General features: G+C 66.8%; 114 protein-coding genes, 2 pseudogenes and 1 riboswitch (2 of these 117 only partly in view). Of the genes and pseudogenes, 56 read left to right on the forward strand and 60 right to left on the reverse strand.

Features of this window, described 5'->3' with window-relative positions; all coding sequences use genetic code 11:
- The 4 genes from NP552_RS00220 to NP552_RS00235 form a co-directional block, all read right to left on the reverse strand.
- Positions 1-774: the 5' portion of an NAD-dependent succinate-semialdehyde dehydrogenase gene (locus tag NP552_RS00220; protein ID WP_043863953.1), read on the reverse strand. 675 nt of this gene lie to the left of the window's left edge; 774 of the gene's 1449 nt are visible here — the first part of the coding sequence; its start codon is at positions 772-774; its stop codon lies beyond the left edge, outside the window.
- 45 nt (positions 775-819) lie between these two features.
- Positions 820-1941, reverse strand: coding sequence for an aromatic ring-hydroxylating oxygenase subunit alpha (locus NP552_RS00225; RefSeq protein ID WP_043863952.1), 1122 nt, complete (start codon positions 1939-1941; stop codon positions 820-822).
- Between the two features lie 153 nt (positions 1942-2094).
- A complete protein-coding gene (locus tag NP552_RS00230) occupies positions 2095-3717 on the reverse strand; it encodes a BCCT family transporter (protein WP_043863951.1) in 1623 nt (540 codons plus the stop codon).
- Between the two features lie 195 nt (positions 3718-3912).
- On the reverse strand, positions 3913-5004 hold the full coding sequence (locus NP552_RS00235; protein WP_043863950.1) for a tartrate dehydrogenase: 1092 nt from the start codon (positions 5002-5004) through the stop codon (positions 3913-3915).
- Positions 5005-5103: 99 nt separating this feature from the next.
- Here NP552_RS00235 and NP552_RS00240 point away from each other — a divergent pair, with 99 nt between their 5' ends.
- A complete protein-coding gene (locus NP552_RS00240) occupies positions 5104-6021 on the forward strand; it encodes a LysR substrate-binding domain-containing protein (RefSeq protein WP_054914402.1) in 918 nt (305 codons plus the stop codon).
- Here NP552_RS00240 and NP552_RS00245 read toward each other — a convergent pair.
- Entirely contained in the window at positions 6018-6317 is a 300-nt protein-coding gene (locus tag NP552_RS00245) for an RcnB family protein (RefSeq protein ID WP_043863948.1), read from the reverse strand. The two genes, NP552_RS00240 and NP552_RS00245, sit on opposite strands and share 4 nt — an antisense overlap.
- A gap of 249 nt (positions 6318-6566) precedes the next feature.
- Here NP552_RS00245 and NP552_RS00250 point away from each other — a divergent pair, with 249 nt between their 5' ends.
- Positions 6567-7319, forward strand: a complete 753-nt coding sequence (locus NP552_RS00250) for an outer membrane beta-barrel protein (RefSeq protein ID WP_043863947.1) — start codon at positions 6567-6569, stop codon at positions 7317-7319.
- 3 nt (positions 7320-7322) lie between these two features.
- Here NP552_RS00250 and NP552_RS00255 read toward each other — a convergent pair whose 3' ends face one another.
- Positions 7323-7889 carry a GNAT family N-acetyltransferase gene (locus NP552_RS00255; protein WP_043863946.1) on the reverse strand — a complete coding sequence of 189 codons (567 nt, stop codon included), beginning with the start codon at positions 7887-7889 and terminating at the stop codon, positions 7323-7325.
- A gap of 131 nt (positions 7890-8020) precedes the next feature.
- Here NP552_RS00255 and NP552_RS00260 point away from each other — a divergent pair, with 131 nt between their 5' ends.
- Both NP552_RS00260 and NP552_RS00265 read left to right on the forward strand, forming a co-directional pair.
- Positions 8021-8557 (forward strand): hypothetical protein, encoded by a 537-nt coding sequence (locus NP552_RS00260; protein ID WP_043860251.1) that lies wholly within the window; start codon positions 8021-8023, stop codon positions 8555-8557.
- Positions 8558-8615: 58 nt separating this feature from the next.
- On the forward strand, positions 8616-9092 hold the full coding sequence (locus NP552_RS00265) for a GNAT family N-acetyltransferase (protein ID WP_043860250.1): 477 nt from the start codon (positions 8616-8618) through the stop codon (positions 9090-9092).
- 19 nt (positions 9093-9111) lie between these two features.
- Here NP552_RS00265 and NP552_RS00270 read toward each other — a convergent pair whose 3' ends face one another.
- The 3 genes from NP552_RS00270 to NP552_RS00280 form a co-directional block, all read right to left on the reverse strand.
- A complete protein-coding gene (locus NP552_RS00270; RefSeq protein WP_078481264.1) occupies positions 9112-9456 on the reverse strand; it encodes a carboxymuconolactone decarboxylase family protein in 345 nt (114 codons plus the stop codon).
- A gap of 183 nt (positions 9457-9639) precedes the next feature.
- On the reverse strand, positions 9640-10539 hold the full coding sequence (gene lpxO, locus NP552_RS00275; protein WP_043860248.1) for a lipid A hydroxylase LpxO: 900 nt from the start codon (positions 10537-10539) through the stop codon (positions 9640-9642).
- A 136-nt stretch (positions 10540-10675) separates the two neighbouring features.
- The gene (locus NP552_RS00280; RefSeq protein WP_274096266.1) at positions 10676-11926 is read right to left on the reverse strand and encodes a DUF1835 domain-containing protein; all 1251 of its coding nucleotides are present in this window, start codon (positions 11924-11926) and stop codon (positions 10676-10678) included.
- 258 nt (positions 11927-12184) lie between these two features.
- Between NP552_RS00280 and NP552_RS00285 the strand changes: the two genes are divergently transcribed.
- The 8 genes and pseudogenes from NP552_RS00285 to mnmH all read left to right on the forward strand — a co-directional run bounded on the left by NP552_RS00285 (position 12185) and on the right by mnmH (position 19494).
- Positions 12185-12628 (forward strand): bifunctional diaminohydroxyphosphoribosylaminopyrimidine deaminase/5-amino-6-(5-phosphoribosylamino)uracil reductase RibD, encoded by a 444-nt coding sequence (locus NP552_RS00285; RefSeq protein ID WP_043860246.1) that lies wholly within the window; start codon positions 12185-12187, stop codon positions 12626-12628.
- A gap of 123 nt (positions 12629-12751) precedes the next feature.
- Entirely contained in the window at positions 12752-13390 is a 639-nt protein-coding gene (locus NP552_RS00290) for a TetR/AcrR family transcriptional regulator (RefSeq protein WP_274096267.1), read from the forward strand.
- A 222-nt stretch (positions 13391-13612) separates the two neighbouring features.
- Positions 13613-14617, forward strand: a pseudogene (locus NP552_RS25950) (cache domain-containing protein); the annotation flags it as partial.
- Between the two features lie 87 nt (positions 14618-14704).
- Positions 14705-15472 carry a methyl-accepting chemotaxis protein gene (locus NP552_RS25955; protein ID WP_370409269.1) on the forward strand — a complete coding sequence of 256 codons (768 nt, stop codon included), beginning with the start codon at positions 14705-14707 and terminating at the stop codon, positions 15470-15472.
- Positions 15473-15660: 188 nt separating this feature from the next.
- Positions 15661-16431, forward strand: a pseudogene (locus NP552_RS25960) (MCP four helix bundle domain-containing protein); the annotation flags it as partial.
- Complete coding sequence (locus NP552_RS25965; RefSeq protein WP_370409268.1) at positions 16426-17289, forward strand: methyl-accepting chemotaxis protein; 864 nt, start codon at positions 16426-16428, stop codon at positions 17287-17289. The pseudogene NP552_RS25960 and the gene NP552_RS25965, both read left to right, overlap by 6 nt.
- A gap of 73 nt (positions 17290-17362) precedes the next feature.
- Positions 17363-18397 (forward strand): selenide, water dikinase SelD, encoded by a 1035-nt coding sequence (selD, locus tag NP552_RS00305; protein WP_043860242.1) that lies wholly within the window; start codon positions 17363-17365, stop codon positions 18395-18397.
- Positions 18397-19494 carry a tRNA 2-selenouridine(34) synthase MnmH gene (mnmH, locus tag NP552_RS00310; protein ID WP_054914408.1) on the forward strand — a complete coding sequence of 366 codons (1098 nt, stop codon included), beginning with the start codon at positions 18397-18399 and terminating at the stop codon, positions 19492-19494. Before selD ends, mnmH begins: the two co-directional genes overlap by 1 nt.
- Before the next feature lie 39 nt (positions 19495-19533).
- Here mnmH and NP552_RS00315 read toward each other — a convergent pair whose 3' ends face one another.
- The 9 genes from NP552_RS00315 to NP552_RS00355 form a co-directional block, all read right to left on the reverse strand.
- On the reverse strand, positions 19534-20586 hold the full coding sequence (locus NP552_RS00315) for a permease (protein ID WP_054914409.1): 1053 nt from the start codon (positions 20584-20586) through the stop codon (positions 19534-19536).
- A gap of 57 nt (positions 20587-20643) precedes the next feature.
- Complete coding sequence (locus NP552_RS00320; RefSeq protein ID WP_274096268.1) at positions 20644-21723, reverse strand: lipocalin-like domain-containing protein; 1080 nt, start codon at positions 21721-21723, stop codon at positions 20644-20646.
- On the reverse strand, positions 21713-24169 hold the full coding sequence (locus NP552_RS00325; protein ID WP_078481257.1) for an FtsX-like permease family protein: 2457 nt from the start codon (positions 24167-24169) through the stop codon (positions 21713-21715). Before NP552_RS00325 ends, NP552_RS00320 begins: the two co-directional genes overlap by 11 nt.
- On the reverse strand, positions 24166-24822 hold the full coding sequence (locus tag NP552_RS00330) for an ABC transporter ATP-binding protein (protein ID WP_043860253.1): 657 nt from the start codon (positions 24820-24822) through the stop codon (positions 24166-24168). Before NP552_RS00330 ends, NP552_RS00325 begins: the two co-directional genes overlap by 4 nt.
- A 189-nt stretch (positions 24823-25011) precedes the next feature.
- Positions 25012-26058 carry a class I SAM-dependent methyltransferase gene (locus NP552_RS00335; protein ID WP_274096269.1) on the reverse strand — a complete coding sequence of 349 codons (1047 nt, stop codon included), beginning with the start codon at positions 26056-26058 and terminating at the stop codon, positions 25012-25014.
- Positions 26059-26201: 143 nt separating this feature from the next.
- Complete coding sequence (locus NP552_RS00340) at positions 26202-27536, reverse strand: cation:proton antiporter (RefSeq protein WP_043860236.1); 1335 nt, start codon at positions 27534-27536, stop codon at positions 26202-26204.
- An 87-nt stretch (positions 27537-27623) separates the two neighbouring features.
- Positions 27624-28286, reverse strand: coding sequence for a hypothetical protein (locus tag NP552_RS00345; protein WP_274096270.1), 663 nt, complete (start codon positions 28284-28286; stop codon positions 27624-27626).
- A 2-nt stretch (positions 28287-28288) separates the two neighbouring features.
- Positions 28289-29449: a class C beta-lactamase gene (gene ampC, locus NP552_RS00350; RefSeq protein ID WP_274096271.1), complete on the reverse strand. Its 1161-nt coding sequence runs from the start codon at positions 29447-29449 to the stop codon at positions 28289-28291.
- On the reverse strand, positions 29446-30252 hold the full coding sequence (locus NP552_RS00355) for an AraC family transcriptional regulator (RefSeq protein WP_054914413.1): 807 nt from the start codon (positions 30250-30252) through the stop codon (positions 29446-29448). Before NP552_RS00355 ends, ampC begins: the two co-directional genes overlap by 4 nt.
- A 79-nt stretch (positions 30253-30331) precedes the next feature.
- Between NP552_RS00355 and NP552_RS00360 the strand changes: the two genes are divergently transcribed.
- The gene (locus NP552_RS00360) at positions 30332-31306 is read left to right on the forward strand and encodes a bile acid:sodium symporter family protein (protein WP_043860233.1); all 975 of its coding nucleotides are present in this window, start codon (positions 30332-30334) and stop codon (positions 31304-31306) included.
- An 80-nt stretch (positions 31307-31386) separates the two neighbouring features.
- Here the strand turns inward: NP552_RS00360 and NP552_RS00365 are convergent, their stop codons facing one another.
- Entirely contained in the window at positions 31387-31761 is a 375-nt protein-coding gene (locus NP552_RS00365) for a DUF2784 domain-containing protein (RefSeq protein ID WP_043860232.1), read from the reverse strand.
- A gap of 9 nt (positions 31762-31770) precedes the next feature.
- Positions 31771-32250 carry a GNAT family N-acetyltransferase gene (locus tag NP552_RS00370; RefSeq protein ID WP_043860231.1) on the reverse strand — a complete coding sequence of 160 codons (480 nt, stop codon included), beginning with the start codon at positions 32248-32250 and terminating at the stop codon, positions 31771-31773.
- A 188-nt stretch (positions 32251-32438) separates the two neighbouring features.
- On the opposite strand from NP552_RS00370, the gene NP552_RS00375 reads away from it, so the two are divergent.
- From NP552_RS00375 to NP552_RS00390, 4 genes are read left to right on the forward strand one after another with little or no spacing between them, the layout of a single operon-like run.
- Positions 32439-33059, forward strand: a complete 621-nt coding sequence (locus NP552_RS00375; RefSeq protein WP_274096272.1) for a LysE family translocator — start codon at positions 32439-32441, stop codon at positions 33057-33059.
- 18 nt (positions 33060-33077) lie between these two features.
- A complete protein-coding gene (locus tag NP552_RS00380) occupies positions 33078-34010 on the forward strand; it encodes an alpha/beta fold hydrolase (protein WP_274096273.1) in 933 nt (310 codons plus the stop codon).
- Between the two features lie 43 nt (positions 34011-34053).
- On the forward strand, positions 34054-35190 hold the full coding sequence (locus NP552_RS00385; RefSeq protein WP_058540268.1) for an HlyD family secretion protein: 1137 nt from the start codon (positions 34054-34056) through the stop codon (positions 35188-35190).
- Complete coding sequence (locus NP552_RS00390; RefSeq protein ID WP_043860227.1) at positions 35180-36694, forward strand: MDR family MFS transporter; 1515 nt, start codon at positions 35180-35182, stop codon at positions 36692-36694. The genes NP552_RS00385 and NP552_RS00390 overlap by 11 nt, the downstream gene beginning before the upstream one ends.
- Here NP552_RS00390 and NP552_RS00395 read toward each other — a convergent pair whose 3' ends face one another.
- Positions 36695-37456: an AraC family transcriptional regulator gene (locus NP552_RS00395; RefSeq protein WP_054914418.1), complete on the reverse strand. Its 762-nt coding sequence runs from the start codon at positions 37454-37456 to the stop codon at positions 36695-36697.
- Positions 37457-37652: 196 nt separating this feature from the next.
- A complete protein-coding gene (locus NP552_RS00400) occupies positions 37653-38561 on the reverse strand; it encodes a LysR family transcriptional regulator (RefSeq protein WP_173925050.1) in 909 nt (302 codons plus the stop codon).
- A gap of 96 nt (positions 38562-38657) precedes the next feature.
- Between NP552_RS00400 and NP552_RS00405 the strand changes: the two genes are divergently transcribed.
- Both NP552_RS00405 and ycaC read left to right on the forward strand, forming a co-directional pair.
- Positions 38658-39551, forward strand: coding sequence for a pirin family protein (locus NP552_RS00405; protein ID WP_078481248.1), 894 nt, complete (start codon positions 38658-38660; stop codon positions 39549-39551).
- 73 nt (positions 39552-39624) lie between these two features.
- Entirely contained in the window at positions 39625-40254 is a 630-nt protein-coding gene (ycaC, locus tag NP552_RS00410) for an isochorismate family cysteine hydrolase YcaC (protein ID WP_043860055.1), read from the forward strand.
- Between the two features lie 6 nt (positions 40255-40260).
- Here ycaC and NP552_RS00415 read toward each other — a convergent pair whose 3' ends face one another.
- Positions 40261-40662: a low affinity iron permease family protein gene (locus NP552_RS00415; RefSeq protein WP_043860056.1), complete on the reverse strand. Its 402-nt coding sequence runs from the start codon at positions 40660-40662 to the stop codon at positions 40261-40263.
- 79 nt (positions 40663-40741) lie between these two features.
- Here NP552_RS00415 and NP552_RS00420 point away from each other — a divergent pair, with 79 nt between their 5' ends.
- A complete protein-coding gene (locus tag NP552_RS00420) occupies positions 40742-41326 on the forward strand; it encodes a hypothetical protein (RefSeq protein WP_274096274.1) in 585 nt (194 codons plus the stop codon).
- A gap of 2 nt (positions 41327-41328) precedes the next feature.
- Here the strand turns inward: NP552_RS00420 and NP552_RS00425 are convergent, their stop codons facing one another.
- Entirely contained in the window at positions 41329-41841 is a 513-nt protein-coding gene (locus NP552_RS00425) for a DUF2938 domain-containing protein (protein ID WP_196932170.1), read from the reverse strand.
- Positions 41842-41908: 67 nt separating this feature from the next.
- Between NP552_RS00425 and NP552_RS00430 the strand changes: the two genes are divergently transcribed.
- Positions 41909-42562, forward strand: a complete 654-nt coding sequence (locus tag NP552_RS00430) for an ArsR/SmtB family transcription factor (protein ID WP_274096275.1) — start codon at positions 41909-41911, stop codon at positions 42560-42562.
- Between the two features lie 91 nt (positions 42563-42653).
- Positions 42654-43151 (forward strand): PaaI family thioesterase, encoded by a 498-nt coding sequence (locus NP552_RS00435; protein ID WP_043860059.1) that lies wholly within the window; start codon positions 42654-42656, stop codon positions 43149-43151.
- A 50-nt stretch (positions 43152-43201) separates the two neighbouring features.
- On the opposite strand, the gene NP552_RS00440 is transcribed toward NP552_RS00435, so the two are convergent.
- Entirely contained in the window at positions 43202-44515 is a 1314-nt protein-coding gene (locus NP552_RS00440) for a hypothetical protein (protein ID WP_274096276.1), read from the reverse strand.
- A 1653-nt stretch (positions 44516-46168) separates the two neighbouring features.
- Between NP552_RS00440 and NP552_RS00445 the strand changes: the two genes are divergently transcribed.
- The 5 genes from NP552_RS00445 to NP552_RS00465 all read left to right on the forward strand — a co-directional run bounded on the left by NP552_RS00445 (position 46169) and on the right by NP552_RS00465 (position 51227).
- A complete protein-coding gene (locus NP552_RS00445; RefSeq protein WP_274096277.1) occupies positions 46169-47671 on the forward strand; it encodes an APC family permease in 1503 nt (500 codons plus the stop codon).
- Complete coding sequence (locus tag NP552_RS00450; RefSeq protein ID WP_274096278.1) at positions 47631-48221, forward strand: DUF3156 family protein; 591 nt, start codon at positions 47631-47633, stop codon at positions 48219-48221. The genes NP552_RS00445 and NP552_RS00450 overlap by 41 nt, the downstream gene beginning before the upstream one ends.
- A gap of 117 nt (positions 48222-48338) precedes the next feature.
- Positions 48339-49292: a transcriptional regulator FeaR gene (feaR, locus tag NP552_RS00455; RefSeq protein ID WP_058540261.1), complete on the forward strand. Its 954-nt coding sequence runs from the start codon at positions 48339-48341 to the stop codon at positions 49290-49292.
- A gap of 119 nt (positions 49293-49411) precedes the next feature.
- The gene (locus NP552_RS00460; protein ID WP_123753081.1) at positions 49412-50626 is read left to right on the forward strand and encodes a multidrug effflux MFS transporter; all 1215 of its coding nucleotides are present in this window, start codon (positions 49412-49414) and stop codon (positions 50624-50626) included.
- Positions 50627-50642: 16 nt separating this feature from the next.
- Positions 50643-51227 (forward strand): TetR/AcrR family transcriptional regulator, encoded by a 585-nt coding sequence (locus tag NP552_RS00465; protein ID WP_274096279.1) that lies wholly within the window; start codon positions 50643-50645, stop codon positions 51225-51227.
- Positions 51228-51304: 77 nt separating this feature from the next.
- Here the strand turns inward: NP552_RS00465 and NP552_RS00470 are convergent, their stop codons facing one another.
- Together NP552_RS00470 and NP552_RS00475 are read right to left on the reverse strand one after the other, a co-directional pair.
- Positions 51305-51670 carry a cupin domain-containing protein gene (locus tag NP552_RS00470; RefSeq protein ID WP_100632703.1) on the reverse strand — a complete coding sequence of 122 codons (366 nt, stop codon included), beginning with the start codon at positions 51668-51670 and terminating at the stop codon, positions 51305-51307.
- A 35-nt stretch (positions 51671-51705) separates the two neighbouring features.
- Entirely contained in the window at positions 51706-53004 is a 1299-nt protein-coding gene (locus tag NP552_RS00475; protein ID WP_043860067.1) for an NAD(P)/FAD-dependent oxidoreductase, read from the reverse strand.
- A gap of 179 nt (positions 53005-53183) precedes the next feature.
- Here NP552_RS00475 and hpaR point away from each other — a divergent pair, with 179 nt between their 5' ends.
- On the forward strand, positions 53184-53606 hold the full coding sequence (gene hpaR / locus NP552_RS00480; RefSeq protein WP_043860068.1) for a homoprotocatechuate degradation operon regulator HpaR: 423 nt from the start codon (positions 53184-53186) through the stop codon (positions 53604-53606).
- Positions 53607-53687: 81 nt separating this feature from the next.
- On the opposite strand, the gene hpaI is transcribed toward hpaR, so the two are convergent.
- From hpaI to NP552_RS00520, 8 genes are all read right to left on the reverse strand, one after another.
- Positions 53688-54491: a 4-hydroxy-2-oxoheptanedioate aldolase gene (gene hpaI / locus NP552_RS00485; protein ID WP_196932176.1), complete on the reverse strand. Its 804-nt coding sequence runs from the start codon at positions 54489-54491 to the stop codon at positions 53688-53690.
- Between the two features lie 15 nt (positions 54492-54506).
- The gene (hpaH, locus tag NP552_RS00490; protein ID WP_104572504.1) at positions 54507-55310 is read right to left on the reverse strand and encodes a 2-oxo-hept-4-ene-1,7-dioate hydratase; all 804 of its coding nucleotides are present in this window, start codon (positions 55308-55310) and stop codon (positions 54507-54509) included.
- Between the two features lie 12 nt (positions 55311-55322).
- Positions 55323-56627, reverse strand: a complete 1305-nt coding sequence (locus NP552_RS00495) for an MFS transporter (RefSeq protein ID WP_043860071.1) — start codon at positions 56625-56627, stop codon at positions 55323-55325.
- 50 nt (positions 56628-56677) lie between these two features.
- Positions 56678-57073, reverse strand: a complete 396-nt coding sequence (locus tag NP552_RS00500) for a 5-carboxymethyl-2-hydroxymuconate Delta-isomerase (RefSeq protein ID WP_043860072.1) — start codon at positions 57071-57073, stop codon at positions 56678-56680.
- A 19-nt stretch (positions 57074-57092) separates the two neighbouring features.
- Positions 57093-57950 carry a 3,4-dihydroxyphenylacetate 2,3-dioxygenase gene (hpaD, locus tag NP552_RS00505; RefSeq protein ID WP_043860073.1) on the reverse strand — a complete coding sequence of 286 codons (858 nt, stop codon included), beginning with the start codon at positions 57948-57950 and terminating at the stop codon, positions 57093-57095.
- A gap of 119 nt (positions 57951-58069) precedes the next feature.
- A complete protein-coding gene (gene hpaE, locus NP552_RS00510; protein WP_274096435.1) occupies positions 58070-59530 on the reverse strand; it encodes a 5-carboxymethyl-2-hydroxymuconate semialdehyde dehydrogenase in 1461 nt (486 codons plus the stop codon).
- Between the two features lie 5 nt (positions 59531-59535).
- On the reverse strand, positions 59536-60309 hold the full coding sequence (locus NP552_RS00515) for a fumarylacetoacetate hydrolase family protein (protein ID WP_054914429.1): 774 nt from the start codon (positions 60307-60309) through the stop codon (positions 59536-59538).
- Positions 60309-60980, reverse strand: a complete 672-nt coding sequence (locus tag NP552_RS00520) for a fumarylacetoacetate hydrolase family protein (RefSeq protein ID WP_196932177.1) — start codon at positions 60978-60980, stop codon at positions 60309-60311. Before NP552_RS00520 ends, NP552_RS00515 begins: the two co-directional genes overlap by 1 nt.
- Before the next feature lie 151 nt (positions 60981-61131).
- Between NP552_RS00520 and hpaA the strand changes: the two genes are divergently transcribed.
- Complete coding sequence (gene hpaA, locus NP552_RS00525; protein ID WP_043860076.1) at positions 61132-62034, forward strand: 4-hydroxyphenylacetate catabolism regulatory protein HpaA; 903 nt, start codon at positions 61132-61134, stop codon at positions 62032-62034.
- A gap of 118 nt (positions 62035-62152) precedes the next feature.
- Here hpaA and NP552_RS00530 read toward each other — a convergent pair whose 3' ends face one another.
- Genes NP552_RS00530 through NP552_RS00540 form a run of 3 tightly spaced genes read right to left on the reverse strand, consistent with a single transcriptional unit; the run spans position 62153 to position 66166 of the window.
- Positions 62153-63727 carry an ABC transporter substrate-binding protein gene (locus tag NP552_RS00530; RefSeq protein ID WP_054914430.1) on the reverse strand — a complete coding sequence of 525 codons (1575 nt, stop codon included), beginning with the start codon at positions 63725-63727 and terminating at the stop codon, positions 62153-62155.
- A gap of 3 nt (positions 63728-63730) precedes the next feature.
- On the reverse strand, positions 63731-64927 hold the full coding sequence (locus tag NP552_RS00535) for an LLM class flavin-dependent oxidoreductase (RefSeq protein WP_274096280.1): 1197 nt from the start codon (positions 64925-64927) through the stop codon (positions 63731-63733).
- A gap of 15 nt (positions 64928-64942) precedes the next feature.
- Positions 64943-66166: a lipase family protein gene (locus NP552_RS00540; protein WP_054914432.1), complete on the reverse strand. Its 1224-nt coding sequence runs from the start codon at positions 66164-66166 to the stop codon at positions 64943-64945.
- A gap of 300 nt (positions 66167-66466) precedes the next feature.
- On the opposite strand from NP552_RS00540, the gene NP552_RS00545 reads away from it, so the two are divergent.
- The 5 genes from NP552_RS00545 (at position 66467) to NP552_RS00565 (ending at position 71180) form a co-directional block, all read left to right on the forward strand.
- Positions 66467-67543, forward strand: coding sequence for a sigma-54 interaction domain-containing protein (locus NP552_RS00545; protein WP_043860049.1), 1077 nt, complete (start codon positions 66467-66469; stop codon positions 67541-67543).
- Positions 67544-67727: 184 nt separating this feature from the next.
- The gene (locus NP552_RS00550; RefSeq protein ID WP_100632707.1) at positions 67728-69410 is read left to right on the forward strand and encodes a nitrite/sulfite reductase; all 1683 of its coding nucleotides are present in this window, start codon (positions 67728-67730) and stop codon (positions 69408-69410) included.
- Positions 69398-69880, forward strand: a complete 483-nt coding sequence (locus NP552_RS00555; protein WP_043860047.1) for a DUF934 domain-containing protein — start codon at positions 69398-69400, stop codon at positions 69878-69880. Before NP552_RS00550 ends, NP552_RS00555 begins: the two co-directional genes overlap by 13 nt.
- Before the next feature lie 75 nt (positions 69881-69955).
- Positions 69956-70492: a GNAT family N-acetyltransferase gene (locus tag NP552_RS00560; RefSeq protein ID WP_043860046.1), complete on the forward strand. Its 537-nt coding sequence runs from the start codon at positions 69956-69958 to the stop codon at positions 70490-70492.
- Positions 70485-71180: a glutathione S-transferase N-terminal domain-containing protein gene (locus NP552_RS00565; protein ID WP_043860045.1), complete on the forward strand. Its 696-nt coding sequence runs from the start codon at positions 70485-70487 to the stop codon at positions 71178-71180. Before NP552_RS00560 ends, NP552_RS00565 begins: the two co-directional genes overlap by 8 nt.
- Positions 71181-71234: 54 nt before the next feature.
- Here NP552_RS00565 and NP552_RS00570 read toward each other — a convergent pair whose 3' ends face one another.
- The 3 genes from NP552_RS00570 to NP552_RS00580 all read right to left on the reverse strand — a co-directional run bounded on the left by NP552_RS00570 (position 71235) and on the right by NP552_RS00580 (position 72350).
- On the reverse strand, positions 71235-71462 hold the full coding sequence (locus NP552_RS00570; protein WP_043860044.1) for a DUF6555 family protein: 228 nt from the start codon (positions 71460-71462) through the stop codon (positions 71235-71237).
- Between the two features lie 104 nt (positions 71463-71566).
- Entirely contained in the window at positions 71567-72127 is a 561-nt protein-coding gene (locus NP552_RS00575) for an ATP-dependent Clp protease proteolytic subunit (RefSeq protein ID WP_043860043.1), read from the reverse strand.
- 49 nt (positions 72128-72176) lie between these two features.
- Positions 72177-72350, reverse strand: coding sequence for a KGG domain-containing protein (locus tag NP552_RS00580; RefSeq protein ID WP_370409158.1), 174 nt, complete (start codon positions 72348-72350; stop codon positions 72177-72179).
- 214 nt (positions 72351-72564) lie between these two features.
- Between NP552_RS00580 and NP552_RS00585 the strand changes: the two genes are divergently transcribed.
- The 3 genes from NP552_RS00585 to NP552_RS00595 all read left to right on the forward strand — a co-directional run bounded on the left by NP552_RS00585 (position 72565) and on the right by NP552_RS00595 (position 75261).
- A complete protein-coding gene (locus NP552_RS00585) occupies positions 72565-73905 on the forward strand; it encodes an iron-containing redox enzyme family protein (RefSeq protein WP_274096281.1) in 1341 nt (446 codons plus the stop codon).
- An 11-nt stretch (positions 73906-73916) separates the two neighbouring features.
- Positions 73917-74870 carry a methyltransferase gene (locus NP552_RS00590; RefSeq protein WP_043860041.1) on the forward strand — a complete coding sequence of 318 codons (954 nt, stop codon included), beginning with the start codon at positions 73917-73919 and terminating at the stop codon, positions 74868-74870.
- Positions 74871-74997: 127 nt separating this feature from the next.
- Complete coding sequence (locus NP552_RS00595) at positions 74998-75261, forward strand: DUF1652 domain-containing protein (protein WP_043860040.1); 264 nt, start codon at positions 74998-75000, stop codon at positions 75259-75261.
- 15 nt (positions 75262-75276) lie between these two features.
- On the opposite strand, the gene NP552_RS00600 is transcribed toward NP552_RS00595, so the two are convergent.
- Positions 75277-75891 carry a Yip1 family protein gene (locus NP552_RS00600; protein ID WP_054914434.1) on the reverse strand — a complete coding sequence of 205 codons (615 nt, stop codon included), beginning with the start codon at positions 75889-75891 and terminating at the stop codon, positions 75277-75279.
- A gap of 189 nt (positions 75892-76080) precedes the next feature.
- On the opposite strand from NP552_RS00600, the gene NP552_RS00605 reads away from it, so the two are divergent.
- From NP552_RS00605 to ku, 3 genes are read left to right on the forward strand one after another with little or no spacing between them, the layout of a single operon-like run.
- Entirely contained in the window at positions 76081-76251 is a 171-nt protein-coding gene (locus tag NP552_RS00605; RefSeq protein ID WP_043860038.1) for a metallothionein, read from the forward strand.
- 27 nt (positions 76252-76278) lie between these two features.
- Positions 76279-77187, forward strand: coding sequence for an SDR family oxidoreductase (locus NP552_RS00610; protein WP_043860037.1), 909 nt, complete (start codon positions 76279-76281; stop codon positions 77185-77187).
- 14 nt (positions 77188-77201) lie between these two features.
- The gene (gene ku, locus NP552_RS00615) at positions 77202-78041 is read left to right on the forward strand and encodes a non-homologous end joining protein Ku (protein WP_274096282.1); all 840 of its coding nucleotides are present in this window, start codon (positions 77202-77204) and stop codon (positions 78039-78041) included.
- An 84-nt stretch (positions 78042-78125) separates the two neighbouring features.
- Here ku and NP552_RS00620 read toward each other — a convergent pair whose 3' ends face one another.
- Positions 78126-78497 (reverse strand): hypothetical protein, encoded by a 372-nt coding sequence (locus NP552_RS00620; protein ID WP_078481222.1) that lies wholly within the window; start codon positions 78495-78497, stop codon positions 78126-78128.
- A 5-nt stretch (positions 78498-78502) separates the two neighbouring features.
- On the reverse strand, positions 78503-79696 hold the full coding sequence (locus tag NP552_RS00625) for an MFS transporter (RefSeq protein ID WP_213607409.1): 1194 nt from the start codon (positions 79694-79696) through the stop codon (positions 78503-78505).
- A gap of 114 nt (positions 79697-79810) precedes the next feature.
- Here NP552_RS00625 and NP552_RS00630 point away from each other — a divergent pair, with 114 nt between their 5' ends.
- Positions 79811-80698 carry a LysR family transcriptional regulator gene (locus NP552_RS00630; protein WP_100632712.1) on the forward strand — a complete coding sequence of 296 codons (888 nt, stop codon included), beginning with the start codon at positions 79811-79813 and terminating at the stop codon, positions 80696-80698.
- A gap of 78 nt (positions 80699-80776) precedes the next feature.
- On the opposite strand, the gene NP552_RS00635 is transcribed toward NP552_RS00630, so the two are convergent.
- The 8 genes from NP552_RS00635 to alkB all read right to left on the reverse strand — a co-directional run bounded on the left by NP552_RS00635 (position 80777) and on the right by alkB (position 88262).
- Positions 80777-81697, reverse strand: coding sequence for a DUF72 domain-containing protein (locus NP552_RS00635; RefSeq protein ID WP_100632713.1), 921 nt, complete (start codon positions 81695-81697; stop codon positions 80777-80779).
- Positions 81694-82353, reverse strand: coding sequence for a glycosyltransferase (locus NP552_RS00640; RefSeq protein ID WP_043860031.1), 660 nt, complete (start codon positions 82351-82353; stop codon positions 81694-81696). Before NP552_RS00640 ends, NP552_RS00635 begins: the two co-directional genes overlap by 4 nt.
- Positions 82350-82949, reverse strand: coding sequence for a class I SAM-dependent methyltransferase (locus NP552_RS00645; protein ID WP_274096283.1), 600 nt, complete (start codon positions 82947-82949; stop codon positions 82350-82352). Before NP552_RS00645 ends, NP552_RS00640 begins: the two co-directional genes overlap by 4 nt.
- An 11-nt stretch (positions 82950-82960) precedes the next feature.
- On the reverse strand, positions 82961-83722 hold the full coding sequence (locus NP552_RS00650) for a PIG-L deacetylase family protein (protein WP_088515078.1): 762 nt from the start codon (positions 83720-83722) through the stop codon (positions 82961-82963).
- Positions 83719-84762, reverse strand: a complete 1044-nt coding sequence (locus NP552_RS00655; RefSeq protein WP_274096284.1) for an acyl-CoA dehydrogenase — start codon at positions 84760-84762, stop codon at positions 83719-83721. The genes NP552_RS00650 and NP552_RS00655 overlap by 4 nt, the downstream gene beginning before the upstream one ends.
- Positions 84759-85031 (reverse strand): hypothetical protein, encoded by a 273-nt coding sequence (locus NP552_RS00660; protein WP_078481216.1) that lies wholly within the window; start codon positions 85029-85031, stop codon positions 84759-84761. The genes NP552_RS00655 and NP552_RS00660 overlap by 4 nt, the downstream gene beginning before the upstream one ends.
- Entirely contained in the window at positions 85028-87535 is a 2508-nt protein-coding gene (gene ligD / locus NP552_RS00665; RefSeq protein WP_229590145.1) for a DNA ligase D, read from the reverse strand. The genes NP552_RS00660 and ligD overlap by 4 nt, the downstream gene beginning before the upstream one ends.
- A 61-nt stretch (positions 87536-87596) precedes the next feature.
- A complete protein-coding gene (alkB, locus tag NP552_RS00670) occupies positions 87597-88262 on the reverse strand; it encodes a DNA oxidative demethylase AlkB (protein ID WP_054914441.1) in 666 nt (221 codons plus the stop codon).
- A 111-nt stretch (positions 88263-88373) separates the two neighbouring features.
- Between alkB and NP552_RS00675 the strand changes: the two genes are divergently transcribed.
- The 13 genes from NP552_RS00675 (at position 88374) to NP552_RS00735 (ending at position 99208) form a co-directional block, all read left to right on the forward strand.
- On the forward strand, positions 88374-88775 hold the full coding sequence (locus NP552_RS00675) for a hypothetical protein (protein WP_054914649.1): 402 nt from the start codon (positions 88374-88376) through the stop codon (positions 88773-88775).
- 145 nt (positions 88776-88920) lie between these two features.
- Entirely contained in the window at positions 88921-89757 is an 837-nt protein-coding gene (locus NP552_RS00680; protein ID WP_058540240.1) for an urease accessory protein UreD, read from the forward strand.
- 11 nt (positions 89758-89768) lie between these two features.
- On the forward strand, positions 89769-90071 hold the full coding sequence (locus NP552_RS00685; RefSeq protein ID WP_043859641.1) for an urease subunit gamma: 303 nt from the start codon (positions 89769-89771) through the stop codon (positions 90069-90071).
- An 18-nt stretch (positions 90072-90089) separates the two neighbouring features.
- Entirely contained in the window at positions 90090-90407 is a 318-nt protein-coding gene (locus NP552_RS00690; protein WP_054914443.1) for an urease subunit beta, read from the forward strand.
- Positions 90404-92107 (forward strand): urease subunit alpha, encoded by a 1704-nt coding sequence (gene ureC, locus NP552_RS00695; protein ID WP_043859639.1) that lies wholly within the window; start codon positions 90404-90406, stop codon positions 92105-92107. Before NP552_RS00690 ends, ureC begins: the two co-directional genes overlap by 4 nt.
- Before the next feature lie 9 nt (positions 92108-92116).
- Complete coding sequence (gene ureE / locus NP552_RS00700; protein WP_043859638.1) at positions 92117-92602, forward strand: urease accessory protein UreE; 486 nt, start codon at positions 92117-92119, stop codon at positions 92600-92602.
- Between the two features lie 20 nt (positions 92603-92622).
- Positions 92623-93168, forward strand: coding sequence for a HupE/UreJ family protein (locus tag NP552_RS00705; protein WP_058540237.1), 546 nt, complete (start codon positions 92623-92625; stop codon positions 93166-93168).
- Positions 93168-93842, forward strand: coding sequence for an urease accessory protein UreF (locus NP552_RS00710; protein ID WP_054914445.1), 675 nt, complete (start codon positions 93168-93170; stop codon positions 93840-93842). Before NP552_RS00705 ends, NP552_RS00710 begins: the two co-directional genes overlap by 1 nt.
- 10 nt (positions 93843-93852) lie before the next feature.
- A complete protein-coding gene (ureG, locus tag NP552_RS00715) occupies positions 93853-94479 on the forward strand; it encodes an urease accessory protein UreG (RefSeq protein ID WP_043860582.1) in 627 nt (208 codons plus the stop codon).
- 126 nt (positions 94480-94605) lie between these two features.
- Positions 94606-94721: riboswitch (TPP riboswitch) on the forward strand.
- 32 nt (positions 94722-94753) lie between these two features.
- A complete protein-coding gene (locus tag NP552_RS00720) occupies positions 94754-95404 on the forward strand; it encodes a TenA family protein (protein WP_058540235.1) in 651 nt (216 codons plus the stop codon).
- 3 nt (positions 95405-95407) lie between these two features.
- Entirely contained in the window at positions 95408-96067 is a 660-nt protein-coding gene (locus tag NP552_RS00725) for a TenA family protein (RefSeq protein WP_043860584.1), read from the forward strand.
- A gap of 127 nt (positions 96068-96194) precedes the next feature.
- Positions 96195-98099, forward strand: coding sequence for a M14 family metallopeptidase (locus NP552_RS00730; RefSeq protein WP_274096285.1), 1905 nt, complete (start codon positions 96195-96197; stop codon positions 98097-98099).
- An 80-nt stretch (positions 98100-98179) separates the two neighbouring features.
- On the forward strand, positions 98180-99208 hold the full coding sequence (locus NP552_RS00735; protein ID WP_058540233.1) for a hypothetical protein: 1029 nt from the start codon (positions 98180-98182) through the stop codon (positions 99206-99208).
- Positions 99209-99214: 6 nt separating this feature from the next.
- Here NP552_RS00735 and NP552_RS00740 read toward each other — a convergent pair whose 3' ends face one another.
- Positions 99215-99643, reverse strand: coding sequence for a RidA family protein (locus tag NP552_RS00740; protein ID WP_054914449.1), 429 nt, complete (start codon positions 99641-99643; stop codon positions 99215-99217).
- Between the two features lie 88 nt (positions 99644-99731).
- Entirely contained in the window at positions 99732-100277 is a 546-nt protein-coding gene (locus NP552_RS00745; protein ID WP_043860588.1) for a hypothetical protein, read from the reverse strand.
- 154 nt (positions 100278-100431) lie between these two features.
- On the opposite strand from NP552_RS00745, the gene NP552_RS00750 reads away from it, so the two are divergent.
- Positions 100432-101238 carry a hypothetical protein gene (locus tag NP552_RS00750; RefSeq protein WP_043860589.1) on the forward strand — a complete coding sequence of 269 codons (807 nt, stop codon included), beginning with the start codon at positions 100432-100434 and terminating at the stop codon, positions 101236-101238.
- A gap of 133 nt (positions 101239-101371) precedes the next feature.
- Positions 101372-102217, forward strand: coding sequence for a site-specific integrase (locus NP552_RS00755; protein WP_229590266.1), 846 nt, complete (start codon positions 101372-101374; stop codon positions 102215-102217).
- Here NP552_RS00755 and NP552_RS00760 read toward each other — a convergent pair.
- The 6 genes from NP552_RS00760 to NP552_RS00785 all read right to left on the reverse strand — a co-directional run.
- Positions 102214-102726, reverse strand: coding sequence for a FecR family protein (locus tag NP552_RS00760; protein WP_054914451.1), 513 nt, complete (start codon positions 102724-102726; stop codon positions 102214-102216). The two genes, NP552_RS00755 and NP552_RS00760, sit on opposite strands and share 4 nt — an antisense overlap.
- A gap of 144 nt (positions 102727-102870) precedes the next feature.
- Positions 102871-103218, reverse strand: a complete 348-nt coding sequence (locus NP552_RS00765; RefSeq protein WP_043860591.1) for a hypothetical protein — start codon at positions 103216-103218, stop codon at positions 102871-102873.
- A 79-nt stretch (positions 103219-103297) separates the two neighbouring features.
- The gene (locus NP552_RS00770) at positions 103298-104497 is read right to left on the reverse strand and encodes a hypothetical protein (protein ID WP_054914452.1); all 1200 of its coding nucleotides are present in this window, start codon (positions 104495-104497) and stop codon (positions 103298-103300) included.
- 81 nt (positions 104498-104578) lie between these two features.
- A complete protein-coding gene (locus tag NP552_RS00775) occupies positions 104579-105046 on the reverse strand; it encodes a VOC family protein (RefSeq protein WP_043860593.1) in 468 nt (155 codons plus the stop codon).
- 164 nt (positions 105047-105210) lie between these two features.
- The gene (locus NP552_RS00780; RefSeq protein WP_054914453.1) at positions 105211-106827 is read right to left on the reverse strand and encodes an NADP-dependent glyceraldehyde-3-phosphate dehydrogenase; all 1617 of its coding nucleotides are present in this window, start codon (positions 106825-106827) and stop codon (positions 105211-105213) included.
- Positions 106828-106937: 110 nt separating this feature from the next.
- Positions 106938-109438: the 3' portion of a leucine-rich repeat domain-containing protein gene (locus NP552_RS00785; RefSeq protein WP_274096286.1), read on the reverse strand. 1900 nt of this gene lie beyond the right edge of the window; 2501 of the gene's 4401 nt are visible here — the last part of the coding sequence; the start codon falls outside the window, past its right edge; the stop codon is at positions 106938-106940.

The raw sequence follows: 109438 nt of genomic DNA on the forward strand, positions 1-109438 counted from the left end.
GCCGCCCAGTTCCAGCGACACCTTCTTGATGCTCTGGGCACACTGGCCCATCAGCAGCCGGCCGATCGGGGTGGAGCCGGTAAAGCTCAGCTTGCGCACGGCCGGGTGCCCGGTGAACTGGGCGCCAATGGCCACCGCATCACCGGTGACCACGCTGAACACCCCGGCCGGGATGCCTGCACGTTCGGCCAGCTCCACCAGCGCCAGGGCGCAGAAGGGGGTTTCGTTGGCTGGCTTGACCACGATGGTGCAGCCGGCGGCCAGGGCCGGGGCCACCTTGCGCGTGATCATCGCCGCCGGGAAGTTCCACGGGGTGATGGCGGTGCACACGCCGATGCCCTGCTTGATCACCAGCAGGCGCTTGTCGTTGGAAGGGCTGGGGATGACATCGCCGTAGACGCGCTTGCCTTCCTCGGCAAACCATTCGATGAACGAGGCCGCGTAGCGGATCTCGCCCAGTGCCTCGTGCAGTGGCTTGCCCTGCTCGAAGGTCATCAGCCGGGCCAGGTCGTCTTCGTGCTGCAGCAGCAGTTCGAACCAGCGGCGCAGCACCTGCGCGCGGTCCTTGGCGGTGCGCTCGCGCCAGCCTTGCAGCGCGGCCTCGGCGGCTTCGATGGCGCGTACCGTCTCGGCGCCGCCCATCAGCGGCACGCTGCCCAGGCGTTCGCCGTTGGCCGGGTCGCAGACCTCGACCTGACGACCGTCGTCGGCATCGCACCAGTGGCCGTTGATGTACGCCTGTTGGCGCAGCAGTGTGGGATCGTTGAGTTTCACGCAAGGCACTCCATGCCGCCCCCGGCGTACCGGGGGCGGGCGTTGTCAGTCGTTGAGGTGGGCGACGGCGATCAGGTTGTGGAAGTGGGCGATGCCGTGCTCGCTCATGCCGCTGCGCTCACGGTCGGCCATGATCCGGCCCTGGCCACGGTAGCCGCGGGACTTGAGGCCCTTCTGCACGCTCTCGACCAGGCGCAGGTCCTCGGGGCGGAACACCTCGCGGTACCAGTCGATGAGTTTCTGCTGCTCTTCGGTGATGTCCTTGTTCAGGAAGTACACGTCGTAGTGCTGCAGGGTGGTTTCGGCGTCGACCGGGAACTCGTAGATCACGGTCATGAAGTTCGCGCCTGGCGGCACGTTGAACATGGTGCACGGCCATGCCCAGAAGCCGGCGAAGGAGGGGTCCTTGACGCTTTCGTCGAACTTGAACGACTGCTCCGACGGCTTGGCCAGGCCATATTGCAGGGTCCAGTTGCCGTAGGTGGTGTGGCTGTACTGGCCGACGTCCACCGAGTCGGAGAAGCCCGGGTGCGCCGGGGCGCAGTGGTAGCACTCCAGGTAGTTGTCGACGATGGACTTCCAGTTGGCCGGGGTATCGCTGACGAAACGTGCTGCCAGGTGCAGGTCGTCGATCACCGCGCAGGCCTGGCGCATGCGTGCCTGCAGGCCGGGCAGCTGGTCTTCGACGCTGCCGGCGTCCATGTCCATGTTGATGAAGATGAAGCCTGCGTACTCTTCCACGCGCAGCTGCACCAGGGTGGAGTTCTGCTTGTCGAAGTTGACCACGTTCTCGCAGTTGCGTGCGTGGGCCAGTTCGCCGTCGAGCTTGAAGGTCCAGGCGTGGTACGGGCAGGTGATCACGTTCTTGGCCTTGCCGCTGCCGCTGAGCAGCTGGTGGCCACGGTGCGGGCACACGTTGTAGAAGGCGCGCAGCACGCTGTCGCGACCACGCACCACGATGATGCTCTCGCCGATGATCTCGCGGGTGATGTAGGCGTTGTTCTCGGCCACTTCGCTGCGATGACCCACGCAGATCCAGCTGCGCGCGAAGATGTTCTCTTTCTCGTGCTCGAACACCGCAGGCTGGGTGTAGAACTTGGCCGGAATGGTGAAGGCCTCGTCTGCGCTGGCGCAGAAATCGGCGGGCAGGCGTTTGAAGTCGTTCATTGCTATCTCCTCACGGGGGCGTCCAGCCAGGCCGGCGCACCGTTGTTCAATTGGCTTTTACTTATTGGTTTACGTGTATCTATTGGTTAACAGAACAGGCAAAAAAAAGGACCGTCAGGCCTGCATCCGTGCAGGTGGGTCGGGGTCAGCGACTCAGCGGGCCGTCGCGGTTACCGGGGCCGCTGCGGGTTGTTCAACGGGTTCAGGCTGTTCGGGCTGCTCGCCGGCCAGGCGCGCGGCCTCTTCCTCGATGCGGTGGGCCGGCACGTGGCCGTAGTCCTGCAGCATCCACTTGAAGAAGCCGTAGATCTTGATCAGCAGGATCACCATGAACGGGATCGCGGTCAGCACCACGGCGGTCTTCATGGTCGACAGCGAGGCCTTGGCGAACAGCATGGCCAGCGGTACCAGGGTCAGCACCACGCACCAGAACAGACGGTGGGTGGGGGTGGGGTCGTCGCCTTCGCGCAGGTTGCGGGTACTGGTGGCCGCCACGGCATAGGCGGCAGCGTCCATGTGCGAGGCGCAGAACACCGCCATGATGAACAGGTACACGCCCAGGAACACCTTGCCCATCGGCAGTGCTGTCAGCAGGGCACTGACCGCCGATTCGCCGCCTTGCTCGCTGAGGATCTTCGGTACGTCGATGGCGCCGTTGATGAACTGGTGCATGCTGTAGCTTTCCAGCGCGCCAAAGAAGAACCAGCAGCCCACGCTGCCACCGGCGAGCAGGGCGAACACCACTTCCTTGAGCTGGCGCCCACGGGACACACGGGTCACGAACATGGCCACGCCCGGGGCATAGGACACCCACCACAGCCAGTAGAACACCGTCCAGTTGCGGGTGAACGCGCCGTCGCCGGCCGGGTCGGTGAACAGGCTCATGCGCACATAGTTCTGCACCATCAGGCCGATGGAGTTGGCGGTGTTGTTGATGGTGAACTGGGTCGGGCCCACCAGCAGCACCACGCCGGCGAACACCAGCGCGCCGATGCACACCATCTTGCTCAGGCGCTGCAGGCCGCCATCGATGCCGATGTAGGAACTGAGCGAGAACAGGATGGCCACTGCACCGATCACCATCAGTTGCACGGTGAAGGTGTCGGGGGTACCGGCCAGGTCATGCAGGCCGCGGGTCAGGGTCGAGGCGGTGAGCGCCAGCGACACGGTCAGCGCGCCCATCATGGTCAGCAGGAAGATCAGGTCCACGGTGCGACCGATCGGGCCGGTGGCCTTGAAGCCGGTCACCGCCTCGACGATCGAGGCCAGGTTCAGGCCGCTCTTCTTGCGCACGTGGAAGTGATAGGCCATGGCCAGCGAGGCCAGGGCATAGATCGACCAGGCGCTGATGCCCCAGTGGAAGAACGAGTAGCTGACGCTGTATTCCAGCGCCTGGCTCGATTGCGCGGCAATGTTCAGACCAGGGGTCTGGTAGTAGTAGGCCCATTCCATCACGCCCCAGTACAAGGTCGAGGACCCCATGCCGGCACAGATGAACATGAACACCCAGGTGGGGGTGGAGTACTCGGGCTTGCCGCTGCCGAAGCGGATGTTGCCGTACTTGCTGAACGCCAGATACAGCACGGCCAGCGAACTGCCGAATACCAGCACCTGGACACTGGTGCCGAAGGTACGGGTGGCAATCTCGAACAACTGGTTGGCGGCCTGTTCGGCCTGGGAGGGAAACACGGCGAGGCCGATCACGGTGAGCAGCACGGCAATCAGGCTCACGGTAATCAGGAACACATCTATCTGTTTTTTATTCTTGTGCGACATCATCGTCTCCTGGACGTTGGCGTTCTTATCTGTACCCGGCAGGCAATCCGGGGGGTAGTGCGGTAAAGCGTCCTCCTTCTGTTAACTATAAGTTAACTACTATCTTTTGGTTAACAGATTCTGCCTAGAATCTTGTGGGCTCGCAAGAGGTGACGGGCCGGATTGTCTGGCAATTCAGACAACCGGCCCGTTGTTTCACCCTTCGATCAGCGCGGTGATGGCCTGGCCGACCTGTTGGGTGGACTTCTGCCCGCCCATGTCGCGGGTGGTGTCGCCGGCGGCGATCACGCGCTCGATGGCGCCAAGGATGTCGTCGTGGGCGGCGCGGTAGCGCGGGTCGGCGCCGTCATTGCCGAGGAACTCCAGCATCAGCGCCCCGGACCAGATCATCGCGATCGGGTTGGCGATGTTCTGGCCGAAGATATCCGGCGCCGAGCCGTGGACCGGTTCGAACAGCGACGGGAACCTGCGCTCGGGGTTGAGGTTGGCCGACGGTGCGATGCCGATGGTGCCGGCGCAGGCCGGGCCCAGGTCGGAGAGGATGTCGCCGAACAGGTTGGAAGCCACCACCACGTCGAAGCGGTCCGGCTGCAGCACGAAGCGTGCGCAGAGGATGTCGATGTGCTGCTTGTCCCAGCTGATCTCGGGGTAGTTGGCGGCCATCGCGGCGGTGCGCTCGTCCCAGTACGGCATGCTCACGGCCATGCCGTTGGACTTGGTGGCCGAGGTCACGTGCTTGCGCTCACGGGTCTGCGCCACGTCGAAGGCATACTTGAGAATGCGGTCGACGCCGCGGCGGGTGAACACCGACTCCTGCAGCACGAACTCGTTTTCGGTGCCTTCGAACATGCGACCGCCCAGCGAGGAGTATTCGCCCTCGGTATTCTCGCGGATCACCACGAAGTCGATGTCGCCCGGCTCGCGACCGGCCAGCGGGCAGGGTACGCCGGGGAACAGGCGCACCGGACGGATGTTCACGTACTGGTCGAAGTCGCGGCGGAACTTGAGCAGCGAGCCCCACAGCGAGATGTGGTCCGGCACCTTGTCGGGCCAGCCGACCGCACCGAAGTACAGCGCATCGAAGCCCTTGAGCTGCTCGAACCAGTCATCGGGCATCATCTTGCCGTGGGCCAGGTAATAGTCGCAGCTGGCCCACTCGAAGAATTCGAACTGGATGTCCAGGCCGTGCTTGCGCGCGGCGGCTTCGACCACGCGGATGCCCTCGGGCAGCACTTCGTTTCCGATACCGTCGCCGGGAATGGCGGCAATCTTGAAGGTCTTGGTCATGGCGGCTCACTCGTTGTTGTTTGGGAACAGGTGAGCGCATGCTATAAGCCATTGGGTCAGAGATAATCTCGCCCAACATGAATTCTTTGTGCACATATCGTGAATAGTCTGCCCAACCTCGAAGACCTCAACATTTTTGTCCAGGTGGCCAAGCGCGCCAGCTTTGCCGCGGTGGCCGAGCAACTGGGCATGTCGGCCGCGTTCATCAGCAAGCGTGTGCGCCTGCTCGAGCAGCAGATGGGCGTGCGCCTGCTGCACCGCACCACGCGGCGGGTGTCGCTGAGCGAGGAGGGCGAGCGGGTCTACCAGTGGGCCTTGCAGATCTTCGAGACGGTGCAGCGCATGGGCGACGACATCAGCACCCAGCACCGCGTGCCGGTGGGCCAGTTGCGTATCGCCAGCAGTCTGGGCCTGGGCCGGCGCTTCGTGGCGCCGGCGCTGTCGGAGCTGGCCGAGCGCTACCCGCAGCTGGATATTCGCCTGGACGTGCACGACCGCCTGGTGGACCTGATCGAGGAGGGGGTAGACCTGGATATCCGCGTGGGCAACGTGATTGCCCCGCACCTGATCGCCAAGCCGCTGGCCCACAACCGGCGCGTGCTGTGCGCCGCACCGGGCTACCTGCAACGGCGCGGCACGCCGCGCCAACTGGCCGAGTTGAGCAGCCATGACTGTTTGGTGATCAAGGAGCGTGACCACCCGTTCGGCGTCTGGCAACTACAGGGGCCGCAGGGCGAGCAGAGCGTGCGGGTGACCGGCGGGCTGTCGACCAACCACGGCGAGGTGGCGCACCAATGGTGCCTGGACGGGCGGGGGATACTGCTGCGTTCGTACTGGGATGTGCACGACAGCCTGGCCGATGGCCGGCTGGTGCCGGTGCTGGAGGACTATCACCAGGCGGCGGACATCTGGGCGGTATACACCTCGCCCCTGGCCAGCTCGGCGAAAGTACGCGTGGCGGTCGAGTTCCTGCGCCAGTACTTCGCCGAGCGCTACAGCCTGCCGGTGCTGGGCTAGCCCTTGGCGGGCACGATCTTCTTGATGGTGCCGTTGGTGATTTCGATCAGCACGTAGTTGTCCTGGATCTTGACCCACTGGCTGTCTTCGTCGGGCTGGCTCAGGCCCTTTTCCTTCCAGCCGCGCAGGGCCATGTCGTCGCGCTTGTAGAGGTCGGGGGCCTTGTCGTGCACCTTCAGCTCGCGGGTCGGGGACTCGGGCGCGACCACGCTGGGCTCGGCGGCCTGGGCCGGGAGCTGGACCAGGGCGACACTGCCGAGCAGGGCAAGGGTGGTGAACAGTTTGCGTGCAGTCATGCGGTACTCCTGATGGCTGGGGCTTGAAGGGTGGGACTGCGCGGTGCTGAAAACATTCAATCGGCTGTATATCTGCGGCGTTGCCTTCGCTGGCAATGCCAGCTCCCACAGGGTTTTGTGAACGCCCGACACGGTTTCTGTGACACAACCCGCACCCCAGAGCCTTCGTCTGAACTTTTTGAAACGCCCGGGGTTCGAAAGGTCGCATTCGACCCCGAGTGCCTTTCACATAAATGGAGACTGAAAGTGATGTCCAAGCGATTCGGCAACCTGCTGCTCAAGACCTCGGCCCTGGCGGTACTGGCCGCCCCCCTGAGTGCGCTGGCCGCAGCCCCCACCGACCCGATTGCAACCTTTGGTGTTCTCGGCGCCTACAACAAGTTCAAGCTCGAAGGCGGCAGCGAGTCCGATACCGACCGCATGGGTGAAGGCGGCCTGTTCTTCAACTTCGGCAACAAGCTCACCGCTGAATCCGGCTTCATCTACCAGGCCGGTGTCGACCTCAAGTACGGCGACCACAACGACACCAAGCTCAAGGAAGGCCAGGCCGACGTGGACCTGGGCTGGCGCGCCGCGATCGATGCGCGCAACTCGGTCGACCTGATCGTGGGCGGCGGCTACAACTGGTCGCGCTACGAGCTGGAATCCAACGGCTACGACATGAAGCTGACCGGTCGCACCCCCTTCGCCAAGGCCGCGCTGGGCTACAACCACCAGTTCGACGACATGACCCTGCGCCTGGAAGCCGGTGCACGCCGTTCGCTGGACAGCAAGGCCAAGCTGCATGTCGAAGACGTGGGCAACGACACCGTCGACCTCAAGGACCGTACCAACCCCTATGCCGAAGTCAGCCTGCTGATGAACCAGAAGGGCTCGATGCCGGTGATGGCCGGCCTGTACTACACCCGCACCGAGTACAAGCTGGACGAAGACTCGGAAGTGGCCGACAACATCAAGCTCAAGCGTGACGAGTTCGGCATCAAGGTCGGCCTTGCGTTCTAAGGGCTAGCGCCCGCGCTTGCGCGACACCACCGCCTCGATGTTCTTGCGCCCGATCAGCCTTGGCTGTTCGGGCGCAGTCATTTCACCCAGCCACTTGTACATCACCAGGCAGTCGACCAGGCCCAGGCGGGCATGCTGGTAGGCCCTGGGCAGGCGCCCGACGGTCTCGAAGCCCAGCGCGTGCCACAGCGCCACGGCCACCTCGTTGCTGGCCACCACCGAGTTGAACTGCATGGCCAGGAAGCCCTCGTTGCGTGCCAGGCGCTGGGAGTGCTCGCACATCAGCCGCGCCACGCCGCGCCCGCGGGCGGCCTCGGCGACCATGTAGCCGCAGTTGCTCACATGGCTGCCGGGGCCTGCGGCATTGGCCTTGAGGTAGTACGCGCCCAGCAACTGGCCCTCGTCCTCGACCACCAGCGTGTGCAGCGGCACCTCCAGCCACAGGTGCCGGGCCTGCTCCAGGCTCAGGTTCGGGTCGTAGGCGTAGGTCTCCCGCGCCGCGATCACGGCCTGAAAGGTGGGCCAGAAGCGGTCGAAATCGGCGGCGGTCATCGGGCGGATCTGCAGCATGGGAATCCTTGGCGGGCGAAGGGGGCGGGTGGGGCGCCATTCTAAGGGATTGCGCCCCGACCGGCGCAATCAACTGAACGCTGGCGCCGGGGTGGGCTCCAAATTCGACCACTGGTTGCGGATACCCAGACATGTCGAAAATCATCACCCAGCCCTTGCCCGTGCAATCGAGCGACGAAGACGACCCGTTGCTGTTCGGCTCGCCCAAGGAGCGCCTGGACTTCTACCGGCGCGAGATCCAGTACGAAACCAGCCTGCTGTCCAACCGGACCAACGCCTACCTCACGGCGCAGTCGTTCCTGGTGATCGCCTTTGCCTCGTCGATGGCCAACCTCAACCCCGAATGGGGCAAGCTGTTCACCCTGGTGGTGCCGTGCCTGATGGCGCTGCTTGGCATCGTCAGCTCGCTCAACGCCTGGCCGGGCATACGCGCGGCCTACCTGATCATCGATCACTGGCACTTCAAGCAGAGCAACCTGCTGCACAGCAAGCCGGCCATGGGCCTGGCCTACGACGAATCGCCGCTGTTCAACGAGCTGGAATCGAGCCACAAGGGCTTTTGCAAGTCGCTGCTGTTCTCCATGCGCACGCCCTGGCTGTTCATCGGCTTCTGGCTGCTGCTGGGCAGCTTCTGCCTGTACATCCAGTTCACCAACCCGGGTGGTTGAGGCCACCGTGCAGGCCGGCTAGAGTGGCGGCTCATGCATTCACAGGGGAAGGGAACCCATGGAGTCGATCACCTTGCGCGCGGCCCGGGCCGGCGATGGGGCAGCGGTATTTGCGGTGACGCACCAGTCGATCACGCAATTGGCGGGTGGGCGCTATTCGGATGAGCAGTTGCGCGGCTGGATGGGCCAGCGAACCCATGAGGATTACGAGCGTTCCATTGCCAAGGGCTCGATGGTGGTGGCATGTCAGGGTGAGACGGTGGTCGGTTTTGTCGACGCTGAACCTGGCGAAGTCACGCGCCTGTTCGTGCTGCAGCAGGCGGCCGGCCAGCAACTGGGCAGCCGCCTGCTGGAGGCGGGCCTGGCCAAGGCCCGGGCGCCGGGCGTGGAGGTGATCAAGGTCGAGTCCACGCTCAATGCCGAGGGCTTCTATCAGCGTCACGGGTTTGTCGCCAAGGGGCGCGACTTCTTCTCCCACGGGGTGGGCGGCGACCCGATCGAGGTGGTGCTGATGGAGCGGCCTGCGCAGCCCTGAGCGCAGGCCCCGGGTCGGGTTACTCCCCGGCCTTGCCCACCGCATCCAGTGCGCGCGCCGAGTACACCAGGGCGGCGCCGGCGTTCATCGCCACGGCCACGCCCAGGGCCTCGGCGATTTCCTCACGGGTGGCGCCTTGCTTGACCGCCTGCGCCGAGTGCACGGCAATGCAGCCGTCGCAGCGGGTGGTCACCGCCACGGCCAGGGAGATCAGCTCGCGGGTCTTTGCGTCCAGGTGGTTGGTCTTGGCCCCGGCGCCGCTGGCGGTCATGTAGCCGTCGACCGTGCCGGGCGAGAGTTGCTTGAGGTCGCCGATACCGGCCATCAGCTGTTTGCGGTAGCCATCCCAGTCCATCATGCTCATCGTCTTCACCTTTTTGTGTTGCGACAAAATGAACAGTGAAGCTAGTTTTTTCGGCACTGGGGCGCCGTTGGTCGATGGTCGGGGTGGGGGCGTACTTTGGTAGGGGCCGTTTTGCCGCAAGGCCGGCCCCCACAGGCTCACGCGCCGCCTGCAGGAGCCGGCCTTACCGGCGAAAGGGCCACCTCAGATATAGATGAACACCAGCAGCAACAGCGCCACCACCGCCCACTTCTCCAGGTAGTAGCGCAGCCGGTTGCGCTTCTTCAGCGCCTTGCCGCGCTCGCGGATCTTGTAGATGCGCGTGAACAGCCGGTTGATCCCGCCGGTCTTGTCGCCCGCATCGTTCGGCGCCGCAGCGGCGGCCATCACCTTGCGGCTGAACCAGCGGTTGAACGCCGTCGCCCAGCGGTACTTCAGCGGTCGCTCCACATCACAGAACAGGATGATGCGGTTGTGCTCGGTGTGGTTGGCCGCGTAGTGGATGTAGGTTTCGTCGAACATCACCGCCTCGCCGTCGCGCCAGTGGTAGTTCTCGCCGTCGACGCAGATATAGCAGGCCTCGTCGTTGGGCGTGTCCAGCCCCAGGTGGTAGCGGTAGGAGCCGGCATACGGGTCACGATGGCGCACAAGTTTGGAGCCCGGCGGCAGGGTGGCGAACATCGCCGCCTTGACCGTGCCGATGCCCTGCAGCAGTTCGGTGGTGCGTGGGCACAGCTTCATGGCCGACGGGTGGCTTTCGCCGTACCACTTCAGGTAGAAGCGCTTCCAGCCGCTCTTGAAGAACGAGTTGAAGCCGACGTCGTCATGGCTCTGCGAACTCTTGATTTCGCCCACGTGCAGCAGTTGCTGGGCTTCGGCACGAATTTCCTGCCAGTTGTCCTGCAGCGGCTTGAGCTCGGGGAAGGCCTCCACCGGCAGGTAAGGCTTGGCCGGCAGCCGGGAGAACAGGTAGAGGAACACGTTGATCGGGGCCAGGAAGCTGGAGTGATCGCCCAGCTGGCGGGTGAGCTTGTGCCGCACGCGCCCGCGCAGGTGCACGTAGGCGATGGAGAAGACAAACAGTAGAACGAGAAAGATTTTCATGGTCGATTAACAGGTCGATGTGGCTATGCGCCATGGCATGAGCAGGCCAGCATAAACAATCAACCGCGTGCTTTGTACATATTGTTACGTTTTGGGGTGCCGACCTTTGGCTAGGTCGGCGGTCGTTCGGCAGGCATCAGGACGGTTGATGGCGCCACACCGGCTGGCCATGGGCATCCAGTGCCCAGTGCGCCAGCCCGGCCTGCAGGCGTACACCGCCTACCCAGCGTTCGGGGGCCGCGTGGTCCAGCCAGTAGGCGTTGCCTGCCAGTACCTGCTGGCCCAGGGCCGTGAGGGTCAGGCTGCGTTGCGGCCAGGGCAGGTGAACGTCCGCTTCGATCAGCAACGGCGTGGGCGCATCGATCAGCGGGCGCATCAGCGCATGGAACATCTGGTCGCCCAGGTACGGCAGTGGCTCGCGCCTGCTCATGAGCTCTGCGAACACCCGGCCGAACGCCAGGCTGCCGGCCTCGGCGACGATGCCCAGGGCCAGGCGCTCGGTCAGCGACAGGCCGTCGGCCAGCCCCGGCAGTTCCTGCAACTGGCGCAGCAATGCCGGCGCCAGCAAGGGCAGTGCCGGGCTTGGCGCATGGGCCAGCTGCGCCCAGGCCAGTGGCGAGGGCGCGCAGTACGCCGCCCAGGCACGACGGGCCAGCGCCAGCGCTGCCTCGTCCAGCCGCCGACGCTGGGGCCACAGCCAGGCCAGCAGGTCCGGCGCGAGCTGGCCGATGCCGATGAAACGCTGCACCCCCGGCACCTGGCTGATCTCGATCAGTTCCAGGCACTCGGGCAACTGCTCGATGCCCGCCAGCACGCGGATCAGGAACAGCTGGTCATAGGCATCCGCCTCGCACCACAGCACGGCGTGCGGGCACCCGTCGAGCTGCGCCAGGGCGGCGTACTCCTCGGCACTGCGCCGCGCCACGTCGGCTTCTGGCATGCCGAACACGCGGCTGATGTAGTCGTTGCGCAGGGCGAGCAACGGTTGCGCCGGCAGTGCCGGTACCGGGCCCATGCACAGCGGGTCGATGAAGGTATGGAAGGCCCCCTTGAAACCGGCCAGGCGCAGGGTATGGGCGATGTCGTTGCCACACCGCCAATGCACGCTGCGGGCTTCGTCGTCGGCTTCGAAGCCGGGGTTGCGTGCGGCAAAGTCGATGGCGTCGACATGCGCCTTGAGCCTTGGCCAGCTGGCAAAGCCCAGCTCCTGCGCGATCAGCCACTGCGCATCGGCCAGGCGTGGGGCGCGGGTGTGGGGCAGGGGCTTGAAGTGCGCCGGCGCAGTGCCGGCCAGCAGGTGCCTGAGCAGGGTCTTGGCGCGTTTGCGCTGGTGTTCGAGGTTGATTCTGCCGTCATGGCAGATGTGCGGGGGCAGGGCGGTGAGCATACGATCTCCTGGGTCGGGCCTTGTCCGCTTGCAGGCCGGGAGTCGTATCGACGAATGAGGCTGTTCTGTACCGGGGCGTGGCCCTTTGCGCGGACGGCAGGCGCGGAGAACGCCAGGGCGTGACTATAGCGAAGCCTGCCGGCAGCGACAACGGGCAACCGGCATGAGCGCACGATGCGGGAGAAATCGTGCCCTCGCCGTGCAGCAGGAGTACCCTGTCGCCTTCGCTCATTCTGGAACCCACTGGGCAAGGACCTTATGCCGATACTCCCTTCCAACAGCGATTTCATGCAACTGGCCCTGATCGAGGGGCGCCGTGCCTTGCCGGCGTGCCGGCCCAACCCGCCGGTGGGCTGCGTGATGGTCCGCGATCACCAGGTGATCAGCCAGGGCCACACCCAGCCGCCGGGGCAGCCCCATGCCGAGGCCATGGCGTTGGCGAAATTGCCGGAAGGGGGCCGGGGTGTGACAGCGTATGTGACCCTGGAGCCCTGTTCGTTCCAGGGGCGCACCCCATCGTGTGCCCTGGCGTTGATCGACAAGGGGGTGGAGCGGGTGTTCGTCGGCATGCTCGACCCGGACCCGCGCAATGCCGGGGCCGGGGTTCGCCTGTTGCGTCAGGCCGGTGTCGAGGTGATCGTCGGGCTGCTGGCCGAAGAGGTCTCCAGGGACCTGCGCACCTACCTGCTGGCCGAGGCCTGAGGCGCCCCACCCACTCCAGCCGCCGGCCTTGCCGGCGAAGGCGCGCCCGCAACCTGGCATGCATAGCCTCATCGCTATGTATTTTTGTATATTGCGAGGGTCTTTCCCCGAAGTGCCATCGCCATGCCCAGCATTCGTCAACGCAACCAGCAGCTGATTCTCGAGGCCGCCAGCGAGGAATTCGCCAGCAAGGGCTACAACGCCGCCCAGACCCGCGACATCGCGGCCCGCGCCGGCGTGCCCAAGGCCAACCTGTACTACTACTTCCAGACCAAGGAAAACCTCTACACCCGGGTGCTGATGGCCTTTCTGGAACCCTTGCTCGCGGCCTCCGCCGTGCTGCGCGCCAGCGATGACCCGCAGGTGGCGCTGCCGGCCTACATCCAGGCGCGCATCCGCATCGTGCGTGACCACCCGTACACCTCCAACGTGTTCAGCAGCGAGCTGCTGCACGGGGCCAAGCAACTGCCCGGGGTGTGCCGCGACCTGCTGCGCGCCGAGGCGCAGCTCAACGTGCACTGCCTGAACAGCTGGATCAAACGCGGCCTGATCGCCCCGGTCGACCCGCAACACCTGATGCTGTTCATCTGGTCGGCCACCCGCACCTACACCAATTTCGGCTGGCGCATGGCCCAGCTCACGGGCGTGCATGCGCCCCAGGGCGACGACTACGCGCTGGCGGCCGCCACCATCACCCGCCTGGTGCTGCAGGGCGCCACGCCTGGCATGCCGGCGCCGCGCCCCATGCGGCCGACCAACTAGAAACAATCCTGCATTTTTTTGTACACGAAACTGTATTAAAGATTTTCACCTCCCCAGCCGAAACAGCGGTGATAGCAAATTGCCAGAACTCACGCTGCACGGGTGACTGGCGCCTCATGCCCGGGGAGGGTGAAGCGCGCGATGAATATAAAAAACAAGCTGGTCCTTGCGTTTGTACTGGTGGCTTTCATCCCGGTGACGGTGGTCGCGGTGGTCAGCGTGATGAACATCCGCACCCAGGCGGTTGAACAGTTCATCGATGGCAGCACCCGGGAAATACGCCAGATCGACGGCAACATGCGCCAGTTCTTCGACGGGATGCAGCAGAACGTCGATCAGATGTCGGCCGATCCTGTATACAGCGCTGTGCAGACGCTCAAGGACTACCGCGCTGCCGACGCCGCCAGCCAGCCCCTGCCAGCGCCGGCCCAGGGGGTGATCGATGCCTTTGCACGCTTTGGCGCCACCCACCCGGCGGCGGCCATCCTGTCCATCGGCCTGGAAGACGGCACCTACGCCAAGTGGCCGGATGACCCGCAACTGGCCAACTACGACCCGCGCCAGCGCCCCTGGTACAAGGCCGCGATGGCCAGCCCCGGCAAGACCGTGCGCACCCCCGCCTACTACTACGACAAGGACGACGTGGCCCTGGTGGGCACCGCCCGGGCCATGCTCGACGGCGCCGGCAAGCCCCGCGGCGTGTTCGTCGTCAGCGTCTCGCTGAAGAACCTCACCGAACTGGTCAAGAGCATCAAGCTGGGTCAAAGCGGCTACGTGATGCTGATCGAGGACGGTGTGGTGCTGGTCGACCCGCGCGACGACGGGCACAGCTTCAAGCCGCTCAAGGACCTGGGCGAGCCCTACGCCAGGCTCGCGGCCACCGAACAGGGGGCTGCCGACGTCGAGATCGACGGGGTTCGCTACATGGCCAACGTATGGACCTCCCCAGGCCTGGGCTGGCGCTTCGTGGGCCTGATCGAGCAGCGCGAAGTGATGGGCGCCGCCACGCGCATGACCTACCTGGCCGGGATCATCGTGGTGGTGCTGGCGATCTTTTTCGCGCTGATCGGCGCCGCGTTCGCCCGGGTGATCGTCAAGCCCATCGGCCAGGTCAGCACGGGCCTGCAGTCGATCGCCGAGGGCGAGGGCGACCTGCGCCGCGACCTGGTTGTGCAGGGCAAGGACGAAACCGCCGAGCTGGCCGGCTGGTTCAACCGGTTTCTGGCGGCCATCCGCCAGTTGATCCAGCGCATCGGCGCAGCCTCCACCAACCTGCACGACGCCTCGCAGGTCAACAGCGAGGTGGCCACCAACATGAACCAGGCGGCTGGGCGCCAGCGTGAAGCGGTGGAGCTGGTTTCCACCGCATTCAACGAAATGGTCGCCACCGCCAACGAGGTGGCCCGCTCGTGCAGCAACGCCGCCGATTCCGCCGAAAGCGGGCATCGCCGGGTGGCCGAAGGCAAGCAGCAGATCGAGCTGACCACCGAGAACGTCAACCGCCTGGGCAACCGCCTGAGCGAGTCGTCCCAGGCCATGGTCGAGCTGGAGGAGGGCAGCCGCAGCATCAACCAGATCCTGGGCACCATTCGCGCCATCGCCGAGCAGACCAACCTGCTGGCGCTCAATGCCGCCATCGAGGCCGCCCGCGCCGGCGACCAGGGCCGCGGCTTTGCCGTGGTGGCGGACGAGGTGCGCGCGCTGGCCAAGCGCACCGCCGACTCCACCGGCGAAATCGACCAGTTGCTCGGTACCCTCGCCAGCAAGACCCAGGAGGTATCGCAGAAGATGCAAAGCTGCCAGGACCTGTCCCGGGCCAGTGTCACCTCCATCGAAAGCGCGCGCGACAGCTTCGAGGGCATCCAGCTGTCGGTCAACGAGATCCGCGACCAGAACCTGCAGATCTCGGCCGCCGCCGAGGAGCAGCACAGTGTGGCCGAGGAGATCAACCGGCATATCCAGCAGATCTACGACGAAGCGCGCCTGGTCGAAAGCCTGGCCAGCTCGGCGCAGGAGGACTCCGGACGGCTGTCCACGCTGTCGGCCGAATTGAACGCACTGGTGGGCCGCTTCAAGTCCTGACCACCGACAACGTTACAATTAATGTCAATGTGATATCATGGCTTCACTGCCGCCGAGTGATCCCGCCGGCAGTGGAGCAAGCACTCATAAAGAACACTGCCCTCCCGCTTCACCGCCTTGCCTGCAGAACCTGACCGCGCCGCCTGTCCCGGCGCGGGTTGTACTTTTGCAGCCACAAGGAACACCCCATGCTTCTGCGCTCCCTCAACATTTCCCTGCGTGCCGGCCTCAGCTTCGCGCTGATTGCCCTGCTGGCGATGGCCCTTGGCGGCCTGTCGCTGCTGGAAATGCGTCGAATGAACGAACAGTCCAACCAGGTCGACCAGAACTGGCTGCCCTCGATTGTCGCGGCCAACGGCGTAGCGCTGACCAGCACCCAGATCCGCACCCTGACCCTGCGCCTGCTGGTACTGCGCGACGGCGACGACCTGCAGGACCTGATCACGCGTCTGCACCAGCTCGAAGCGCAGCTGGACACCCAGGAGGCGACCTATGCCGGGCTGATCACCCTGGCGCAGGAACAGGCCGCGTTCGCCCGCTACCAGCAGGCCAAGACGCGCTACCTTGCCGATCAGCACAAGGTCGTCCAATTACTGCAGCAGGGGCGCAAGGACGACGCCATCGCGCTGGTGGACGCCGGCCCGTACCTGACCAATGCCGACGGCATGCTCACCGACCTGCTCGAAATCATTGCGCTCAACGACAAGGGCGGGGAGCAGGCGGCCCGACGCAGCACCGAGGTATTCCATGGCGCCATCAGCCTGGTGCTGGCGATTCTGGCCGTGGTGCTGGCTTTGACCGTGGCGCTGGCAGTGCTGCTCACGCGCAGCATCGTGCGCCCGCTGGGCGAAGCCGTGGGCATTGCCCAGACCATCGCCGGTGGCGACCTGTGCGACGAGATCAGCATCAGCGGCAAGGATGAGCCGGCGCGTCTGCTGCTGGCGCTGCGCGACATGCAGGGCAGCCTGCGCGGCACGCTGCAGAAAATCGCCAGTTCCTCCAGCCAGCTGGCCTCGGCCGCCGAAGAGCTGCAGGCTGCCACCGACGACTCCAATCGCGCGCTGCAGCAGCAGAACGACGAAGTGGAGCAGGCGGCCACGGCGGTGAACGAGATGACGGCGGCCGTGGAGGAGGTGGCCCGCAACGCCGTGAGCACCTCCGAGGCTTCGCGCCAGACCGACGAGACCGCCCACCACGGCCGCGAGCAGGTGCAGCGCACCGTCGACTCCATCGGCCAGCTTACCGACGACGTGACCCACACCTGCGAGCAGGTCGAGCACCTGGCGGGCGATGTACGCAACATCGGCCAGGTGCTGGAAGTGATCCGCGCGATTGCCGAACAGACCAACCTGCTGGCCCTCAACGCCGCCATCGAGGCGGCCCGGGCCGGGGATGCCGGGCGCGGCTTCGCCGTGGTGGCCGACGAGGTTCGGGCGCTGGCGCACCGCACCCAGCAGTCCACCCAGGAGATCGAGACCATGATCGGGACCATCGAGCAGGGCACCGGCACGGCGGTCACGGCAATGCGCAACAGCAACCAGCGCGCCCACGCCACCCTGGAAGTGGCGCAGCTGTGCGGTCACGCCCTGGACGAGATCACCCAGGCCATCACCGGCATCAACGAGCGCAACCTGGTGATCGCCAGCGCCAGTGAGGAGCAGGCCCAGGTGGCCCGCGAGGTGGACCGCAACCTGGTCAACATCCGTGACCTGTCGATCCAGACCGCGGCCGGTGCACGCCAGAGCAATGCCGCCAGCCAGGCGCTGGCAGGCCTTGCGGTCGACCTCAACCTGCTGGTGACCCAGTTCAAGGTCTAGCAGTAGCCACCATCACGTAGCGCCCCCGGGTCCCCTGCCTTAGACTCAGGGGCTTGAACCCGGGGGACAACCGATGAACGAACCAGTACGCCTTACCCAGTACAGCCACGGCGCCGGCTGTGGCTGCAAGATTTCACCCAAGGTGCTCGAGGTGATCCTCGCCGGCAGCGGCGCGCAGAACCTCGATCCGCGCCTGTGGGTGGGCAACGCCTCGCGCGACGACGCGGCGGTGTATGCCATCGATGACGAGCGCGGCGTGGTCTCGACCACCGACTTCTTCATGCCCATCGTCGACGACCCCTTCGATTTCGGCCGCATTGCGGCCACCAACGCCATCAGCGACATCTACGCCATGGGCGGCGACCCGCTGATGGCCATCGCCATCCTGGGCTGGCCGGTCAACGTGCTGGCCCCGGAGATCGCCCGCGAGGTGATCCGCGGCGGGCGCGCGGTGTGCGATGCGGCCGGCATTCCCCTGGCCGGCGGGCATTCGATCGACGCCCCCGAGCCGATCTTCGGCCTGGCGGTCACCGGCATCGTCGACAAGCGCCACATCAAGCGCAACGACACCGCCACCGTCGGCTGCCAGCTGTACCTGACCAAGCCGCTGGGCATCGGCGTGCTCACCACGGCGGAGAAGAAGGGCCTGCTGCGCGCCGAAGACGTGGGCCTGGCGCGTGACCAGATGTGCACCCTCAACCGTATCGGCAGCCAGATCGCGCGCCTGGAGGGGGTCAAGGCCATGACCGACGTCACCGGCTTCGGCCTGCTCGGGCACCTGGTGGAAATGGCCGATGGCAGCGGCGTGACCGCGCGCCTGGAAGCGGCGCAGGTACCGCGCCTGGCCAGTGTCGAGCACTACATCGAGCAGGGTTGCGTACCCGGTGGCACGCTGCGCAACTTCGACAGCTATGGCGAGCGCATCGGTCCGTTGAGCGAGGCGCACAAGCTGCTGTTGTGCGACCCGCAGACCAGTGGCGGGCTGCTGGTGGCGGTGGCGCCCGAAGGGCAGGCGGCGTTTCTCGAGCTGACGCAGGCACAGGGCCTGGCGCTGACGCCGATCGGCACGCTGGTGGCGCGCGGCACCCATGCGGTCGAGGTGTGTTGATGCACGACGACTGCACCGACTACCGTTCGATCTTTCTCGACGATGTGCCCCTGATGGATGTGCGCGCACCGGTCGAGTTCGACAAGGGCGCGTTCACCCACGCCAGCAATCTGCCGTTGATGAACGACGACGAGCGCCAGCAGGTGGGCACCTGCTACAAGCAGCATGGCCAGCAGGCGGCAATGGTGCTCGGGCACCAGCTGGTGTCCGGGGCGCTGCGCCAGGCCCGTATCCAGGCCTGGGCGCAGTTCGCCCGGGCCAACCCCGATGGCCTGCTGTACTGCTTTCGCGGTGGCCTGCGTTCGCAGATCACCCAGCAGTGGCTGCGCGATGAGGCCGGTATCCGCTACCGGCGCGTAGGCGGGGGCTACAAGGCCTTGCGCACGTTTCTGCTGGAGGTTGGCGACCAGGCCGTGGCGCAGTGCGATTTCGTGCTGCTGGGCGGCATGACCGGCACCGGCAAGACCGAGGCGCTGGCGCAACTGGACAATGCGCTGGACCTGGAGCGGCACGCCAACCACCGTGGCTCCAGCTTCGGCCGGCATGCCACTGCGCAGCCGGCGCAGATCGGTTTTGAAAACACCCTGGCGGTGGACCTGCTGAAAAAGCGCAACGCCGGCATCGAGCAGTTCGTGCTCGAGGACGAGGGGCGCATGATCGGCAGCCGCGCGGTGCCGCTGGGCCTGTACCGGCGCATGCAGCAGGCGCCGCTGGTGTGGCTCGAAGACAGCCTGGAATGCCGCGTGCAACGAATCCTGCAGGACTATGTGATCGACCTGTGCGCCGAGTTCGTGCTGGCCCACGGGCCGGAGCAGGGCTTCGAACACTTTGCCGGGCGGTTGCGCGAGAGCCTGTCGGGCATTGTCCGGCGTCTGGGTGGCGAGCGTTACCAGCGCCTGGCGGCGGCGATGGACGCGGCGTTGCAGGTGCAGCGTGCGAGCGGCGCGGTGGAGCTGCACCGTGCGTGGATCGAGGGCCTGCTGAGCGAGTACTACGACCCGATGTACGCCTACCAGCGCGATGCCAAGGCGGCGCGCATCGAGTTCGCCGGCGATCGGGCCGCGGTGCTGGCCTACCTGCGCGAAAGGCGGCTGTAGGCACCTGTGCCGGTGCTGTGGGGGCGGTGCACGCCGGCCCTAGAGCACCAGCAGCGCAACCAGCCCGCTGAGCACCCCCACCAGCATCGTCAGCAGCGCAACCCACACCAGCACCCGCGTATCGAAGGAGGTGCGCAGCATCAGCAGTGACGGCAGGCTCACGCTGGGCAAGGTCATCAGCAATGCCACCGCCGGCGCGGTGCCCAGCCCCAGGGCCATCAGCGTCTGCACGATCGGGATTTCCGCCGCCGTCGGGATCACGAACAGCGTGCCGACCACCGCCAGCGGTACCAGCCACACCAGCCCTGAACCCATGCCGCCCTCGACATGCGGAAACAGCCACACCCGCGCCGCGCCCAGTACCAGCACGGCCAGCACATAGATCGGGATGGTGGTCCAGAACAGCTGCCACAGGGTTTTCATCCAGCGTGCCAGCAGGCTGCCGGGCACCGGGGTACTGGCCACATTGGCCGCGTCCACCGCGGGTTCGGGCAGTACGTCCGGGCGCGAGATGCGCTGGGCGAACAGCGACACCCCCACCACCAGCACCACACCCGCCACCAGGCGCAGGGCACTGAACTCCCAGCCCAGCACGAAGCCCATGAACACCAGCGTGGCCGGGTTGAGCACCGGGTTGGCGATCCAGAACGCCAGCGCCGCGCCTACCGACACATTCTGCCGACGCAGCCCGGCAGCCACCGGTGCCGCGCAGCAACTGCACATCATGCCCGGCAGGGCGAACAGGCCGCCACGCAGGGTCGAGCCCAGCCCGGCCTTGCCGAACAGGCGTAGCAGCCAGTCGCGCGGTATCAGCACCTGAACCAGCGAGCCGAGGATCACCGCCAGCAGCGCCGCCTTCCAGATGGCCAGGAAGTACACCTGGGCATACGCCAGCGCTGCCGTCAGCGGTGCGTACTGGTGATCGTCCAGGATCGAGGCGCCGATGCTGTGGCTGTCGGCGGCAACAAACGACTTGGCGTAGTAGGGCGACCATTTCACGTAGTACAGGCCGATGGCGGCCACCAGCAGGAACGCCAGCGGTTTGCACCACTGCGTCCAGCCACGGGGGGCGGAAGTAGACAGGCCAGGCATGGTGCAACTCCAGGCGAGGGGGCGTTCAGGCAAGAATAGCCGCTGCGTCGGTGGCGCTCAGCGCGAATAGCCGGTCATTTCCAGGTAGCCACGCCCGGCCGTGCTGCCCTGTACCTTCACCGGGCCTTCCCAGTAGGGAAAGCGGGTGCCCATCCAGGCCTGCGGCACCAGGGCGTCGACCTCGATGTCCAGCTGCCGGTCGGGCACCTGCACCCGCCAGCGCGTGGGCACCTGCGGGCCGTCGACCAGTTGGGTGCGGGCCAGCGGCTCAAGCACGATCTGCGCACCGTTGAGCGCGGTGCTGCTGCCGTCGGCGGCAATCCAGGTGCCTGCCCGGTACGGTTGTGCATCGGCCTGACGTACCTGGAACAGCATCAGCCGCGTGCCGTTGTCCAGGTGCAGCGAAAACCAGTCCCAACCATGCTGGTCGGGGGCCAGCGGCTGGCTGCTCCATTCGCGGTCGAGCCAGGCGTTGCCGGTCACCTCGACGCGCCGGCCCTCGTGCTGTACTTCACCGCGCACGGCATAGAACGGCTGGCTGTAGTAATACGACGCCTGGCCCTGGCCGGACTTCTCGCTGTAGCCCTGATCGCCCTGCAGCACCAGGGGCTGCTGGCTGCTCAGTTGCAGGTCGTAGCTGAAGCCGTTGCCGCCTGCGCGCATCTGCAACTGCTCGATGCCTTGGCCGCCCACCGCCTGCAGCGACCAGTCGTCGATCCAGGCCTTGAACGGTTGCGCCTGCACGTCCGCCTGGCCGACACCGCCACGCGCCAGCGTTTCACTGAACTGATGGCCAAACGGCCCGCTCAACGCCGCGTGCCCCAGCCATACGGCGGGGCTGGCCCAGCCCGGCTGTTCGGCGCCGGGGCGCAGCGCCGAACGGAACAGCGTCCATTGCGCACCCCAGTCGCGGCCCTGTGCATCGCGCAGGTTGGCGGTCACGTACCACCATTCGATGCGATACCCCGCATGGGCGCCGTGGTCACGCGGGAACTGCAACGGTTGGCCGCGCACCACGGTGGCAAAGGCTGCAGCGTCCTGGCCCAGGCCGGCAAAACCGGCGGGTGGCGGTGGCGAGGGGTCGCAGGCGCCCAGCAGCAGGCACAGCAGCAGGACGCCCCAGTGTCTAGGTTCCATCGGCATAGTGCCTCAGCAGTTCGGCGGGCTGGCGGCGGGCCAGTTGCCACAGGGGGCCGGCGGCGGCGAGCAGGGCGGTGAACAGGCCCAGCAGCGCCAGTTGCAGTAGCTGGCCAGGGAACACCTGCAACGGCAGGCGCCAGCCGAACGCCTGCACGTTGACCACCGCCACCAGGCACCAGGCCAGCAGCAGGCCCAGGGGAATTGCCAGCAGCACGGTCAGGCTGGCCAGCAGCAGCGTCTGCCCCAGCGACAGCCAGGCCAGGTGCTGGCGCCTGACGCCCAGTGCCCATAGCGGCGCCAACTGGCCGAGCCGGCTCTGGCCCAGGGTCAAAAGGCTGATCAACAGGGCCACGCCGGCCACGCCCAGGGTCAGGCTGTTGAGTGCGGCGGTGGCGGCGAAGGTGCGCTCGAACACCTCCACCGACCAGCGCCTTAGGGTGCGCTGGTCCACCAGCCGGGTGCCGTCCAGCGCATAGCGTTGCTGCAGCGCGGCCTTGAGCGTCGCCACCTGCTCGCCCGCCACGCGCAGGTTGAGGGTGTTGAGCGTGGCCTCGGGCCAGGTGCGCCGCAGCCAGTCGGCGTTCACCAGCACCTGCCCGCGCGGGTTGCCGTAGTCGGCGTATACGGCCACCACGTCAAGGGGGGCAGCGCCGGGCAAGCTCAGGCGATCGCCCAGGCCCAGCGCCAGGCGCCGTGCCAACTGTTCGCTGAGCATCGCCCCGGCGCCGCTGGCCAACTGGCGCCACGCCTCGCTGCGCTGTTCGAGCAGCGGCCAGTGCTGCGCGTAGGCCGGGTGGTCGATCACCCCCTGCACTTGCACCGGGGCGCCGCCTACGCGCACTTCGGTGCGCCACTGCGCGAGCACGGCGCGCACCCCTGGCTGGGTGGGTAGCCAGGCCGCGATGGCCAGGCCCTGGGCGGTGTCATGCGGGGTCACGTAGAGCTCGGCCGACAGCCGTTGATCGAGCCAGCCCAGAAAGGTCTGGCGGAATCCGGACGTCATGCTGCCCACCCCGACGCTGGCGGCCAGCGCCAGCAGCAACGCCATCAGCGCCAGTGCCAGGGCCGGCAGTTGCTGGCGGCTGTCGGCCACGAACCACTGCGCCAGCGGCCGGTGGCACAGCCGCTGCAACAGCGCCAGGGCGCCATCGAGCAGCAGCGGCAGCATCAGCGCGGCGCCCAGCAGCAAGGCGGCCAGCAGGGTGAAGGCCGCCGGCAGGCTCGCGCCCCAGCGCCAGCACCCCAGGGCCACGGCCAGCAGCAGTAGCGCCAACAGTGCCTGGCGCCGCAGCCAGCGCACCTGCGCCTGGCGCCAGGCCTGGGGCTGTGCCAGCGCCAGCAGCGGCAGGCGCGCGGCGCGCAGCAGGCTGCCGGCACCGGCCAGTGCTGCCCCGAGCAGGCTGATGGCCAGCCCGCTCAGCCACCAGTGCAGCGGCAGGCTCAGGTGCCCGGCCACCTGGGCGCCATACAGGCCGCGCAGGCTTGCGGCCACGTCACCCAGCAGCAGGCTGGCCAGCAGGTAACCGCAGGCCACCCCGGCCAGCCCGGCCAGCAGCGCGAACAGCCCCAGTTCGATGGCCAGGGCAGTCACCAGCGCACGCACACTCACGCCGCAGGCACGTAGGGTGCGCAACAGGCTGCGGCGCTGCTCCAGGGCCAGGCCGATGGCCGCATGCACGATGAACAGCCCCACCAGGAAGGCCAGCAGGCCCAGCGCAGTGAGGTTGAGGTGAAAGCTTTCGGTCAGCCGTTGCAGGTCGTCGGTGTCGCTGGCGGCCTGCACCACCAGTAGCTCGTTCAGGCCCTCGGGCAGCGCGGGCGGGGTGTAGCCGGCGGGTATCAGCAGTCGCGAGAGCTGTTGCGGTGCCTGCAGCAGGCGTTGGGCCTGGCCGATGTCGACCACCATTACCCCCGGGGCCAGCTGCGCCTGTACCTGCAACGGCGGCAGACGCTGACCGTCGCCGCTCAGCGGTTCGGCACCGGGCGCCAGGCCAAGGCGCTGCAGGGTGTCGGGTGCGATCCATGCCTGGCCCGGTGGGCCGATGAAGGCGGCGGGGTCGATGCGTTGGGCGGCCTGGCCGGCGATGGCGCTGCCGGGTGGCAGGCTCAGCGGCTCGATGCCCAGCAGCTTCACGCTGACCGGTTCGGCGCCGGCAAAGCGCAGGCGGCCTTCGAGCACCGGCGACACCGGCCAGCCGGCCCGGCGCAGTTGAATGTAGGCGTGCTGGTCGAAGCGTTCGCCGTGGCGCGGGCTCACCTGCGCCTGCGCTGCGCCGGTCAGCAGCGCGTTGGCCCGCGCGTAGTCGGCGCGGGCCTGCTGGTTGAGCGCCTGGACCCCGGCCCACAGGGTGGTGGCCAGCCACAGCCCGGTGAGGATGCTGGCGCATTGCAGGGGGTGGCGCCGCCAGTGGCTGAGCAGCGCCTGCAGGCACAGGCCGATCATGCGCGTACCCGGCCCAGGTGCAGGGTCAGGCGCTGGTGCAGGCGGGTGGCCAGGTGGGCGCTGTGGGTGACCATCAGCAGGCTGCTGTTGCTTGCCCCGACCAGCTCCAGCAGCAGGTCGAGCACGTTTTCGCTGCTGGCTTCGTCGAGGCTGCCGGTGGGTTCGTCGGCCAGCACCAGCGCGGGGCGCGAGGCCAGTGCGCGGCCGATTGCCAGGCGTTGCTGCTGCCCGCCGGAGAGTTGCTCGGGGTAGCGTTGCAGTAGCGGCGCCAGGCCCAGGCGCTCGGCCAGGTGGGTGACCCAGGCCGGGTCATGGCGGCCGGCCAGGCGCGCCTGGAAGGCCAGGTTGGCGGCCACGTCCAGGCTGCTGATCAGGTTGTATTGCTGGAACACCAGGCCGATGCCTTGTCGGCGCCAGTGGGCGAGCCCGGCTTCGGTGCGGGTGTGTAGCGGTTGGCCGTCGAACAGAATGCGCCCGCTGTCGGGGCGTTCGAGGCCGGCTATCAGGTGCAGCAGCGTGCTCTTGCCGCTGCCGGACTCGCCCATCAGCGCCAGGCTGGTGGCGGCGGGCAGGTGCAGATCGACACCGCGCAGCACCGGCAGGGTGCCTTGGGCGGTGGTGAAGGTCTTGTGCAGGTTTTCGACGATGAGCATGGGTGAAGGGTAGGCCAGGTTGGGGCAGGTGGGTACATCGGGTTGTGCCATGGCGATTCTGCGGGCCAGGGTGGTTTTAAAAATGCAGGAGCCGGCCTTGCCGGCTCCCACATTGGTTGCAACGCACCCAGGCCTGCATGTTCGCAGTTGTCAGCCCTGGTGGCTCGACACCCGATTGCCGCGTCGCCTCTACTTGCGCGCCTCCAGTATCAGGTTGAACGGCGTCTCGCACGCCCGGCGCATGTGGCTGAACCCCGCCTCTTCAAGCACACCCCGAATGCGCGCCTCACCCGCCTGCGCGCCTAGACCCAAACCCACCTCCTGCGACAGTGAATTGGGCGTGCACAGAAACGTCGAGACCGCATAGAACAAACGCCCCACCGGGTTGAGGTTGTCGTCCAGCCGATCATTCGAAAACGGCTCCACCAGCAACAGCGTGCCCCCCGGCTTGAGTGCCTGCCAGGCATGCCGGGCCGCACCCACCGGGTCGCCCAGGTCATGCAGGCAGTCGAAGAAGCACACCAGGTCATAATCGCGGCCAGGGTAGTCCTTGGCGCTGGCCTGGGTGAAGCGCACCCGTTCGGTCAGGCCGCTGTCCCTGGCCCGTTGACCGGCAGTGGCCACCGAGGGCGCGTGGTAGTCGATGCCGTCGAAATGCGAAGCCGCAAAGGCCTCGGCCATGAGCAGCGTCGAGGTGCCAAGACCACACCCGATGTCTGCCACCCGGGCCCCGGCGTGCAACTTGTCCACCACACCCTCCAGTGCCGGCAGCCAGCTGCCGACCAGATGGTTGCGGTAGCCAGGCCGGAACAGGCGCTCGACGCCACCGAACATGCACGCATGATGGTCGCCCCATGCCAGGCCACCGTCGCCGCGCATCGCCGCCACCAGCTTGTCATTGTCGAGCACCATCGAGGCGATGGCCTGGGTGCCGCCAGCAATGTAGGTGGCGGAGTCCTCATGGGCCAGGGCCTGGGCCTGCTGCTCGTCAAGGCTGAAATGTTCGTCGTTGTGCTGCATGTAGCCAGAGGCGGCATGGGCGTTGAGCCATTCGCGAAGCAGGCGGGCATTGCAGCCAGTGCGTGTGGCCAGGGTCTGGGCGGTCACCGGCTGGCCGTCGGCCATGGCCCGGTACAGGCCCAGTTCTTCGCCGAGCATGATGTTGGGCAACATCGCGGCAGCGCCGAGGTCGTTGATAAGGGTATGGATGAAAGGGGTCGATGCAGGTTTGCTCATTGCCACCACTCCATTAGTTGGCATCCTTGAACGCGCAGATAACGTCGCCTATCTGCAGCCATCTGTCCTTGATGGGCAGCCTTTGACTCTAGTTCAGGGGGGCAGCAGGTCAAGGGCGAAGCGTACGTCGCCAGCAGGGGCGGTCAGCCGCGCCGCCCGTAGTAGTTCAGCATCGGTTGCGTGCTCAGGCCATGCACCACGATGCTCAACGCCACCACCGACAGCGTGATGTTCAGGCACTGCGCCGAAAGCGTGCCGCCCAGGCCGTGGCTCAGGGCGTAGAACAGGTAGAACAGGCTGCCGATGCCACGAATGCCGAACCAGCCGACCATCAGCCGCTGGCGCAGGTCGAGCAGGCTGCCCCAAGGCATCAGCAACACGCTCAACGGGCGCACCACGCAGAACAACGCCAGGCCAAAGCCCAGTGCGCGCCAGTCCCAGTGGCTGGCCAGCGCCACGCCGAGCACGGTCACCAGGAACACTTCCATCACCCGCTCCACCAGGCTGCCGAAGGCAAGCATGTCGCCCATCATCACCCCGGCCGCCACCTGGGTGTCTTCGAGGTTGTCCAGGTCGCCATGCACCGCATTCTCCGGCGCGGCTTCCAGGTGCCCGGCCACCGGTTGCGCCAGGTGCTCGGACGGGGTCTGCGAACCGCCGGTGAAGCTCACCTCGGCCTGGCGCAGCCCCAGCCCGGCGGCAAACACCGCCAGAAACCCATAGGCGTGCAGGGTGTCGGCCACCACATACGCCAGTGCAATCAGCGCCAATGCCAGGTAGTCGTTGGGGGTGAGCGTGCTGTCGGCATGGCTGATGCGCAGGGTCAGGGTCAGGCGCCCCAGCAACTTGCCCATCCAGTAGCCCACCAGCAACCCCACCGGCATCGCCCACAGCAGGTCGCGCCACAACCAGGTGAACAGCGCCGAGCCGTCGACGGCCTGGCCCTGCACCAGCAGCAAGCCCAGCAGCACGAAGGGAAAGGCCACGCCGTCGTTGAGCCCGGCCTCGCCCGACAGGCCGAAGCGCAGCGGGTCGTGGTCCTGCGCATCGTTGACCTGCACCAGCGCTGCCAGCACCGGGTCGGTGGGCGCAAGGATGGCGCCGATCAGCAGGGCCGGCGCCCACGCCATGTCACCCAGGTAGTGCAGCACCACGCTGAAGCCACCGATGCTCAGCAGCATCACCGGGCCGGCCAGGCCGAATGCCACCCGCCAGACACGGCTGCGCAGCGGCAGGCGCAACTTCAGGCCACTGATGAACAGCGAGAACAGCAACGCGACTTCGGTCAGGTGCTTGAGCCAGCCGGCGGCGTGGTCCAGGTCCAGGTGCAACAGGCCCAGCCCCAGCGGGCCGATGCCGATGCCCAGCAGCAGGCACACCGCCGAGGTGGTCACCGGCATCCAGCGCAGGTACGACGAGGTCAGGGCCAGGATCAGCAACACGGCGCCGAACACGGCGATCCACAGGGTAAAACTCATCGAAGGCACCGTCGCATGGGGTCGGGCCAACGCTGGCCCCTGAGCATTCGAGGGGCGGGGTGCGGCAGAGGTTCACTGCACGCAGCATCAGGGCGCCGGGCTGTCGACCTGCTGCAGGCTGAAGGTGCCGGTGAACGGGTTGCCCTGCAGCCTGTAGCACTGGCTGTGGTTCTTGCGCAGCCATGCAGTGCCCGCGTCGACCGGGCCGCAGTTGGAGGCGGGCATGGCATCGACGATCAGGGCGTACTCCAGGCCCTCGTCCAGCTGCTGCAGGGCAAACCCCGCACAACAGACCAGGGCCGCGGCAAAGAAGGGTTCGAACGTCGGCACTTTCTGCGCCGGAGCCGGGGCGGCGCCGGGGCGTAGTTTGCCAGCCGCCCTGCGCAGCCACTGGGGCAACAGCAGGTAGACCCCCAGCAGCATCAGCGAGAACGGGATGGAATAGAGCGCCCCATATACCACCGCCGCGTTGTCCAGGTAGTTCACCTCGATGCCAAAGCGCGCATTGAGCATCCGTTGCGCAGACAGCTTGCACAGGTACACCACGACCACGCTGTACAGCAACGACCCTGGCCAGTAGCTGAGAAAGGCGAAGAGGCGCGACAGGTTCAGCAGCGCATAGATGCCGCCGGCCGCCAGCCCGCCGACCAGTATCAGGTTAGCGCCGAGGCTCGGCGGCAGGCGCGCGAAGCCCCACAGCCCGGCCAGCAGCAACAGCAGCTTGAGGGTGTCGCGTACCGGTTTGCTCACGGTCAGTGGCTACCTTCGTTCAAGGCGCCGAGGATCTGGTAGGCCAGCTTCACCCGCGCTTCATTGGGGTAGTTCTTGTTGGCCAGGATCACGATGCCGATCCGCTGCGAGGGCACGAACGCCACGTAGCTGCCAAAGCCGTTGGTGGAGCCGGTCTTGTTGATCCACACCGCCTGCTGCGGGGCCAGCGGGGGTTGCAGCGGCGTGACGTCGAGGGTTTCAAGGGCCATGCGGCTGGCATTGCCGTCGAGCAGGGTCTGCAGTGCGACCGGGTAGGGGTACTGTTCCCAGATCAGGTCCTGGGTCATGGGGCCCACCTGGTAGTAGCCGGTATGGGTGGCGGAAATGGCCTGCTTGAGGGGCGTATCGAGTTTCTCCAGGCCCATGTTCGCCTCGACAAAGCGCAGCATGTCGTCACTGCTGGACTTCACCCCGTAGGCTTCGTCGGCCAGCACCGCAGGGCTCAGCCGGGCGGGGACGTTGTCGCGGGTATAGCCCTGGGCGTACATACGCTGCCAGTTGGCAGGTACCTGCAGATGGGTGTTGTTCAGGCCCAGCGCCGGAAACAGCAGGTCCTGCAGGGCGGACCGGTAGCTCATGTCCAGTTGGCGGGCGCTGATCACCCCGAGCAGGCCGATGCTCGGGTTGGCATAGGTACGCCGGGTGCCTGCCGGGTAGCTCGGGGTCCAGTGCTTGAAGTAGCGCATCAGTTGCCCGTTGTCGTGCACGCTGTCTGGCAACTGCAGCGGGAAGCCGCCGGCGGTGTGGGTCGCCAGGTTCAGCAGGCTGGTGTTTTCCAGGGCCCGGCCGCGCAGTTCGGGCAGGTAGCTGGCCGGGCTGTCGGTCAGCTTCAGCTTGCCGGTGGCCTGGGCATAGGCCGCCAGGGTGACGTTGAAGGTCTTGCTGATCGAGCCCAGTTCGAACAGGGTGTCGCGGTCGACGGCCTGGCCGCTGTCGCGCGAGGCCACACCGAAGTCGTAGTAGTGGTGCTGGCCATTGACTGTCAGGGCCACGGCCATGCCGGGTATCGCGTGCTCCTGCATCACGGCCTGGCTGGCGGCCTCTACCAGGTTGTCGAGGTTGTCAGGCACGGTGGCGGCCCAGGCGGCAGGGCTGGCCAGCAGCAGGCCGCTCAGCAGGTGGTGCGGTTTGAACAGGTTCACGTAATGGGTTTCCGGTGGGTCTGGAGGAATTCGCCCGGTGACAGGCCGAACTGTTTGCCAAAGGCGGCGATAAAGGCCGACAGCGATTCGTAGCCGCAGGCCAGGGCCACGTCGGTGACGCGCTCGCCGCGGCTGAGTGCTGGCAGCGCACTGAGCAGGCGCATGCGCTGGCGCCAGGTGCGAAAGGTCATGCCGGTGTCACGCAGAAACAACCGGCTCAGGGTCTTTTCCGAAACGCCGTACTTCAGGCTCCAGGCTGCCAGCCCGGTGCTGTCCTCGGGGTGTGCCTGCAGGCGCCGGCACAGTGCACGCAGGCGGGTGTCCTGGGGCAGCGGCAGAATCAGGTCTTCCTGCGGGGCGCTGGCCAGCTGGTCGAGCAGCACGGCGACCAGGCGCCCGTCTGCGCCCTCGGTATCGTAGGCCACCGGCAGGCCGCTGAAGGTGCGGATCAGCTCGCGCAGCAAGGCATTCACGCCAATCACCCGGCACTGGGTGCCCGGCCACACGCTGTGCTCGATGTACAGGCTGCGGATGCAGGTGTCGTCGGCGCAGCTGACCTGGTGGGGGGTATGCGCCGGGATCCACACCGCGCGCTGCGGCGGCACCACGTAGCGTCCGGCGCCGGTGTGCACATGCAGCACGCCCTGGGCCGCATACGACAGTTGCCCCCAGGCATGCTTGTGACGAAAGCCCAGGGCGATGTTGGCCAGCGACTGCGCCTGCCCGTACAGCGGGCGCGGCAGTACCTTGAGCTCGCTCAGGGGCGGGATGCGCGGGGCGTGGGGTTGTCCTTTGGGCGACACTCTTGGGGTTCTGTCGTTAGTCGGAAAAGAAAAGAAACCTTACCGTCTGCGCCATCCCAATAACAAGACAGGACGTGACATGAAACACCTGCGGTTGCTGTTCGACAATTTCACCCTGGCCCTGCTCGGCGTGATTGCACTGGCCACCTTGCTGCCCTGCGAGGGCCAGGGCGCGGTGGTGTTTGGCTGGCTGACCAACCTGGCCATCGGGCTGCTGTTCTTTCTGCACGGCGCCAAGCTGTCGCGCGAGGCGGTGGCGGCCGGGGCAGGGCACTGGCGCCTGCACCTGCTGGTTTTTGGCTGCACCTTCGTGATGTTTCCGCTGCTGGGCATGCTGTTCAAGCCGCTGTTCCTGCCGCTGGTGGGCGACGAGCTGTACCTGGGCGTGCTGTACCTGTGCGCGTTGCCGGCCACCGTGCAGTCGGCGATTGCCTTCACCTCGCTGGCGCGGGGCAACATCCCGGCGGCGATCTGCAGCGCGGCGGCCTCCAGCCTGCTGGGCATCGTGCTGACGCCGTTGCTGGTGATGGTGCTGATGGGCGTGCAGGGCGATACCGGGTCCAACCTCGATGCGGTGTTGAAGATCGTGCTGCAACTGCTGGTGCCGTTCGTGGCCGGGCAACTGGCGCGGCGCTGGATCGGCGCCTGGGTGGCGCGCAATGCACGCTGGCTGAAGACCGTCGACCAGGGCTCGATCCTGCTGGTGGTGTACACCGCGTTCAGCGACGCGGTGATCAGCGGGTTGTGGCAGTCGGTGCCGCTGGTGCGGCTGCTGGGGCTGGCGCTGGTGTGCTGCGTGTTGCTGGCGGTGGTGCTGTGGTGCACGCAGTTGCTGGGCAAGCGGCTGGGGTTCAACGTGGAAGACCGCATCACCATCCTGTTTGCCGGCTCCAAGAAGAGCATGGCCACCGGTGTGCCGATGGCCCAGGTGCTGTTTGCCGGGGGGGCGATTGGCGCGATGATTTTGCCGCTGATGCTGTTCCACCAGATCCAGCTGATGGTGTGTGCGGTGCTGGCGCAGCGCTATGCGGCGCGGGAGGAGGTGAGCGCCTGATTCAGGTGCTGTGGTGACCACTTCGCCGGCAAGGCAGGCTCCCGTAGGAGCCGGCCTTGCCGGCGAAGCGGCCTGAGCACTCACCGCAAGGCACGGCGCCTGCGCGAGTAGCACAACCACGCATAGACCCCCGCATTCACCACGAACACCAATGCCCCCAGCCACAGCTGGATGCCTGCCGTCAGCTTGGCCGGGTAGATCAGCGGTATCAGGTAATGCTCCACAAAACTGTCGGGGTAGCCGGTGTCACCCGCCGCTGCACGCAGGCGGTTTTCCCATTCGGTCAGCGGGCAGGGCAGGTGCAGCACCTCCACCAGCACGCCCCAGGTCACGGCCGGCAGGTGCAGCCAGCACAGCCGCGGCCACCTGAGCACCAGCAACCCGCCCAGCATCACGAACACGATGAACGTCAGATGAAACAGTACCAGCCCGTCGGCGGCCAATCGAAAGAACATGGCGTGGTCTCAACCCTGGGCGAAGCTGCGCAGCGTTTCACCTTCCATGCGATAACGCACCCACTCGTCCTGCGGCTGCGCGCCGATGGACTTGTAGAACTGGATGGCCGGTTCGTTCCAGTCCAGCACGCTCCACTCCAGGCGCCCGCAGCCCTTGGCACAGGCCTCCTGCGCCAGGTGGCGCAGCAACGCCTTGCCCGCACCCGTGCCGCGGGCCTGGGGCGTGACGTACAGGTCTTCGAGGTAGATGCCCTGGGTGCCGAGCCAGGTCGAATAACTGAAGAAGTACACCGCAAAGCCGATGGCCTGGCCGTCACGCTCGCAGATCAGCGCCTGGGTGCTGCTGCCTTCGCCGAACAGCGTGCGCTCGATATCGGCGACCGTGGCGATCACCTCGTGGCGGGCACGCTCGTACTCGGCAAGCTCGGTGATGAAGGTGAGGATCTGGCTGGCGTCTTCGACGCGCGCGGGGCGGATATGTACGGGCATGGCGGGGCTTCTGTTCCGGAAATCGAGGAGGGTTATCCTAAGGCAATTGCCCCTCGAGGGCACGGGAAGCCTGGAGGGTGGTGAGGGCTCGCCAAGTGTAGTGCCACAATTGCCCCCAACTGTATCGCAGCGCTGCGCACCGACTTGGTTAGTGTCACTTCACAACAACACACCGCCGGACACCCGCCATGCTCACCTCGCTCAACCTGCTGATGGCCTTCGTGCTGTTCGCCTTCGTCTCCTCGATCACCCCCGGCCCCAACAACACCATGTTGCTGGCCTCCGGCGTGAACTTCGGTGTGCGTCGCACCATTCCACACGCGCTGGGCATCAGTATCGGCTTCATGGTGCTGGTACTGGCGGTGGGCCTTGGCCTGGGCGAGCTGTTCAAGGCCTATCCGCTGGCCTACGGCGTGCTGCGCTACGTGGGCGCCAGCTACCTGCTGTACCTGGCCTGGAAGATCGCCAATTCCGGCCCCATGACCAGCGCCGAACCCGGCACGCGCAAGCCCCTGGGTTTCTGGGGCGCGGCAGCCTTCCAGTGGGTCAACCCCAAGGCCTGGGTCATGGCCATGGGCGCCATCACCACCTATGCACCCAGCCAGGGCTACCTGACCAACGTGATCGTGATCGCCGCGGTGTTCGCCGTGGTCAACCTGCCCAGCGTGTGCGTGTGGGTGATGTTCGGCAGCGCGCTGCGCACCGTGCTGCAGGAACCACGCTGGCTCAAGCTGTTCAATTGGCTGATGGCCGCACTGCTGGTGCTATCGCTGTATCCACTGCTGTTTGTAGAATCCGGTTTTGTGTAACCCCCACAGCGAGTCCCGATGGAACTGATCCCCTGGTCGCATGACTGCGCCGAACACTTCACCCTGCGCGGCTGGCGCTCACCCGCCAGCGGCAAGCCGCTGCTGCATTTCATCCACGGCACCGGGTTCTGCTGCCTGGCCTACCAGCCGCTGCTGGAGCGCCTGGCCGAGCATTTCGACCTGTGGCTGTGCGATGTGCAGGGCCATGGCGACAGCGATCATGGCGGCGCCTTCGTGGGCTGGAACCGCAGCGCCGCGCTGGCGATCGAGGCCTTCCAGGCAGGCCGCGGCGAATACGGGCAGGTGGCGTGCTTTGCCATGGGCCACAGTTTCGGCGGGGTGCTGACCGGCTTGATGCTGGCGCTGCAACCGGGCCTGTTTCAGCGGGCGGTATTGCTTGACCCTGTGGTGTTCAGCCGCTCGATGCTGGGGGTGATGAGCGTGGCGACGCTGTTCGGCATGCACCGTCGCCACGGCCTGGCACGCAAGGCCGCCACCCGGCGCAGCCACTGGCCCGACCGCGAGGCGGCCTACGCCGCGCTGCACGGGCGCGGCATTTTCAAGGGCTGGCACGACGAGGCGCTGCAGGCCTATGTGGACCACGCCATCGGCGACTGCGGCGAAGGGGTAGTGCTCAAGTGCCGGCCTGCGCGCGAAGTGGACGTGTTCAGTTCGTTCCCGCGCGGGCTGTGGGCTGCCCTGGCCCAGGTGCAGACACCCGCACGGGTGCTGCATGGCATCACCACCTATCCCTTCGTACCCGTGTCGCTGGCGCGCTGGGCGCGTCTGAACCCAAGGGTCGAGCTGCGCGAGGTGCCCGGCGGGCACTGCTTCATGCAGGAAGATCCGCAGGCCTGTGCGCACGAGGTGCAAACCTACCTGCTGGCTGATGGCAGGTTGTCCATTTCGCGACGAATACTGGCCCGTACGCTAGCGAACGCCAACCGCTGACCCCCTTAGAGTGCATCCTTGAACAACAACAGGGAGCACGAACATGAACCAGGCGGTCAGCCCCGAACCACCGGTTACCCAAGCCACCGAGCGCGTGCGCGTGATGACGCTGCGCCGCGCCCTGGGCGCAGCCGGCACGCTGGCGGTACTAGGGGTTGCCTTGTATGTGTGGCACAGCGGGCGCTTCAACGAACAGACCGACGATGCCTACGTGCGCGCCGACTGGGCGCCGATCAGTGCGCGGGTGGGGGGCTATGTGGCCCAGGTCAGCGTGGCCGACAATGCCGTGGTCAAGGCCGGCGACCTGCTGGTACAGCTGGACGACCGCGACTATCGCCAGCAGGTGCGCCAGGCCCGTGCGGCGCTGGCCGCCAGTACCGCTTCGGTGCAGGCGCAGCAGGCCGTGCTGGTGACCCTGGCGGCGCAGCTGGAGGGGCAAGGGCAGGCGATTGCCCGTGCCGCCGCCGAGCGCGAGGCGGGCGGTGCCGAGGCGCGGCGCGCCGAACTCGACTGGCAGCGTTACCGCCAGTTGATCGGCATGAACGCGGTGAGTGCCCAGCGTGCCGAACGCGCCAGCACCACACGCACCCAGGCGCAGGCCACGCTCAAGGGCGCGGACGCCGGCTGGGCGATGCAGCGGGCCCGCCACCAGGTGCTGGCCAGCCAGCAGCGCGAGGCCCGAGCCGAACTGGTGCGCCGCGAGGCCGAGCTGGAACAGGCCGAGGCGGCCCTGGCCCTGGCCGAGAACGCCCTGGCCGACACCCAGGTACGGGCGCCCTTCGACGGCGTGGTGGGGCAGCGCAAGGTGCGTGTGCAGCAGTACGTCAGCCCCGGCCTGCCACTGCTGGCAGTGGTACCGGTGGAGCAGGCCTACGTGGTGGCCAACTTCAAGGAAACCCAGCTCGAACACATGCGCCCGGGGCAGCGCGCGACCCTGGAGGTGGACACCTTCGGCCGGCACTGGCAGGGCACGGTCGACAGCGTCTCGCCCGGCTCGGGGGCGGTGTTCGCGCTGTTGCCGCCCGACAACGCCACCGGCAACTTCACCAAGATCGTGCAGCGCTTTGCCGTGCGTATTCACCTCGACCCGGTGGAACCCGGCACGCCGCGGCTGCTGCCGGGCATGTCGGTGATCGCCACCATCGATACGCGCACGGCGCAGGTGCGCGATGAGCACTGAAGACAAGGTATCGCTGCGCGCGTGGGTGGCGGTGATCGGTGGCTTGTTCGGCTGCTTCATGGCGGGCATGAACGTGCACGTCACCAGTGCCGCGCTGCCGGAAATCGAAGGCGCGCTGGGGGCGACGTTCGAGGAAGGCTCGTGGATCTCCACCGCCTACCTGGTGGCGGAAATCACCATGATTCCGCTCACCGCCTGGCTGGTGCAGGTGTTCTCGCTGCGCCGGGTGATGCTGGTGGGCTCGCTGGTGTTCCTGATCAGCTCGGTCAGTTGCGCGCTGGCGCCGAACCTGCAGGCGATGATCGCCATCCGCGTGATCCAGGGCGCTTCGGGGGCGGTGCTGATCCCGCTGTCGATGCAATTGATCATCACCGAGCTGCCGCCGAGCAAGATCGCCCTGGGCATGGCCTTGTTCAGCCTCTCCAACAGCGTGGCCCAGGCCGCCGGGCCGTCGATCGGCGGCTGGCTGACAGACGCCTATTCATGGCGCTGGATCTTCCTGCTGCAACTGCTGCCCGGGGTGGCGCTGCTGGCGGCGGTGGCGTGGTCGATCCCGGCGCAGGCCGGCGACCGCGCCCAGTTGCGCGGCGCCGACTGGCTGGGCATCGCGGCCATGGCGCTGGGGCTGGGCGCGCTGCAGATCGTGCTGGAGGAGGGCGGGCGCGAGGACTGGTTCGATTCGGCGTTCATCGTCACCTTCAGCGTGATTGCCGTGGTGGCGCTGGCGCTGTTCGTGCAGCGCCAGCTGTGGGGCGCGCGGCCCTTCATCAACCTGCGCCTGCTGGCCAGCTACAACTTCGGCGTGGCCAGCCTGGCCATGGCGGTGTTCGGGGCGGCGACCTTCGGGCTGGTGTTTCTGGTGCCCAACTACCTGTCCCAGGTGCAGGGCTACAACGCCCGCGAAATCGGCATCAGCCTGATCGCCTACGGCATGGTGCAGTTGCTGCTGGCGCCGCTGCTGCCGCGCCTGATGCGCTGGCTCAACGCCAAGGTGCTGGTGGCCAGCGGCTTCGCGATCATGGCGCTGGGCTGCTGGCTGGGGGCGCACCTGTCGGCGGACGCGGCGAAGAACGTGATCATCCCCTCCACGGTGGTGCGCGGGCTGGGCCAGCCGCTGATCATGGTGGCGCTGTCGGTGCTGGCGGTGAAAGGGCTGGACAAGGCCCAGGCCGGCTCGGCCTCGGCGCTGATCTCGATGCTGCGCAACCTGGGCGGTGCGGTGGGCACGGCGCTGCTGACGCAGCTGGTGTCGTTGCGCGAACGGTTTCACGGGCAGCGTATCAATGAGAGCCTGACGCTGTTCGATGCACCCGTGCAGCAGCGTCTGCCCGGCGGGGTGCTCGATGCACAGGCCCCGGCGCACCTGCAGGTGCTGGCGCAGCTGGACCAGACGGTGCATCAGCAGGCCTACCTGATGGCGTATTCGGATGCGTTCTATGTGTCGTGCGTGGCGTTGGCGGTGTGTGCGCTGGCGTCGCTGCTGCTGCGCCAGCATGCACGCTGACTAGTCGGCGTCGGGCTGGCCGTAGGCTGGGGTCTTGCCGAAGTAGGCACTGGGCGAGACCCCCAGGGTGCGGCGGAACATGGCGCTGAAGGCGCTGGGGCTGTCGTAGCCCAGGTCCAGCGCCACGTTCAGGATCGAGTGCCCGGCGGCCAGCGCGTCGAGGCTGGCCAGCAGGCGCAGGCGGCGCAGCCACTGGATGAAGCTCAGGCCGGTTTCGCGCTGGAAGGCGCGGGTCAGGGTGCGTGCGTTCAGGCCGCTGTGGGCGGCGGCGCGCTGCAGGCTCCAGGGGCTGGCCGGGTCGTCGCGCAGGGCCTGGCACAGCGCGGCCAGTTGCGGGTCGACCGGCAGCGGCACGTACAGGGCCAGAATTGGCAGCACGCGGATCTCGTCCAGAATCAACTGCATCACCCGCTCGTCACGCCCGCCGGGCGGGTAGTCGGCGGGGATGAGCATGGCGCTGATGATCAGTTGACGCAGCAGCGGCGGGATGTCCACCACGCGGCAGGTCAGCGGCAGGTCGGGGCGCGCGTCGGAGGCGACGAACAGGGTGCGCATGCGGACCTGGCCGGCCATCTTCAGGTCGTGTTCGACGGCGGCGGGCACCCATACGCCGCGCCCTGGCGGAACCACCCAGCAGCCCTGGCTGGAGTTGACCGTGATCACCCCGCTCAGGGCATGGATCAGCTGGGCGCGGTTGTGGCAGTGCGGGGCGATGCGCTCGCCGTGGGGGTAGTTTTCTGCCAGGGGGACAATCGGCTGCATGGCGGTGCGTTGGGATTGAGGGTGGGGGGGCAGTATGCCTGATGATCGGTGGGTGCAGGATCAGCGAATGCTGTGCATTCGATCGCGGGGCAAGCCCGCTCCCACAGGTACAGCGCCTATTCAAAGAGTGCCGCAATCCCCGTGGGAGCGGGCTTGACCCGCGATCTGGCGCATAGCGCCAGCAAACCCTGGCACATCAATCGATCCCGCTCTGGGCAAACTCCTGGGCCAGAAAATCCAGCAGGTGCCGCACCGAAGGCAGCAGCCCGCGCCGTGAGGCAAACACCGCGTGCACCAGCCCGCATTGCGGTGCCCAGTGCGGGGTGGGCTGCACCAGCTCGCCACGGGCAAGCTCGTCGCGGATCACCACCAGTGGCAGGTGCACCACCCCCACGCCCGCCAGCGCCGCCTGGCGCAATACCACCAGGTCGTCGGTCACCAGCCGCGGCGTGTGCCGCAAGCTGGCCGTGGCGCCGTCCGGGCCATTGAGCTGCCATTGATAATCGCGCTGCGGGTTGCCCCAGTGCAGGCTCGGCAAGGCGGCCAGGTCGGCGGGCACGATGGGCCTGGGCAACGACGCCAGCAAGCCGGGCGCGGCCACCAGCAACTGCGTGCTGTTGGCCAGCACCTTCATCACCAGGTCGCTGCTCTCCAGCGGCGGCACCCGCACCCGCAGCGCAATGTCGATGCCTTCCTGGATCAGGTCCACATGGCGGTTGGTGCTCTCGATATGCAGCTGCACCAGCGGGCACTGCACCATGAAGCGCGACAGCATCGGCCCCACCCAGAAATCCAGCAGCGCCGTGGGGCAGCTCAGGCGCACGATGCCCTGGGGCTCGGCACGGTGGCGCTCGATCAGCTCGGCCGCACCCTCGGCCTCCACCAGCATGGCCACGCAATGGCGGTGGTAGGCCTGCCCGATGTCGGTTACCGAAAAATGCCGGGTGGAACGCTGGATCAGGCGCACCCCGAGGCGCTCCTCGAGCCCGGCCACCCGCCGGCTGAGTTTGGACTTGGGCATGTCCAGGGCACGGCCGGCGGCGGCAAAGCCACCGTGCTCGACCACCTGGGCGAAGTAGTACAGGTCGTTGAGGTCTTCCACCACTGTTCTCCAAATGGAACGCTGAGGGCACTTTACGCTATCTACCGCCTTCAGCGTTGCGCCCTTATCGTTGGCTTCATGCACGAGAGGAGGTAGCTCATGAAAAAGATCCAAGGCGTCTACAGCAGCCCGCACCCGCATTGGGTGGGTGACGGCTTCCCGGTACGCAGCCTGTTCACCTACGACAACCTGGCCCAGCACATCAGCCCGTTCCTGCTGCTCGACTACGCCGGGCCCCATGCCTTCACCCCCACCAGCGCCCGTCGCGGCGTCGGCCAGCACCCGCACCGCGGTTTCGAAACGGTGACCATCGTCTACCAGGGCGAACTGGAGCACCGCGACTCCACCGGTGCCGGCGGCCTGATCGGCCCGGGCGATGTGCAGTGGATGACGGCCGCAGGCGGCATCCTGCATGAAGAGTTCCATGCGCCGTCGTTCGCCCGCAGTGGCGGCACCCTGGAGATGGTGCAGTTGTGGGTCAACCTGCCGGCCCGGCACAAGTCTGCCCCTGCCGGCTACCAGACCCTGCTGGCCGCCGACATCCCCAGCGTGGCGCTGCCCGGCGGTGCCGGCAGCCTGCGGGTGATCGCCGGTGACTACCACGGCCATCGCGGCCCGGCGCGCACCTTCACGCCGATGCAGGTGTGGGACATGCAGCTCAAGTCCGGCAAGCCCGTGCGGTTGCCTGCCCAGGCCGGTCACAGCAGCGCCCTGGTGGTGCTGCGCGGCCAGGTCACGGTCAATGGCGAGCGTTCGGTGGGCCCGGCACAACTGGTGCTGCTGGAGCGTGCCGGCGACGAAGTGCTGCTGCAGGCCGACAGCGAGGCGGCGGTGCTGTGGCTCAGCGGCGAGCCGCTGGATGAACCCATCGTCGGCTACGGCCCGTTCGTGATGAACAGCGATGCCGAGATCGAGGCGGCGTTCGCCGATTTTCGCGCCGGGCGCTTCGGCCAGATGACCAATGGCGGCGGCACTGTCACACGCGCCGACTAGGGTCTGTATGCAACTCACGTTTGTCCCAACTCCGGCGCCACGGCGCCGGACCACCCCTGCAAGGAGTATGACCATGAGTGTTCCCTACACCCGTCTGGACAAGAACAACGCCGCCGTGCTGCTGGTCGACCATCAGGCCGGGCTGCTCTCGCTGGTGCGTGACATCGAGCCGGACAAGTTCAAGAACAACGTGCTGGCGCTGGCCGACCTGGCCGAGTACTTCAAGCTGCCCACCATCCTCACCACCAGCTTTGAAAGCGGCCCCAACGGCCCGCTGGTGCCCGAGCTCAAGGCGCAGTTCCCTGACGCGCCGTACATCGCGCGCCCCGGCCAGATCAACGCCTGGGACAACGAGGACTTCGTCAAGGCGGTCAAGGCCACGGGCAAGAAGCAGCTGATCATCGCCGGTGTGGTCACCGAGGTGTGCGTGGCGTTCCCGGCGCTGTCGGCGATTGCCGAAGGCTTCGAGGTGTTCGTGATCACCGACGCCTCCGGCACCTTCAACCCGATCACCCGCGACGCGGCCTGGGACCGCATGTCGTCGGCCGGTGCGCAACTGATGACCTGGTTCGGCGCAGCCTGCGAACTGCACCGCGACTGGCGCAACGATGTCGAAGGGTTGGGCGCGCTGTTCTCCAACCACATCCCCGACTACCGCAACCTGATCACCAGCTACAACACCCTCACCGGCGCCAACCAGTAGCCCGCCTCACTGCGCGTCGCCGCGCCTGCCCCCGGTTTCATCGGCGGGCAGGTCGGTGGCGCGGTCTTCGCCGATCTCCCGGTACTCCTTGAGCAACTGCTTGAGCTGGCTGTTGTCCAGCTGGTCGAGGTTCATCAGCGCGTTGTGCGCCGCCTTGGTCGAGCGCAGCAGTTCGTCGAGCTTGATGTGCAGCACGTCGTTGTCGCGGTTCTGGGTGTTCTGGATGACGAACACCATCAGGAAGGTGACGATGGTGGTCGAGGTGTTGATGATCAGCTGCCAGGTGTCGTTGTAGTCGAACCACGGCCCGGTGACGGCCCAGACCACGATCAGTACCAGTGCGATGAGGAAGGTGCGCGAGCGACCGGCCTGTTTGGCCAGGCCCTGGGCGAAGCGTTCGAATTTCATGGCAGACTCTTGTGTGGGGATCTACTGGGTAGACCCTGCGGCGTTGCCGAAATTCTTTGTAACATCAGGGGAAGACGACATGGGGCAGGACCACGGGGCACCGACGCACCTGGTGCGGGTGATACCCACCGATTACGGCCAGTTCGTGCTGGAGCTGAACAATGGCGAGCACCGCTTGCTCAAGGGCCTGGTGCTGACCCGCGAGCTGGGCTGGAGCGAGCTTGCCAACCCACGCAAGGCGCGCCAGCGAACCTTCAGTGCCACCCAGCTCGGTTGGCCGGGTGGGCGTACGCTGGGGCTCGACTACCTGCTCGCGCAGGCACAGCCGATGAACGAGCGCGAGCTGGGCTGGCAGTCGGTGGACTTCTCCCAGTGCAACCGCGCGCCCACCCCGGAGCACGACACCCACCACGTGTACTTCGTGAGCCTCAAGCCCTTCGACCCGCAGCCATTCGGCCTGGGCGAGTCGATTCACGGCGGCCATGGCGAGCGGGGCGGCATGTTTTCCTTCGACCTGGCCGGGCTTGTGGCGTGGCCCAACTGGCGCGAACACTTCGAGCTGGCCGGCTGTGGCTGGGCCATTGCCCTGGTCGACGCCAACACCACGGATGCGCAGGCATTGCTGGACGTATTGATAGACGCCTGGTGCCAGCGTGAGGCCTGAGCTCAGCCCCGGGGCATCAGGCCCAGGCCATTGAGCAGCAGCGCCGCGACGAACAGGCTGACCCCGAACGCCGTGTGCGCCGCCAGGCTGCGCAGGCGTGCCACCTTGGGGTTGGGGGTGCGACGGGCCAGTACGCCAGCGCCCATGCCCGGCTGCAGAATGAAGAACGGCGCCACCAGTGTGCCGATACCGATCGCCAGCGCCGGCAGCAGGGTAGGGCTATGGGCCCAGCCGATGCCGAAGATCGCCAGCAGCAGCCCGGCGTACAGCACCCCGATCACATAGTGCGTCGCCCAGCCCAGCAGGGCTTCGCCCGGTACGGGCGGCGCCTTGGCGATGCTGTCATGAGTGAACTGACCATGGCGCAGGTGCGCCACCCAGCGCCCGACCATCGGCCAGCTGGGCGTGGGCACCTTCAGCACCCGCTTCTGTGTTTCGGCCCACAGGTCGGCCAGCGCCGTGCCCAGCAGCCCGATCAGGCTGGCACTGGCGATGAAGGGAAGCAGAGGGGACATGGCGTTGCTCCTGAATAAAACATTCAATGAATTGATTGAATGATTGGCGAATGATAGCTTCCTGTCAATGACCGACCTTCCTCAGCAACACTTCATCGATATCGCCGAGCTGGCCCGCACCCTGGGCCATGCGCATCGGCTGCACCTGCTCGAACACATCGCCCAGGGCGAGCGTGCGGTCGAGCGCCTGGCCGAACTGTGCGGGTTGTCCGTGGCCAACACCTCCCAGCACCTGCAGCACCTGCGACGCGCCGGCGTGGTACAGACCCGCCGTGACGGCAAGCGCGTGCTGTACCGCCTGGGTGGTGGGCCGATCCTGGAGGTGCTGGCGGCACTGGGGCAGTTCGCCGAGCACAACCGCCTGGCGGTGCGCGAGCTGCTGGCCGACAGCATGAGTGCTCAGGAGCGCCTGGAGGCGATGTCACGCGACGAACTGGTGCAGCGCCTGCACGAGCAGAGCATCACCCTGCTGGATGTGCGCTCCCACGAGGAATACGCCCTGGGGCACTTGCCGGGGGCGATCAGCATGCCACTGGACGAGCTGCAGCAGCGCCTGGCCGAACTGCCGCAGGGCCAGGAGATCGTTGCCTACTGCCGTGGCCCCTGGTGCGTGCTGTCGAGTACCGCCACCGCGGCCTTGCGCGAGCACGGCTTCAAGGTGCGCCGGCTCGACAGCGGCCTGCCGGACTGGCAGGCGGCAGGGCTGCCGGTGGAGGCCTGAGCCTCTGCGGCGGCCCCTGGCGCTTTCGCGCGCGGGCCTGGCAGCGTTACCATCGACGGTCTGACTTTCCATAAAAACAATCAGGAAGCCTATGAACGCCCAAGCCTTACCCCTGCAAGACCTCGCCGCGCCAGAGGGCGTGTGCTACGGCTGCGGTACCTCGCACCCCAGCGGCCTGCACCTGAAAAGCCACTGGGCCGAGGACGGCAGCCACGTGCTGTGCCGGCACGAACCCGATGCCACCTTCACCGGCTGGCCGGGGCTGGTGTACGGCGGGTTGCTGGCGATGCTGGTGGACTGCCATTCGAACTGGACCGCCATGGCCTGGCACTACCGCGCCGAAGGCCGCGAGCCGGGCAGCCTGCCGCGCATCGACTGCGTCACCGGCAAGCTTTCGCTGACCTACCTCAAGCCCACCCCGATGGGCGTGGAGCTGGTGCTCAAGGCGTGGGTCGAGGGTGAGGTGGGGCGCAAGAGCCGGGTCATCTGCGAAGTCTGGGCCGGCGACGTGCTCACCGTGACGGCCGACTCGGTGTTCGTGCGCGTCGACACCGAACGCCTCAAGCAACAGGCCCACGCGACCGTGTAACCCCGGGGGCGATGGCCTTGGACATGTCCCTGGCCGTCGCCCCAGCCAACTCAGAACGGCATCGCCAGCGTCACCTGGCTGTACAGGTTGGTGCCATTGCCGCCCACCTGATTGCCCCCCGTGTTCTCGTCCTTTTTCGGCTGGTACAGCCCCACCAGCGGGCTGACGATCAGGTGCGGGCTGACTGCCCATTCCACGTACAGGTCCAGCTCGCGGGCACCGAGGTTCAGCGCGTTGCGTGTGTGCAGGGTATCGAAGTCGAAATACAGCGCGCCCAGGGTCAGGTTCTCCAGTGGCTTGGCCACCAGGCCCAGGTGATGCACCCCGGTATTGCTGTTGAACGGCCCCGCGTAGTTGGCCGCCACCTCTCCCTGGAACCAGGTGCCGTAGCCGGTGCTCAGCCCGGTGAACAAGGCATCCCAGCCTTCGGAATAGCGGGTGTAGCGGTAGGTCAGGCTGGGTGCCCAGGGCAGCTCGGCGAAGGTGTAGCCGGCCTCGGCGTACCAGGCCTTTTCCGGGCCGGCCTGCTTGTCCTGCCAGGCGTATTCGAAGGCGAAGCTGGCGTTGTCGATACCGGCGTTGCCTTCGCCGCGCAGGCTGTAGGTGTCCATGCCGTCGCGTTGGCGCTGGAATTCGCTGGCCCATTGCTCGGTGACGCCCAGGCCGTGAATCCAGGTCAGCCCCAGGGTGCCGGCCGCGGTGGTGTAGTCCAGGGAGCCGGCGGCCAGTTCGGTCTCGGCCTGGGCGCGGTTGTCGGACTTGAGCCACAGCACGCTGGCGTGCACGCCACGCTCGCCGCCCAGGCGCAGCACGGCGGTGCGGTCGAAGGCGTGGCGCGCCGCCAGGTAATAGGCGCCGCCACGGTCCAGCGCGCCGTCGGCGGGGCCTTTGCCGAGGTTGGGGCCGTCGTCGTTGATCAGAAAGCCGCGGCCCAGCTTGACCACCTGACGGCCGAACGAGGCATCCACGCCATCCTTGCCCAGCAACGGGAACAGCTCGCCGGAGCGCCAGCCGAGGTAGGCGTCCTCCAGCTTGGTGGTGCGCTCGGTGCCGTCGGTGTTGCCGGCTGCGTCGCCATCGCCCCAGGTGGCGGAACTGACCCAGCTGAGTGCGCCGTAGGCACTGCCGTTGCCGGCCAGGCGCTGGTCGCCGCTGATTCCATACTTGATGAAGCCCTCGCGCCAGGTCGAGCCGCCGGGCGTGGCGTCGTAGTTCTTGCGGCTGTTGAACAGGCCGTACACCGCCAGGATGTCGGCATTCAGGTGGGACTCGTCATCGGCGTAGAGCTCGATGGCCTGGGCTGATGGCTGGGCCAGCAGCGCAGCCAGGCTGAGGGCGGCAAGCAGGTGAGGGTGCAGGTTCATGGTGGTGGGGTCCCCGGGTTGGCGTGAGTGGTGGCCATTTAGGGCGGGGACGGTGGGGGCTGTCTTTGATCTGGCTGCCACATGGATTGATTGTGGGCGCCAAGCGGGTAGGTGCCGGGGTGCTTGCCAGAAGCAGGTTGCTTGGGGCTGTGAGGTTGGCTTCTGCCCGCAGGGTGTGTCAGGCAAACCGTGCGCGCAGGTTTTGCTGCCGCTACGCGCCAGATCGCGGGGCAAGCCCGCTCCCACGGCCTTGCGGCCAGAAGCAGGTTGTTAGGGGCTGTGAGGTTGGCTTCTGCCCGCAGGGCGTGGGAGTTGGCTTGGCCGACGATCGAGCGCGAAGCGGTCGTAAAACCTGAGTGCAGGGTGTGTCAGGCAAACCGGGTGCGCTGGTTTTGCTGCCGCTTTGCGCCAGATCGCGGGGCAAGCCCGCTCCCACGGCCTTGCGGCCAGAAGCAGGTTGTTTGGGGCTGTGAGGTTGGCTTCTGCCCGCAGGGTGTGTCAGGCAAACCGTGCGCGCAGGTTTTGCTGCCGCTTCGCGCCAGATCGCGGGGCAAGCCCGCTCCCACGGCCTTGCGGCCAGAAGCAGGTTGTTTGGGGCTGTGAGGTCGGCTGCTGCCCGCAGGGCGTGGGAGTTGGCTTGGCCGACGATCGAGCGCGAAGCGGTCGTAAAACCTGAGTGCAGGGTGTGTCAGGCAAATCGGGTGCGCTGGTTTTGCTGCCGCTTTGCGCCAGATCGCGGGGCAAGCCCGCTCCCACGGCCTTGCGGCCAGAAGCAGGTTGTTTGGGGCTGTGAGGTTGGCTTCTGCCCGCAGGGTGTGTCAGGCAAACCGTGCGCGCAGGTTTTGCTGCCGCTTCGCGCCAGATCGCGGGGCAAGCCCGCTCCCACGGCCTTGCGGCCAGAAGCAGGTTGTTTGGGGCTGTGAGGTCGGCTGCTGCCCGCAGGGCGTGGGAGTTGGCTTGGCCGACGATCGAGCGCGAAGCGGTCGTAAAACCTGAGTGCAGGGTGTGTCAGGCAAATCGGGTGCGCTGGTTTTGCTGCCGCTTTGCGCCAGATCGCGGGGCAAGCCCGCTCCCACGGCCTTGCGGCCAGAAGCAGGTTGTTTGGGGCTGTGAGGTTGGCTTCTGCCCGCAGGGTGTGTCAGGCAAACCGTGCGCGCAGGTTTTGCTGCCGCTTCGCGCCAGATCGCGGGGCAAGCCCGCTCCCACGGCCTTGCGGCCAGAAGCAGGTTGTTTGGGGCTGTGAGGTCGGCTGCTGCCCGCAGGGCGTGGGAGTTGGCTTGGCCGACGATCGAGCGCGAAGCGGTCGTAAAACCTGAGTGCAGGGTGTGTCAGGCAAATCGGGTGCGCTGGTTTTGCTGCCGCTTTGCGCCAGATCGCGGGGCAAGCCCGCTCCCACGGCCTTGCGGCCAGAAGCAGGTTGTTTGGGGCTGTGAGGTTGGCTTCTGCCCGCAGGGCGTGGGAGTTGGCTTGGCCGACGATCGAGCGCGAAGCGGTCGTAAAACCTGAGTCCAGGGTGTGTCAGGCAAACCGGCTACGGCCAGAAGTGCCCTGGCAGGCTGCAACAAAACCCCAGGCAGCCACGGGCAAGACGCCAGTCAACCGCCAGCGCACAGTGGCGCATAACCACAACAACGGCATTCGAGGTCGCTCATCATGTCGCTCAACCACACCCTCAGCGTGCACCTGAACCGTGGCACGGTCGGGTTCCCCACCGCGCTGGCCAGCACCATCGGCCTGATCATGGCCAGCCCGGTGATCCTCACCGCCACCACCGGTTTCGGCATCGGCGGCGGTGCGTTCGCCGTGGCCATGCTGATCGCCATGCTGATGATGCTCGCCCAGTCGACCACCTTCGCCGAAGCCGCCGCCATCCTGCCCACCACCGGCTCGGTGTACGACTACATCAACTGCGGCATGGGGCGCTTCTTCGCCCTCACCGGCACGCTGTCGGCCTACCTGATCGTGCACGTGTTCGCCGGCACCGCCGAAACCATCCTGGCCGGGGTGATGGCGCTGGTGAACTTCGAACACCTCAACACCCTGGCCGAATCCGCCGGTGGCTCGTGGCTGCTGGGGGTGGGCTTCGTGGTGGTGTTCGGCATCCTCAATGCGTTCGGCATCAGTGTGTTCAGCAAGGCCGAGATCATCCTCACCTTCGGCATGTGGACCACGCTGATGGTGTTCGGCGTGCTCGGCCTGATCGCCGCCCCGGCGGTGCAACTGGACGGCTGGTTCGGCGCGTCGCTGGTGGGCACCGACCTGATCACCGTGCTGTCGCTGGTGGGCATGGCGATGTTCATGTTCGTCGGCTGCGAGTTCGTCACCCCGCTGGCACCCGACCTGCGCCAGTCGGCGCGCACCCTGCCCAGGGCCATGGCGCTGGGGCTGTTCGGCGTGGCCTCGTGCATGTTCATCTATGGCGCGGCGATGAAGCGCCAGGTCGACAACGTGCTGCTCGACGCCGCCAGCGGCACGCACCTGCTGGACACGCCCATGGCCATTCCGCATTTTGCCCAACAGGTGATGGGCGACATCGGCCCGTTGTGGCTGGGCATCGGCTTTCTGTTCGCCGGCGCCGCCACCATCAACACCCTGATGGCCGGGGTGCCGCGCATCCTCTACGGCATGGCGGTGGATGGCGCGTTGCCCCGGGTTTTCACCTACCTGCACCCACGCTTCAAGACGCCCATCGTGTGCATTCTGGTGGCGATGCTGATCCCGTGCCTGCACGCCTGGTGGCTGGGCGGCAACACCGACACCATCCTGCACCTGGTACTGGCGGCGGTGTGTGCCTGGAGCACCGCCTACCTGCTGGTGACGCTGTCGGTGGTGATCCTGCGCATTCGCCGGCCCGACCTGCCACGGGCCTACCGCTCGCCGCTGTTCCCGCTGCCGCAATTGCTGTCGAGCGTCGGCATCGGCCTGGGCATGTGGTTCATCACCCCGCCGGGCATGAACCCGGCCCAGGTGTACGTGCCATTCGCCTGGATGCTCGGCGCCACGGCGGTGTACGCGCTGTTCTGGACCCTGGTGGTGCAGAAGGTCAACCCGTTCAAGCCGGCCTCGGTCGAAGAGGTGCTGGCGCGCGAATTTGCCCACCAACCGGGAGTCGAGCATGGCGCATACCCAGCCCACACTGTGGCAAAGGCTGTTTGACCGCGCGCCCTCGGGCTACCGACCCGGGGTGACGCTGGCGCACCTGCAGCGCAACCTCGGCCTGGCCGGTTGCGAGGTGCTGGGGCCGGGCAGTGCACGCTACGCCCTGGCCGATGGCAGCCTGGCGTTCGAGGTGCGCGAGCGCACCGAGTCGCAGTTGCTGATGCACCTGGTGCTGTGCGAGTTCCGCCTGCAGGTGCCCTGCCCGCAACAGGGCACGGCGCGGCTGGCGTTGCAGCATACCGGTGCACTGCGGCGCAGCGGCCTGCGCTGGCGCCGGCTGCGTGGCGAGCAGTCCTGGCAGGCGCGGCTGGAACAGGCCCTGGCCCACGACCCGGCCCTGCAACAGGCGCTGATGCCACTGGATTTCAAGCGCCTGCACCTGGACCTGGCAGGCGGCTGCTGGACCCTGACCCTGGAGCACATGGGCGGCAGCGAGGTGGTCAACCGCATGCCGGCGTTTCGTCGCTACATCAGCCTGAACCCCGCACAGCGTGACCTGCTGCTGGCCGCATTGAAAGGTCTGGCGCGGCTTGTCGAAGGCCTCTGAACCCGCAGGCTGGCACCAAAACTGCTTCCACCCTGGCGACGACGAACGTGTTGCGTGCATATAGCTAACATGTTAACTATTGCCCAACAAAAACAAGATGCCATCGTGGAGGTACCCATGAGTACTCATCAGCTCGCCGGCACTGCGCTGGACCGCTGGAATGCCGACATGCAGCACATTTGCGGGCATTTCGAGACCGAACTTGCGTTCAATCGCTCGCTGTTCATCGGCGAGATTTCCACCTGGTCACGCGGCGGCCTGGCCCTGGCCAACCTGCGCACCAACGCCGGGCTGATCCGCCGCGACGGCATCAAGCCCGACCGCGACAACGACCAGCACTGCTTTCTGGTCAGCCAGCGCACCGGTTTCTCCCAGGTCACCCAGAACGGCGTCAGTGTGCAGCTGGCACCGGGCGAGATGCTGCTGATGGACGCGGTCGGGGCCTGTGAAATCATGCCGTTCGGCCTGATCGAACACGCCTCGCTGTCGCTCTCGCGCGAGGCGGTGTGCCGGCAGCTGGGGGGCGATGCGCGTACCTTCGGCAAGATCTCCCAGACCAAGGCCTGCGGGCGCATGCTGCATGTGCTGATGGATCAGCTGTGCAAGGAAAGCGCTCCGGGGGAGGGCGAGCTGGCCGAGGGCCAGGCCCTGCACAGTGCATTTCTGTCGCTGCTCGGGTCGGCCCTGGAGGGCGGCGATGACCAGGTGCAGCCGGGCGCGGCGCTGCATGGCGCCAACCTGCGCAGCTATGTGCAGAAGGTGATCGACGAGTCCCTGGGCCAGCCTGGCCTGTCGCCGGTGAACCTGGCCAACCGCCTGAACATTTCGGTGCGCCACCTCTACCGCCTGTTCGAAGAGCAGGGCGACAGCGTGTGCCGCTACATCCAGCGCACGCGCCTGCAACGCAGCGCCGACGACCTGGCCAACCCGATCCTCAAGACCGAGTCGATCACCACCATCGCCTACAAATGGGGCTTCACCGATTCGGCGCACTTCAGCCGCTCGTTCAAGAAACAGTTCGAACGCTCGCCCAAGGACTACCGCTCCCATAGCCTGGCCGGCCCGGCCTGATAAACCACTGGCTTGACCCTGCGGGGCACAGTGTATAGGCTCGCACGCTCTGGCTACCTACCGGACGGTAGGTTAGGCATTCGGCAGCCAGACCTGTGACCTTTTTGTGGATTCGAGCTATGCACACCCCGCAGTCCCCCCACGTGAAATTTGCCGTGTCCCTGGCGCTGATCGGCGCCCTGGGGCCGTCGGCCATCGACATGTACCTGGCCAGCATGCCGAGCATCGCCGCCGAGTACGGCGCGACCTATGCCGGGGTGCAACTGACGCTGACGGTGTTTCTGCTGGCCATGGGCGCCGGTCAATTGCTGTTCGGCCCGCTGGTCGACACCCTGGGCCGGCGCCGGCCGCTGCTGGCCGGGCTGCTGGTGTTCGTGCTCAGTTCGCTGGCCGCGGCCCAGGCGCCCAGCCTCGAAACCCTGCTGGCGGCGCGCTTTGTCCAGGGCCTGGGCAGTGCGCTGACCCTGGTGGTGATCATGAGCATGGTCCGCGATGTGGCCGAAGGGGCGCGCGCCGCGCAGATCTTCGCCCTGCTGATGACCGTCGAGGGCCTGGCGCCGGTGCTCGCACCGGCGGTGGGCGGTTTTGTGGGAGCGCACCTTGGCTGGCGCGCGATCATGTTCACCCTGGCCGGGCTCGGCGTGCTGGTGCTGTTGAACTCGGCCTGGGTGCTCAAGGAAACCCTGGCCGCCGACAAGCGCCAGCCCTGGCAGCCGCGGGACATCCTGCGCACCTACCTGCGCATCGGAAGCGATGGCCAGTTCCTGCGCCCGGCGCTGGCGCTGGCGGCGGTGTTCTTCTTTCTGTTTGCCTACATCGGCGGTGCGGCGTTCGTCTACCAGACCCACTTCGGCCTGTCGGTGCAAGCCTTCGGCACGCTGTTCGGCGCCACCGGGGTGGCAATTCTGCTCGGCGCCATCGCGGCGGGTCGGCTGGTGGCGCGCAAGGGCCTGCTGCGCCTGGCCAAGGCCGGTGCGGGGTGCCTGCTGATCGGTTCCCTGCTGGTGCTGGCAGGGGCCCTGAGCGCGGCGGGGCTGGCCGGCATCGTTGCCGGCATGGCGCTGGCGATGTTCGGCCTGGGCATTCTCGAGGCCACGCTGATGTCGCTGGTGATGTCTTCGCAAAGCCGCGCGCTGGGCTCCACGGCGGCGTTGCTGGGCGCCTTCCAGTTGATCATTTCGTCGTTCGCCACGCCGTTGTCGGGCATCATGGCGCCTTTGGGCGCGGCGCACTGGGCGTCGCTGCTGGTGATTTCGGGTGTTGTCGTGGCGCTGCTGGTGCGCGCCTGCACCCGGCACGCGCCGGTCGAGGCGAGCAGCCTGGCCGCGCATTGATACGGGAGAACCCTGCATGAGAACCCTCACGCCTTCGGCGCAGAAGGTCTGCGCGATCGCGGTCGAGCAGTTTGCCGAGCATGGCTACGATGCCGCCTCGCTCAACGACATCGCGGCGGCGGCCGGCATGCGCAAGCCGTCGCTGTATGCGCACTTCAGCAGCAAGGACGACCTGTTCGAGGCAGTGTTCGAGCGTGCGGTGGAGACCGAGCGGCTGTATGTGGAGCAGTGCTTTGCGCAGTGCGACGACGCGTTGCCGGGGGCCGGCTATGCCCACTGCCTGGGTGAGCGCTATCAGCAGTCGGCGCACCTGCGGTTTCTGCTGCGTACCGCGTTCTTTCCGCCGGCGGCGCTGCGGCCGATCATCTCGGCAGGCTTCGAGGGGTACCTGGCGCGGCTGGGCGAGCTGTTCGAGCAGGCGCTGGCCACGTGCCTGCCGCAGGTGCCGGTGGCGCGGCGGGGGGTGTATGTGGACGCGTACCTGGGGGTGGTGGACAGCCTGAATGTAGAGCTGATCTATGCCGGGCCGCAGGCGTACGCGCGGCGGTTGCGGGCGATGTGGGTGGTGTTCGGGGATGCGCTGGGCGCGGCACCGAGGTGATGCCTTCGCCGGCAAGGCCGGCTCCTACAGGCACCGCGTCATCCCGTAGGAGCCGGCCTTGCCGGCGAAGAGGCCCGTCAGGCCACCGCCAGGTAGTGCTTCACGAAGCTCTCGCTCAGCACCTCCCACAGCACCGGCGTGCCCTTGGTCACGAACCAGCTGTCGCCCACCTTGTACAGCGTGCTCTGCCCGGTGCTTTCATCGGTCAGGCGCACTTGGCCGGTCATCACCGTGGCCTGCTCGTTGAACGGGTAGACCATGCGGAACCTGCCCTGGGTGGTACCGAAGTAGGCGCTGCTGAGCGCGTCGGTCGGCGCGCCGAAGGTCATCTTGCCGAAGGCACGCACCTCGCCTTCGAGAATCTCCGAGCCCAGGTCGGCAACGGTGCCCCAGGCGTCGAGTTCGCCGAGCTGGATGTTGTGCTTGAGTGCAGTCAGGGTCATGGCAGTGTTCCTTGAACAGTGGAAAAAAAGGGGGGTCAGCGCCGGCCATTCCAGTACCCCGACAGCTGGTGCCAGGATTTGCCGGCCGTGAGCAGCAGCGGGCGGATATGGTCCTTGCCGACAATCGTCGGGCGCGGGATCGAACTGACCAGGTCATAGCGGGCCGAGCCTTCGCTCATGCCTTCGGCCAGCACCTTGCAGATGATGTGGCTGGGCGTCACGCCGAACCCGGAGTAGCCCTGCACGTAGAACGCATTGCTGCGCCCGGGCAGGGTGCCGACCTGCGGGAACAGGTTGGGGCTGCAGGCCATCGGGCCACCCCAGGCCAGGTCGATCTTCACGTCCTTCAGGTACGGGAAGATCTTCAACATCAAAGCCCGGTTCCAGGCCTTGAGGTCGCGGGGGATATGCTCCACCAGCGGCGTCGCGGCGCCGAACAGCAGACGGTTCTCGTTGGTCACGCGGTAGTAATCGATCACCGGGCGAATGTCGCTGTAGGCGCCGCGAATCGGGCTGATGCGCCGGATCAGCTCCTCTGGCAGCGGCTCGGTCATCATCTGGAAGGCGTAGGTGTTGATGGTGGAGCGGTGCAGTTCGGGTTCAAGCCTGTTGAGAAAGCTGTCGCAGGCCCACAGCAGCTTGCTGGCACGTACCGAGCCGCGGCCGGTGCGCACGGTGATGCGCTCGCCGTACTGCACCTGCAGCGCCGGGCTGTTCTCGAAGATGCGCACGCCATGCCCGGCCACGGCCTTGGCCTCGCCCAGCAGCAGGTTGAGCGAGTGCACATGCCCGCCGCCCATGTGCAGCAGGGCGCTGCCGTAGGCGTTGGAGCCTATGATCTGGCTGACCTCGCTGCCGCCCAGAAAGCGGATCTCGTGCTGGGAATTCACCGACTTGAAGTCTTTCTCCCAGGCGCGCAGGGTTTTCTCCTGGCGGGCATTGAAGCCCATGTAGCCATAGCCGTGGCAGAAGTCGGCATCGATGGCGTACCGGGCGATGCGCTGCTTGATGATGTCGGCGCCCAGGTCGCTGATCTCGAAGATCTGGCGCAGGCCATCTTCGCCCACGGCTGATTTGATCTTTTCAAGATCGTGGCCGATGCCGGCCATGATCTGCCCGCCGTTGCGCCCGGTGCCGCCAAAGCCCAGGTAGCGGGCCTCGAGCACGACGATGTTGGTGATGCCCTTTTCGGCCAGCTCCAGCGCCGTGTTGATGCCGGAAAACCCGCCGCCGATGATGACCACGTCCGCGTCTTCATCGTGTTCCAGGGTCGGGAAGCTCAGGTTGTATTTCTTGGTTGCCGTGTAGTAGGTCGGCGTTTCGATCGTGATCATGGCGCAGCCTGAAAAGTGGAGGAGCTTTCGAGGCCTATTAGGGGGCTTGGCGGGGTGGCGTGTCTTGATCCTGCGTGCCGCGTGCATTGACCGCGGGTGCCAGCGCTGCGCAGGCGGGTAGGTGGCCGCCGGCTTCTTTGTTAAAGTGTTAACAAATAACCTGATGACCGTAGCCTTCCATGTCCAAACCTCGTGTTTCGCTGACTCTTACCTTGTTGCAAGCCCGCGAGGCGGCAATGAGCTTCTTCCGCCCCTCGCTCAACCAGCATGGCCTGACCGAGCAGCAGTGGCGGGTCATTCGTATCCTCAGCCAGCAGGGCGAGCTGGAAATCTACCGGCTGGCCGAACAGGCGTGCATCCTCAAGCCGAGCATGACCGGTGTGCTGGTGCGCATGGAGGCGGCGGGGCTGGTGTGCCGGCGCAAGGCCGAGCAGGACCAGCGGCGGGTGCTGGTCAAGCTGGCGGACAAGGGCGTGGCGTGTTTCGACTCGATGAGCCAGAGCATGGAGGCCAACTACCAGCAGCTGCAGGACCAGTTCGGTGAACAGAAGCTGCAGCAGTTGCTGGGGTTGCTGGAAGAACTGAAGCAAGTACGGCGCTAACTCATTCGCCGGCAAGGCCGGCTCCTGCAGACACCGCAGCCTGTGTAGGAGCCGGCCTTGCCGGCGAAGAGGCCCGTCAGATCAATACACCCCGCCAGCCTTGTCGACAGGTGCCGCCTCACCCTTGAACTTGCCCACCAACCCCTGCAACCCGCGCATCAGCACCGTGGTATCCACCCCCACCGCCACGAACGCCGCGCCCAGTTCGATGTAGCGGCGCGCCAGCGCTTCATCGGCGCTGAGAATCCCGGCCGCCTTGCCCGCACGCTGAATCCGCACGATCGCGTCTTCGATTGCCGCCTGCACGTCAGGGTGCCCCGGATTGCCCCGGTGCCCCATCGACGCACTCAGGTCGGCCGGGCCGATGAACACCCCGTCCACCCCCTCCACGGCCGCAATCCGGTCCAGCTGCGCCAGCCCCTCGACGCTCTCGATCTGCACCAGCAGGCACATCTGCGCATCGGCCTGGTCCAGGTAGCCGGGGATGCTGTTCCAGCGCGACGCCCGCGCCAGTGCACTGCCCACCCCGCGCACGCCCAGCGGCGGGTAGCGCATGGCGCGCACCAGCTCGCCGGCCTGGGCCGCGCTTTCCACCATCGGCACCAGCAGCGTCTGCACACCGATGTCCAGCACCTGCTTGATCAGCGCGGTGTCGCCGATCACCGGGCGGATGATCGCCTCGCCAGGGTAGGGCGTCACCGCCTGCAGCTGCGCGAGCATGCCGCGCAGGTCGTTGGGCGCATGCTCGCCATCGATCAGCAGCCAGTCGAAGCCGGCATTGGCCGCCAGCTCCGCGCAATATGCGCTGGCCAGCCCCAGCCACAGGCCGATCTGCGGCTCGCCACTGGCCAGGCGTTGTTTGAAACGGTTCACAGGCAGGTGCATGGCAGTCTCCGAAGGTCAGACAAAACGGCAGGCGATGGAACCGAGCATGTCGTAGTCGACATGGAAGGTATCGCCGGGGTTGGCGGCCACCGGCCGGGTGAACGAACCGCCCAGGATCACCTGGCCGGCCTCCAGCGCCACGTCATACGGCGCCAGCTTGTTGGCCAGCCACGCCACGCCCTTGGCCGGGTGGTTGAGCACCGCCGCCGACACCCCGGATTCCTCGATCACGCCGTTGCGGTACAGCACCGCCGGCACCTTGCGCAGGTCGATGTCGCCCGGGCGCACCGCGCGTCCACCCATCACCACCCCGGCATTGGCGGCGTTGTCGGAGATGGTGTCGAACACCTTGCGCGTGGCGCCACTGTGCGGGTCCACCTGCTGGATGCGCGCATCGATGATCTCCAGCGCCGGGATCACCCATTCGGTGGCATCCAGTACATCGAACAGGGTCACATTGGGCCCCTTGAGGGGCTTGCCGAGGATGAACGCCAGCTCCACCTCCACCCGCGGCACGATGAAGCGTTCGAAGGGGATGTCGCTGCCTTCGTCGAAAAACATGTCGTCGAGCAGCGCGCCGAAGTCCGGCTCGGTGATGTTGGACGACACCTGCATGGCGCGCGAGGTCAGGCCGATCTTGTGCCCGACCAGCTTGCGCCCGTCCTTGATCTTCTGCGCCACCCAGGCGCGCTGGATGGCGTAGGCGTCCTCGATGCCGATGGCCGGGTGGTCGAGGGAAAACTGGCGCACCTGCTCGCGGTTGCGCTCGGCGCGGTCGAGCTGGGCGGCGGCTTGAAGGATCTGGCTAGGGTCGAGCATGTTCGGCATCTCTTACTGGGGGTTGACGATGGCAGCCCGGGTGCGCAGCACCAGCAGGCCACCCAGGGCGATGAACAGGGCCAGCACGTACAGCGCAAGGCTGGCGCTGTGGGTGGTGTCGCGCATCCAGCCGATCAGGTAGGGCGCAAGGAACGAGGCGATGCTGCCGAACGAGCTGATCAGCGCGATACCGGCCGCCTGCGTGGTGTTGGACAGAAACGCCGGCGGCAGCTGCCAGAACATCGGCAGGGCGGCGCTGGCGCCCATGCCGGCGACGATCAGGCCGCCCAGCACCATCAGCGGGTTGCCCGGGGCCAGCCCGGCCACGGCGATGCCGAGTGCCGACATCAGCAGCGGCACGCACAGGTGCCAGCGCCGCTCGCGCTGGCGGTCGGACGAGCGCCCGCAGGCGATCATGAACAGGCAGCCGGCCAGGTAGGGGATGGCGCTGAGCAGGCCCACGCGGCCGTCGCTACCGATACCGGCGCCGTGGATCAGGGTCGGCATCCAGAAGGCCAGGGTGTTGACCGCCAGCATCACCGCGAAGTACACCGCCACCAGCAGCCATACCTGACGGTTGCGCAGGATGCCGCCGAACGAGGTGATCGACTTGCGTTGCTCTTCGCTGGCCAACTGCTCGCGCAGGTGCTGCTTCTGGCCGGCGTCCAGCCAGCTGACGTGCTCGAAGCTGTCGGGCAGGCGCTTGAGCACCACCAGGCCCAGCAGCATCACCGGGGCCCCTTCGATCAGGAACATCCACTGCCAGCCGCGCAGGCCGGCGGCGTCGTGAAACAGTTCCAGGATGCCGCCCGACAGCGGCCCGCCGATCACCCCGGCCATCGGCACGGCAATCGCGAACAGCGCGGTGATCTGGCCACGGCGCCGGGCCGGGTACCAGCGGTTGAGGTACACCAGGATGCCGGGGAAGAACCCGGCCTCGGCCACGCCCAGCAGAAAGCGCAGCACGTAGAAGCCCGAGGCCGACTCGACCCACAGCATGCCGGTGGACAGCGCACCCCACACGATCATCAGGGTGGCGATCCAGCGCCGCGGGCCGACCCGGTCCAGGGCCATGTTGCTGGGTACGCCGAACAGCGCGTAGGCGATGAAGAACAGGCCGGCACCGAAGCCGTACACCGTGTCGCTGAAGTGCAGGTCGCTGCTCATCTGCATCTTGGCGAAGCCGATGTTGATGCGGTCCAGGTGGGCAAACAGGTAGCAGACCAGCAGCAGCGGCATCAGCCGCCAGGTGACGGTGCCGTGGGTGGAGTCGTGCTGGGCAAGGCTGGCCGATGCGGCGGTATTGGCTGTGCTCATGATCTTGTTCTTTTTGGTCAGAGGGCCGATGGGGGAGCGCAGGGCCGGGTTCAGCCCGGCTGCTGCTGGTTCAGAAACGCGTGCACGTTGTTCTGCTTGAAGTTCAGTTGCGGGTGCAGCTCGATCATTTCGAACGACAGGGCCAGCAGGCGCTGGCTCTGCAGGTCGGCAAAGTGCTCGGTGATCACCGCGAACAGGGCCTTGGCCACCTGTTCGCGGGTGGCCAGGTCGCGCCCGTGGCCGACCTTGAGGGTCATGTGCACGAAGGCGTAGTCGTGCTGCCCGTCGGCCATGCGCCAGGTGTCCAGGCGCACCGCCCGGCTGCGGATGCCGCCCAGCGGGAACACGCCCGTGGCGCCCAGGCAGTGGTGAACCTTTTCGAACAGGCCGGGCAGGTCGGCCTGGGCTTGGAGGTTGTCGGTGTACTCGGCGATGAAGTGGGGCATCCTGGGCTCCTTGGCGCGGTCAGACGGGGAAGATGGCGTTGATCTGGCCGGTGCCGGAGCTGCCGAACGGCTCGGTCAGCACCTCCACCGGCCTGTCGTAGTCGGCGCCGCCAAGCAGGCCCAGCAGCATCGCGGTGTCGTGCATGCCACCTTCGCCGTAGCAGTGGCTGGCGTAGTCGGGCAGCATCGCGCAGAACTCCCTGAAGCGGCCCTGCTTCCACAGTTCCACCACGCGCAGGTCCATCTGCTTGTCGAATTCGCGGGTCCAGTTGTGGATGTTGGCCTCGGCGTTGCGGTCGTCCGAGAAGCGGTGCGAGAGCGAGCCGGAGGCCAGCACCAGCACCTTGCGGTCGCTCTTCTCGATGGCCCGGCGCACGGCGGCGCCGAACGTGAAGCTGTCTTCCAGGCGGTGCCAGGCGCACCAGGCGGCGATGGACACCACTTTGAGTCTGTCGGCGGCGGGCACGTCCATGTGCATGTAGCGCATCGGTACCAGGGTGCCGTATTCCAGCTCCAGGCTCGGGATGTTGTGGGCCAGGGTGCGCACGTCGGCGGCATTGGCCTCCTGTGCGATCAGCTCGCCCAGTGCCGGCAGGCCGGGGTACTCGAAGTCCATGTTCTTGATGAAGTGCGGCAGTTCGTTGCTGGTGTAGGTGCCCTTGAAGTGCTCGCCGCAGTTGATGTGGTAGCCGCTGTTGACCAGCCAGTGCACATCGAACACCACGGCGGTGTCGGCGCCCAGTTCGCGGGCGCGGCGGCCGATCTCCTTGTGGCCGGCGATGGCGGCCTCGCGGCAACCGTGGTGCTTGCCGGGCAGTTCGGACAGGTACATCGAGGGGACGTGGCAGACTTTGGCTGCGAGGACGACTTCGCCCATGGTGGGGTACTCCTGGATCTGTTGTTCTTGTGGTGGGTCAGGGCGGGTGCTTTCGCCGGCAAGGCCGGCTCCTACAGGGGTTGTGCCGTCTGTAGGAGCCGGCCTTGCCGGCGAAGCCCTCAGAGGCCCCAGCGCGGAATGGCGTGGCTGCCCATCGACACGCACACGTTCTTGATCTCGGCAAACACCTCGAAGCTGTACTGGCCACCTTCGCGGCCGGTACCGGAACCCTTCACCCCGCCGAACGGCTGGCGCAGGTCACGCACGTTCTGGCTGTTGATGAACACCATGCCGGCCTCGATGCCATGGGCCAGGCGATGCGCCTTGCCGATGTTCTGGGTCCAGATGTACGAGGCCAGCCCGTACTCGGTGTCGTTGGCCAGCTTCAGTGCCTCGGCCTCGTCCTTGAACGGGATCAGGCACACCACCGGGCCGAAGATCTCCTCCTGGGCGATGCGCATGCTGTTGCTGACGTCGGCAAATACCGTGGGCTGGATGAACTGCCCGCGCGCCAGGTGCGCCGGCAGGTTGGCCGGGCGCTCCAGGCCACCGGCCAGCAGGGTGGCGCCTTCCTCGATGCCGATGCGGATATAGCCGGTCACCTTGTCGTAGTGGGCCTGGGTGATCATCGAGCCGACCTGGGTCCTGGGGTCTTGCGGGTCGCCCACGATCAGGCGCCTGGCCCGCGCCGCGAACTCGGCCACGAACTGCGGGTAAACGCTCTCTTGAATGAAGATGCGGCTGCCGGCGGTGCAGCGCTCGCCGTTGAGCGAGAAGATGGTGAACAGCGCAGCGTCCAGCGCGCGCTCGAGGTCGGCGTCCTCGAAGATCAGCACCGGCGACTTGCCGCCCAGTTCCATCGAGTACTTCTTCAGGCCCGCGGTCTGCATGATCTTCTTGCCGGTGGCGGTGCCGCCGGTGAACGAGATGGCGCGTACGTCCGGGTGACGCACCAGGGCATCGCCTGCGGTGGCGCCGTAGCCCTGGATCACGTTGAGCACGCCGTTGGGGATGCCGGCCTCGACCGCCAGGCGGCCCAGTTCGTTGGCGGTCAGCGGCGACAGTTCGCTCATTTTCAGCACCGCCGTGTTGCCCAGGGCCAGGCAGGGCGCGGTCTTCCAGGTGGCGGTCATGAACGGCACGTTCCACGGCGACACCAGCGCACACACGCCGACCGGCTGGTACAGGGTGTAGTTGAGCATCTGGTCGTCGACCGGGTAGGTGTGGCCATCCATGCGCGTGCACACTTCGGCGAAGAAGTCGAAGTTGTGCGAGGCCCGCGGGATCAGCACGTTCTTGGTCTGGTGAATCGGCAGGCCGGTATCCAGGGTTTCCAGCTCGGCCAGCCGGGGCACGTTCTGCTCGATCAGCTCGCCCAGCCTGCGCATCAGCCGCGCCCGCTCCCTGGCCGGGGTGCCGGCCCATTTGGGGAACGCCTCCCGGGCTGCTGCAACTGCCTGGGCGACTTCTTCGGCGCCGCCGCTGGCGACTTCGCCGATGGCCTCGCCGGTGGCCGGGTTGTAGTTGACGAAGACGTCCTTGCTTTCGACCTCACGGCCATTGATCCAGTGCTTGATCATCGGGTTCATGCCTCTTGCGGGTTCAGGGCGAAGAACTCGGCTTCGCTGACAATGCGGTTGACCAGGCGGCCGACACCTTCCACTTCCACCACCACTTCATCACCCGGCACCACGTCGGCCAGGCCTTCGGGGGTGCCGGTGGCGATCATGTCGCCCGGTTGCAGGGTCATGAAGCTGGACAGGTATTCGATCAGGTAGGGGATGTCGAAGATCATGTCGCGGGTGCTGCCCTGCTGCTTGAGCTCACCGTTGATCCAGGTGCGCAGGGTGAGGTTGGACGCATCCGGCACATCGGCCACATCGACCATCCACGGGCCCACCGGGGTGGTGGCGTCGCGGTTCTTCACCCGCAGGTTGGGGCGGTAGTAGTTCTCCAGGTAGTCGCGGATCGCGTAGTCGTTGCACACCGTGTAGCCGGCCAGGTATTGCAGCGCGTCCTCGCGCCTGACGTTGCGCGCCGGCTTGCCGATCACCGCCACCAGCTCGCACTCGTAGTGCATGTACTTGACGTTGTCCGGGCGCCAGGTGACCTGGTTGTGGCCGGTGTAGGTACCGGGCGACTTGACGAAGGCCAGCGGCTCGGTGGGTGCGGCAAAGGCCAGTTCGGCGGCGTGGTCGGCGTAGTTCAGGCCCAGCGCGAACATGCTGCCGGTGGCCGGCGGCAACCACTGCACCTCGTGCTCGGCGAGCAGGCGGCCATCGGCCAGGCGCACGTTGTTGCCATCTTCCACGGTCACGGCGTGGTCCTGGCCCTGGTAACGGATACGGGCGTGTTTCATCAGCGTTGCTCCTGTTCGGCCACGATCGGGTTGGCCAGGCGGCCCAGGCCGCTGATCCGGACCTCGACCTGATCGCCTGGCAGCACGTCCACGCGGCCTTCGGGGGTGCCGGTAATCAGCACGTCGCCTGCGTGCAGGGTCATGAACTCGCTGATCTCGGCGATCAGCTGCGGGATGTTGCGCACCAGGTTGGCGGTGCTGTTGTGCTGGCGCAGTTCGCCATTGACGAACAGCTCGATGGCCAGCTGATGCGGGTCGGCCACCTGCGCGGTCGGCACCAGCTCAGGGCCGAGTACGCAGAAACCATCGCGGCACTTGGCCTTGACCGCCGGGCGGTAGTAGCTGTCTTCGGGCAGGCTGAACTCGTTGACGATGGTGTAGCCGGCCACGTGCTCCAGGGCCTGTTCGACGCTCACGCGGCTGGCGCGCTTGCCGATCACCACGCCCAGCGCCGGGCCCGGCTGCAGGCGTTCGACACCTTGCGGGTACACCACCGGGGCGGCATGGCGGTTGCGCGTGTTGGGGGTCTTGATGAACAGCACCGGCTTGACCGGGGGCTTCTGGTACGGCGCCTGTTCGAATTCGGCGAGACGCTGGTTCAGCAACCCCTGGTAGTTCAGCGCAACGCCGAACAGGGTGCCGGTGGCAACGTCGTGCAGGGCACGGCTCATGCTCTTCTCCTGGCAAGGGCAGGGCGGCAAGCACCCTGCGGGACAAATCGTTAATGTGTTAACGTTATAATTAAGATGTTAACGAAAGGCAAGCGGCGCGTGTCAGGCGTTAAGCTGCCGGCAGAACAGGAACACAGCAGGAAACCCCGTCATGAACGAACGCACGCCGATTCCCAACATCAACATCGGGCAGGTCTACGACCAGCGGTACAGCGATGCCGAGGTGCATTACGACAAGCTCGGCAACCTGGCCGGCTTTTTCGGCCGCAACATGCCGGTGCACCGCCACGACCGCTACTTTCAGGTGCATTACGTCAAGAGCGGCACGGTGCGGGTGTACCTGGACGACCAGCAGTACGTGGAGTCGGGGCCGATGTTCTTCCTTACCCCGCCGACCATCCCGCACTCGTTCGTCACCGAGCCCGACGCCGATGGCCACGTGCTGACCGTGCGCCAGCAACTGGTATGGCAACTGCTCGAAGCCGACCCTGCGCTGGCGCCTGGGCCGCAGGTGGCGCCGGCGTGCGTGGCGCTGAGCGGGCTGGAGGGACGGTTTGCCGACGAGGCGCGGCGCCTGGTGCTGCTGTTCGACGAGCTGCACCGCGAGATCAATGCCGCGCAGGTGGGCCGTGGCCCGGCGCTGGACAGCCTGACCCGGCTGATCATGCTCAGCCTGCTGCGCCTGTGCGCGCGCTCGCTGCCGGCGCGCCAGACCCGGCATGAGGACCTGCAGGTGTTCCACCGCTTCAACGAGCTGATCGAGGCGCATTACCTGGAGCACTGGCCGCTGTCGCGCTATGCGCTGGGGGTAGGGGTGACCGAGGCGCGGCTCAATGACGTGTGCCGGCGTATCGCCGACCTGCCGTCCAAGCGCCTGATCCTGGAGCGCCTGATGCAGGAAGCCAAGCGCCTGCTGCTGTTCACCGGCAGTTCGGCCAACGAGATCTGTTACAGCCTGGGCTTCAAGGACCCGGCGTACTTCAGCCGGTTTTTCCTGCGCTATGCGCAGGTGACGCCGGGCGAGTACCGCCAACGGCAGGCGGGCGTGCGCTGACATGGCATTTTTCCGTTTTTGTTGTTAGGCGCGGCAAGCGCCGCTGCCGCCATGATGGCGGTAGCGGTGCAACGGAAAAATGCCTTTTACAGGGGTGCGCTTGTACTTTTCAGAGCGCTCAGGCGGCGTTGTTCAACCACAGGTTTTCAAAACGCCAGGTGCTGAACAACGTCTGCTCCGGCGCCGCGCCGCCGACCTTGCGTGAAAACGCATCGAGCAGGTTGGCGTAGCCCCAGATCAGCAGGCCGCCCTTGTCGTACTGGATCTGCTGCGCCTGGTGAACCAGTGCGGTGCGCCTGGCCAGGTCCGGCTGGGCCATGGCCTGCAGAAACAGCTGGGTGAACTGCGGGTCGTCGAAGTGGGTCTTGTTGGCCACCGCGAACGGCGCGTCGGTGTGCATGGCGCTGGCCAGGAACGGCGCGCCGATGGTGCCGCCGGTGCTCAGCAGCCACTGGTCCTGCTGCGGGCCGTTGAAGGTGGCGCTGTCCACCTGGCGCACATCGAGGGTCACGCCGATGCGCCTGGCCTGCTCGGCCAGCACCAGCGCCGAGGCCAGCGCCGGCCCGGCGGTGGTCACCAGTTCCACCCGCAGGTGTTCCTGGCCAGCCTCGCGCAGCAGTTGCGCGGCGCGCTGCGGGTCATGGGCACGCGGGGGCAGGGCGTGGTTGAAGGTGGGGTCGAACGGGGCGTACAGGTCGTTGGCCACGCGGCCCTGGCCGTTGAGGGCGCGGCGCACCAGCTCGTCGCGGTCGGCCAGCAGGCGCAGTGCCTCGCGCACCCGCGGGTCGTTGAATGGCGGCTTGCTGGTGTTCATTTCGAACGACAGCCAGTTGCCGCTGATCGACGTCACCAGGTTCAGCCGCGGGTCGCGCTCGAGCACCTGCAACTGCTCGCTGGGCATGCCGTTGGCCATGTCGATCTGCCCGGCACGCAGCGCGGCCAGGCGCGAGACCTGGTCCTTGAAGTCGATGATCTCCAGTTCATCGGCATACGGCCTGCCGGCCTTGTAGTAGTTCTCGAAGCGGCTGAACACCGAGCGCTGGCCGGGGGTGAAACTCTTGAACCGGTAGGGCCCGGCGCCGACCGGGTTGGTGACCGGGTGATAGTCCACCGGCACGATGCCGCCGAAATTCACCCAGGTTTCCGGCAGTGGCAGGAAGCTGCGGCCGTCCTTGAAACTCAGGCGCACCGTGCGGTTGTCGAGCTTGACCAGGTTGTCGCGGTCCACCCAGTGCAGCAAGGCGGCGTAGGGCGAAGCCAGCTGCGGGTCGGTGAGGCGGCGGATCGAGAAGATCAGGTCGTCGGCATCGATGGTCTTGGCGTTGTGGAATTCCAGGCCCTGGCGCAGGCGCAGGGTCCAGCTGCGCGCGTCGCTGCTGGCCTCGGCGAACTCGGCCAGGGCCAGGCGCGGCTGCATCTGCTCGTCCCATTCCCACAGTTTGCTGTATAGCGCAAAGCCGCGCACGATGCCGCTGCCGATGGGCTTGTGGGCGTCGAGGTTGCCGGTCTGGCCGCCGTCCAGGATGCCCAGGCGCAGGCGCCCGCCGTGCCGCGGCTGGGCAACCCCGGCGGCGGGAGCGGGGGCGTCATCCGGGCCGCAGCCGCTGAGCAGGCTGGTGCCCAGCAGCAGGCCGCCGCCCATGGCCAGGCCCTGGCCGATGAACTGGCGCCGGCTGTAGTGGTTGGGGTTCATGGCTCAGGCTCCTGCCGCGCGCAACTGCGCGGCGGCCTGCACGGGCCGGCTCAGCGCCTGCCGTTCACCGCGAAAGTGCGGCAGGACGTGCTCGCCCAGGCGGTAGGCTTCTTCCAAGTGCGGGTAGCCGGCCAGGAAGAACAGGTCGATGCCCAGCGCGTTGTACTCGCGAATGCGCGCCACCACGTTGGCGTAGCTGCCCACCAGCGCCAGGCCCGGCGGGATGCCGATGTGGCTGAAGCCCGACCACACGTTGGGGTAGATGAAGAAATCGTCGAAGCCACGCTCGTCGTGCTCGGGCCGGTAGTCCTCCTCGTAGCTGAGCTTGCGCGCGGTACGCAGCCCTTCGTGGGCCGCCTTGGCCTTGGCGGCCCCCCTGGCCACGCCCTCGTCGAAAAAGCGCTTGGCTTCGGCCAGCGCCAGTGCCTCGGTCTCGCGGGCGATCACGTCGATCGACAGGCCGAAGCGGATGTCGCTGCGGCCGAACGTGAGCGCACGCTGGCGGATGTCGGCGATCAGCGCGGCGATCTCGTCGGGGTGCTCGGCGCGCATCAGATAGAAGTCGGCATGCTTTGCAGCGAACTCGCGGGCGGCAATCGACGAGCCGGCCGTGCAGATCAGCGGCAGCTCGGCCTTTTTCTGCGGCCCGCGCAGGCCGCCGCCTTCGGCCTTGTAGAAGCGCCCGTCGTAGTGGAAGTGCTCCGAGTGCCAGTAGCCCTTGACCACATCCATGAACTCGGTGGCGCGGGCGTAGCGCTCGTCGTGCTCGGCCAGGTCGCCGACCTGGCGCTGGAGGGCGTCCGAGCCGCCGTTGATGATGTTCCACACCAGCCGGTTGCCGCTGGCGCGCTGGTAGGTGGCGGCCTGCTGCACCGCCACCCACGGGGTGTAGTGGTAGGGCTGGAACGCGGTGACGAACTTCAGCGTGCGGGTTTCGCGGGCCAGCAGCGAGCACACCGTCCAGGGCTCTTCGCCGGACGGCGCATTGACCATCAGCGCACCGCCGAAGCCGTTGATTTCGGCGGCCCGGGCAATCTGCCCCAGGTAGTCGATGTAGGTGAAGTGGTCACCGACCGCAAACCCCGACACCGCGCCGGTGCTGGCGCCGCCGGCATGCCAGTCGCCGCGGTTGCGCGGGTCGCCGGGCAGGAACTGGGTTTCACCGTGCAGCGGCAGGCGGGTAAAGAATTCGATGCTCATGGGCAGGCTCCTGGCTTATTGCACGCTGGGGTTGCAGATAGGGGTGACGGGCTGGTCGCTGAACACCTTGCGCGCGAAGGGCAGCGAGTCCTTGAGCGAGGCATTGACCGTCTCGCTGTGGCCCAGGCCCTTGTACAGGTGGCCCTCGACCACCGAGCCGGCAGCGCAGGCGTCCTTCATCAGGCTGACCTGGGTGACGGCAGCGGGGGTCTTGTCCTCGGCGCCGGTGCCGATGAAGATCGGCTGCGCAAGCTTGAGCGTCGGGTAGGAGACCTGCGCCAGCCACGGCTTGAGTTGTGCGCCGTCGTTGGCCTTGCGCGTGTTGGCCGGGGTCAGCCCGGTGCCGATCACATCGGCGGTGAGCGACGCCAGGCAGGTGGTGCGAGCCTGTTCGAACAGTGGCAGGGCCTTGTCGGTGTAGAAGTCGCGCGGGTCGATGCTCGGGTCGTACTGCTGCGCGGCCAGCAGGGTGTAGAAACCGTAGGCCAGTGACGCGTCGACCTTGTTCGGGTCCTGCTCACCCACGTTGCTGGCGCCCACGGTGTAGATCACCCCGGTACCGACGCTGCCCTTCAGGCCCAGGTCCGGAGCGTAGGTGGGGGCATAGGCGGCAGAGGCGAAGGCCCCGGCGCCGCCCTGGGACTGGCCGACCACCAGCACCTTGTTGGCCAGTCCCGGCACCCCGCTGACCACGGCGCGGGCCGCATCGAGGATGCCGTAGGCGGCCATGCGGTTGTTCAGCAGCGGGTGGCCGCCGGGCACGCCCAGGCCCTGGTAGTCGGTGGCGACGATGGCATAGCCCTCGTTCAGCCAGCGCGCCAGGTACTGCACGTCGCGGTACGAGCGGCCCGACCAGGACGGCGCGCAGATGTCGGCCACGCCGACGGTGCCATGCCCCCAGGTGACCACCGGCCAGCCGCCGGCCGGGGCCTTGCCCTGGGGAATGAACAGCGCGCCGGAGACCGCGATCGGGGTCTTGCCGTCGATGCCGTCGGTGGAGCTGTAGAGAATGCGCAGCTGGCTGGCCGCACCGGGCAGGCTGAGGGTCTGCTCCAGCGGCTCGCTGCGCAGCAACCTGCCGGGGGTGGCCGGGATCGCCTGTTCCCAGTGGTAGAACGCCGAAACGCGCCCGTCGCCCTGCAGCGGGTCGGGCGTGGGGGCGTAGGTGTCGGCGGCCATGGCGGCGCAGGAGAGGGCGAGCAGGCTCAGGCCGAAGGCCACGGAGTGCGGGAATTTCATCAGGGGCTTCCTTGGGCAAAACAACGATGCCGGGTGCAGAGCGAAAGCCGTGCCAGATGCTGAAATGTTCACACAACTTGCTGAATAAAAAGGGTTTTCCTGGTTTTATCCAGTCGCTGCCCAGCACCGCGCTGCTGATTCGCAAGCAACCCCCAGGGCCGGATTGCTGCTGTGGCAGCAGTGCCTCAGCAGGTGGTTTCTGATAGGTGAAATTGGAATATACAAAGATGAATTAATAATTATTTGTTCTAATTTGTTTCGTGCACTATGGGCCGGCGCTATCAATGCCAGGAATGCACCATGTCGCTGATTACCCATCCCCATGCCCGGGAACTGACCAAATCCGTTCGTGCCACCGTGCTGGTGTTCAAGGACCCTCGCTCCCAGGAACTGCTGGCCCGTATCGAGCGCCTGGCGCCGAGTGAGGCCAACACCCTGATCATCGGCGAGACCGGCACCGGCAAGGAACTGGTGGCGCGGCATATCCACCAGTTGAGCCGGCGCGGTCGCGAACCGTTCGTGGCAGTGAACTGCGGCGCCTTTGCCGAAACCCTGGTGGAGAGCGAGTTGTTCGGCCATGAAAAGGGCGCATTCACCGGGGCCACCAACAGCAAGGCGGGCTGGTTCGAGGCGGCCAATGGCGGCACGCTGTTTCTCGACGAGATCGGCGACCTGCCGCTGAACATGCAGGTCAAGCTGCTGCGCGTGCTGCAGGAGCGCGAAGTGGTGCGGCTGGGGTCGCGCACGCCGATCCCGATCAACGTGCGCCTGGTGGCGGCCACCAACGTCAACCTGGCCGATGCGGTGGTGGCGGGGCACTTTCGCGAAGACCTGTTCTACCGCCTGCACGTGGCGACCATCCGCCTGCCGCCGCTGCGCGAGCGCCCCGGCGACATCCTGCCGCTGGCCGAGTTCTTTCTCGAGGAGCATTGCCAGCGCCTGGGCTACAGCCGCGCCAGCCTGAGCCTGGAGAGCGAGCGCAAGCTGCTGGGGCACAGCTGGCCAGGCAACATCCGCGAGCTGGAAAATGCCATTCACCATGCCTTGCTGGTGTGCCGCCAGCAGGTGGTGCAGCCGGCCGACCTGCACCTGGTGGACATGCGCTCGGTGGGTATCCGCCAGGAGGAGAGCGCCCAGCCGCTGCGCCTGCAGACGCCCGAGGCGCCGAGCCTGGAGGCGGCGCTGACGGCGCTGTTCGAGCAGAACGTAGAGGATTTGTACGAGCATATCGAAGAGACGGTGTTTCGCACCGCGTACCGCTATTGCCACGGCAACCAGCTGCAGACCGGGCGCCTGCTCAACATCAGCCGCAACATCGTGCGGGCGCGGCTGGAGAAGATCGGCGAGCTCAAGCGTAGCGATACTGTCGGCCTGTAAGGGCCCTTCGCGGGTCCACAGGTTGTGCACCGACTTGAGGGGTTGTGAACGTTCTGTGGGAGCGGGCTTGACCCGCGATACAGGCGCCACCGGGTCAACTGATCCGCATTAATCCCCCCAACCTGAATCTGTAACCCAGTACACCTCGAAGCCATAGTAGCGGCCTCCCTGATGAGGTCCGACCATGTATCACTACGACGAATACGATCGTGCACTGGTGTTCGAGCGCGTAGCCCAGTTCCGCGACCAGGTGCAGCGCTTCACTGCCGGTGAACTGAGCGAAGAAGAATTCCTGCCACTGCGCCTGCAAAATGGCCTGTACCTGCAAAAGCATGCCTACATGCTGCGCGTGGCCATCCCCTACGGCACCCTCGGCGCCCGCCAGATGCGCACCCTGGCCAGCATCGCGCGCGACTACGACCGCGGCTACGGCCACTTCACCACGCGCCAGAACATCCAGTTCAACTGGGTCGAGCTGGCCCAGGTGCCGGATATCCTGCAGCGCCTGGCCGAGGTCGACATGCATGCGATCCAGACCTCTGGCAACTGCGTGCGCAACATCACCACCGAGGCCTTCGCCGGCGTCGCCGCCGACGAGATCATCGACCCGCGCCCGCTGGCCGAGATCCTGCGCCAGTGGTCGACCATCAACCCCGAGTTCCTGTTCCTGCCGCGCAAGTTCAAGATCGCCATCTGTTCGGCCCGCCAGGACCGCGCAGCGATCATGATGCACGACATCGGCCTGTACCTTTACCGCGACGGGCGCCAGCAGATGCGCCTGCGGGTGATGGTCGGCGGCGGCCTGGGGCGCACGCCGATCCTGGGCCTGCAGATCCGCGAGGGCCTGCCGTGGGAGCACCTGCTGTCGTACGTCGAGGCCATCCTGCGGGTGTACAACCGCCATGGCCGGCGCGACAACAAGTACAAGGCGCGCATCAAGATCCTGGTCAAGGCACTGGGCATCGAGGCCTTTGCCCGTGAAGTCGAACAGGAATGGCAACACATCAAGGACGGCCCGGCGCAGCTCACCGAAGCCGAGTTCCAGCGGGTAGCCGAAGGCTTCGCGCCGCCACGCTACGCCGCGCAGCCCGACGGCGACCTGGACTACGGCACCCACCTGGCCATGGACCGCTCCTTCGCCCGCTGGGTCTCGCGCAACGTGCAGCCGCACAAGGTGGCCGGCTATGCCAGCGTGGTGCTGTCGACCAAGCCCGGCCCGGCGGCGCCCCCCGGCGACCTCACCGCCGAGCAGATGGACAACGTGGCCGACTGGTCGGAGCACTTCGGTTTCGGTGAAATCCGCATCGCCCACGAGCAGAACCTGATCCTGCCCGATGTCCGCAAGGCCGACCTGTACCCGCTGTGGCGTCTGGCCTGCGAGCAGGGCCTGGGCACCGCCAACATCGGCCTGCTGACCGATATCATCGCCTGCCCGGGTGGCGACTTCTGCGCGCTGGCCAACGCCAAGTCGATCCCCATCGCCCAGGCCATCCAGAGCCGCTTCGACGACCTCGACTACCTGCACGACCTGGGCGAGCTGAGCCTGAACATCTCGGGCTGCATCAACGCCTGTGGCCACCACCACATCGGCAACATCGGCATCCTGGGCGTCGACAAGAACGGCAGCGAGTGGTACCAGGTGACCCTGGGCGGGGCGCAGGGCAAGGCCAGCGCACTGGGCAAGGTGATCGGCCCGTCGTTCAGCGCCGCCGAGATCCCCCGCGTGATCGAGCAGATCGTGGCCACCTACTGCGCCTACCGCGAACTCGACGAGCCCTTCGTCGACACCGTGGCGCGGGTGGGGCTGGAGCCGTTCAAGGAGCGCGTCTATGCCAGGCAGCCGGAGGTGTCCACATGCGCAATGTGATCGCGATACGCCAAGGGCAGGCGCAGCTTGTGGAGGGCGACAGCTGGCAGTTGCTGCGCGAGCAGGAGGCGCCGCTGCCGACGGGCGCGCTGATTTTGCCGCTGCACCGCTGGCTGGCGCAGCCCAGTGGTTATCACGGGCTGTGGCTGGGGCCGGATGACGATGTCGAGTCGCTGCAGCTGTGGCTGGGCGTGCTGCCGCTGATCGCCATCGACTTCCCCTCGTTTCGCGATGGCCGTGGCTACAGCCAGGCCTACCTGCTGCGCACGCGGCTGGGCTGGCAGGGCGAATTGCGTGCTGTCGGCGATGTGCTGCGCGACCAGCTGAGCCACATGCGCCAGTGCGGTTTCGACAGTTTTGCCGTGCGCGAGGACAAGTCGGCAGCCGACGCGCTCAAGGGCCTGCAGGGCATGAGCGTGCTCTACGGGCGTTCGGTGATCGAGCCCAGGCCGCTGTTTCGGCGACGTTGAGTGCGTAGGGTGCTGTCGCGCCGGTGATGGAACGGGCTACCATGCAGGTTCGCCCGTTGGACAGGATGTTGCAGCATGCTTTTCAGTACCCGTACTGCCCGGCCGGCCGATGCTGAAGCCCTCAGCGACATCGCCAGCCAGACCTTCGCCCTGGCAAGCCCCGCCGATTCGTCGGCCAAGGCGCTTGCCGCCTATATCCGAGGCCATCTTCAGCCCGAACACTTCTGCCTGCACCTGATCAGCCGCGCCAAGCAATTGCGCGTGCTGGAGCATGACGGCGTGGTGGTGGGCTACACCCTGATCGACAAGGCGGCGCAGGCGCTGGGTATCGAGGCGGCCGACGGCCTGCCGGAACTGAGCCGCTGCTACGTACTGCCCGAGCACCATGGCCAGGGCGCGGCCCAGCGCCTGCTCGAGGACACCCTGGCCCAGGTGGGCGGGGCGATCCGCCTGACGGTCAACGAACACAACAGCCGGGCGATCCGCTTTTACCAACGCAATGGCTTCCGCCAGGTGGGCGAGGCCATTTTTGTCTGCGGGCCGGAACGTCACCGTGACTGGGTGATGGTGCGCGCCTGCGCCACTGCCGAACCAGAGGCTGCCGATGACTGATCTTTCTGCCTACCCCATCACCCGCAAATGGCCTGCCCGCCACCCCGAGCGCCTGCAACTGTATTCGCTGCCCACGCCCAACGGGGTGAAGGTGTCGATCATGCTCGAAGAGACGGGCCTGGCCTACGAGGCGCACAAGGTGGACTTTGCCACCGAGGATCAACTGAGCGCCGAGTTCATCTCGCTCAGTGCCAACAACAAGATCCCCGCGATCCTCGACCCGCACGGGCCGGGGGGCAAGCCGCTGGGGCTGTTCGAGTCGGGGGCGATCCTGCTGTACCTGGCCGAGAAGACCGGCCAACTGCTGCCTGAAGACCCGGCTGCGCGCTACGAGACGATCCAGTGGCTGATGTTCCAGATGGGCGGCATCGGCCCGATGTTCGGCCAGGTGGGCTTCTTCAACAAGTTCGCCGGCAAGGCCTATGAAGACAAGCGCCCGCTGCAGCGCTACGTGGACGAGGCGCGGCGCCTGCTGGGCGTGCTGGACCGGCGCCTGCACGGGCGCGACTGGATCATGGGCGAGTACGGCATCGCGGACATCGCCACGCTGCCGTGGGTGCGCAACCTGATCGGTTTCTACGAAGCGGGGGATCTGGTGCGGATCGAAGAGTTCGTCGAGGTTCGCCGCGTGCTGGAGGCGTTTCTGGCGCGGCCGGCGGTGCAGCGTGGCTTGCTGATTCCGGGTTGACCGGGTTGTGCTGCGTTCAGCGCGGGCCTGGCCCGCGCTGAACGCAGCGCCGTCTCAGTGGCTCTGGCGCCACGTCACCTCGGTGATTCCGTACCGCTCGGCCAGTGGCTTGCTGACCTTCTTCACCTTCTCGCGCCCATAGCGCGGAATATGCCCCACCCCGGCGTCACAGCTGGCCCAGTGCCAGGCTTCGGCGTTGTCCATCGCCTCGGCACGAATCACGAAGGACTTCTGTTTGCCGTGCAATTGATAGTCGATGACGAAGAGTTTTGCGTTGTTCATGGTTCCCTGAAAATCCTTTCAACGTGGTGACCGATGCGTGTTCACTCATACCGCCTAACTAAGTACCTTCCAGCCACCAAATAATTCAGTCTGATTGTTCGACATCAGTGTTCGGCGCTGACGGTGAGGTGGCGGGCATCGGTGTCGAACACTACCTGTTCCAGCCGGTGGGCCATGCCGCAGGCCAGCGAATCGTAGGCAGGGATCACCCGTTCCTCGGCCGACAGGCAGTGGATGATGTCCAGTTTGCGCTCGGCATGGGCGGTCTCCAGTTCGAAGATCCGCGCATAGCGCTCCAGGTCGTTGTTCAGGCTCGACAGGTATTCACGCAGGCGCGAGTGGTCCACCGCGCTCTGGCTGAAGTGCCAGGTCATGGGGTGGATCAGAAACCGCGAGTGGGGCACGGCCAGGCGTTCGCTGGCGGCCAGGTACATCACGATGCCCATGGATTCGATGTTGCCCGCATTCACCGCGCTGACCGGCACCGGCAGCGACTTGAGAAAGCTGTAGATCGAGAACCCCAGGTGGGTGCTGCCGCCGATGGTCGATAGGTTGAGCAGCAGGGCGCTGGCCCCTTCGTCGATCGCCTGCAGGCAACGGTCGCGAAAGCGCTCGGTGGTGCCCTGATCGATCGGGCAGTGAAAGTGGATGACGTACTGCTTCATCAAGAGTCCTCAAGACCGACGCACCCTCGGTGCGCCGGTCGCTCGAGCGTCAGCTACGACCACCACCACTTGGTTTGCGGGTGTCAGACTTGGTGGCGTCAGGCTTCTTGTTGCCCTGGCTGCCAGCGCCGCCTCCGGAGGCCTGCCCACCTTTTTTGCCGGCTTCCGACGCCTTGTTCTTGTCGTTGGCAAAGTTTCCCGAGTTTTCTTTCTTGTCCATGATGCTGATCCTCATGTCATTGGGATGCGAAGCCTTGTGGACCTCACATAGGTGTGGAGATAGGCCACGGGGCAAAGTTTTAAAATCTTTGCGTGCATGAGACGAACGGTAAGCCCGCACGACTTTTTCATCCGCTTGGCGGGGCTGTGGAACTTTGCAGCGCAGCGCCCATTCCCTTGCATATCGACTGCAAGGGGCAGCCAAGAGGACAACGGCCATGACCGTGATGAACGCAACCCGCCCGACTGCCGACCTGGCGCAGGTTCAGGCCGGCGACCTGCTCAACCGCTACCAGGCGCTGCTGCGCGGTGACCTGGTGGGCAGTGCCGCCTGGCTGGCCGAGCAACTGCTGCGCACCCAGGGTCTGCAGGACGACCTGCCGGCAACCCCGGGCGAACTGGACGCGTGGACCGACCGGCGCACCGCCGCAATTGCCGGCGAGTACGCCGAATACCTGGCCGGGCGCAAGGCCGGCGCGCCCCGGCGCTATTTCAGCACTCGCGCCCACGCGCTGTACTTTCTGCACCATGTGGCCCCCACCAAGGCGGTGGACGGCGCCTGGCTGCACGGTCTGCTGCGACACTGGGCCGACCCGCGCTATCACGGGCTGATCCGTATCTACCTCGAAGAGCTGGGCGATGGCGACCCGGCCTGCAACCATGTGCTGATCTATCGCCGCCTGCTGGCCGAGGCCGGTTGCCACGAGCCGGTGCCGCTGCCCGACGAGCGTTACCTGCAAGGCTGCCTGCAGCTGGCGCTGGGGGCCAACAGCGACATGTTCCTGCCCGAGGTGATCGGCTACAACCTGGGCTATGAGCAGCTGCCGTTGCACCTGCTGATCAGCGCCTACGAGCTCGACGAACTGGGCCTGGATGCCCAGTACTTTCGCCTGCACGTCACCATCGACAACGCCAGCAGCGGCCATGCACGCAAGGCCGTGCAGGCCCTGCAGCAGTTGCGCCCGGAGCAGGACGACGGGCGTTTCTACCAGCGCGTGGCCGCCGGCTACCGGCTCAACGACCTGGGCCAGGGCTCGGCGGCGATCATCGCAGGCTTTGACCTGGAGACCGAGGTGGTGGCGCTGCTCGAACGCAAACGCGCCTTCGGCCAGCACATGCATTCGGATTACTGCCGCTTCCAGGGGCGCACCGTCAATCAATGGCTGGCCGAGCCGGGCAGCATGCCGGGCTTTCTTGGCGTGCTGGAACAGAAGGGCTGGATCAGGCGCGGGCAGGACCCACAGCTCAGCCGCTTCTGGCAGGTGATCGAGGGGCCGGGCGCGGCGATGTTCGGGGTGTTCAGCGTGTATGAAAAGCAGCTGCTGCATGACTGGATTGCCGGCGACTGGCAGCCGGCCGGCAACCCCGAGCGTACCCAGGGCAGCGCCCTGCAACCCTCGATGCCTTCGGACGAAACCGCGCTCGACATCGAGCTGCAGGCGCTGCCCGCACAGTGCCGTATCGAACGCCTGATCGACGCCATGGCCGGCAACCGCCATGCACTGCCGCGCGGCCTGCAGGCCACGCGGATGTACCGCCAGCTCACCGGCCTAAACTGAAGGAGTGCACCATGCTGCTGAACACCTGCCAGCCTGAAGCGGACAAGGCCCTGCTGCAACTGGGCCGGCGCCTGCAGGCCGACGGCTACCGCTTCACCTGCGTCACCCCGCTGACCCAGCAGCGCAACAACGAGCGCCAGAGCGCGGCGCGGGCGCGCACCCTGCGCGACATTTTCGGCTGGAACCGTCCGTTCACCGCTTCGCTGCTGTCGGCCGACGAACTGGCGCAGATGCGCGTGGCACAGATTCTCGACGAAGACGGCGACTGCTGGCGCAGCCGGGTGCGCTGGTCGAGCCTGGAGGACCTGCTGTTCGTGCATTCGGGCTTTCCCACCACGCAGGCTGATGCGGTGTTCTTCGGGCCCGACAGCTATCGCTTCGCACACTTCATCGCCAGCCACCTGCAGGGCCGCTTCAGCGAAATCAACCACGCGGTGGATATCGGCTGCGGGGCCGGGGTAGGGGCGATACTGATCGGCCGTGCACGCCGGCACGCCCAGGTCACCGCGCTGGACATCAACCCCGACGCCCTGCGCCTGAGCGCGATCAACGTGGCCCTGGCCGGGCTGGCCAATGTGTCGGTGGCGCACAGCGATGTACTGCAGGGCATTACCGGCAACTTCGACCTGATCGTCGCCAACCCGCCGTACATGCTCGATGCCGGCCGCCGCGCCTATCGGCACGGTGGCGGCAGCCTGGGCGCCGACCTGTCGCTGCGCATCGTCAACGAGGCAATCGGGCGCCTGAGCCAGGGCGGCACGCTGCTGCTGTACACCGGGGTGGCGATGGTCGACGGGCACGACCCGTTCCTTGCCGCCATCCGTGCCCAGCTCACCGCCCCGCAATGGTCGTGGCACTACCAGGAGCTGGACCCTGACGTGTTTGGCGAGCAACTGCTCGAACCTGGCTACGAGCAGGTCGAGCGCATTGCAGCGGTGGGGCTGACGGTGACGCGCAACGGCTGAACATGCCGGTGCGGTTTCATTGCCCCGGTCAATCAGATGCCGGGGGCTGTATTGGAGTTTTCGATTTGAATGTCGGGCCCGGGGGGCCCTTACTAGTGGTTACACCTGAGACATCGAGGGTTGCATCATGCCAATGAACGGAGTGTGTGATCTGGAACTGCGTCGCCTGATAGAAGGCGCCTTTCTGCCATGGCGCTGTGAAGTGGCGTGCAGCGACGGATTGGCGCTGACCATCCACCTGCCGGCCGATGCCGAGTATGCCGAGCTTACGGTCACGGGTATCCAGCTGAGCGCCTTGCCCGACGTGCGGGCCATCGCGGACCTGGTGGGTCAGATCCGCGAAGAGCGCCGCACCATGGGCCTGCAGCCGCGCAGGCTGTACCGCGCCTGACCCCCATGCGCCCGGCTAGCCCAGGCCGGCCGGGCGCAGGTATTCCGGTTGCAGGGTGTTGAACCAGAACAGGATCATCGACACCAGGATGGTCACCTGCACCAGCAACCCCACCCCCCACACGCTGGCCGAGTACAGCAGGCCGTCTTCCTTGCGGATGCGCATGAAGGTCGGCAGACCGGTGAACAGCAGAAAGGTCGCGTACACCGTGGCCGCGCCCAGTATCGTGACCGCCAGCCAACGGCTCGGGTACAGCCCGGCCAGCCCGGCTACGAAATACGGTGTGGCGGTGTAGGCGGCAAAGCCGATGCACTGGTTGAGGGTGGGGCGTGCATCGAAGGTACGCGACATCCAGCGGATGAATGCCCCCATCAGCACCGTGCCCGCCATGATCGCCAGAAACAGCAGGATGCACAGCTGCAACGCGCTGCTGGCACTCAGGCGCACGTTCTCGTTTTCGGCCAGGCTCCAGCCCACCGAGGTGATCCCGATGAACAGGCATACGGTGGGGATCAGTGCCAGCAACAGCAGGTGTGACAGGTAGTGACGCGGGTGGGCTTCCTCGTCGTGGCGAATATCGGCCCACGCCGAGTTGGGTTGGGTGAACAGCTTGACCAGGTGGCTTGTCATGGCGGTCTCCGGTACCGGGGCGAAAGGGCCCCTCGTGTTCTGTGGAGGTCACAAAGCGGCCAGGGTTTCATCGGCTTTGCCGCAAGCGGACCAACTGCCTTGAACCATTGCGCGCGCCGGCCGGTCACTTCTTGCAGGGGCGCCAAACGGCGCTACCGATGACGACCATCACCTTCAGGAGTCAAGACCATGGACCAACAGACCTGTGCCTGCCCGGACTGCAACTGCAAGGTCGGCGACAACCCCGTGCAACGCGAAGGCAAGTCTTATTGCTGTCAGGCCTGCGCCGATCATCACCCGGCCGGCAAACCCTGTTCTGCCAGTGGCTGCGGCTGCGCCAGGCAGGCCCCCACGCACTGAGGCACTGAACCGTACCGGAGGATCCCGATGTCGACGCCAAAACCCAGCAACCAGTACAGCATGCGCAACCCGCTGACCCAGTACCCGCAACCGCCGTTTCCGGCCCAGGGCCAGTCGGCGCCTGGGCTGGACAGCGGCATGCAACCCAAGCCGGACCACGGTGAGCACAGCTACCAGGGCTTTGGCCGGCTCCAGGGGCGCAAGGCGCTGATCACGGGCGCCGACTCCGGGATCGGCCGTGCGGTGGCCATCGCCTTTGCCCGCGAGGGTGCGGACATCGTGCTCAACTACCTGCCCATCGAGCACAGCGATGCCAAGGAAGTCATCCAGTTGATCGAGGCCGAGGGCCGGCGTGCCATCGCCTTGCCGGGCGACCTCAAGGACGAGGCCTTTTGCCGCGAACTGGTCAGCCAGGCCCACGACCAGTTGGGCGGGCTGGACATCCTGGTCAACGTGGCAGGCAAGCAGGTGGCGCGCAAGCAGGTGGGCCAGGTCAGCAGCGAACAGTTCGACGCCACCATGAAGACCAACGTGTACGCGCTGTTCTGGCTGTGCCAGGCGGCCGTGCCGCTGATGCCGGCCGGGGCCACCATCATCAACACCGCATCGATCCAGTCGTACCAGCCGTCGGCGACCCTGCTCGACTACGCCACCACCAAGGCGGCGATCGTGGCCTTTACCAAGGCCCTGGCCAAGCAGGTGATCGAGCGCGGCATCCGTGTCAACGCGGTGGCACCGGGGCCGATCTGGACGGTGCTGCAGCCCAGCGGCGGGCAGCCGCCGGAGAAGATCCCCGACTTCGGCGGGCACACGCCGATGAAGCGCCCCGGCCAGCCGGCCGAGTGTGCGCCGTTGTACGTGCTGCTGGCGTCGCAGGAATCCAGTTACATCACCGGTGAAGTGTTTGGCGTGACCGGTGGCAACCCATTGCCTTAGGCGAGGAGACGAGCATGGCCAGCAGGGCGATCTGGAAGGGCGCGATCAGTTTCGGGCTGGTGCATATCCCGGTGTCGCTGACCACGGCGGTCAGCAGCGACCGTGTCGATTTCGACTGGCTCGACAAGCGCAGCATGGACCCGGTGGGCTACAAGCGGGTGAACAAGGTCACCGGCAAGGAGATCGACAAAGAGCATATCGTCAAGGGCGTAGCGTTCGAGAAGGGCCGCTATGTGGTGATCAGCGAGGACGAGATCCGCAAGGCGCGGCCCGAGGCCACCCAGACCATCGATATCTTCTCGTTCGTGGGCAGTGACGAGATCCCGCTGCAGCACTTCGACACGCCGTACTACCTGGCGCCGGACAAGCGCGGTGGCAAGGTCTACGCGCTGCTGCGCCAGACCCTGGAGAGCACTGGCAAGGTGGCGCTGGCCAAGGTGGTGCTGCACACCCAGCAGCACCTGGCGCTGCTGCGCCCGCTGGAGGACGCCCTGGTGATGATCACCCTGCGCTGGCCCGATGAGGTCCGCGGGCTCGAAGGGCTGGAGCTGGACAAGAGCGTGAGCGCGGCCACGGTGGACAAGAAGGAGCTGCAGATGGCCAAGCGTCTGGTGGAGGACATGGCCGGGCACTGGACGCCGCAGGAGTACCACAACGACTTCAAGGACACCATCATGGCGCTGGTGGAGGAGAAGGCCAGTCAGGGCAAGATCGCCACCGTGGAGGCGCCCGAAGACCAGGCAGCAGGCAAGGGGGCGGACATCATCGACCTCACCGAGCTGCTCAAGCGCAGCCTGGGTGGGGGCAAGAAGGCGCCGGCCAGGAAGGCAGCGGCCAAGAAGGCCGCACCTTAGCGGTAGGAGCCGGCGTTGCCGGCGAAGGCCACACTGCGGGCTGTCGGGCTTCTGCGGTGTTCGCTTCGCCAGCAAGGCTGGCTCCTACACAGGCTGCGGCGTTACCGCGGTCTCCTGCAAATGCAGCCACTTGCCCTGCCCATCGAACACCACCGTCGACCAGCGCAGCGTGGTCTGGCCGCTGTCATCCTGCTGATGCTCGCGATAGGTCACCACCCCCGGCGCCACGTCGTGCATCTCATCGATCTCGATGCGCAGGCCAGGCCGTGAGCCATAGGCCTGGGCAAAAAAACTCTCCAGCTGCGCCTTGTCGAGCACCGTGCCCTTGAGCGTGAACATCGAGAACCCCTCGGCAAAGCGCTCCAGCAACGGCGGCCGTGCCTCGCCGGCCAGCCACTGGCGGATCTGCACATGCGCCTCCAGCACCTCTTCAAACCCCGCATTACGCTCTGGCATTGCACTCACTCCACAGGTTGAACAAACAGGGCCCCGGCGCCCGGCAGGCGCAGCACCCAGGGCAAGGGCAGCAAAGTCAGCGCGGCGCCCAGCGCCAGCGCTTGCGCGTAGGCTGTAGGCTCCGGCAATCGCCAGTCGAGCACTGCGCCGAGCAACGCCACCCCGAAAAAGAAACTCAACTGCCGGTTCAGGCTCCACAACGCACTGGCCGCGCCCATGGCCGCCTCGGGGATCGCCACGAACGCCGCCGTCTGCGCGGTGCTGCTGCACAGGCTGCTGCCCAGGCCCAGCAACGCATACAGCAGCACCAGCCAACCGGGGTGGGCGACCAGCCAGGGGCTGGCCAACGCCAGCACCGCCAGGCTTTGAATGCCCATGCCGGCCAGCAGCAGCGGGCGTGGGCCCAGTGCGTTGAAGCGCCACCGGCTCAGGGCGATCGCCGCCAGCGCACCGGCGGCCCACGGCAGCATCAGTCCGCCGGTGGCAGTGGCGCTCAGGCCAAGCGTGCCTTGCAGGTACAGCGCCGCCACCAGGTTGATCCCCATGAACACGCCCGGTACGCACAGGTAGATGAGCATGGCGGTGTGCAGCAGTGGCTGGCGCAACAGGCGCAGGTCCAGGGCCGGCCGTGCGCTGGGCTGGGGCCGACCGCCGGGCAGCCAGGCCAGCACCAGCGCGGCGCACGCCAGGGTGGGCGCAAGCAGGGCGAAGAACACCCAGCGCCAGTCGCCCTGGTCGGCCATCAGCCCGCCCAGCGCCGGCGACAGCGCCGGCACCAGCAGGGCCACCATCATCACCCGCGAGGTGAGGCCGGCGCGCTCGCTGGCGGGGCAGGCGCGGTAGGCCAGCGCCTGGCCCACCGGGATCAGCAAGCCGCCACCCAGGCCCTGCAGCAGGCGCCAGCCGATCAGTGCCTCGATGCTCCGGGCCGAGCCTGCCAGGGCACAGCCCAGGCCGAACAGGGCCAGCGACAGCAGCAGAGTGGCGCGCTCGCCGATGCGCTGCGCCAGCCCGTTACCCAGCGGGATGATCAGGGTCAGGCCGAGCATGTAGGCGTTGCCGACCCAGCCCAGCTGCGTGACCGAGGCGCCGAGCTGGCGCTGCAGGGCGGGGTAGGCGCTGTTGAGCACGAACAGGTTGAGCAGGTCGAGGGCAAAACCCATCAGGAAGATCAGGCTGACTTTGCTGCGAAAAGGCATGACGGGGCGCCGCTGGAGAACGATGGGCGCAGTGTAGGGCGGTGCTGATGATTGAATAAGCCCCGCAATACTGCCAGATTGGTCGAATTATTTTGACAATCAAGGGGCCTTTGCATGGTCAGCCTGGACCGTTTCGAGCTGTTTTGCACCGTGGTGGAGGCGGGGTCGTTCACGGCGGCGGCCACACGCCTGTGCCAGACCCGCGCCGCGGTCAGCTTCGGTATCAAGCAGCTGGAGGCGCAGCTGGGCGTGACCCTGCTGATCCGCACCACGCGCCGGGTGGCGTTGACCGATGCCGGCGAGGGCTTCTACCGTCAGTGCCTGCTGGTGCTGGAGCAGGCGCGGTTGGCCATCGAGCAGGCGCGTGCCGAGCATGGCGGGTTGCAGGGCAGCCTGCGGGTCACCTCCACGGTGGAGTACGGTTTGCGCGTGGTGGCGCCGGCCTTGCAGCTGTTCATGCGCGAGCACCCGTTGCTCAACGTGCGGCTGGAAACCCACACCAGCCATGCGGACCTGGTTCAGGAGCGCTTCGACGTGGCCATCCGGTTGGGTCAGGCGCAGGATTCAGGCTACCGCGGGGTGTGCCTGGAGACCTATGCAGTGCACCTGGTGATGGCGCCGGGCGTGGGCGTGCCAGGGGCGACGCTTGCCCAGGTGAACGCCTTGCCCAGGCTGGTGCATGGGCGTTTCGAGCGCCAGGCCGGTTGGGCGTTGCTCGATCAGTGGGGGGAAGCGGCGGTGTACGAGCCTTCGGGCCGGGCGGTGATGGTGGCAGACAATGCCTCGATCCTGCGTTCGTTCGCCTTGCAGGGGCTGGGCGTGGCGCTGCTGCCGGCCTGGTTGATCGAGGACGACCTGCGTACCGGGCGCCTGCTGGATGCATTGCCGGGGTATCGCTTTGTCGAGCAGAGCGTGTATGCACTGTACCCGGCCAGCAACCACGTGCCGCGCAAGGTGCGGGCCTGGATCGATTTTCTCAAGGGGTATGTGAACGGCATGTAGGCGCCGGCGTTGCCGGCGAAGGGGCGCGCTGCGTTGGCCGGTGTTTCGCGGTGTCCGGTTCGCCAGCCAGGCTGGCTCCTACAGCGCAGCACCCGGTGTCGCTTCCAGGCCCTTGTCCAGCTTCAGCAGCTCCAGCAACCGTCTGGCGTCATAGGGCGCGCGCACCTTGATGTCGTTGTCGAAGTAGCAGTACACATCGCGATGCGCCGCCTTCGGCGCCGTACTCGCCGCATCGATCAACCGCGCATCCCCAGGCTGCGCTCCGCGTTTCCACGCCTGGATACGCTTTTGCCAGCCGCGCAAGGCCGCCTGCGAATACCCGCTGCTGTACAGCGCCACATCCCCATGCAGGCGCATGTACACGAAGTCGCTGGTCAGGTCCTCCACATGCGGCCACTTCTTCGCCGTGTCGGCCACCACCAGCGCTACCCGGTACTTGCGCAGCAACGCCACGAACGCCGGGTCCAGAAAGCTCTCGTGACGCACCTCCACTGCATGGCGCACCACCTGCCGGTCGGCGCCCTCCAGGTAACCCGGGCGCTGCATCCGCTCGGCACACTGCGCGGCCAGGGCCTTGGCCTGCTTGCCGGTGTGCGGCAGGCGCGCCAGAAACGCATCGAACAACCCCTCGTCAAAACGCATGTTGGGCGGGAACTGCCACAAGGTCGGCCCCAGCTTGCTGCCCAGCGCCAGGGGGCCGGAGGCATAGAAGTTGGCCAGCGGTTCGTCGATCTCGCGCAGGCGCTTCACGTGGGTGATGAAGCGCGGCGCCTTGACGCTGAACACGAAGCCTGGCGGCGTTTCGGCCGCCCAGCCGGCGAAACGCTCGGGACGTTGCAGCGCATAGAAGGTGCCGTTGATCTCGATGCTGTTGACCGCCCGCGAGGCGAAGTGCAGCTCGTCCTTCTGGCGCAGGCCCTCGGGGTAGAAGTCGCCCCGCCACGGCACATAGCGCCAGCCCGAGATGCCGATATGCACCTGCGCCGCGCCACGGCTCACGGGGTAGCCGCCAGCGTGGTGAGGAAGTCGCCGAAGCCGCCCCGCGCCCGGCAGTCGCCACGGCTGCTGGTGGACACGCTGTTGCGTGCCGTCCACACGATGCGCGCGCCGCTCAGCTCAAGGTCGCTGATCAGTTGCACGTCTTCGTCCAGCGGCACGGGCCGGAACCCGCCGACCCGCTGGTAGGCCCTGGCGCAGATGCCCAGGTTGGCGCCATGGATGTGCCGGTGGTCCTCGCGGGCCTGGTAGTGGGCCAGGTAACGCGCCTGCAACGCCGCATCCTGGTGCGCCTGCCATTGCTCCACGTGCACCGTGCCGCACACGGCGTCGGCGGCGCAGTCCAGCTGGCACACCAGCCAGTCGGCCGGCACGCAGCTGTCGGCGTCGGTGCAGGCCAGCCAGCGCGCGCCGCGCTCGAGCATCCAGCTGGCGCCGGCACGCCGGGCGTAGCCCACGTTGCGCGCAGTGACCTGCAGGGTGTGCACGCCGTGCGCCAGGGCAATGGCTTGGCTGGCATCGCTGCACTGGTCGAGCACCACCACGATCTCTACGCGCTCGCCAAGGGCCTCGGCCTGCGCCGCCGCCTGCCCGAGGGCGCGCAGGCAGGCCGGCAGGTACTGTTCTTCGTTATGCGCGGGGACGATCACGCCGATCATAGGCAAGGCTCCTGCAGGTCAATGGCACACGGCTGGCAACACCAGTATTCGAGCAGGAAGTCGGCTTCTTCGTGGCGCACGGCGCGGTACAGCGGCAGGCGCTGATCGAGCAGGGCGTGTACCTGGCGGCCATCCTGCGGGCAGCCGTCGATGGGGTGCAGCCAGTGGCAGGCCAGCAGCGCACCGCCAGGGCTCAGGCTGGCCACGGCCTGTTCGATCACCTGCAGCCACTGCGCGGGGTCGAGGTAGTAGCCGATCTCGCTGAGCACGATCAGGTCGAACTCGCCCCCCGGCCAGTCGCCGGGCAGGTGGCCCTGGCTCACACTGGCCTGGGGGCAGGCTGCCAGGCGCCGGCGCGCAAGCTCCACGGCAGTGGCATTGAGGTCCTGGCACAGCAGGGCCTCGGCGCGCTCGGCCAGCGCTGCACTGAGCTCGCCGTTGGCGCAGGCGGGCTCGAAGATGCGCGTGTAGTACTGGCGCGGCAGGCAGGCCAGGGTCAGGTCGCGCTTGCGCTTCTCGTACCAGCGGGTCCGAAAGGCCCAGGGGTCTTCATCGTGCTCGAACAGCTGTTCGAAATACTGCGGCGATACGCTCATGGAAACACCCGTCATAGAAACAGCAGTTCGAAAGGTTGCAGAAGGCGTTGCAGGGTGGTCTGGCTCAACACCGGTGGCTGCTCGCCATCGGCATGGAGCTGGCTGGCATGCGCGGCGATGGCGGCGCGCTTGCGCGCAAGTTGCTGCGGGCTGAGCGCCAGCTTGCGCGCACGGCGCCACGGCAGGCGCGGGTCGTCCGGCCGGGCCCAGTGCCAGGCCCAGATCGGCACCTCGATCAGTTGCGCGCCCACGGTCTGCGCCGCCTGTGCGCTGGCACGGCCCACGGCCTCGTGGTCGCAGTGGCCGTCCAGGCGCCAGGTGCTCAGCACCCGGTCGTCGGGGCGCAGGCAACGCACCAGCGCATGGGCCAGCTGCGCTTCGTGCGCGGCCACGCCACTGTCGGCCAGGTGCAGGCGCTGCCAGGCCACCCGGTCGACGTCCAGCCCCAGCGCGGCCAGGGCTGCGCGGCTTTCCAGGGGGCGCTGCACGCGCAGGCGCTCGCCTGGCCAGGCGAGCGAGCCGGGGTGGCTGCCTTCGCCATCGGTCACCGACACCAGCAGCAACGCCTGCTCACGGCCGCAGAAGGTCGACAGCAGGCCACCGCAACCGAGCACCTCGTCATCCGGGTGGGGCGCCACCACCACCAGGCGCGCACCGGGGGGCAGCAGCTCATCGGCCTGCACCGTGGCGACCTGGGCCAGGGCGCTGGACGCCTGCCACAGCGACAATGGCGTGCCACTGCCGGCTGCCTTGATCGGGTTGTCGACGCTCATAGCTGCCACCCGCCGGCTTCACGCCCGGCCAGTTGCCGGCCCAGTTCGGCCAGGTCGCGCTCGGCGTGGCTCTGGCGCAGGAACACCGGCAGGTCGGCGCTGAGCCGGGCGAAGTGGCTGTTGCGGCAGAACGGGGTGGCACCCAGGGCGCGGCCCACGTGGGTCAGCACCAGGGTGGCGGCGTATTCGACCTGGGCACGCACCCGGCGTACGGCGAACTGGGCATCGGCCTGGGGCTGTGCGTCGATCTGTGCGGCGCACTCGCGCAGGGCTGCAGCGGCGCCGCACAGGGCAGCGTCCACCGCGCCCAGGTGGGCGTCGGCGTGGGGGTCGGGGCGTGGCTGGCGGCAGTGTTCGCGCAAGTAGTCGGCCAGGGCCTCGGCGGCGCCGTACCAGCAGGCGGCGATGCCGGCGCCGCCGTGCCAGAAGCCGGGGCGACTAAGGTACTGGCCAGGGCCACCCACCAGGTGCGCCGGGGTGTGTTCCAGTTCCAGCTCGACGCTGGCGGTAATGCCCATGCCCACCGCTTGCCAGCCGTCTGCCACCCGGTGCAGACCCGTCTCGGCAAGGTCCAGCGCCACCAGTTGCGGCTGTTCGTCTTCGTCCCAGGCGGTGAGCAGGCCTTGGTCGATCTGCAGCGCGCCGGAGCACCAGGCCTTGCGCCCCTGCAGGTACACCCGCTGGTTGTCGCGAGCCACGATGCGCACCCGTGCGCTGGGCGGCTCGGCCGCCCACACGCCCCATATCCCGTTGCCGGCCAGGTGCGCCCCGGCGCATTCGGCGAGTATCGCCAGGGCATCGGTATGCCCTTCATACAGCTTGGCCAGGGCCAGGTCGGCGCCAGCCACCCGCGCCAGGGTCTGCCAGCGCTGCAGCGTCTGGCCCTGGCCGGGCAACGGCAGGCGTTCCAGGCCGGCTGCCTGCAGGGCCTGCATCAGTTCGAGCAGCTGGCTGTCCAGGTTCAGCGGTTGCGGGCGCTCGGCGAACTGGCGCAGCAGGGTGTCCAGGCGGCCCAGGTCGAAGGTTTGAACAATGCTCATGAGGCGGACTCCTTGGGGCACGCAGCGTGGGTCGAGGTATTCTTTTTCAGGCCGCGCAGGTTCATGGCGCACAGGCAGAACTGCAGCACGATCAATGCCCAGGCCTCGGTCTGCCAGCCCCACACCACCCACAGCAGGTTGCTGGCCATGAAGCAGCAGAAGCCGATGCGCCGCCGACGCGGCTGACGCGAGCCGATCCACCAGGCTGCCACCAGGGTGAGCAGCATGGCCGGCCACTGCAGCAGGTCGATCCAGTCCAGGCCCTTCATGCCACGCCCATGCGCTTGCGCAGCGCCACGGTGAGCGACTGGCGGGTCTTGTCGTAGTCGGCCCAGGGGTCGTCGCCATTGGCCAGGCGCTCGCCCAGGTTGCGCAGGTTCCACTGGTTGGCGCCCTTGAGTTCGGTGAGCTCTTCGCGGCGGATCGGTACCGACACCGGCAGCCCTTCGCGGGCGCGCAGCGAATAGGCGCACACGGTAGTGGCGCCACGGGCGTTGCGCAGGTAATCGATGAAGATGCGCCCCACGCGGTTCTTAGGCCCCGAAACGGCGGACAGCCGGTCGGGGAACAACCCGGCCATGTGGGTGACGATGGCATGGCTGAACGCCTTGACTTCGTCCCAGCCGGCACGCCGGGTCAGCGGCACCACCACGTGCATGCCCTTGCCGCCACTGGTTTTCAGAAACGCCTGCAGGCCCAGTTCGTCGAGCAGTGCCAGGGTCAGCTGGGTCGCTTCGACCATGGCCTTCCAGGGCAATGCCGGGTCGGGGTCGAGGTCGAGCACGAAACGGTCGGGTTTGTCGAAGTCCCTGGCGGTGGCGTTCCAGGTGTGCAGTTCCAGGGTGTTCATCTGTACCGCGCCCAGCAGGGTGTCGGCGCGGTCGATGATCATCACTGCCTGGCCGGCCTCGGCCTTGTCGTGACTCTCCAGGCCCGGGATGTTCAGCTGGGCGGCATTCTTCTGGAAGAACAGCTCGCCGCTCAGGCCCTCCGGTGCGCGCACCAGCGCCACGGGGCGACGCTTGAGGTGCGGCAGGATCCATTCGGCGACCTGGGCGTAGTACTCGGCCACCTGGCGTTTGTCGGTGCCGCTGCTGGCGTCGATCACCCGGTCGGGGTGGGTGATGCGCAGGGTGTTGTCGGAGGCTTTGCGGGTAGGCGCTTTCACGGGTTTCTCCAGGCCGATGGCGCGGGCCGGCTTGTCTTCGCGCAGGCCATGGAACACCGAATGGCGTACCACCCCTTCGCGGGTCATCTGGGCGTAGGCCACCTCGGCCAGCAGCTGCGGCCTGAGCCAGTGCACGCCGCGGGCTTCGGCGCCGGTGGGTGGGTTGGCGACCGCGGGCTTTTTCACCTCGAGCGGGGTGAGGCGCTGGAGCAGGCTCTGCAGGGTGGCGGTATTGAAGCCGGTGCCGACCTTGCCGGCGTAGCGCAGCTGGCCGCTGTCGGCGTCGTGCACCCCCAGCAGCAGGGCGCCGAAGGCGGCGCGGCTGCCCTTGGGTTCGGTGAAGCCGACGATCACGAATTCCTGGCGCTGCTTGCACTTGAGCTTGATCCAGTCGTGACTGCGCCGCGATACATAGAGGCTGTCGGCACGTTTGCCGATCAGGCCCTCCATCTGCATCTGGCAGGCGCTGGCCAGCAGGGACTCGGGGGCTTCGTCGAAGTCGGCACTCAAACGCAGGCGTTGTTCGTCGGCCGGTTCAAGCACGGCCGCCAGGGCGGCGCGCCGCTCCTGCAACGGGCATTGGCGCAGGTCCATGCCATTGAGGTAGGGCAGGTCGAACAGGTAGTAGACGATATTGGCATCGGTGTCGCTGTCGAAGGCGTTCTGCAGGGCCTGGAAGTCGGCGATACCCTCGGCGTTGGCCACCACCACTTCGCCATCCAGCCAGGCCGAGCTCAGCCCCAGGCCGGCCAGGGCCTTGGCCTGCAGCGGCATGCGCGTGGTCCAGTCGTGGCCGTTGCGGGTGAACAGGCGCACGTCGTCGCCGTCGATGCGCGCCAGGATGCGGTAGCCGTCGAACTTGACCTCGTAGCGCCAGTCGCCTTGCGGCGGGGTTTCCACCAGGGTGGCCAGTTGCGGCGTGAGGGCGGCGGGCAGGGTGGCCTTCCTGGCCGCACTCAGTGTGCCGGCCCTGGCTGGGCGGCGAGGCGGGGGTGCGGCCTTGGGCTTGTCCTTGTCCTTGTCTTTGCGCTTGCCCTTGGTGCGGGGGATCAGGCTGCGCTCGCTGAGCACGCTGTCGGGCTGGGCCTGCAGCACGTCGTAGTCGGCCTCGGCGCGGGCAGCCTCGTCGTCGGACTTGACCAGCATCCACTGTTCCTTCTTGCCGCCAAGGCGGGTGCGAAACAGATGCCAGGTGCCGTTCAGCTTTTCGCCCTGCAGGCGAAAGCGCAGCTTGCCGCTGGCATAGCCCTGGGCCGGGTCGCCCTCGGGCAGCCACACGCCGCGGTCCCACACGATCACTTCGCCCGCACCGTAATGGCCTGCGGGGATGCTGCCCTCGAAGCTGGCGTAGTCCAGCGGGTGGTCTTCGACGTGGACGGCCAGGCGCTTGACCTTGGGGTCCAGTGACGGGCCCTTGGGGATGGCCCAGCTCTTGAGGGTGCCGTTCAGCTCCAGGCGAAAGTCGTAATGCAGGTGGCTGGCGTCGTGCTTCTGGATGCAGAACTGCAATGCCTGCGCGCGCGCACCGCGGCGGGCCTTGCCGGCCGGCTCCGGGGTGGCGTCGAAGTTGCGCTTGCGCTGGTATTCCTGCAGTGGCTTGGCCATTGCCGTGCTCCATCGTTCATACAAACCCTATGAAGTGGGAGGGGCGCAGACCGGCGGGAGTTCAATCGGGTTGACCGGCCTTGCGCAGGGTCAGGTTGATGCGGCGGGCGCCCAGCAGTGGGTGCTCGCCGTCCTTGAGCGGGTTGACCCCGTGAAAGCGCAGGCGATCCTCGCCGCCCCAGACCATCACGTCGCCGTGCTGCAGGCCGACCTTGCGGGTGGGCTCGCTGCGGGTGTGCCCGCCGAACAGGAACACCGCCGGCAGGCCCAGCGAGATCGACACGATGGGCTGGCTGAAGTCGCGTTCGTTGCGGTCCTGGTGCAGGGTCAGGCGGTTGCCGGGCTGGTAGTGGTTGATCAGGCAGGCGTCGGGCCTGAAATGGGCGAAGCCGGCGGCCTCTGCGGCGGCAGCGGCCAGCTCGGCGAGCAGCGTGGGCAGGGCAGGCCAGGGCTTGCCGGTGAGCGGGTCGAAGGGGCTGTAGCGGTAGCCCAGGCGGTCGCTGACCCAGCCCAGTGGCCCGCAATTGGTGACCGCCACCTCGATGGTGCGCCCGCCGGGGGTGAGCTGGTTGCGAAACGGTGCGGCGCGCAGCACCGTGCGCAGGGCCGGCAGCAGGGGCTCGACGAGGTCCAGGGCAAAGCCTGGCAGCAGCAGCGTCTGCTTGCCGATCCATTCGGGGGCGCCGAGGGCGGGTGGGCCGAACAGGTCGAGTTCGGGTTGTTTCATGCAAGGATCTCCAGTGACGCCTTCGCCGGCAACGCCGGCGCCTGCAGGCGACGCAAACCGGGCAGGAGCCGGCGTTGCCGGCGCAGGGGCCGGTGACTATGCTTGGGCCTCATGGAGCCCATCATACCGCTGCGCCAACCCTGCCCACCCGGTGCCTGCATCTGCGAGCGCGAACGCCTGCTCGAAACGCCGGGCGCCGACCTGCGCATTCTGCGCCTGACCCGCCAGGAAGAAAACCGCCTGCTCCAACGCCTGGAAAACCTGCAGAGCCTGCCCGACCTCGAACACCTGCAGCGCCGCCTGTTCGATCAGCTCGGCATCCAGGTGCACATCGCCCCCGGCCCCAATGAAGTGCGCACCATGCGCGGTATCCGTATCGAGGTCGAGGGCCCGCCAGGGTTGTGCCGCAAGACCCGCCAGAGCATACCGGCGGCCATCCGCCGCGCCCTCGAAAAACGTCCCGAGATCGCCTACCGGCTGCTCGACGCCCATGACCTGTTTGGCCAGCAGTAACCATCGCAGGGCGTTTCCTACGCCGTGACCACGCCAATGCACAACATTGGCTCGCAACCTGCATTGCCCCAGGCATCGATAGCTGATCGATTGGTCAGACACCGGCCTTGCCGTGTCGCCACTCCATTGCCCAGGGCCGCCGTGCATGACGCTAGCTCAACGATTTATCCCCGCGCCGGTTGATCCGGCCGGCTGGAACGCCGAACTGAACCTGCGCTTCGCCGCAGGTCAGGGGCGGACCCGAATTGGTGCACGCCAGCATTTCGGCCCACTTCTGGTGCAGCGCCCGTTCTACCCCGAAGGCGACCCCTGCCATGTGTATGTGCTGCACCCCCCGGGCGGGGTGGTGGGGGGGGATCGCCTGGCCCTGAACCTGCACCTGGAGCCGGGCAGCCATGCGCTGCTGACCATGCCCGGTGCCACCAAGTTCTACCGCAGCGCCGGGCCCACCTCGGTGCTGCGCCAGCGCTTTCACCTGGCCGAGGGCAGCACCCTGGAGTGGCTGCCCCAGGACAGCATCTGCTTCCCCGGCGCGCGGGTATCGCTGCACAGCCATTTCAGCCTGGCCCCCGGCGCGCGCCTGCTGGCCTGGGAAACCCTGTGCCTGGGCCGCCCGGTAATGGGCGAGGCCTTCAGCCATGGCGCCGTGGACAGCCGGCTGCAGGTGGACATGCCCGACGACCCCGGCCTGCACGAGCGCCTGCGCCTGCAGGGTGGGCACCTGCACAAGCTGGGCGGCCACCCGCTGCTGGCCACCTTCTGCGCCGCCCCGGCCAACGAGCAACTGCTTGAACAGGTACGCGAACTGATCCACCCGCTGCCGGTGCCCGCCGGCGCCACGCTGCTTGGCCAGCTGCTGGTGGTGCGCCTGCTCGACCACGACAACCAACGCCTGCAATCCACCCTGCAGCGGCTGTGGCGCGCCCTGCGACCGACCGTCGTCGGCTTGCCGCCATGCCCGCCGCGCATCTGGGCCACTTGAGAGACCGCACCATGGAGCTGACCCCGAGAGAGAAAGACAAACTGCTGCTGTTCACCGCCGCGTTGCTCGCCGAGCGCCGCCTGGCCCGTGGGCTGAAGCTCAACTACCCCGAGGCGGTGGCGCTGATCAGTGCCAGCGTGATGGAAGGTGCCCGCGACGGGCGCACGGTGGCCGAGCTGATGAGCCTGGGCCGCGAAGTGCTGGGGCGTGACCAGGTGATGGAAGGTGTCAGCGAGATGATCCACGACGTGCAGGTGGAAGCGACCTTTCCCGACGGGACCAAGCTGGTCACCGTCCACGACCCTATCGTCTGACCTGCCCAGGAGCAGCCCATGATTCCCGGAGAAATCCAGGTCGCCGACGGCGACATCGAACTCAACGCCGGTCGCGCCACGATCAGCGTCAGCGTGGCCAACCATGGCGATCGGCCGATCCAGGTCGGCTCGCACTATCACTTCTACGAGGTCAACGCCTTTCTGGTGTTCGAGCGCGAGGCTACCCGCGGCTTTCGCCTGGACATCGCCGCCGGCACTGCCGTGCGCTTCGAACCGGGCCAGGCGCGCACCGTCAACCTGGTGGCCTATGCCGGCAAGCGCGAGGTGTATGGCTTCCAGGGCCGGGTGATGGGCAAGCTGGAGGCCGTGGCATGAGCCGTATTTCCCGGCGTGCCTATGCCGACATGTTCGGCCCCACCGTGGGTGACCGCGTGCGGCTGGCCGACACCGAGCTGTGGGTGGAGGTCGAGCAGGACTTCACGGTCTACGGTGAAGAGGTCAAGTTCGGCGGCGGCAAGGTGATCCGCGACGGCATGGGCCAGGGCCAGATGCTGGCCGCCGAGGCCATGGACCTGGTGCTGACCAACGCCCTGATCATCGACCACTGGGGCATCGTCAAGGCCGATATCGGCGTGAAGAACGGGCGCATCTTCGGCATCGGCAAGGCCGGCAACCCCGACGTGCAGCCCGGCGTGACCCTGGCGGTGGGGCCGGGCACCGAGGTGATCGCCGCCGAGGGCAAGATCGTCACCGCCGGCGGCATCGACTCGCACATTCACTTCATCTGCCCGCAGCAGGTCGACGAGGCGCTGGTGTCGGGCATCACCACCTTCATCGGCGGCGGCACCGGGCCGGCCACCGGCACCAATGCCACCACCTGTACTTCGGGCACCTGGTACCTGGCGCGCATGCTCCAGGCCGCCGACGAACTGCCGATCAACATCGGCCTGCTGGGCAAGGGCAATGCCTCGCAACCCCAGGCCCTGCGCGAGCAGATCGAGGCCGGGGCGGTGGGGCTCAAGCTGCACGAAGACTGGGGCTCGACCCCGGCGGCCATCGATTGTTGCCTGGGCGTGGCCGAGGCGATGGACGTGCAGGTGGCGCTGCACAGCGACACCCTCAACGAGAGCGGCTGCATCGAAGACACCCTGGCCGCCATCGGCGACCGCACCATCCACACCTTCCATACCGAGGGTGCGGGCGGCGGGCATGCGCCGGACATCATCCGTGCGGCGGGCTACGCCAACGTGCTGCCGTCCTCCACCAACCCGACCCTGCCGTACACCGTCAACACCGTGGACGAGCACCTGGACATGCTGATGGTGTGCCACCACCTGGACACCAGCATCCCCGAGGACGTGGCCTTCGCCGAGTCGCGCATCCGCCGCGAGACGATTGCCGCCGAAGACATCCTGCACGACATCGGCGCGTTCTCGATGACCTCGTCAGACTCCCAGGCCATGGGCCGGGTGGGCGAGGTGGTGCTGCGCACCTGGCAGGTGGCGCACCAGATGAAACTGCGCCGCGGCCCGTTGGCGCCTGACACCGCGCGCAGCGACAACTTCCGGGTCAAGCGCTACATCGCCAAGTACACCATCAACCCGGCGCTGACCCATGGCATCGCCCATGAAGTCGGTTCGCTGGAGGCCGGCAAGCTGGCCGACCTGGTGCTGTGGTCGCCGGCGTTCTTCGGGGTCAAGCCCGCACTGGTGCTCAAGGGCGGGATGATCGTGATGGCGCCGATGGGCGACATCAACGGCTCGATCCCGACGCCGCAGCCGGTGCACTACCGGCCGATGTTCGGCGCCCTGGGCCAGGCGCGCAACGCCACGCGCATGACGTTCCTGTCCCAGGCCGCGGTGGAGCGTGGCGTTCACCATGAACTGCGTCTGCGCAGCCTGATCGGCGTGGCCCGGGGCTGTCGCACGGTGCGCAAGGCCGACATGCTGCACAACGGGCTGATGCCCACCATCGAAGTGGATTCACAAACCTATGAGGTACGCGCCGACGGCGAGCTGCTGGTGTGCGAGCCGGCCAGCGTGCTGCCGATGGCGCAGCGTTATTTTCTGTTTTGAGGAGCGAGCATGATCCTGTTGACGCAACGCCTGAACCAGGCCGCACACATCGGCGCCACTGCCACCCTGAGCCTGGATACGCGCATCAAGAGCCGCGTGCGCATCACCCTGGATGACGGGCGCGAGGCCGGGCTGATGCTCGAACGCGGCCAGCTGATTCGCGGCGGCGAGCTGCTGGCCGACGCCCAGGGGCGTGAGGTGATTCGCGTGCTGGCGGCGCCGGAGCAGGTTTCGACGGTGCGCTGCGCCGACCCGCTGGCGCTGGCCCGCGCCGCCTATCACCTGGGCAATCGGCATGTGCCGTTGCAGATCGAGCGCGATTTCGTGCGGTACCAGCACGACCATGTGCTGGACGACATGGTGCGTGGCTTCGGCCTTGAGGTGACGGTGGAGCAGGCGCCGTTCGAGCCCGAGGCCGGCGCCTACCAGAGCGCGCCGCACAGCCACAGCCACAACGATCACCCCTTTGTTCGCGTGCCTGGCCACGCCCACTGATTTCGACATGGAGTTGCACGATGAAAAAGACCCTCGCGTTTGCCTTGCTGCTGATCGCCGTCCCTGCGTTCGCCCACCCCGGCCACGACAGCAACCCCCTGCAGGACGGGTTGCTGCACCCGCTCACCGGGCTTGACCACCTGCTGATGCTGCTGGGCACCGGGGTGCTGGCCGCCCTGACCGGGCGCACCCTGGCGCTGCCGCTGGCCACGCTGGCGGCGATGTTCGGCGGCGCGCTGATGGGCCATCTGTTCGGGGGCGTGATCGGCATGGAGAGCATGATCATCGGCTCGCTGCTGGTGGCCGCCGCGGCGCTGCTGCTGCCCAGCCGCCAGGTGCTGCTGGCGCTGGTCATGCCGGTGTTCGCGCTGTTTCACGGCTGGGCCCACGGCGTCGAAGCCAGCCCGGGCGCGTTCTGGGTGTTCAGCGCAGGCTTTGTCGCGGTCAGCGGCCTGTTGCTGCTGGCAGGCTATGGCGCCGGACGCCTGTTGCGCCGTCACCCTGGGCTGCAGAAGGCCTGTGGCGGCGGCCTGCTGGCCGGTGCCGCCCTGGTGCTGGCCGGCTGATGAGCGCCAACCTGCAGTTGCTGCGCCTGCTGCAACTGGTCAGCGCCAACCTGCCGGTGGGGGGCTTCACCTATTCCCAGGGGTTGGAGTGGGCGGTGGAGGCGGGCTGGGTGACCGGGGCCGACGGCTTTGGCGCCTGGCAGCGCGAGCAGTTGCACGACACCCTCGGCCACCTCGACTGGCCGCTGCTGCAACGGCTGTACAGCGCGTGCCGCGCGCAAGATGCCGATGCGTTCGCCCACTGGAGCAGCTTTCTGCTGGCCAACCGCGAAACCGCCGAGCTGCGCCTGGAGGAACGCCAGCGCGGCAAGGCCCTGGCGCGCCTGCTCGATGGCTGGCAGCTGTGTCAGGCGCCGGCCTGGCGCAGCAGCGTCGAGCTGAGCCAGCTGGGCGGCATGGCCTGGCTGGCCGTGCACTGGCAGATCCCGCTGCGTGAGCTGGCCCTGGGGCATGGCTTTGCCTGGCTGGAAGGGGCGGTGATGGCTGGGGTCAAGCTGGTGCCGTTCGGTCAGCAGGCAGCCCAGACCCTGCTGCGCGAGTTGTGCGAGGAGCTGCCTGCGGTACTGGAGTGGGCGCTGGACGTACCTGATGAACACCTGGGCGGCGGCCTGCCGTTGCTGGCGATTGCCTCTGCCCGCCATGAAACCCAATACACCCGATTGTTCCGATCCTGAGGAAACTGCCATGCAAAGCTACCAGCAACCCCTGCGCGTCGGTGTCGGCGGCCCGGTCGGCTCCGGCAAGACCGCGCTGCTCGAAGCGCTGTGCAAGGCCATGCGCGATGACTACCAGATCGCCGTGGTCACCAACGACATCTACACCAAGGAAGACCAGCGCATCCTTACCGAAGCCGGCGCGCTCGAACCCGAGCGCATCGTCGGCGTGGAGACCGGCGGCTGCCCGCATACCGCGATCCGTGAAGATGCCTCGATGAACCTGGCGGCGGTGGAGGATCTGGCGCGCAAGTTCGGCAACCTGGAAGTGATCTTCGTCGAGAGTGGCGGTGACAACCTGAGTGCCACCTTCAGCCCGGAGCTGGCCGACCTGACGATCTACGTGATCGACGTGGCCGAAGGCGAGAAGATCCCGCGCAAGGGCGGGCCGGGGATCACCAAGTCGGATTTTCTGGTGATCAACAAGATCGACCTGGCGCCCTATGTGGGTGCGTCGCTGGAGGTGATGGAAAAGGACACCCGGCGCATGCGGCCCGAGCGGCCGTGGACGTTCAGCAACCTGAAGACGGGGCAGGGTTTGCAGGCGGTGATCGGGTTCATTGTCGAGCGGGGGATGTTGAAACCGGTTTCGGTGTGAATGCCTATCGCGGGTCAAGCCCGCTCCCACAAGGACGGCGCCAGCTCCTGTGGGAGCGGGCTTGACCCGCGATGGCATCGATGCGGTGCCTGCGCATTGCACATTGCCCACATCGCTGTATACAGTGTGCGCACCAAGGGGAGCCCCGGCAACGGGCTGAGAAACCGCTGGCATCTGCAGCGCGGTGACCCTTCGAACCTGATCCGGATCATGCCGGCGAAGGGATGGGATCTAGCGCCTGCCTTCTTTGCCGGTCTCACTGCGAGGCCGCTCCATGACTGCCCCACGTTTCACCGAACACCTGCGCAAACAAAGCGAACCCACCTGGTCGGCCGCCGTCGGCCACCGTTTCGTCACCCAGCTGTGCGACGGCAGCCTGCCGGACCCGGTGATGGTGCGTTACCTCGTGCAAGACCATCGCTTCATCGACAGCTTCCTGACCCTGCTCGGCGCGGCCATTGCCACCGCCGACACCTTCGATGCGCGCCTGCGCCTGGCGCGTTTCGCCGGCATGATCGCCAGCGATGAAAACACCTATTTCCTGCGCGCCTTTGAGGCACTGGGCGTGAGCGAGGCGCAACGCACCGCGCCGGCCGACGCACAGCCCACGGCCGGCTTCAAGGCGATCATGCGCCAGGCGGCGGCCACCCGATCCTATGCGGCGGTGCTGGCGGTGCTCAACGTGGCCGAGGGCCTGTACCTGGACTGGGCGCTCAAGGCGCCCAGGCCGCTGCCGGACAACTTCGTGCACGCCGAGTGGATCACCTTGCACGACAACCCGGCCTTCGCCGACTTCGTCGCGTTCCTGGGCGCCGAACTCGACCGCGTGGGCCCGCAGGAAGAGGCGCTGAGCACCGATTTCTTCTTGCGTGCCGTGGCGCTGGAGCTTGAGTTTTTCGATGCCGTGTACCCACAGGGGGAGTGAAGGATGGATATTTTCGACCGTTTGAAAGCTGCTGCACCGACCGAGTGGGCCAGTTACGTGGACCACAGCTTCGTGCGCCAGATGGGCCAGGGCAGCTTGCCCGAAACGGCGTTTCGTACCTACCTGGTGCAGGATTACCTGTTCCTGATCCAGTTCGCGCGGGCCTGGGCGCTGGCCGCGTACAAGAGCCGCCGGCCTTCGGACATTCGTGCCGCCCAGGCGGGGCTTGCGGCGATTCTGGACGAGACCGACCTGCATGTACGCCTGTGCGCGCGCTGGGGCTTGTCCAAGGCTGACATCGAGGCCGCGCCGGAGCACCAGGCCACCGTGGCCTATACGCGCTTCGTGCTCGATTGCGGCGCGGCGGGCGACTTGCTGGACCTGCATGTGGCGCTGTCGCCCTGTGTGATCGGCTACGCCGAGATCGGCCGGGCGCTGAGCCCCGACGGGGTGGCGGCGCTGGGTGATCATCCGTACCGCGAGTGGATTGGCGAGTATGCCGGGGAGGGGTATCAGGGCGTGGCTGCTGCAGCGCGCCTGCACCTGGACGAACTGGCGGCGCGCAGCATGACCGAGCAGCGCTTCACCGAGCTGGTGGCGATCTTTGCCCAGGCGTCGCGGCTGGAGGCGGATTTCTGGCAGATGGGGTTGGCGGCGCGGTAGAACGGCGTGGCGCAACGGCGCTCCCGGCACCGAGCGCCGCTCGCGCGGCGCTTCGCCGGCATCCCATCGCGGTGACATTGCCCCTTATCAGCTAAGGTTGCCTGCTTACGCATGATAAGGACCCATCATGAACGACCTGCACCCGCAGCCCCTGCTGGCCACCTTGCTGCTGCTCGGCAGCCTGCCCGCCCTTGCGGCCTTGCCCGGCGCCCCGGCCTATATCGATGACAGCGGCTACCCCGAGGCCGCCAAGCAACGCATTCTGCCGGCAATGTTCGAGCAGACCCTCACCAGTACCCGCTATATCGCGCCCGCCGGCAACCCCCTGATCACCGTCGCCGAAGCCACCGGCTTTGCCGACACCAGCACCTACGCGCAAACCCGCGATTACCTTCAGCAACTGGCATCCGCCGCCAATGGCGCCATCGTGCTCAGCGAGCTGCCGGAGAAAAGCGCCGAGGGCCACCCGATGCTGCTGGTGGTGGCCTCGCTGGAGGCCGACAAGTCACCCGCCGCGCTCAAGCGTTCGGGCAAGCCGACGCTCTTTATCGAGGCCGGTATCCACCCCGGCGAGTCCAACGGCAAGGACGCGATGTTCATGCTGCTGCGCGACATGACCACCGGCAGCAAGCCGCTGGCCGGCCTGCTGCAGAAGGTCAACATCCTGTTCATCCCCAGTGTCAACGTGGACGGCGATATCCGCCGCAGCGCCTATGGCCGAATCAACCAGAACGGCCCCCGCCAGAGTGGCTGGCGCGTGAACGGGCGCAACCTCAACCTGAACCGCGATTTCACCAAGCTCGACAGCGCCGAGATCCGCAACGTGGCCTGGGTGTTCAACACCTACGAGCTGAGCTTCTTCGCCGACACCCACTCCACCGATGGCGCGATGTACCCCTACGACAGCTCGTATTGCCATAACGGCAATGGCTGGTCGCCGGCCAGCAGCGCGTGGATGGACACGGTGATGCGTGCGCCGGTGTACCAGGCGCTGGAGGGCGAGGGGCATGTGGTGCACGAGTGCATCAGCATGAACGACAACCAGGACCCGACCCAGGGCTACTACCCGTACCGCACCGACCTGGCGCGCTTCTCCAACCAGTACGGCGATATCCGCAACGTGCCGTCGATTCTGATCGAGCAGCATGCACTGCACCCGTACCAGACCCAGGTGCTGGGCAACTACGTGATGCTCAAGACGATGTTCCAGGTGATCGGCGAACAGGCCGCTTCGCTGCAGCAGGCCATTGCCAGTGACCGTGCCCGGCTCGCGGCCCAGCGCGAGGTGGTGCTGACATGGAAGCCGGGCAAGGAGGAGCAGGTGGACTTCAAGGTGGGCGACTACCGCTACGAACAGTCGCCGATCACCGGTGCCAGGACGATCGTGTGGGGCAACGTGCCCAAGCCGCTGACGGTGCCGGTCACTGGCAACACCGAGCCCGACCTGGTGGTCAAGCGCCCACGCCAGTACGTGGTGCCGGCGCAGTGGGCCGAGGTGATCGCGCGGCTCAAGGCGCATGGCATCCGCATGCGCACCCTCGAGCAGCCCACGGCGATGGCGGTGACGCTGTACCGCATGGATGAGGTGAAGGTGGCCGGTGGCTTCGAGCCGGACCGTGCGGCAGCCAACGAGATTCCGGGCTATGAAGGGCATCTGCTGGTCAGTGGCGTGGCCAACCCGCTGGAGCGTATGCAGACCTTTGCGGCGGGTTCGGTGCTGATCGACGTCGACCAGCCGCTGGGTGTGCTGGCGATCAATCTGTTGCACCCGCAAAGCCCCGACTCGTTCTGGGCCTGGGGTTTCTTCAACGCGACCCTGGTGGCGGCGGAGGAGCCAGAGGAATACGTGATGGAGCCGATGGCGCGCAAGATGCTGGCCGAGAGCCCGGCACTCAAGGCCGAGTTCGAGGCCCGCCTCAAGGACGACAAGGCCTTCGCCGACAGCCCGAGTGCGCGCCTGCACTGGTTTTACCAGCGCACGCCCTTCTATGACGTGAATGCATTCGTGTACCCGGTGGGGGCCGTGTACTGAGTTAAAGGAAGCGCCAGCCGTGCCGATGCAGGTGTGGGCCACCGCGACCATTGCGGTGGCGTTGCCTTGTCAGGACGTCCATGAAGACCAGCCTTACCCTTGCCATCACCCTGCTGTACGCCTCGCTGGCGTGTGCCCAGGACATGAGCCAGCAGATTGCACAGCCGCTCAAGTACGCAAGCCTTGAAGAAATGAACCTTGGCGAGTTCGTGCAACAGAGCCGCTATGCGTCGACCTTGAGCGCGCTGCGCATGGACTCCGAAGCCGGTGATGCCAATGCCACGCTGGACCTGCTGGAGGCACTGACCGGCAACAAGGACCTCAAGCCCCAGGACCTCGACGCGGTCAAGCAACTGCTGGAAATCGCCGCCGTGCAGAAAGCCGACGGTGCCAGGTTGCAAGCAATGACGGCCCGCTACAGTGCACTCAAGACCCAGGGTGTGGCGGTGTCGACAACGCCTGCACGGCCAGCGCTGACCCTCGACTACAGCGGCGACTCGCTGGACGACATCTCTGGCGTGAAAGGCTGTGGCGATGCGCAGACGGCGCAGACCACGGCGTGCTTCGCGGCGTTCAACAAGGCGTTGAAGGCCGATTACACGGCGCTCAAGCAGTACAACCTGGCCCTGGGCTGGTCGGCGCAGCGGTTTCAGCCAGATGCCCTGCAAGCCAAGGCAAGCAAGGCCTGCGGGCGCTTCGACTACTGTCCGACCACCACCTTGTACGTGATGAACCAGACGTTGCTGCACGAAACCAACGAAGTCCGCTTCCCCAAGACCTACGAGCAGGCGGTGTATCAATTGCTCACTGTGCCGGTGGCCACTGTGCAGCGCACGCAAAAGGCCAACTATGAAAAGGCAGTGCAGGCCAACTTCGAGCAGGCCCGCCAGCAACGCTATGCCTACCGCGAACGCGCCGGTCAGTCGGCGGACGCCCTGGTCATCTACGCGTTGCGCATGGATGCGGTGATTCTCGAGCGGCCCAACTGCACCGCGTTTGCCAACCAGGCCTATGAAATGGCCTTCAACGTCCACAACAGGGTCGTTGCCGAGAGCGAGCTGGACCGCATCAACCGCTCGATCGTGCAGACGCAGTGCACGCTGCGCTAGGGGCCATCAGCTCGAAGCGGGCAGGGCCGCCACCGCATCGACTTCGATCTGCATGCCGTCCAGTGCCAGGCGCGGCACGGGTATCAGGGTGCAGGTCGGTTTGCTGAGCTGGCCCCAGGCGGCGTTGGCAGCCGCCACCCACAGCGCCAGCCTGGCTTCGCTATGGTCCACGATCAGCAGGGTCAGCTTGAATACATCGGCCAGGCTCGCACCTCTGGATTCCAGCGCGGTGCGCAGGTTGAGCAGTGCCTGGCGCGCCTGTTCGGCAAAGTCGGGCGACAGCGTACCGGCAGGGTCTTCACCCCCCTGGCCGGCGATGTACAGCAGCTTGGCGGCGGTGCTGACCTCGGCCACGTGTGAATAGGCATTGGCGCTGGGGTCGTACAGGCCTTCGGGGTTGGACAACACAAATACAGCGGGTTGGCTGGTGCTCATGGGGCGACTCCACTCAAGGGAGGCGCAAGGGTAAAACCTCAAGTTAGGTTGAGGTCAAGCACCTGTTTTCAAGGGCGCCGCACGTTCTTCAGTAGTGTTTGAGAAATAGGCGCTGCGAAGGCACCGGCCCCTTGATCAGTCGGATCAGGTCGCTGGCCTGCAAGGTGAACGGCTTCGAATAGTAGTAGCCCACAAAGAAGCCGGACGCCTTCATGGTGCATGGCAGTACCGGCTTTCTTGCCAGCATGTCGAGGGCCGCTGCGTCGCTCAGGTCGCGGTACTGGTCTTTTTTCTGAAAGCTCAGTTTCGAGGTGAACAGGCCATCACGGGGCGGTCGGTCATCGCGTTCGATCTCACCGATCAGCGAATACGTCATGCGGTGGTCATAGGCGAGGTTCTCATCCTCGGTGATCGAGCATTCGATGCGCGTGCCCAACTGGCTGGTCTTGCCCCGGAAGGCGTCGAGCACATCCACATCTGCCGCGAAGGTCAGGGTGTACACACTGTGGTTGCTGTCGAGCTGCTTTTGCAGGGAAATCGGTTCGACCGTGGCCTTGGCGCGCGGGATGAACAGTGAACAGGCACTGAGCTGGGCAGCCAGCAGGCCAAGTACGATCAGTGGAAGCAGGCGCATGTGTCATCCATGGGGGCGGGAGGGCGCCTTGATACACCAGTTGGTCACGCTGCGCCAGCGGTTCACGAGGCATCGCACAAAGCGCCGTGACACTTGCCGCAGAGTGCCTGCTAGGGCATCCTGCGCGCCCGCCACACTCATGGAAGAAGGGCGCATGCCTGTGTTTCACCGCTTCGCCCTCGGCTTCACGCTGGCCGCCGGTGCACTGTTGAGCAGTGGCTGCGTCAAGGACCACGGCATCGACCCGTTGCCCCTGCGCTTTGTGTCGTTCAGCGACAACCCGTACCGCTACGACCTGCGTTTTCAGGCCGACGAAGACCTGCTCAGCCTGTTCGAACGCCACACCGGCAATGGCCAGATCAGCGAGCGGCTGGTGTGCGCGCTGGACGGCGACGAGAACTTCGACCTCGAGCACGTCATCACCTACAACCTGTCCGGCTCGCCCGAGTTCGAAAGCCGCGCGCCCGATGGCAGTTTCAACTACCTGGCGCAGATGAGCTTCGACAAGACCCTGCCGAGCCGCTCCAGCAGCACTGAACTGACCCGCGAAACCATCCAGCGCCTGCTCGAGAACAGAACCACAATCCCGTGCAAGCTGTACATCACCGCGTTCCCGTATCACGCGTACTTTTCACTGGTGATGCGCATCCCGGTTTCGGTGCTGCTGGCCGAAGTGAACAAGCACGACTACAGCCCGTACATACCACCTTTTGTGTGGGCCGCGCCGACGCTGGACGACGCCACGCCGCTGGCACCCTTCGCCAGGCAGGTCGAGGCGCCGCTCTACAGTGCACGCCTGCCCATCACCGACAGCGAAACCGGCAGGCCGCTGCCACGCGTGGCCTACGTGATCCAGCGCAAGGACGGGTATCTGGAATACGGCACCAGCGATGCCGAGGGCTACACCCACGAGGTGATCTCGCTGACCCGGGAAACCATCAAGCTTTACCTGGTGGACTAGGGGTATCATCCCCGGCTGAATTTGCCCTACTGCGCTAGAGGAACCCCACGGTTTGCCTGATTCACTGCACGCATCGCTCCACAACCCCCTGCTGCAATACCTCGCCCGACTGGCCCCGTCGAGCCAGTTGACCATGAAGTACATCCTGCAGGACGCCGCCGACCGTCTGGACTTCGAGGACATCGACATCAAGGAGGTGCCCTGGCACTTGCTCGAACCGGGGCATGTCACTGCGCTGGTGGCGGCGTTGCGCGCCGACGGCTATGCGCCCAACACCACGTCGCTGTACGTCAACGCGATTCGCGGGGTGATGAACGAAGCCTGGCGCCTGGGCCTGATCAGCCAGGACCAGCTGCTGCGCATGCGCACGGTCAAGGCCGCCCAGGGCACGCGCCTGCCGGTGGGGCGCAACCTCAAGCGCACGCTGATCCGCGAACTGATGGAGGCCTGCGCTGCCGACCCGCGCCCGCAGGGGCTGCGCGACGCGGCGGTGATCGCCTTGCTGTACGGCACCGGCATGCGCAAGAGCGAGTCGGTCAACCTCGACCTCAAGCAGATCGACTTTGCCGAGCGCAGCCTGCAGGTGCTGGGCAAGGGCAACAAGCAGCTGATCAAGTACGCCCCGGTGTGGGCCTTCGACAAGCTCAATGCCTGGCTGGAGTTTCGCCGCTCGCAGCTGCCCGAGGGCCAGGCCGACGATACCTTCCTGTTCAACCGCATCCGCCGCGGCAGCCATATCACCCGCGAGCGCATCACCAAGCACGCGATCTACTACATCGCCCGCCAACGCGGTACCCAGGTGGGCGTGAAGATCATGCCCCACGATTTTCGCCGTTCGTTCATCACCCGGGTGATCGAGGAGCACGACCTGTCGATAGCGCAGAAGCTGGCGCATCACAGCAACATCCAGACCACGGCCAACTACGACATGCGCGACGACAACGAGCGGCGCCGCGCGGTGGACCGCTTCGACTGCTAGCTACCGGCGGGCCAGGCCCGGGTGTTGATTCGGCTGGGCCGGGCTGGCCATTGCCAGCTGCTGCCGGCACGGCGCAACCATAGCCCGCTGCCGCTGGGCAGCAGGCTGGGGGTGCCCAGCCGTGGCAGGACCTGTACGTCAGCCGCGTAGGCGTTGACCTGGGAGCCCCTGTGCAGATGATCGACACTGAACGTCCCGGAGTGTGCGCGGACTTCACCGCTCGGGGTTTCGACGATCAGCGGGCGCGGGTCGCTGCTGGCCTGCACCAGCACTTCGCCGTCGTGCAGCACCAGGCGTCGTTGCTGCGCGGTGAAGCGGATGTCCACATGGGTGGCGTGGTTGAGCGCAAGCTGGCTGCCATCGCTCAATTGCAGCAGGCGTGTCTGGGCCGGCCCGGTGCGTTCATCGGCCATCAATTGGCGCCATGGCACGATGTTCTGCGCCAGGTAGGCGCTGCCAAGGATTGCCAACAGGCAAGCGCCAAGGCGTTTCAGGCGAGGGTCAGACACGGGGAGCCCCAGGTGGAAGAGGCTGGGGATGATAGGGGCAGCAGGGGCGGCACTCAAGCGGTTGCAGTGCTTGGGCCTTCGCCGGCAAGGCCGGCTCCTACAGGGTGTGTATTGCCGGTAGGAGCCAGCTTGCGGGCGCAGCGGTCAGCTGCCAGCCGGGCCGCTGACACCGCCGCTGTTGTTGCTTTCGGAGCCTTCGTGGCCATTTCTCTCGGAACCGGTGCCCTCGGGCATCTGCCCACGGGTGTCATCGGTGTTCATGCCGCCCTGGCGGCCGTCGTCGTTGCCCTGGGTACGTGGGTCGGTGCCGTTGGGCATGGACGGCTCGTTGGACGGGGCCGGTACATCCACCCCGGCCCCAGGAAGGGTGGAGTTGGGCACGCCGTTGCCGGGGGCAGGGTTGGTCGGGCCGGTACCTGCGGCCAGGGCCACGGTGGCCTGGGCGCCCAGCAGCGCGGCGAACAGCAGAGCGGTGATCGGGGTGCGGGTCATGGTCGAACTCCTTTCATGTGGGCTACCTGACATTGGTCCGTCGTCATGCGCCGAGGGTGCGGCGTGAGCGACGGACGGTCTAGTCGCGACCCCGCATGAAGAAGCCCGCCACGTACTTGCGGAAGGTGTCCAGGCCTTTGAAATCGGCAAAGCGCCTGAAGTTTTCCGTTTCGGGCTCCGGGCCCAGCGGCTGTTCGGTCAGCGACACGGACAGCACCCGGTCCTGGTCGGAGCTGAGCACCAGTTCGTCCATCACCCGACCGCCGATCACCGGCCGGCGCATCACCACCTTCACACCCTTGCCGGCCATCCAGTCGATCAGCGAGACGAGCATCTTCAGCGGTTCGCGCTCTTCGTCGCGGTACACCGGGAACAGGTGAGCGCGCGACAGCACCGGCACGCTGGCCACATGGATCAGTTCGTAGAAGTGGCTGCCGGCGGTGGCGGGGGAATAGATGGCCAGCGCCAGCAGCGGGCCGGGGGTGCGGCTACCGCCCCACAGCAGGTGGTGGCCCTGGAAGTCGAACCCGTCTTCGCTGCGTTCGGTGAGCACCTTGCGCGCCTTGATCTGGCTGACGCAGTCCAGCAGCAGGCCATGGCGCCGATGTGTGCCGAACACCGTGGCGTCGCGCAGACGTGCCTTGAGCATCATCATGTGCTTCATGTCCAGGCGGGTTTCCAGGTAGTTGCTGGCGGGCACGCGGTCGATCAGCGGGTAGCGGGTGGCGACGCTGCGCAGCTCGGCGAACTGGGCGGTCAGGTCCTTTTTGAGGTGGGTGGCATAGACGTTCAGGCCGCTGGCTTCGATCAGGGTCAGCAGCAGCGAGAGCAGGCGATGCTGTTCGCGCCTGTCGCCGCTGCCGTTGCCGTTGCCGTCGCCGCTGCCGGCAGCGGCACGCTGGAAATCACCGATCAGGCGCAACGGCGCGTCCGGTGCCAGCCAGGCCGCCGGCGGGGTGTCGGCCTCGTTGTGGCTGGCGTCGGTGTCGCGTTCGTCCTTGGTGAAGGCACAGCCCGGCGCATGTTCGGCGGTGCCGGGGTTGTTCTTGAGAAACAGCGTGCCGGTGCTGCCGTTGAGGTTGACGTTGAGTACCGGCATGCTTTTGGGCTGGCAGTCACAGGCCAGCCACTGCCCGGCGGCGCGTACCTTCATCAGCAACTGGTTGGCCTGCAGCAGCCGCGGGCCCTCCAGGGCGCCCAGCACGAACCCGCGCAGCAGTTCCTCTTCGGCGGGGGTAAGGGTGCGCACCAGCGCGGCGTTTTTCTCGATGATTCGCATGGACGATCCTGGCCAGCCTTCCTGTGCCTGCCACCTTAATTCAAAGCCCTGCACGCGACCATCGCCGCGTGCAGGTGGCGTTCATTGCGGGCTGAACATTTTTGCCGCGCGGGCGCGGATTTCCTCGACCGACACGTCTTCGACGTGGGTGGCGACGAACCAGAGGTTGCCGAAAGGGTCCTTGAGGGTGCCGCTGCGGTCGCCGTAGAACTGGTTCTGCACGGCGTTGACCTGGGTGGCGCCGGCCTTCAGCGCCTGGGCGAAGGTAGCGTCGACATCTTCGACGTACAGGTGCAGGCCGATGGCGCTGCCCTGCAGGGATTGGCTGCTGGTGAGCCCGCCGGCCTGGTCGCAGGGGTCGGCCAGCATCAGCGAGGAATCGCCGATTTTCAGCTCGGCATGGCCGATACGCCCATCGGGGGCGTCGAGGCGGAACATTTCGGTGGCGCCAAAGGCGGCCTTGTAGAAGTCGATGGCCCTGGCAGCGTCCTTGATGCCCAGGTAGGGGGTGATGCTGTGCTGACCGTCGGGGATGGGTTGGGTGGCCATTTTTTCCTCCATTGGTACGCAAAAAGTGTGTTGCCTACACGGGCCCTATCGCGGGTCAAGCCCGCTCCCACGTGTTCATCACTGCCTTTGTGGGAGCGGGCTTGACCCGCGATAGGTGCGCCGCGATCCAAGCCTATGCTTGTACCGTTTTGCCCACCACGCAATCAGAAGATGTAGTCAGTCGTCAGGAAACTCGACTCGCGGTTGCGAATGATCTGGCTGATCAGCTGTTTGTTGGCCTCCTGGAACTTGGTGGCCACCAGGGTGCGGATCGAGAACACGCGCAATGCGTCATGCACCGACAGGGTGCCTTCGGCCGAGTTCTTGCGCCCGTTGAAGGGGTAGGTGTCCGGCCCGCGCTGGCACTGGGCGTTGAGGTTGATGCGCCCGACCTGGTTGGCGAAGGTGTCGACCAGCCGGCCCACGGTGGCCGAATCGGTGCCGAAAATGCTCAACTGCTGACCGAAATCCGAATCCAGCACGTAGTCGATCACTGTCTGCAGGTCGCGGTAGGGCACCACCGGGATCACCGGCCCGAACTGCTCTTCGTGGTACACGCGCATCTGTGGGTTCACCGGGTACAGCAGCGCCGGGTAGAAGAACGAACCGCGGCTCTGGCCGCCGCCCTGGTTGATCACCTTGGCACCGTGGGCTACTGCATCGGTTACCAGGCCGCCCAGGTAGTCGACCTTGCCTGCTTCGGGCAACGGGGTCAGGCTGACGCCCGGGTCCCATGGCATGCCGGGCTTGAGGTCGGCCAGCTTGCGCTGGAACTTGTCGAGAAAGGCGTCCACCACCTGCTCGTGCACGAACAGGATCTTCAGCGCCGTGCAGCGCTGGCCGTTGAACGAGAGGGCGCCGGTGACCGCCTCGTTGACCGCGTTGTCCAGGTCGACCTCGGGCAGCACGATGCCCGGGTTCTTGGCGTCCAGCCCCAGCGCGGCGCGCAGGCGGTGCGGGCGCGGGTGAAGCTTCTTCAGGTCGCTGGCGGCCTTGTTGGTGCCGATGAAGGCGAACACGTCGACCTTGCCGCTGGCCATCAGCGCGCTGACGGTCTCGCGGCCACGCCCGTAGATGACATTGATCACCCCGGCCGGGAAGCTGTCGCGAAACGCCTCCAGCAAAGGGCGAATCAGCAGCACGCCGAACTTGGCCGGCTTGAACACCACGGTGTTGCCCATGATCAGCGCCGGGATCAAGGTGGTGAAGGTCTCGTTGAGCGGGTAGTTGTAGGGGCCCATGCACAGCGCCACGCCCAGGGGCGCGCGACGGATCTGGCCGAGGGTGTCCTGCTCCAGTTCGAAGCGACTGGAGCGCCGGTCGAGTTCCTTGAGGGCGCCGATGGTCTCGACGATGTAGTCGCAGGTGCGGTCGAACTCCTTCTCGGAGTCCTTGAGGTTCTTGCCGATTTCCCACATCAGCCACTTGACCACCACCGCGCGCTGCTCGCGCATGCGGGCCAGGAACGCCTCCACATGCTGGATGCGCTCGGCCACGCGCATGTTCGGCCACACGCCGCGGCCCTTGTCGTAGGCACGCACGGCGGCGTCCAGGGCGGTGAGGGCGGTATCGGCGTCCAGCAGCGGGGCGCTGCCGAGTATCACCTGCTGCTCACCGTCGTCGGTCTTGAGCCACACCGGGCTGCGCACCGTGGCCAGCGGGCCTTCCCAGCGGTGCAGCTGCCCATCCACCAGGTAGTCGCGCTGCTCGAGCGGGTCGCCCAGGCGATAGGCCTCGGGAATATCCGTGGCAGCGGGAAACAGCGAGTCCAGACGATCCATGACGCAATACCTCTTTTCCATGGTGAATGAAACGGTTCAGCCGAGCATAACGCCGGCCCCGGCACAAAAGCCAGCCTGGCCCGGGTGCGCTCCGGGCCGGCGCCCGCCTGTCAGTCGATGGTGCCTCGCGCCACTCCCTCGGTCAGGGTTCTGCGCAGGTCGACGAGGCGTTGTTCGTACACCTGCCGCAAGCGCTGCGCCTCCACCAGCAGTTCACCTTCGCTCAGCGTTTCGGCTGCCTGCTCCAGGCTGTCGTCCAGCGCTGCCCGCGAGGCGGCGAACTGTGCGGCGAAGCGTTCGCGCAAGTGGTGCTCCCATGCAGGGTAGACCGGTTCCTCTTCATGGTTCATGGCCAGTACTTCGTCCAGGCCGTGGGAGGTGGTCGGGTCAACCGCCAGCAGCAGGTTGCGCTGCTGTTCTATCCAGGCTTCGCCCGGCAGCGGCATCACATCGACCAGTGCGTCGATGATCACCGGCTCGTCGGCACGCGCCGCCTGGGCCAGGTCCAGGCCCGGCAGCCGGGTGATACGTTTGAGCGCCCACTGGTAGAGCGTCGCGTAGCTGTCTTCGGACATGTTGAACGAAAGGCTCAGCACGCCGAAGCCGAGCTTTCTGAGACGCACGTGGTTGACGATGGTCGCCAGCAAGGTGCGCGAGCGGGTTGCCAGGTCCGGGATGGCCAGGGCCTGTGACACCTCGCCCAACTGTTCGAGGTCGAGCAGGGTGCCGCCTGTGCGGGCGAGAATCTGCTCACGCAGGGGCGCATTGGCGTCCATCCAGGTCAGCAGGCGCCACAGGCGGCGCCGGTAGGTCAGTGGGGCGACGATGTAGGGCGGGCTGTCGAACATGGCACGCAGGTCCCGGAAGAACCCCGACGGCAGGCTCTGCTGCAGTCGTTGCCAGCTGGCCCGCTGTTGTGGCGTGGCGTCGTCGAGCAGTTCGTTGTAATCGATCTCGGCCACCAGCAGGTCGATACGGTGGGTGGTGTAGTAGGCATCGGCCGCCTGCAGGGCAGCATCGCTCAGCGGATTGTGTTCCAGGCGCAGCGCCCGGGCCAGCGGAGGTGAGAGGGTGGCGGTCGGTGGCAGCTCCTGCAGCTGGTTGCCGGACAGGTCCACCAGGTTCGGCGCGTCCAGCTGATCGAGCCCTGCCGGATAGGTCGCCAGGCTGCAGTTGTACAGGTCCACGCCCTGCAGCCGGTTCAGGCGGGCGAAGTCGGGCGGGGTTGCCAGCGGGTTGTTCGCCAGGCTCAGGTCGCGCAACTGCGGGTAACCTTCGAGGGCGTGCTGCAGGTGCTCGTCCCAGACCAGGCGGTTGTTGGCCAGGTCCAGCACGCTGAGCCGATCACCCAGCCCGGTGGGCAGGCTGGTGAGTTCGCAGCCGTTCAGGCTGACGCGCTGCAGCTGGGTGAAGTGGCGCAGGAAGGCGTCAGGCAGCCGGGTCAGGGAGTTCTGCTCCAGTGACAGCTCATTCACGTGATCGAAGTTGGCCTCCAGCGCAGGGAAGCTTTCCAGGTCGCCGTCGGTCAGGTCCAGGTAGTCCAGGTTCAGCTGAACGGTGGTTTCGCCATCGGCGACCTCGCGCACCGACAGGCGCTGCCAGGCGGCGATGATTTCTTCCCGCGCCGATTGCCGGGCTGTACTGGGCAGGGCCCACAGGGTCAACGCGCTTTTCAGGCGTTGCAGGGTTTGTTCGAGCGTGCGCAACCGCGCCTGGGCCGGAATCTCGCTGGCCTCCCAGGCCGCCATTGTGGCACGCGCCTCTTCGCCGCTGGCATGCGGGTAGAGCGTGCGGTAGCGGGCCTCCTGTGAGGAGCTGGCAGGCGACACCGGCGGGTAGCCGGGGCGGTCACTGCCGCCCAGCAGGCGTGCTTCGCTGGCCCAGCCGCGGACCTCGCCGGACCACAGCCAGGTGGCAAGTTCGCCGCGGGGGCGTTCGAGCATCGACAGCACGCGTTGCTGCAGCGCCGCCCTGGTGTCCAGGCCCAGCACCTGGCGATAGCGGGGAGCGATGCTGTCATGCAGGGCCGCGAACAGGTCGTCGCCGGGCGCGTGCAGCGGGAGGTCGTCCTTGAAGGTCTGGTAGCCTTCTGCACCGTGCACCAGAACCCTGCGCTGCGCCTGGGTGGCACGACCCACGCGCTGCAGCAGAGGGCCGCGCGGGCCACCACTGCGTGCTTCCAGCACGACCGAGGTGTCCCAGCCGGGGGCGTGCTCCAGGCACAACAGCGCCAGGCGCGTGCTTTGCGGCGTTGCCAGGGCTGGCCAATACAGGCCTTCGGTCGCGCGTACCAGGGGAACACGGGCGGCCAGCGTGGCGGCCTCTTCCAGCAATTTAGTGGGGATGGCTGCCGGTGGCACCCAGCGTGCCAGCCGGGCCGGGCCGACAGTGTCCAGCAGGCTGCGGGCCAGCACCGGGCTCAACCCGGGCAAGCGTGCGCACAGGGCCGTGATGTGCGGCTGCGGGGGCACCAGGGCCAGGTAACGCTGCTCGAACAGGGCCTTGCCGACGCTGCCCGTGACGTTTTCGGCGCGCAGTTGCCGGGCGATCCTGAGCCGTTGCAGCGTATCGGCCAGCAAGGGTGGCAGGCCCAGATTGGCGGCGTGCAACC

This window comes from Pseudomonas sp. 8209 (assembly GCF_028682105.1).
GTDB classification, from domain to species: Bacteria; Pseudomonadota; Gammaproteobacteria; order Pseudomonadales; family Pseudomonadaceae; genus Aquipseudomonas; species Aquipseudomonas palmensis.

Bases quoted from the DNA above. Each gene is read 5' to 3' on its own strand.
- NP552_RS00225 (WP_043863952.1), bottom strand. From the start codon at position 1,941: ATGAACGACTTCAAACGCCTGCCCGCCGATTTCTGCGCCAGCGCAGAC.
- NP552_RS00230 (WP_043863951.1), bottom strand. From the start codon at position 3,717: ATGTCGCACAAGAATAAAAAACAGATAGATGTGTTCCTGATTACCGTG.
- NP552_RS00235 (WP_043863950.1), bottom strand. From the start codon at position 5,004: ATGACCAAGACCTTCAAGATTGCCGCCATTCCCGGCGACGGTATCGGA.
- NP552_RS00245 (WP_043863948.1), bottom strand. From the start codon at position 6,317: ATGACTGCACGCAAACTGTTCACCACCCTTGCCCTGCTCGGCAGTGTC.
- NP552_RS00250 (WP_043863947.1), top strand. From the start codon at position 6,567: ATGTCCAAGCGATTCGGCAACCTGCTGCTCAAGACCTCGGCCCTGGCG.
- NP552_RS00255 (WP_043863946.1), bottom strand. From the start codon at position 7,889: ATGCTGCAGATCCGCCCGATGACCGCCGCCGATTTCGACCGCTTCTGG.
- NP552_RS00260 (WP_043860251.1), top strand. From the start codon at position 8,021: ATGTCGAAAATCATCACCCAGCCCTTGCCCGTGCAATCGAGCGACGAA.
- NP552_RS00265 (WP_043860250.1), top strand. From the start codon at position 8,616: ATGGAGTCGATCACCTTGCGCGCGGCCCGGGCCGGCGATGGGGCAGCG.
- NP552_RS00270 (WP_078481264.1), bottom strand. From the start codon at position 9,456: ATGAGCATGATGGACTGGGATGGCTACCGCAAACAGCTGATGGCCGGT.
- lpxO (WP_043860248.1), bottom strand. From the start codon at position 10,539: ATGAAAATCTTTCTCGTTCTACTGTTTGTCTTCTCCATCGCCTACGTG.
- NP552_RS00280 (WP_274096266.1), bottom strand. From the start codon at position 11,926: ATGCTCACCGCCCTGCCCCCGCACATCTGCCATGACGGCAGAATCAAC.
- NP552_RS00285 (WP_043860246.1), top strand. From the start codon at position 12,185: ATGCCGATACTCCCTTCCAACAGCGATTTCATGCAACTGGCCCTGATC.
- NP552_RS00290 (WP_274096267.1), top strand. From the start codon at position 12,752: ATGCCCAGCATTCGTCAACGCAACCAGCAGCTGATTCTCGAGGCCGCC.
- NP552_RS25955 (WP_370409269.1), top strand. From the start codon at position 14,705: ATGAACCAGGCGGCTGGGCGCCAGCGTGAAGCGGTGGAGCTGGTTTCC.
- NP552_RS25965 (WP_370409268.1), top strand. From the start codon at position 16,426: ATGCAGGGCAGCCTGCGCGGCACGCTGCAGAAAATCGCCAGTTCCTCC.
- selD (WP_043860242.1), top strand. From the start codon at position 17,363: ATGAACGAACCAGTACGCCTTACCCAGTACAGCCACGGCGCCGGCTGT.
- mnmH (WP_054914408.1), top strand. From the start codon at position 18,397: ATGCACGACGACTGCACCGACTACCGTTCGATCTTTCTCGACGATGTG.
- NP552_RS00315 (WP_054914409.1), bottom strand. From the start codon at position 20,586: ATGCCTGGCCTGTCTACTTCCGCCCCCCGTGGCTGGACGCAGTGGTGC.
- NP552_RS00320 (WP_274096268.1), bottom strand. From the start codon at position 21,723: ATGGAACCTAGACACTGGGGCGTCCTGCTGCTGTGCCTGCTGCTGGGC.
- NP552_RS00325 (WP_078481257.1), bottom strand. From the start codon at position 24,169: ATGATCGGCCTGTGCCTGCAGGCGCTGCTCAGCCACTGGCGGCGCCAC.
- NP552_RS00330 (WP_043860253.1), bottom strand. From the start codon at position 24,822: ATGCTCATCGTCGAAAACCTGCACAAGACCTTCACCACCGCCCAAGGC.
- NP552_RS00335 (WP_274096269.1), bottom strand. From the start codon at position 26,058: ATGAGCAAACCTGCATCGACCCCTTTCATCCATACCCTTATCAACGAC.
- NP552_RS00340 (WP_043860236.1), bottom strand. From the start codon at position 27,536: ATGAGTTTTACCCTGTGGATCGCCGTGTTCGGCGCCGTGTTGCTGATC.
- NP552_RS00360 (WP_043860233.1), top strand. From the start codon at position 30,332: ATGAAACACCTGCGGTTGCTGTTCGACAATTTCACCCTGGCCCTGCTC.
- NP552_RS00365 (WP_043860232.1), bottom strand. From the start codon at position 31,761: ATGTTCTTTCGATTGGCCGCCGACGGGCTGGTACTGTTTCATCTGACG.
- NP552_RS00370 (WP_043860231.1), bottom strand. From the start codon at position 32,250: ATGCCCGTACATATCCGCCCCGCGCGCGTCGAAGACGCCAGCCAGATC.
- NP552_RS00375 (WP_274096272.1), top strand. From the start codon at position 32,439: ATGCTCACCTCGCTCAACCTGCTGATGGCCTTCGTGCTGTTCGCCTTC.
- NP552_RS00380 (WP_274096273.1), top strand. From the start codon at position 33,078: ATGGAACTGATCCCCTGGTCGCATGACTGCGCCGAACACTTCACCCTG.
- NP552_RS00385 (WP_058540268.1), top strand. From the start codon at position 34,054: ATGAACCAGGCGGTCAGCCCCGAACCACCGGTTACCCAAGCCACCGAG.
- NP552_RS00390 (WP_043860227.1), top strand. From the start codon at position 35,180: ATGAGCACTGAAGACAAGGTATCGCTGCGCGCGTGGGTGGCGGTGATC.
- NP552_RS00395 (WP_054914418.1), bottom strand. From the start codon at position 37,456: ATGCAGCCGATTGTCCCCCTGGCAGAAAACTACCCCCACGGCGAGCGC.
- NP552_RS00405 (WP_078481248.1), top strand. From the start codon at position 38,658: ATGAAAAAGATCCAAGGCGTCTACAGCAGCCCGCACCCGCATTGGGTG.
- ycaC (WP_043860055.1), top strand. From the start codon at position 39,625: ATGAGTGTTCCCTACACCCGTCTGGACAAGAACAACGCCGCCGTGCTG.
- NP552_RS00415 (WP_043860056.1), bottom strand. From the start codon at position 40,662: ATGAAATTCGAACGCTTCGCCCAGGGCCTGGCCAAACAGGCCGGTCGC.
- NP552_RS00420 (WP_274096274.1), top strand. From the start codon at position 40,742: ATGGGGCAGGACCACGGGGCACCGACGCACCTGGTGCGGGTGATACCC.
- NP552_RS00425 (WP_196932170.1), bottom strand. From the start codon at position 41,841: ATGTCCCCTCTGCTTCCCTTCATCGCCAGTGCCAGCCTGATCGGGCTG.
- NP552_RS00430 (WP_274096275.1), top strand. From the start codon at position 41,909: ATGACCGACCTTCCTCAGCAACACTTCATCGATATCGCCGAGCTGGCC.
- NP552_RS00435 (WP_043860059.1), top strand. From the start codon at position 42,654: ATGAACGCCCAAGCCTTACCCCTGCAAGACCTCGCCGCGCCAGAGGGC.
- NP552_RS00440 (WP_274096276.1), bottom strand. From the start codon at position 44,515: ATGAACCTGCACCCTCACCTGCTTGCCGCCCTCAGCCTGGCTGCGCTG.
- NP552_RS00445 (WP_274096277.1), top strand. From the start codon at position 46,169: ATGTCGCTCAACCACACCCTCAGCGTGCACCTGAACCGTGGCACGGTC.
- NP552_RS00450 (WP_274096278.1), top strand. From the start codon at position 47,631: ATGGCGCATACCCAGCCCACACTGTGGCAAAGGCTGTTTGACCGCGCG.
- feaR (WP_058540261.1), top strand. From the start codon at position 48,339: ATGAGTACTCATCAGCTCGCCGGCACTGCGCTGGACCGCTGGAATGCC.
- NP552_RS00460 (WP_123753081.1), top strand. From the start codon at position 49,412: ATGCACACCCCGCAGTCCCCCCACGTGAAATTTGCCGTGTCCCTGGCG.
- NP552_RS00465 (WP_274096279.1), top strand. From the start codon at position 50,643: ATGAGAACCCTCACGCCTTCGGCGCAGAAGGTCTGCGCGATCGCGGTC.
- NP552_RS00470 (WP_100632703.1), bottom strand. From the start codon at position 51,670: ATGACCCTGACTGCACTCAAGCACAACATCCAGCTCGGCGAACTCGAC.
- NP552_RS00475 (WP_043860067.1), bottom strand. From the start codon at position 53,004: ATGATCACGATCGAAACGCCGACCTACTACACGGCAACCAAGAAATAC.
- hpaR (WP_043860068.1), top strand. From the start codon at position 53,184: ATGTCCAAACCTCGTGTTTCGCTGACTCTTACCTTGTTGCAAGCCCGC.
- hpaI (WP_196932176.1), bottom strand. From the start codon at position 54,491: ATGCACCTGCCTGTGAACCGTTTCAAACAACGCCTGGCCAGTGGCGAG.
- hpaH (WP_104572504.1), bottom strand. From the start codon at position 55,310: ATGCTCGACCCTAGCCAGATCCTTCAAGCCGCCGCCCAGCTCGACCGC.
- NP552_RS00495 (WP_043860071.1), bottom strand. From the start codon at position 56,627: ATGAGCACAGCCAATACCGCCGCATCGGCCAGCCTTGCCCAGCACGAC.
- NP552_RS00500 (WP_043860072.1), bottom strand. From the start codon at position 57,073: ATGCCCCACTTCATCGCCGAGTACACCGACAACCTCCAAGCCCAGGCC.
- hpaD (WP_043860073.1), bottom strand. From the start codon at position 57,950: ATGGGCGAAGTCGTCCTCGCAGCCAAAGTCTGCCACGTCCCCTCGATG.
- hpaE (WP_274096435.1), bottom strand. From the start codon at position 59,530: ATGATCAAGCACTGGATCAATGGCCGTGAGGTCGAAAGCAAGGACGTC.
- NP552_RS00515 (WP_054914429.1), bottom strand. From the start codon at position 60,309: ATGAAACACGCCCGTATCCGTTACCAGGGCCAGGACCACGCCGTGACC.
- NP552_RS00520 (WP_196932177.1), bottom strand. From the start codon at position 60,980: ATGAGCCGTGCCCTGCACGACGTTGCCACCGGCACCCTGTTCGGCGTT.
- hpaA (WP_043860076.1), top strand. From the start codon at position 61,132: ATGAACGAACGCACGCCGATTCCCAACATCAACATCGGGCAGGTCTAC.
- NP552_RS00530 (WP_054914430.1), bottom strand. From the start codon at position 63,727: ATGAACCCCAACCACTACAGCCGGCGCCAGTTCATCGGCCAGGGCCTG.
- NP552_RS00535 (WP_274096280.1), bottom strand. From the start codon at position 64,927: ATGAGCATCGAATTCTTTACCCGCCTGCCGCTGCACGGTGAAACCCAG.
- NP552_RS00540 (WP_054914432.1), bottom strand. From the start codon at position 66,166: ATGAAATTCCCGCACTCCGTGGCCTTCGGCCTGAGCCTGCTCGCCCTC.
- NP552_RS00545 (WP_043860049.1), top strand. From the start codon at position 66,467: ATGTCGCTGATTACCCATCCCCATGCCCGGGAACTGACCAAATCCGTT.
- NP552_RS00550 (WP_100632707.1), top strand. From the start codon at position 67,728: ATGTATCACTACGACGAATACGATCGTGCACTGGTGTTCGAGCGCGTA.
- NP552_RS00555 (WP_043860047.1), top strand. From the start codon at position 69,398: ATGCGCAATGTGATCGCGATACGCCAAGGGCAGGCGCAGCTTGTGGAG.
- NP552_RS00560 (WP_043860046.1), top strand. From the start codon at position 69,956: ATGCTTTTCAGTACCCGTACTGCCCGGCCGGCCGATGCTGAAGCCCTC.
- NP552_RS00565 (WP_043860045.1), top strand. From the start codon at position 70,485: ATGACTGATCTTTCTGCCTACCCCATCACCCGCAAATGGCCTGCCCGC.
- NP552_RS00570 (WP_043860044.1), bottom strand. From the start codon at position 71,462: ATGAACAACGCAAAACTCTTCGTCATCGACTATCAATTGCACGGCAAA.
- NP552_RS00575 (WP_043860043.1), bottom strand. From the start codon at position 72,127: ATGAAGCAGTACGTCATCCACTTTCACTGCCCGATCGATCAGGGCACC.
- NP552_RS00585 (WP_274096281.1), top strand. From the start codon at position 72,565: ATGACCGTGATGAACGCAACCCGCCCGACTGCCGACCTGGCGCAGGTT.
- NP552_RS00590 (WP_043860041.1), top strand. From the start codon at position 73,917: ATGCTGCTGAACACCTGCCAGCCTGAAGCGGACAAGGCCCTGCTGCAA.
- NP552_RS00595 (WP_043860040.1), top strand. From the start codon at position 74,998: ATGCCAATGAACGGAGTGTGTGATCTGGAACTGCGTCGCCTGATAGAA.
- NP552_RS00600 (WP_054914434.1), bottom strand. From the start codon at position 75,891: ATGACAAGCCACCTGGTCAAGCTGTTCACCCAACCCAACTCGGCGTGG.
- NP552_RS00605 (WP_043860038.1), top strand. From the start codon at position 76,081: ATGGACCAACAGACCTGTGCCTGCCCGGACTGCAACTGCAAGGTCGGC.
- NP552_RS00610 (WP_043860037.1), top strand. From the start codon at position 76,279: ATGTCGACGCCAAAACCCAGCAACCAGTACAGCATGCGCAACCCGCTG.
- ku (WP_274096282.1), top strand. From the start codon at position 77,202: ATGGCCAGCAGGGCGATCTGGAAGGGCGCGATCAGTTTCGGGCTGGTG.
- NP552_RS00620 (WP_078481222.1), bottom strand. From the start codon at position 78,497: ATGCCAGAGCGTAATGCGGGGTTTGAAGAGGTGCTGGAGGCGCATGTG.
- NP552_RS00625 (WP_213607409.1), bottom strand. From the start codon at position 79,696: ATGCCTTTTCGCAGCAAAGTCAGCCTGATCTTCCTGATGGGTTTTGCC.
- NP552_RS00630 (WP_100632712.1), top strand. From the start codon at position 79,811: ATGGTCAGCCTGGACCGTTTCGAGCTGTTTTGCACCGTGGTGGAGGCG.
- NP552_RS00640 (WP_043860031.1), bottom strand. From the start codon at position 82,353: ATGATCGGCGTGATCGTCCCCGCGCATAACGAAGAACAGTACCTGCCG.
- NP552_RS00645 (WP_274096283.1), bottom strand. From the start codon at position 82,949: ATGAGCGTATCGCCGCAGTATTTCGAACAGCTGTTCGAGCACGATGAA.
- NP552_RS00650 (WP_088515078.1), bottom strand. From the start codon at position 83,722: ATGAGCGTCGACAACCCGATCAAGGCAGCCGGCAGTGGCACGCCATTG.
- NP552_RS00655 (WP_274096284.1), bottom strand. From the start codon at position 84,762: ATGAGCATTGTTCAAACCTTCGACCTGGGCCGCCTGGACACCCTGCTG.
- NP552_RS00660 (WP_078481216.1), bottom strand. From the start codon at position 85,031: ATGAAGGGCCTGGACTGGATCGACCTGCTGCAGTGGCCGGCCATGCTG.
- ligD (WP_229590145.1), bottom strand. From the start codon at position 87,535: ATGGCCAAGCCACTGCAGGAATACCAGCGCAAGCGCAACTTCGACGCC.
- alkB (WP_054914441.1), bottom strand. From the start codon at position 88,262: ATGAAACAACCCGAACTCGACCTGTTCGGCCCACCCGCCCTCGGCGCC.
- NP552_RS00675 (WP_054914649.1), top strand. From the start codon at position 88,374: ATGGAGCCCATCATACCGCTGCGCCAACCCTGCCCACCCGGTGCCTGC.
- NP552_RS00680 (WP_058540240.1), top strand. From the start codon at position 88,921: ATGACGCTAGCTCAACGATTTATCCCCGCGCCGGTTGATCCGGCCGGC.
- NP552_RS00685 (WP_043859641.1), top strand. From the start codon at position 89,769: ATGGAGCTGACCCCGAGAGAGAAAGACAAACTGCTGCTGTTCACCGCC.
- NP552_RS00690 (WP_054914443.1), top strand. From the start codon at position 90,090: ATGATTCCCGGAGAAATCCAGGTCGCCGACGGCGACATCGAACTCAAC.
- ureC (WP_043859639.1), top strand. From the start codon at position 90,404: ATGAGCCGTATTTCCCGGCGTGCCTATGCCGACATGTTCGGCCCCACC.
- ureE (WP_043859638.1), top strand. From the start codon at position 92,117: ATGATCCTGTTGACGCAACGCCTGAACCAGGCCGCACACATCGGCGCC.
- NP552_RS00705 (WP_058540237.1), top strand. From the start codon at position 92,623: ATGAAAAAGACCCTCGCGTTTGCCTTGCTGCTGATCGCCGTCCCTGCG.
- NP552_RS00710 (WP_054914445.1), top strand. From the start codon at position 93,168: ATGAGCGCCAACCTGCAGTTGCTGCGCCTGCTGCAACTGGTCAGCGCC.
- ureG (WP_043860582.1), top strand. From the start codon at position 93,853: ATGCAAAGCTACCAGCAACCCCTGCGCGTCGGTGTCGGCGGCCCGGTC.
- NP552_RS00720 (WP_058540235.1), top strand. From the start codon at position 94,754: ATGACTGCCCCACGTTTCACCGAACACCTGCGCAAACAAAGCGAACCC.
- NP552_RS00725 (WP_043860584.1), top strand. From the start codon at position 95,408: ATGGATATTTTCGACCGTTTGAAAGCTGCTGCACCGACCGAGTGGGCC.
- NP552_RS00730 (WP_274096285.1), top strand. From the start codon at position 96,195: ATGAACGACCTGCACCCGCAGCCCCTGCTGGCCACCTTGCTGCTGCTC.
- NP552_RS00735 (WP_058540233.1), top strand. From the start codon at position 98,180: ATGAAGACCAGCCTTACCCTTGCCATCACCCTGCTGTACGCCTCGCTG.
- NP552_RS00740 (WP_054914449.1), bottom strand. From the start codon at position 99,643: ATGAGCACCAGCCAACCCGCTGTATTTGTGTTGTCCAACCCCGAAGGC.
- NP552_RS00745 (WP_043860588.1), bottom strand. From the start codon at position 100,277: ATGCGCCTGCTTCCACTGATCGTACTTGGCCTGCTGGCTGCCCAGCTC.
- NP552_RS00750 (WP_043860589.1), top strand. From the start codon at position 100,432: ATGCCTGTGTTTCACCGCTTCGCCCTCGGCTTCACGCTGGCCGCCGGT.
- NP552_RS00755 (WP_229590266.1), top strand. From the start codon at position 101,372: ATGAAGTACATCCTGCAGGACGCCGCCGACCGTCTGGACTTCGAGGAC.
- NP552_RS00765 (WP_043860591.1), bottom strand. From the start codon at position 103,218: ATGACCCGCACCCCGATCACCGCTCTGCTGTTCGCCGCGCTGCTGGGC.
- NP552_RS00770 (WP_054914452.1), bottom strand. From the start codon at position 104,497: ATGCGAATCATCGAGAAAAACGCCGCGCTGGTGCGCACCCTTACCCCC.
- NP552_RS00775 (WP_043860593.1), bottom strand. From the start codon at position 105,046: ATGGCCACCCAACCCATCCCCGACGGTCAGCACAGCATCACCCCCTAC.
- NP552_RS00780 (WP_054914453.1), bottom strand. From the start codon at position 106,827: ATGGATCGTCTGGACTCGCTGTTTCCCGCTGCCACGGATATTCCCGAG.